The organism is Myxococcota bacterium (genome assembly GCA_039030075.1).
In the GTDB taxonomy this organism is placed as follows: domain Bacteria; phylum Myxococcota_A; class UBA9160; order UBA9160; family SMWR01; genus JAHEJV01.
In genome coordinates, this window is record JBCCEW010000014.1 from 1 (window position 1) to 114,828 (window position 114,828).

99 protein-coding genes and 4 tRNA genes (1 of these 103 only partly in view) are annotated in these 114,828 nt (G+C 69.9%); 36 read left to right on the plus strand and 67 right to left on the minus strand.

Annotation, left to right across the window (positions count from 1 at the left end; all coding sequences use genetic code 11):
• The 3 genes from AAF430_15325 to AAF430_15335 form a co-directional block, all read right to left on the minus strand.
• A partial coding sequence (locus tag AAF430_15325) for an alpha/beta hydrolase (GenBank protein MEM7411603.1) occupies positions 1 to 905 on the minus strand: 905 nt, incomplete at its 3' end.
• A gap of 71 nt (positions 906 to 976) precedes the next feature.
• A tRNA-Asp gene (locus tag AAF430_15330) sits at positions 977 to 1,053 on the minus strand.
• A gap of 167 nt (positions 1,054 to 1,220) precedes the next feature.
• Positions 1,221 to 1,874: an SCP2 sterol-binding domain-containing protein gene (locus tag AAF430_15335; protein ID MEM7411604.1), complete on the minus strand. Its 654-nt coding sequence runs from the start codon at positions 1,872 to 1,874 to the stop codon at positions 1,221 to 1,223.
• Positions 1,875 to 1,971: 97 nt separating this feature from the next.
• On the opposite strand from AAF430_15335, the gene AAF430_15340 reads away from it, so the two are divergent.
• Positions 1,972 to 2,385: a phosphoribosyl-AMP cyclohydrolase gene (locus AAF430_15340; protein ID MEM7411605.1), complete on the plus strand. Its 414-nt coding sequence runs from the start codon at positions 1,972 to 1,974 to the stop codon at positions 2,383 to 2,385.
• Here the strand turns inward: AAF430_15340 and lnt are convergent.
• The 4 genes from lnt to AAF430_15360 all read right to left on the minus strand — a co-directional run bounded on the left by lnt (position 2,382) and on the right by AAF430_15360 (position 7,014).
• Positions 2,382 to 3,908, minus strand: a complete 1,527-nt coding sequence (gene lnt / locus AAF430_15345; GenBank protein ID MEM7411606.1) for an apolipoprotein N-acyltransferase — start codon at positions 3,906 to 3,908, stop codon at positions 2,382 to 2,384. The genes AAF430_15340 and lnt overlap by 4 nt on opposite strands.
• A complete protein-coding gene (locus AAF430_15350) occupies positions 3,881 to 4,618 on the minus strand; it encodes an ankyrin repeat domain-containing protein (protein ID MEM7411607.1) in 738 nt (245 codons plus the stop codon). The genes lnt and AAF430_15350 overlap by 28 nt, the downstream gene beginning before the upstream one ends.
• A gap of 136 nt (positions 4,619 to 4,754) precedes the next feature.
• Positions 4,755 to 6,068 carry a hypothetical protein gene (locus tag AAF430_15355; GenBank protein MEM7411608.1) on the minus strand — a complete coding sequence of 438 codons (1,314 nt, stop codon included), beginning with the start codon at positions 6,066 to 6,068 and terminating at the stop codon, positions 4,755 to 4,757.
• 220 nt (positions 6,069 to 6,288) lie between these two features.
• Positions 6,289 to 7,014 carry a hypothetical protein gene (locus AAF430_15360; protein MEM7411609.1) on the minus strand — a complete coding sequence of 242 codons (726 nt, stop codon included), beginning with the start codon at positions 7,012 to 7,014 and terminating at the stop codon, positions 6,289 to 6,291.
• Between the two features lie 62 nt (positions 7,015 to 7,076).
• Between AAF430_15360 and AAF430_15365 the strand changes: the two genes are divergently transcribed.
• The gene (locus AAF430_15365; protein MEM7411610.1) at positions 7,077 to 7,697 is read left to right on the plus strand and encodes a TetR/AcrR family transcriptional regulator; all 621 of its coding nucleotides are present in this window, start codon (positions 7,077 to 7,079) and stop codon (positions 7,695 to 7,697) included.
• A 126-nt stretch (positions 7,698 to 7,823) separates the two neighbouring features.
• Positions 7,824 to 8,327: a hypothetical protein gene (locus AAF430_15370; GenBank protein MEM7411611.1), complete on the plus strand. Its 504-nt coding sequence runs from the start codon at positions 7,824 to 7,826 to the stop codon at positions 8,325 to 8,327.
• A gap of 57 nt (positions 8,328 to 8,384) precedes the next feature.
• On the opposite strand, the gene AAF430_15375 is transcribed toward AAF430_15370, so the two are convergent.
• From AAF430_15375 to AAF430_15400, 6 genes are all read right to left on the minus strand, one after another.
• A tRNA-Val gene (locus AAF430_15375) sits at positions 8,385 to 8,460 on the minus strand.
• A 213-nt stretch (positions 8,461 to 8,673) separates the two neighbouring features.
• On the minus strand, positions 8,674 to 11,136 hold the full coding sequence (gene lon, locus AAF430_15380; protein MEM7411612.1) for an endopeptidase La: 2,463 nt from the start codon (positions 11,134 to 11,136) through the stop codon (positions 8,674 to 8,676).
• Between the two features lie 35 nt (positions 11,137 to 11,171).
• A complete protein-coding gene (clpX, locus tag AAF430_15385; protein ID MEM7411613.1) occupies positions 11,172 to 12,419 on the minus strand; it encodes an ATP-dependent Clp protease ATP-binding subunit ClpX in 1,248 nt (415 codons plus the stop codon).
• Entirely contained in the window at positions 12,416 to 13,063 is a 648-nt protein-coding gene (gene clpP / locus AAF430_15390) for an ATP-dependent Clp endopeptidase proteolytic subunit ClpP (GenBank protein MEM7411614.1), read from the minus strand. Before clpP ends, clpX begins: the two co-directional genes overlap by 4 nt.
• Before the next feature lie 608 nt (positions 13,064 to 13,671).
• The gene (gene tig, locus AAF430_15395; protein MEM7411615.1) at positions 13,672 to 14,982 is read right to left on the minus strand and encodes a trigger factor; all 1,311 of its coding nucleotides are present in this window, start codon (positions 14,980 to 14,982) and stop codon (positions 13,672 to 13,674) included.
• Between the two features lie 150 nt (positions 14,983 to 15,132).
• A tRNA-Leu gene (locus AAF430_15400) sits at positions 15,133 to 15,216 on the minus strand.
• A gap of 117 nt (positions 15,217 to 15,333) precedes the next feature.
• On the opposite strand from AAF430_15400, the gene AAF430_15405 reads away from it, so the two are divergent.
• From AAF430_15405 to AAF430_15415, 3 genes are all read left to right on the plus strand, one after another.
• On the plus strand, positions 15,334 to 16,332 hold the full coding sequence (locus AAF430_15405; protein MEM7411616.1) for a VPGUxxT family thioredoxin-like (seleno)protein, type 2: 999 nt from the start codon (positions 15,334 to 15,336) through the stop codon (positions 16,330 to 16,332).
• A gap of 17 nt (positions 16,333 to 16,349) precedes the next feature.
• Positions 16,350 to 17,759: a DUF3179 domain-containing (seleno)protein gene (locus AAF430_15410; GenBank protein ID MEM7411617.1), complete on the plus strand. Its 1,410-nt coding sequence runs from the start codon at positions 16,350 to 16,352 to the stop codon at positions 17,757 to 17,759.
• 64 nt (positions 17,760 to 17,823) lie between these two features.
• The gene (locus tag AAF430_15415) at positions 17,824 to 18,843 is read left to right on the plus strand and encodes a DUF2889 domain-containing protein (GenBank protein ID MEM7411618.1); all 1,020 of its coding nucleotides are present in this window, start codon (positions 17,824 to 17,826) and stop codon (positions 18,841 to 18,843) included.
• Between the two features lie 5 nt (positions 18,844 to 18,848).
• Here AAF430_15415 and AAF430_15420 read toward each other — a convergent pair whose 3' ends face one another.
• A complete protein-coding gene (locus tag AAF430_15420) occupies positions 18,849 to 19,979 on the minus strand; it encodes a hypothetical protein (protein ID MEM7411619.1) in 1,131 nt (376 codons plus the stop codon).
• A 305-nt stretch (positions 19,980 to 20,284) separates the two neighbouring features.
• Between AAF430_15420 and AAF430_15425 the strand changes: the two genes are divergently transcribed.
• Together AAF430_15425 and AAF430_15430 are read left to right on the plus strand one after the other, a co-directional pair.
• The gene (locus AAF430_15425) at positions 20,285 to 20,674 is read left to right on the plus strand and encodes a hypothetical protein (protein ID MEM7411620.1); all 390 of its coding nucleotides are present in this window, start codon (positions 20,285 to 20,287) and stop codon (positions 20,672 to 20,674) included.
• A gap of 410 nt (positions 20,675 to 21,084) precedes the next feature.
• Positions 21,085 to 21,609, plus strand: a complete 525-nt coding sequence (locus AAF430_15430; protein ID MEM7411621.1) for a PEP-CTERM sorting domain-containing protein — start codon at positions 21,085 to 21,087, stop codon at positions 21,607 to 21,609.
• A 154-nt stretch (positions 21,610 to 21,763) separates the two neighbouring features.
• On the opposite strand, the gene AAF430_15435 is transcribed toward AAF430_15430, so the two are convergent.
• From AAF430_15435 to AAF430_15460, 6 genes are all read right to left on the minus strand, one after another.
• Positions 21,764 to 23,500: a choice-of-anchor tandem repeat NxxGxxAF-containing protein gene (locus AAF430_15435; protein MEM7411622.1), complete on the minus strand. Its 1,737-nt coding sequence runs from the start codon at positions 23,498 to 23,500 to the stop codon at positions 21,764 to 21,766.
• A gap of 189 nt (positions 23,501 to 23,689) precedes the next feature.
• Positions 23,690 to 23,765, minus strand: a tRNA-Lys gene (locus tag AAF430_15440).
• Positions 23,766 to 23,805: 40 nt separating this feature from the next.
• Entirely contained in the window at positions 23,806 to 27,366 is a 3,561-nt protein-coding gene (locus AAF430_15445; protein MEM7411623.1) for a hydantoinase B/oxoprolinase family protein, read from the minus strand.
• Positions 27,363 to 28,943 carry a murein biosynthesis integral membrane protein MurJ gene (murJ, locus tag AAF430_15450; protein ID MEM7411624.1) on the minus strand — a complete coding sequence of 527 codons (1,581 nt, stop codon included), beginning with the start codon at positions 28,941 to 28,943 and terminating at the stop codon, positions 27,363 to 27,365. The genes AAF430_15445 and murJ overlap by 4 nt, the downstream gene beginning before the upstream one ends.
• Before the next feature lie 48 nt (positions 28,944 to 28,991).
• The gene (locus tag AAF430_15455) at positions 28,992 to 30,080 is read right to left on the minus strand and encodes a KamA family radical SAM protein (GenBank protein MEM7411625.1); all 1,089 of its coding nucleotides are present in this window, start codon (positions 30,078 to 30,080) and stop codon (positions 28,992 to 28,994) included.
• A 7-nt stretch (positions 30,081 to 30,087) separates the two neighbouring features.
• Entirely contained in the window at positions 30,088 to 31,095 is a 1,008-nt protein-coding gene (locus tag AAF430_15460) for a D-alanine--D-alanine ligase (protein MEM7411626.1), read from the minus strand.
• A gap of 86 nt (positions 31,096 to 31,181) precedes the next feature.
• Here AAF430_15460 and AAF430_15465 point away from each other — a divergent pair, with 86 nt between their 5' ends.
• The 4 genes from AAF430_15465 (at position 31,182) to AAF430_15480 (ending at position 35,908) form a co-directional block, all read left to right on the plus strand.
• On the plus strand, positions 31,182 to 31,667 hold the full coding sequence (locus tag AAF430_15465) for a VanZ family protein (protein ID MEM7411627.1): 486 nt from the start codon (positions 31,182 to 31,184) through the stop codon (positions 31,665 to 31,667).
• Positions 31,660 to 33,312, plus strand: coding sequence for an AbgT family transporter (locus AAF430_15470; protein ID MEM7411628.1), 1,653 nt, complete (start codon positions 31,660 to 31,662; stop codon positions 33,310 to 33,312). Before AAF430_15465 ends, AAF430_15470 begins: the two co-directional genes overlap by 8 nt.
• A 73-nt stretch (positions 33,313 to 33,385) precedes the next feature.
• On the plus strand, positions 33,386 to 35,053 hold the full coding sequence (locus AAF430_15475; protein MEM7411629.1) for a carbon starvation protein A: 1,668 nt from the start codon (positions 33,386 to 33,388) through the stop codon (positions 35,051 to 35,053).
• 3 nt (positions 35,054 to 35,056) lie between these two features.
• Positions 35,057 to 35,908 carry an SDR family NAD(P)-dependent oxidoreductase gene (locus AAF430_15480; GenBank protein MEM7411630.1) on the plus strand — a complete coding sequence of 284 codons (852 nt, stop codon included), beginning with the start codon at positions 35,057 to 35,059 and terminating at the stop codon, positions 35,906 to 35,908.
• Between the two features lie 492 nt (positions 35,909 to 36,400).
• Here AAF430_15480 and AAF430_15485 read toward each other — a convergent pair whose 3' ends face one another.
• Entirely contained in the window at positions 36,401 to 36,949 is a 549-nt protein-coding gene (locus tag AAF430_15485; GenBank protein MEM7411631.1) for a histidine phosphatase family protein, read from the minus strand.
• A gap of 93 nt (positions 36,950 to 37,042) precedes the next feature.
• Here AAF430_15485 and AAF430_15490 point away from each other — a divergent pair, with 93 nt between their 5' ends.
• Both AAF430_15490 and AAF430_15495 read left to right on the plus strand, forming a co-directional pair.
• On the plus strand, positions 37,043 to 37,342 hold the full coding sequence (locus AAF430_15490) for a metal-sensitive transcriptional regulator (protein MEM7411632.1): 300 nt from the start codon (positions 37,043 to 37,045) through the stop codon (positions 37,340 to 37,342).
• Positions 37,339 to 39,507, plus strand: a complete 2,169-nt coding sequence (locus AAF430_15495) for a heavy metal translocating P-type ATPase (protein MEM7411633.1) — start codon at positions 37,339 to 37,341, stop codon at positions 39,505 to 39,507. Before AAF430_15490 ends, AAF430_15495 begins: the two co-directional genes overlap by 4 nt.
• Here AAF430_15495 and AAF430_15500 read toward each other — a convergent pair.
• The 5 genes from AAF430_15500 to AAF430_15520 form a co-directional block, all read right to left on the minus strand.
• Entirely contained in the window at positions 39,504 to 40,145 is a 642-nt protein-coding gene (locus AAF430_15500; protein MEM7411634.1) for a hypothetical protein, read from the minus strand. The two genes, AAF430_15495 and AAF430_15500, sit on opposite strands and share 4 nt — an antisense overlap.
• Positions 40,142 to 40,702, minus strand: a complete 561-nt coding sequence (locus tag AAF430_15505) for a sigma-70 family RNA polymerase sigma factor (GenBank protein MEM7411635.1) — start codon at positions 40,700 to 40,702, stop codon at positions 40,142 to 40,144. Before AAF430_15505 ends, AAF430_15500 begins: the two co-directional genes overlap by 4 nt.
• Positions 40,703 to 40,999: 297 nt before the next feature.
• Complete coding sequence (gene rdgB / locus AAF430_15510; protein ID MEM7411636.1) at positions 41,000 to 41,620, minus strand: RdgB/HAM1 family non-canonical purine NTP pyrophosphatase; 621 nt, start codon at positions 41,618 to 41,620, stop codon at positions 41,000 to 41,002.
• Positions 41,617 to 42,342, minus strand: a complete 726-nt coding sequence (gene rph / locus AAF430_15515) for a ribonuclease PH (protein ID MEM7411637.1) — start codon at positions 42,340 to 42,342, stop codon at positions 41,617 to 41,619. Before rph ends, rdgB begins: the two co-directional genes overlap by 4 nt.
• A 36-nt stretch (positions 42,343 to 42,378) precedes the next feature.
• Positions 42,379 to 43,194, minus strand: a complete 816-nt coding sequence (locus AAF430_15520; protein MEM7411638.1) for an N-acetylmuramoyl-L-alanine amidase — start codon at positions 43,192 to 43,194, stop codon at positions 42,379 to 42,381.
• Between the two features lie 117 nt (positions 43,195 to 43,311).
• On the opposite strand from AAF430_15520, the gene AAF430_15525 reads away from it, so the two are divergent.
• Entirely contained in the window at positions 43,312 to 43,923 is a 612-nt protein-coding gene (locus AAF430_15525) for a toxin-antitoxin system YwqK family antitoxin (GenBank protein ID MEM7411639.1), read from the plus strand.
• Between the two features lie 8 nt (positions 43,924 to 43,931).
• On the opposite strand, the gene AAF430_15530 is transcribed toward AAF430_15525, so the two are convergent.
• The gene (locus AAF430_15530; protein MEM7411640.1) at positions 43,932 to 44,774 is read right to left on the minus strand and encodes a 3'-5' exonuclease; all 843 of its coding nucleotides are present in this window, start codon (positions 44,772 to 44,774) and stop codon (positions 43,932 to 43,934) included.
• Between the two features lie 262 nt (positions 44,775 to 45,036).
• Here AAF430_15530 and AAF430_15535 point away from each other — a divergent pair, with 262 nt between their 5' ends.
• Entirely contained in the window at positions 45,037 to 47,124 is a 2,088-nt protein-coding gene (locus AAF430_15535) for a vWA domain-containing protein (protein ID MEM7411641.1), read from the plus strand.
• A gap of 12 nt (positions 47,125 to 47,136) precedes the next feature.
• Here AAF430_15535 and AAF430_15540 read toward each other — a convergent pair whose 3' ends face one another.
• The 3 genes from AAF430_15540 to AAF430_15550 all read right to left on the minus strand — a co-directional run bounded on the left by AAF430_15540 (position 47,137) and on the right by AAF430_15550 (position 49,011).
• Positions 47,137 to 47,922, minus strand: coding sequence for a queuosine precursor transporter (locus AAF430_15540; GenBank protein MEM7411642.1), 786 nt, complete (start codon positions 47,920 to 47,922; stop codon positions 47,137 to 47,139).
• Between the two features lie 95 nt (positions 47,923 to 48,017).
• Positions 48,018 to 48,713 carry a hypothetical protein gene (locus AAF430_15545; protein ID MEM7411643.1) on the minus strand — a complete coding sequence of 232 codons (696 nt, stop codon included), beginning with the start codon at positions 48,711 to 48,713 and terminating at the stop codon, positions 48,018 to 48,020.
• Between the two features lie 166 nt (positions 48,714 to 48,879).
• Positions 48,880 to 49,011, minus strand: coding sequence for a hypothetical protein (locus AAF430_15550; GenBank protein MEM7411644.1), 132 nt, complete (start codon positions 49,009 to 49,011; stop codon positions 48,880 to 48,882).
• A gap of 157 nt (positions 49,012 to 49,168) precedes the next feature.
• Here AAF430_15550 and AAF430_15555 point away from each other — a divergent pair, with 157 nt between their 5' ends.
• Positions 49,169 to 50,434: an MFS transporter gene (locus tag AAF430_15555; protein ID MEM7411645.1), complete on the plus strand. Its 1,266-nt coding sequence runs from the start codon at positions 49,169 to 49,171 to the stop codon at positions 50,432 to 50,434.
• Here the strand turns inward: AAF430_15555 and AAF430_15560 are convergent.
• The gene (locus AAF430_15560) at positions 50,407 to 50,949 is read right to left on the minus strand and encodes a hypothetical protein (protein ID MEM7411646.1); all 543 of its coding nucleotides are present in this window, start codon (positions 50,947 to 50,949) and stop codon (positions 50,407 to 50,409) included. The genes AAF430_15555 and AAF430_15560 overlap by 28 nt on opposite strands.
• A gap of 183 nt (positions 50,950 to 51,132) precedes the next feature.
• On the opposite strand from AAF430_15560, the gene AAF430_15565 reads away from it, so the two are divergent.
• On the plus strand, positions 51,133 to 52,278 hold the full coding sequence (locus tag AAF430_15565) for a PilT/PilU family type 4a pilus ATPase (protein MEM7411647.1): 1,146 nt from the start codon (positions 51,133 to 51,135) through the stop codon (positions 52,276 to 52,278).
• Positions 52,279 to 52,298: 20 nt separating this feature from the next.
• On the plus strand, positions 52,299 to 53,549 hold the full coding sequence (locus AAF430_15570) for a HAMP domain-containing sensor histidine kinase (protein ID MEM7411648.1): 1,251 nt from the start codon (positions 52,299 to 52,301) through the stop codon (positions 53,547 to 53,549).
• A gap of 121 nt (positions 53,550 to 53,670) precedes the next feature.
• Here the strand turns inward: AAF430_15570 and rpoZ are convergent, their stop codons facing one another.
• The gene (gene rpoZ, locus AAF430_15575) at positions 53,671 to 53,880 is read right to left on the minus strand and encodes a DNA-directed RNA polymerase subunit omega (GenBank protein MEM7411649.1); all 210 of its coding nucleotides are present in this window, start codon (positions 53,878 to 53,880) and stop codon (positions 53,671 to 53,673) included.
• Positions 53,881 to 54,011: 131 nt separating this feature from the next.
• Entirely contained in the window at positions 54,012 to 54,344 is a 333-nt protein-coding gene (locus AAF430_15580) for a hypothetical protein (GenBank protein MEM7411650.1), read from the minus strand.
• 405 nt (positions 54,345 to 54,749) lie between these two features.
• Here AAF430_15580 and AAF430_15585 point away from each other — a divergent pair, with 405 nt between their 5' ends.
• Positions 54,750 to 54,842 carry an AURKAIP1/COX24 domain-containing protein gene (locus tag AAF430_15585; GenBank protein MEM7411651.1) on the plus strand — a complete coding sequence of 31 codons (93 nt, stop codon included), beginning with the start codon at positions 54,750 to 54,752 and terminating at the stop codon, positions 54,840 to 54,842.
• A gap of 189 nt (positions 54,843 to 55,031) precedes the next feature.
• On the opposite strand, the gene AAF430_15590 is transcribed toward AAF430_15585, so the two are convergent.
• From AAF430_15590 to AAF430_15600, 3 genes are all read right to left on the minus strand, one after another.
• Positions 55,032 to 55,514 carry a hypothetical protein gene (locus AAF430_15590; GenBank protein MEM7411652.1) on the minus strand — a complete coding sequence of 161 codons (483 nt, stop codon included), beginning with the start codon at positions 55,512 to 55,514 and terminating at the stop codon, positions 55,032 to 55,034.
• A 295-nt stretch (positions 55,515 to 55,809) separates the two neighbouring features.
• Positions 55,810 to 57,627 (minus strand): AMP-binding protein, encoded by a 1,818-nt coding sequence (locus tag AAF430_15595; GenBank protein MEM7411653.1) that lies wholly within the window; start codon positions 57,625 to 57,627, stop codon positions 55,810 to 55,812.
• Positions 57,628 to 57,794: 167 nt separating this feature from the next.
• Positions 57,795 to 58,028 carry a KH domain-containing protein gene (locus tag AAF430_15600; GenBank protein MEM7411654.1) on the minus strand — a complete coding sequence of 78 codons (234 nt, stop codon included), beginning with the start codon at positions 58,026 to 58,028 and terminating at the stop codon, positions 57,795 to 57,797.
• A 225-nt stretch (positions 58,029 to 58,253) separates the two neighbouring features.
• Here AAF430_15600 and AAF430_15605 point away from each other — a divergent pair, with 225 nt between their 5' ends.
• On the plus strand, positions 58,254 to 58,886 hold the full coding sequence (locus tag AAF430_15605) for an ATP-binding cassette domain-containing protein (GenBank protein ID MEM7411655.1): 633 nt from the start codon (positions 58,254 to 58,256) through the stop codon (positions 58,884 to 58,886).
• Positions 58,883 to 59,689, plus strand: coding sequence for an ABC transporter permease (locus AAF430_15610; GenBank protein ID MEM7411656.1), 807 nt, complete (start codon positions 58,883 to 58,885; stop codon positions 59,687 to 59,689). The genes AAF430_15605 and AAF430_15610 overlap by 4 nt, the downstream gene beginning before the upstream one ends.
• Before the next feature lie 441 nt (positions 59,690 to 60,130).
• On the opposite strand, the gene AAF430_15615 is transcribed toward AAF430_15610, so the two are convergent.
• From AAF430_15615 to AAF430_15685, 15 genes are all read right to left on the minus strand, one after another.
• A complete protein-coding gene (locus tag AAF430_15615) occupies positions 60,131 to 61,015 on the minus strand; it encodes a hypothetical protein (protein MEM7411657.1) in 885 nt (294 codons plus the stop codon).
• Complete coding sequence (locus AAF430_15620; GenBank protein ID MEM7411658.1) at positions 61,012 to 61,197, minus strand: hypothetical protein; 186 nt, start codon at positions 61,195 to 61,197, stop codon at positions 61,012 to 61,014. Before AAF430_15620 ends, AAF430_15615 begins: the two co-directional genes overlap by 4 nt.
• Complete coding sequence (locus AAF430_15625; GenBank protein MEM7411659.1) at positions 61,194 to 62,399, minus strand: radical SAM protein; 1,206 nt, start codon at positions 62,397 to 62,399, stop codon at positions 61,194 to 61,196. Before AAF430_15625 ends, AAF430_15620 begins: the two co-directional genes overlap by 4 nt.
• The gene (locus AAF430_15630) at positions 62,396 to 62,698 is read right to left on the minus strand and encodes a PqqD family protein (GenBank protein ID MEM7411660.1); all 303 of its coding nucleotides are present in this window, start codon (positions 62,696 to 62,698) and stop codon (positions 62,396 to 62,398) included. Before AAF430_15630 ends, AAF430_15625 begins: the two co-directional genes overlap by 4 nt.
• Positions 62,695 to 63,831, minus strand: a complete 1,137-nt coding sequence (locus AAF430_15635) for a nucleotidyltransferase family protein (protein ID MEM7411661.1) — start codon at positions 63,829 to 63,831, stop codon at positions 62,695 to 62,697. Before AAF430_15635 ends, AAF430_15630 begins: the two co-directional genes overlap by 4 nt.
• 93 nt (positions 63,832 to 63,924) lie before the next feature.
• Positions 63,925 to 65,103: a glycosyltransferase family 4 protein gene (locus AAF430_15640; GenBank protein ID MEM7411662.1), complete on the minus strand. Its 1,179-nt coding sequence runs from the start codon at positions 65,101 to 65,103 to the stop codon at positions 63,925 to 63,927.
• An 84-nt stretch (positions 65,104 to 65,187) separates the two neighbouring features.
• Positions 65,188 to 67,086: an asparagine synthase (glutamine-hydrolyzing) gene (asnB, locus tag AAF430_15645; protein ID MEM7411663.1), complete on the minus strand. Its 1,899-nt coding sequence runs from the start codon at positions 67,084 to 67,086 to the stop codon at positions 65,188 to 65,190.
• On the minus strand, positions 67,087 to 67,989 hold the full coding sequence (locus AAF430_15650; protein ID MEM7411664.1) for a glycosyltransferase family 2 protein: 903 nt from the start codon (positions 67,987 to 67,989) through the stop codon (positions 67,087 to 67,089).
• Positions 67,974 to 69,260, minus strand: coding sequence for a glycosyltransferase (locus AAF430_15655; GenBank protein MEM7411665.1), 1,287 nt, complete (start codon positions 69,258 to 69,260; stop codon positions 67,974 to 67,976). The genes AAF430_15650 and AAF430_15655 overlap by 16 nt, the downstream gene beginning before the upstream one ends.
• The gene (locus AAF430_15660) at positions 69,257 to 70,546 is read right to left on the minus strand and encodes a glycosyltransferase family 39 protein (protein MEM7411666.1); all 1,290 of its coding nucleotides are present in this window, start codon (positions 70,544 to 70,546) and stop codon (positions 69,257 to 69,259) included. Before AAF430_15660 ends, AAF430_15655 begins: the two co-directional genes overlap by 4 nt.
• Positions 70,543 to 72,573, minus strand: a complete 2,031-nt coding sequence (locus AAF430_15665; protein ID MEM7411667.1) for an O-antigen ligase family protein — start codon at positions 72,571 to 72,573, stop codon at positions 70,543 to 70,545. The genes AAF430_15660 and AAF430_15665 overlap by 4 nt, the downstream gene beginning before the upstream one ends.
• Complete coding sequence (locus tag AAF430_15670) at positions 72,527 to 74,398, minus strand: polysaccharide biosynthesis tyrosine autokinase (GenBank protein MEM7411668.1); 1,872 nt, start codon at positions 74,396 to 74,398, stop codon at positions 72,527 to 72,529. Before AAF430_15670 ends, AAF430_15665 begins: the two co-directional genes overlap by 47 nt.
• Positions 74,399 to 74,406: 8 nt before the next feature.
• On the minus strand, positions 74,407 to 75,279 hold the full coding sequence (locus AAF430_15675) for a polysaccharide biosynthesis/export family protein (GenBank protein MEM7411669.1): 873 nt from the start codon (positions 75,277 to 75,279) through the stop codon (positions 74,407 to 74,409).
• Positions 75,280 to 75,281: 2 nt separating this feature from the next.
• On the minus strand, positions 75,282 to 76,487 hold the full coding sequence (locus AAF430_15680) for an outer membrane beta-barrel protein (protein ID MEM7411670.1): 1,206 nt from the start codon (positions 76,485 to 76,487) through the stop codon (positions 75,282 to 75,284).
• Positions 76,484 to 77,713, minus strand: coding sequence for a hypothetical protein (locus AAF430_15685; protein ID MEM7411671.1), 1,230 nt, complete (start codon positions 77,711 to 77,713; stop codon positions 76,484 to 76,486). Before AAF430_15685 ends, AAF430_15680 begins: the two co-directional genes overlap by 4 nt.
• Positions 77,714 to 78,309: 596 nt before the next feature.
• Here AAF430_15685 and mgtE point away from each other — a divergent pair.
• A complete protein-coding gene (gene mgtE, locus AAF430_15690; protein MEM7411672.1) occupies positions 78,310 to 79,665 on the plus strand; it encodes a magnesium transporter in 1,356 nt (451 codons plus the stop codon).
• A gap of 53 nt (positions 79,666 to 79,718) precedes the next feature.
• Positions 79,719 to 80,681: a nitronate monooxygenase gene (locus AAF430_15695; protein ID MEM7411673.1), complete on the plus strand. Its 963-nt coding sequence runs from the start codon at positions 79,719 to 79,721 to the stop codon at positions 80,679 to 80,681.
• A gap of 17 nt (positions 80,682 to 80,698) precedes the next feature.
• Here AAF430_15695 and AAF430_15700 read toward each other — a convergent pair whose 3' ends face one another.
• The gene (locus AAF430_15700; protein MEM7411674.1) at positions 80,699 to 81,520 is read right to left on the minus strand and encodes a protein phosphatase 2C domain-containing protein; all 822 of its coding nucleotides are present in this window, start codon (positions 81,518 to 81,520) and stop codon (positions 80,699 to 80,701) included.
• 67 nt (positions 81,521 to 81,587) lie between these two features.
• Here AAF430_15700 and AAF430_15705 point away from each other — a divergent pair, with 67 nt between their 5' ends.
• Positions 81,588 to 82,847: a patatin-like phospholipase family protein gene (locus tag AAF430_15705; protein ID MEM7411675.1), complete on the plus strand. Its 1,260-nt coding sequence runs from the start codon at positions 81,588 to 81,590 to the stop codon at positions 82,845 to 82,847.
• On the opposite strand, the gene AAF430_15710 is transcribed toward AAF430_15705, so the two are convergent.
• Complete coding sequence (locus AAF430_15710) at positions 82,844 to 83,287, minus strand: hypothetical protein (protein ID MEM7411676.1); 444 nt, start codon at positions 83,285 to 83,287, stop codon at positions 82,844 to 82,846. The genes AAF430_15705 and AAF430_15710 overlap by 4 nt on opposite strands.
• Positions 83,288 to 83,510: 223 nt before the next feature.
• Here AAF430_15710 and mscL point away from each other — a divergent pair, with 223 nt between their 5' ends.
• A complete protein-coding gene (gene mscL, locus AAF430_15715) occupies positions 83,511 to 83,909 on the plus strand; it encodes a large-conductance mechanosensitive channel protein MscL (GenBank protein ID MEM7411677.1) in 399 nt (132 codons plus the stop codon).
• Between the two features lie 115 nt (positions 83,910 to 84,024).
• On the plus strand, positions 84,025 to 85,197 hold the full coding sequence (locus tag AAF430_15720; GenBank protein ID MEM7411678.1) for an OmpA family protein: 1,173 nt from the start codon (positions 84,025 to 84,027) through the stop codon (positions 85,195 to 85,197).
• On the opposite strand, the gene AAF430_15725 is transcribed toward AAF430_15720, so the two are convergent.
• Complete coding sequence (locus tag AAF430_15725; protein ID MEM7411679.1) at positions 85,194 to 85,898, minus strand: glutathione S-transferase N-terminal domain-containing protein; 705 nt, start codon at positions 85,896 to 85,898, stop codon at positions 85,194 to 85,196. The genes AAF430_15720 and AAF430_15725 overlap by 4 nt on opposite strands.
• A gap of 53 nt (positions 85,899 to 85,951) precedes the next feature.
• Here AAF430_15725 and AAF430_15730 point away from each other — a divergent pair, with 53 nt between their 5' ends.
• Positions 85,952 to 86,737, plus strand: coding sequence for an SDR family NAD(P)-dependent oxidoreductase (locus AAF430_15730; protein ID MEM7411680.1), 786 nt, complete (start codon positions 85,952 to 85,954; stop codon positions 86,735 to 86,737).
• Here the strand turns inward: AAF430_15730 and AAF430_15735 are convergent.
• The 7 genes from AAF430_15735 to AAF430_15765 form a co-directional block, all read right to left on the minus strand.
• Positions 86,732 to 87,346, minus strand: coding sequence for a riboflavin synthase (locus AAF430_15735; protein MEM7411681.1), 615 nt, complete (start codon positions 87,344 to 87,346; stop codon positions 86,732 to 86,734). The genes AAF430_15730 and AAF430_15735 overlap by 6 nt on opposite strands.
• A 1-nt stretch (position 87,347) precedes the next feature.
• On the minus strand, positions 87,348 to 88,697 hold the full coding sequence (gene thrC, locus AAF430_15740) for a threonine synthase (GenBank protein MEM7411682.1): 1,350 nt from the start codon (positions 88,695 to 88,697) through the stop codon (positions 87,348 to 87,350).
• Positions 88,697 to 90,025 carry a homoserine dehydrogenase gene (locus AAF430_15745; protein MEM7411683.1) on the minus strand — a complete coding sequence of 443 codons (1,329 nt, stop codon included), beginning with the start codon at positions 90,023 to 90,025 and terminating at the stop codon, positions 88,697 to 88,699. The genes thrC and AAF430_15745 overlap by 1 nt, the downstream gene beginning before the upstream one ends.
• Before the next feature lie 20 nt (positions 90,026 to 90,045).
• Positions 90,046 to 91,251: an aminotransferase class I/II-fold pyridoxal phosphate-dependent enzyme gene (locus tag AAF430_15750; GenBank protein ID MEM7411684.1), complete on the minus strand. Its 1,206-nt coding sequence runs from the start codon at positions 91,249 to 91,251 to the stop codon at positions 90,046 to 90,048.
• 131 nt (positions 91,252 to 91,382) lie between these two features.
• Entirely contained in the window at positions 91,383 to 93,602 is a 2,220-nt protein-coding gene (locus tag AAF430_15755) for a Na+/H+ antiporter NhaC family protein (protein ID MEM7411685.1), read from the minus strand.
• Between the two features lie 43 nt (positions 93,603 to 93,645).
• Positions 93,646 to 95,688: a sodium-translocating pyrophosphatase gene (locus AAF430_15760; GenBank protein MEM7411686.1), complete on the minus strand. Its 2,043-nt coding sequence runs from the start codon at positions 95,686 to 95,688 to the stop codon at positions 93,646 to 93,648.
• A 258-nt stretch (positions 95,689 to 95,946) separates the two neighbouring features.
• Positions 95,947 to 98,013, minus strand: coding sequence for a hypothetical protein (locus AAF430_15765; protein ID MEM7411687.1), 2,067 nt, complete (start codon positions 98,011 to 98,013; stop codon positions 95,947 to 95,949).
• A gap of 246 nt (positions 98,014 to 98,259) precedes the next feature.
• Between AAF430_15765 and AAF430_15770 the strand changes: the two genes are divergently transcribed.
• The 6 genes from AAF430_15770 (at position 98,260) to AAF430_15795 (ending at position 103,707) form a co-directional block, all read left to right on the plus strand.
• Positions 98,260 to 99,084: a PDZ domain-containing protein gene (locus AAF430_15770; GenBank protein MEM7411688.1), complete on the plus strand. Its 825-nt coding sequence runs from the start codon at positions 98,260 to 98,262 to the stop codon at positions 99,082 to 99,084.
• 276 nt (positions 99,085 to 99,360) lie between these two features.
• Positions 99,361 to 100,077 (plus strand): polyprenol monophosphomannose synthase, encoded by a 717-nt coding sequence (locus AAF430_15775; protein ID MEM7411689.1) that lies wholly within the window; start codon positions 99,361 to 99,363, stop codon positions 100,075 to 100,077.
• Positions 100,078 to 100,094: 17 nt separating this feature from the next.
• The gene (locus tag AAF430_15780) at positions 100,095 to 101,198 is read left to right on the plus strand and encodes a glycosyltransferase family 4 protein (GenBank protein ID MEM7411690.1); all 1,104 of its coding nucleotides are present in this window, start codon (positions 100,095 to 100,097) and stop codon (positions 101,196 to 101,198) included.
• Positions 101,195 to 102,136, plus strand: coding sequence for a lysylphosphatidylglycerol synthase domain-containing protein (locus tag AAF430_15785; GenBank protein MEM7411691.1), 942 nt, complete (start codon positions 101,195 to 101,197; stop codon positions 102,134 to 102,136). Before AAF430_15780 ends, AAF430_15785 begins: the two co-directional genes overlap by 4 nt.
• Positions 102,133 to 102,921 (plus strand): class I SAM-dependent methyltransferase, encoded by a 789-nt coding sequence (locus AAF430_15790; protein MEM7411692.1) that lies wholly within the window; start codon positions 102,133 to 102,135, stop codon positions 102,919 to 102,921. The genes AAF430_15785 and AAF430_15790 overlap by 4 nt, the downstream gene beginning before the upstream one ends.
• A 48-nt stretch (positions 102,922 to 102,969) precedes the next feature.
• Positions 102,970 to 103,707 carry a polyprenol monophosphomannose synthase gene (locus AAF430_15795; GenBank protein ID MEM7411693.1) on the plus strand — a complete coding sequence of 246 codons (738 nt, stop codon included), beginning with the start codon at positions 102,970 to 102,972 and terminating at the stop codon, positions 103,705 to 103,707.
• On the opposite strand, the gene AAF430_15800 is transcribed toward AAF430_15795, so the two are convergent.
• Together AAF430_15800 and AAF430_15805 are read right to left on the minus strand one after the other, a co-directional pair.
• A complete protein-coding gene (locus AAF430_15800; GenBank protein ID MEM7411694.1) occupies positions 103,704 to 104,864 on the minus strand; it encodes a 2-isopropylmalate synthase in 1,161 nt (386 codons plus the stop codon). The genes AAF430_15795 and AAF430_15800 overlap by 4 nt on opposite strands.
• A gap of 259 nt (positions 104,865 to 105,123) precedes the next feature.
• Positions 105,124 to 106,560: an amidase gene (locus tag AAF430_15805; protein ID MEM7411695.1), complete on the minus strand. Its 1,437-nt coding sequence runs from the start codon at positions 106,558 to 106,560 to the stop codon at positions 105,124 to 105,126.
• A gap of 106 nt (positions 106,561 to 106,666) precedes the next feature.
• Between AAF430_15805 and AAF430_15810 the strand changes: the two genes are divergently transcribed.
• On the plus strand, positions 106,667 to 108,904 hold the full coding sequence (locus tag AAF430_15810) for a molybdopterin oxidoreductase family protein (GenBank protein ID MEM7411696.1): 2,238 nt from the start codon (positions 106,667 to 106,669) through the stop codon (positions 108,902 to 108,904).
• A 21-nt stretch (positions 108,905 to 108,925) separates the two neighbouring features.
• On the opposite strand, the gene AAF430_15815 is transcribed toward AAF430_15810, so the two are convergent.
• Entirely contained in the window at positions 108,926 to 109,348 is a 423-nt protein-coding gene (locus AAF430_15815) for an HIT family protein (GenBank protein ID MEM7411697.1), read from the minus strand.
• 122 nt (positions 109,349 to 109,470) lie between these two features.
• Here AAF430_15815 and AAF430_15820 point away from each other — a divergent pair, with 122 nt between their 5' ends.
• The gene (locus tag AAF430_15820) at positions 109,471 to 110,670 is read left to right on the plus strand and encodes a vWA domain-containing protein (protein ID MEM7411698.1); all 1,200 of its coding nucleotides are present in this window, start codon (positions 109,471 to 109,473) and stop codon (positions 110,668 to 110,670) included.
• 58 nt (positions 110,671 to 110,728) lie between these two features.
• On the opposite strand, the gene recG is transcribed toward AAF430_15820, so the two are convergent.
• The 3 genes in view from recG to carB are tightly spaced (at most 43 nt apart) and all read right to left on the minus strand, a layout consistent with a single transcriptional unit that may run on beyond the window.
• Positions 110,729 to 113,122: an ATP-dependent DNA helicase RecG gene (gene recG, locus AAF430_15825; GenBank protein MEM7411699.1), complete on the minus strand. Its 2,394-nt coding sequence runs from the start codon at positions 113,120 to 113,122 to the stop codon at positions 110,729 to 110,731.
• Positions 113,123 to 113,165: 43 nt separating this feature from the next.
• Positions 113,166 to 114,629 carry an acetyl-CoA acetyltransferase gene (locus AAF430_15830; protein ID MEM7411700.1) on the minus strand — a complete coding sequence of 488 codons (1,464 nt, stop codon included), beginning with the start codon at positions 114,627 to 114,629 and terminating at the stop codon, positions 113,166 to 113,168.
• Positions 114,626 to 114,828, minus strand: partial view of a carbamoyl-phosphate synthase large subunit gene (gene carB, locus AAF430_15835; protein ID MEM7411701.1) — the 3' portion only. It continues 3,013 nt past the right edge of the window; only the last 203 of its 3,216 coding nucleotides appear in the window; the start codon falls outside the window, past its right edge; its stop codon occupies positions 114,626 to 114,628. Before carB ends, AAF430_15830 begins: the two co-directional genes overlap by 4 nt.

Consider the following 114,828-nt stretch of genomic DNA (forward strand, 5'->3'; position numbering starts at 1 on the left):
GGCTGCTCCTGGGCGACCCAGTGGGTTCCCGAATCGAGCTCGAGCAGTTCGCCAGCGTCGAGGAAGCCCAAGCTCAGCCGCGTCACCTCCTCCATGAAGTAGACATCGTCGGGGGGAAGCACGATGAGAACTGGCAGGGTGATGCGGCCCGAGCCTTCGTAGGGCCATGCGCTGGCGCGCGGTGGGGCCGTCATCGAGTGCGCCGCGCCGTCCCACGCGGAACGCAGCAGATCGAACTCCGTCTCCGAGAAGGTGCCCGGCGCGGACGTCGCGCGCAGATTGCTCGTCAGCAGCCACCAGTTGGCGACGCGAGCCGAGTAGGCCGGGAGCCATGGGATCCGCATGAAGGTCCGGTGCCACGAGACCTCGTCGACCTCGCCCTCGAAGCGGCTGTAGGCGAGCGGGTGTGGCACCGAGACGACGGCATAGCTGCGTACGCGATCCGGATGCTCGAGCACTACGCGCCAGCCCACGCCGCCGCCCACGTCCTGCGCCGCCAGATGAACACTCTCCAGGCCGAGCGCATCGATCAAGCCGATCACGTCGCCGACGCGACGATCGAGCCGATAGGCCTCGGCATCCGCGGGCTTGTCCGAGCGGTTGTAGCCCCGTTGGTCCGGGACGATGACGCGAAAGCCCGCCTTCGCGAGGACGGCCATCGGCCCGCGCCAGGCGTACCAGAACTCCGGGAAGCCGTGCAGCAGGACGACGGGAGGTCCTTCAGCGGGTCCGGCGAACACGACGTGGAGGCTGACGTCTCCGACGTCGACCTGCTGTCTCTCGAGCTCGATCCCGAGCTCCGCGCGCGCCGCCTCGACCGCATCGCGCTCGGGCTGGTTCCCGGACACGTGGCCGAGAACGAGTACAGCCGCGAGAACGATGACCAGTACCGACGCGATTCGCATCGTCGCCATTCTGACAGAAGCCAGGCAGGGGTTGGGACGATGCCCACTTGGCCAATTGGCGAGATCACGAATGGCGGGGCGGACGGGACTCGAACCCGCAACTTCCGGCGTGACAGGCCGGTGCTCTAACCAATTGAACTACCGCCCCAGACCATCCTGTTCCCCGGGCCGGAATCCCAGCGCGGGCCCACGGAAGTAGCAAAAGACGGCCCCTCAAGACAGGGGCCCCGTGGAATTCCGGTTTCGGTACGGGCCTCTGGCGGCTTGAGCCCGCTGCCGGGCCGCCGCTCCGGCAGGTGCCGAGGGGCGACCCCGCTACCCGGGCAGGAAGCCCTGGACCCCCGAGACCTGCATCTGGGCCGCCTGGATCTGGAGCAGCAGGGTCATGTCGCCGATCACCCGGATCCGGCCATCCATCCAGGCCTCCATGGGGTGAAGCTGCCCCGCGACGATCTGATCGAGGTCGAGGTCGGTCATGCGCACCGTGGCGGTCGGCTCGTCCTCGATGTCGCCGGCCCCGAGCTGGACGTCGACGTGCCACTCACCGAGACCATCGGCGATCGCCACGCGCACGCGGCCCCGGATCTCGGAAAGCGCCTCGAGCATCTTCCCGGCCGACGCGGCACCCAGCACCGAGAGCTTCTCGGCATCGGCCGAGCCCGGCTCGAAGAGCACCGAGATCGCCTTGCCCACGTGGCTGCCGCGGCCTTCCCAGAGCGCGTCACGCCAGTCACCGACGGCCAGGATGAGCGTGTGAGCGGCCTCGAGCCGGGACCCGGCGTCGACCGACGCCTTGCCCGCGTCGAGCCGGAGCCGCCATTCGCCACCGCCCTCCCCTTCGAGTCGCAGGCCCAGGAGGGCGTTCAGCCCCTCGGTGCCGGCAGGCGGAGGCAACTCGGCGAAAGCCGGCGCCAGGTACTGCTCCAGGAACTCGGCGGGAGCGAGGGGTTTCGGCGGAAAGGTGGGCATGCGTCGGTTGGAATCCTGGCGGGCGCGAGTCTAACCGAGAGTGGCGCCCTCGCCGCCGAAGCGGATTATCCTCCCGCCGGAGCGAGAGGAGACCCGGATGGCCGACGACAACGCACTGGAAGAAGGCACCCAGCTCACCCTCGAATGGGAGAAGCTCGCGAAAGTCGGCCAGGGCAGCCACCCCGTCGTGCCCGTGGTACTGCAGCACGCCGAGACCGGGGAGGTGCTCTATGTCGCCTACGCCAACCGGGAGGCCCTCGCCGAGACGCTCAAGAAGCGCGAGGCCGTGCTGTGGAGCACCTCGCGCAACGAGATCTGGCACAAGGGTGCCACCTCGGGCGATGTCCTCGATCTCGAGGAGGTGCGGGTCAACTGTGAGCAGAACTCGCTCCTCTACCGAGTGATCCCACGGACCGGCGGCGCCTGCCACACGAAGAACGCCGCGGGCCAGGCGCGCACCACCTGCTACTACCGGCGCGTGATGAACGAGGACGCGATCGAGTTTCTCTAGGCGGCGCGCTGGCGGCGAGCCCACCCGAGGGCGATGCCGACCGCGACGAGCCCCAGCACGGGCGCATCGCCGAATCGCGCGTAGACGGTTTGCCCGTCGCGGGGCCACACGTCACTCACGACGAGCGCCTCGCGGAGCACGCCGGTCTCTTGGATGACACGGCCTGCCGGGTCGACGATCGCGCTGATCCCACTGTTGGTCGCGCGTACGAGCCAGCGCCGATGTTCGATCGCGCGCAGTCGCGCCAGCCCCAGGTGGAAGTGGGGCTCGGCGGTATCACCGAACCAGGCATCGTTTGCGAGGGTCACCAGCAGGTGCGGGTCGGTGGCGTTCACGAGCCGGCGCACGAAGTCCGGGCGGATCGCCTCGTAGCAGAGCGGGACCGCGAACCGCAGGTCACCGAGCCGAAGCGCCGTGAGCGCATCCCCGGCCCGGAAGCGCTGGGCGTGGGGAAACCAGCCTTCGGGCCACGGAACCACCCCGCCCGCGAGCGCGCGCTCCGCCACCGGGATCAGCAGATGCTTGTCGTAGACGTCGCGGATCGTGCCGTCCGCCGGGACGAGAAAGGCCGAGTTCGCCGTGACCCGTCGGCCGTCGACCTCGAAGAGCGACGTTCCACCGAAGAGCAGCGGCACCTCCAGACCGTCGCGCAGGATCTGAGCGTCGAGAGGAAGCGGGCGCCGCAGGGCGTGGGGGTAGGCGGTCTCGGGCCAAACCACGAGATCGACCGGTCCCACCGCAAGGACGGCGCGACTCAGCTCGACGTGGGCGCGATGCGCCCGAGCCCGCCGCGCGCGTTTCTCCCGCACGTCGAGATTCGCCTGAACGATGCCCACCCGTAGCGGCTCACCGGAGCCGCCGGACGCCTCGACCCCGCCCATCCTCCAAGCGCCGTAGGCGGACATCAGGAGCAGGAGTGCGCCAAGCGCCGCCACGCCGCGCGCCCGGCTCCACCCGCGTTCTGGAATCCAGAATGACGCGATGGCGGCGTTCGCCGCGAGCACCCACACGCTGAGCAGCAGCGGCCCGCCCAGGTCGGCGCTCTGGGCCCACAGCGGAAACCCGATCAGCGCACTGCCCGCCTGGGTCCCGAAGAACTGGGGCACGGACCATTCGATCGCGACCCAGGGCAGTGCCGCCGCCCACGAGGCGACGCCTCTCTGACGCAGCACCGCGAAGAGCCCGGCGGCCAGCGCATACGAAGCGGCGAACCACGCTCCGTTCGCGATCCACAGCGTCGCCCCCAGCGTGCGGTTGCCTTCGAGGAAGACTTCGAAGAGCTGCCCCAGCCAGGGCGTCCCGACGCCGTAGGCCGCGGCGCCGAAGGCGAAACCCAAGCCCACCGCGTCGCGCGTGCGCGCGCGCCGGAGCGCCCACCACAGGGGAACCCAGCAGACGAGAGCCAGGGGCCAGGCCCCGAGGCCCGGCTGAGAGGCCGCGAAGCCGGCACCCCCCGCGAGTGCGACCCCAATGCGGAGAGGGGTCCGCAGGGCGGTCAGGACTCGGGGTGCGCCGTCTGACACGCGGGCGTCCCGAGCCTCGCTCGGTCGCGCGCGGAGCGTCCCTTCCGGTCGACCAGAGTGGGGTCCGCGCCCAGTTCGAGCAGCACCCGGGCTGCAGCATCCGCGTTCTTGATGCAGGCGCCGATCAGCGGTGTCTCGTCGTGTCGCCCGCGCACATCGAGGTTCGCTCCGCGCCCGTGGAGAAAGCGGATCACCTCCGGGTGGTTCCACAACGCGGCGTAGTAGAGCGGCGTGCGCCCGAGGTCGTCGACACCGTCGACCTCCGCGCCGGCTTCGACGAGGTAGGTGACGAGATCCAGATCGCCGTGGCTCGCCGCGTAGGAGAGCGGCGTGCGCCCACTGACGTCGGCCTCGTCCACCCGGGCGCCGGCGCCCTGGAGCACCCGCGCGAGTTCGAGCGACTCGGCATCGCGCACGGCGAGCAGGAAGGCCGAGCGTTCGAGCTCGTCCTGGGTGTGGACGCTCACCCCGAGCTCCAAGGCGCGCTCCACAGTCGGACGATCGCCGGTACGTACCGCGTGCAAGAGCCGCTGCTCGCGCGTAAAGGGCTCGGGTTCCCGCACGTCGCCGATCCCCATCACGCGGTTCACGTTGCCGGGGCCCGGCACGGGAGCGTTCGGGTGCAGGTCTTCCTCGCTCCCCTGCCCCGCTCCGGGCAGGAGCAGGAGCGTGCCCCACACCACCCAACGCTTCGCGCTCGGCCTTCGCATTCCCGATCTTATGCCCACTTCGCCTCCGAAGACCAGCCGAGGGCACCCGCGAGCAAGGCGGAGCGCCCCGAGCGAAGCGGAGCGCCGGCACTCGAGCCGACGCTCCGCAGACGCTCTGACGGAAGCGTTGCCTCGACTATTCGCCGAGGATGGCGTCGTTGATCAACGGCGCCACGATCTGCATGCCCGGGTCTTCGTTGTTGTAGTTGTTCTGGGGCTCGACCCACCGGATCACGGACCCGTTGTCCACCCAGGCGTCGAAGAACTTGTCGAAGCCGTACTGGGCGACGCCGCCCGGGCACTTCCAGCTCTGGCTCCAGGGCCACTGCCAGAACTCCCACCACTTCTTCTTGCGAATCGTCGGGCACGAGTGGCTCCCGATGAACGTGATGATCGACGAGCAGTGGCTGTCGTTGATCGGCCGGTGCCACGGGATGTGGTAGCTGAAGTTCGGGTGATCGTTCATCTCGTCGATCAGGTTGTCCTGGTCTTCGCGCCACTTCGCCAGGATGGTCGCCTGGGTCTGGTTCGGGAAGAACCGCTCGTAGGAGAACCGCGAGAAGTTGAAGTCACTCGAGTAGCCCGTGTAGGCGAGCTGATCGTTCGGGAACTCGATGGCCACCATGTCCGTCGCGCTGCCGAAATCGTTCGTGTCGAAAGTCGCCGGCAGCTCGGCGAACACCGTGTCCAGGTCCCACGCCACGGCGATCGTGTCGTGGAGCTGGCGCGAGTTGAAGCTGGCGTTCGGCGCGGGGAAGAGCGGCCCCGAGTCGTTCAGCATCAGCCCCTCGCTCGGATCGAGCGTGGTCCGTGCCTCGTAGTAGGCCGCGGCCGTGGCCACGCCGCCCGCGCTGAACCCGGATACCAGCAGCTTGTCGATGTTCGGGAATACGCCAGCCAGGTGATTCACCGCCGCCCGGGTGTTGTTGAAACCGACGTGGCGGAAGGTGATCGGCGGGTTCTGCCCCGACGGATCCACGTAGGTCTGGACGTTGTTGCCCACGTGCACGTCACCCGTGCAGTACGGCATGAACACGACGTCCCATCCCTGGGTCGCGATCGGATCGATCGAGCGGAACGGCAGTCCGGGATCGGCGCCGTTCACGATCGGCGACACGAAGCGTGGCGCGAACTGGGTGATGTAGTCGTCCGGGATCCCGTTCGGGTTGGCCGCGCCCAGGATACCCAGCTCACCGCTGCAGGACGGGTAGTCCCAGCAGGCCCCGCCGCCCTCGAAGTACAGCAGGAGGTCGTCGGAGTTCGGGTTGTCGTACACGAAGAACTTGTACTGCGAGCCGTCACTGCAGAACGTTCCCGGCAACTCGACCCGCTGCCACGGATAGTCGTTGCCGCCATTGACGACGTCCTCGATTCCGATGCCCTGAGCGGCACCGCCCAGGCACAACAGCCACGCCGTCAAAACGATCGATCGGAAACCGATGCTTCGCATGCTCTCCCCCTCCGCGCGATGCAAGCACATCGCGCGATTCGTTCCGTTGCGGTCCTCGTTGGGTCCGCGCAGGCTGGGGTTCGAGCGTTCCACCTCGGGCCAACCCCGGCGCACGCGAACGGCCTCACCCTATCACCCAAAGCTGAACGTGATTCAGAAAACTGAGAGTCATCTTCCACGAAATCACGCCAGACGACCGATTTCGGTGACTCGTAGTCGCTCAATCTGAATCGAGTTCTGGTTTTGACAGGGTGCGTGACTCTGCGAAGGCGGCTTCGTCCGCCAGCCACTGGTCGCGTAACGCGGCGTGTCGTTCGCGCCGTTCCAACGCTTCGGACAGGCGACGCGGCAGCTCTTCCAGACGCGCCAGATGCAGCGTGCGCGCGAGCTCCAACAGGCCCTTGTCGCGCGGTGGCAACACGTCGCCGTATCGCTCGAGGGCGAGATCGGTGAACGCAACGTAGTCGCTCGAGATCCGGTTGCGTTCGCCATAGAACGCGCGGACTTCGGATTCGCTCGCGGTGTTCGACATCACCTTGCCGAGTTCTCGGTTCCAGCGCTCGCGCGTCGCTTCCCGCTCCGCCAGGACGCGCGCGTCATCGGTGGGAACCGCGAGCTCCCAGAACGCGTTGTCCGGGAGTTCCTGACGCAGATCCTCGAGGTCCACGCGAGCCCAGGCCCAGGCCGGATCGTCCGCCGGAAACCAGTCCGACCAGGCCGACGGCGCATCTTCGGGGGGAACCGGCAGCGGGTCCTCAGGAGTGCGCGCCTCGGCGGCGGCGACATCGGGGGCCGGCGCGGCGCTCTCGCGCGCAGCTGTGGGCTCCGGCCCAGGGCGGGGCGGATCGCTCCGGAAGAAGACGAACAGGCCAACGACCACGCCGAGGAGGCCCAAGCCCCAGATCCACGGGATGCCTCGACCTGCTGCGTCCTTCGGGTCCGACACGCGGCCACCATACACGACACACGCCCCGCCGCGGCCCCGATCGTCCCGGCTACACTTTCGACATGCCCTCTGCCCTCGCCCGCGAGCCCCGAGGCCGGCCCCGCCAAGCGCGTGCCCAGCAACGCATGGAGCGCATCCTCGATGCCGCGCGCGAGGAACTCGCGCTGCAGCCGCCCGAAGCGATCCGCGCCGACGCGATCGCCGAGCGAGCCGGCGTCCCGGTCGGATCGCTCTATCAGTACTTCGACGGCAAGAACGCCCTGCTGGCGGCGGTGGCCGAGATCATCATGGCCGAAGCCGATGCGGCGCTGGCACAGGTGCTGTCCTCGTGCCTCGAGGTTCCCTGGCGCGATGCGGTCGACCGCATGCTCGACGCCACCTTCGACCACTACCGCGACAGTCCACACTACCGCTCGCTCTTGCGTTCCCTGCGCAGTACGCCCGAGTTCAACGCGGTCGCCGAGGCGTCGAACCGACGCGTCGAAGAGCTTCTCGCCCTGCACCCCGGTTTCGCGCGCGCCGGCATCCCGCGCGACCAGGTGCGCGTGATCTGCCGCACCCTCGTCACTGCGAGTAACGCGCTGCAGGACCGTATGCTCTCCGAGCCCCGGGCCGAGTTCGAGATCTGGCGCGAAGAGGCCCGCCGGCTCGTGAAGGGCTACCTCTCGGTCTACCTCGGCTAGGCCCAGCACGCCTGGCGACCCTCCCGGAAGTCTCTACGGTTTTCGAGGCGAGAGACCGAAGCGAGTGGAACTCGAACCGCGCAACCGGTGACGCGCCGGACCCGCGGCCGGGCCGGAGAACCAGCGATGGGCGAAGCATCCGACGACGCGAACTGGCGACGCTGTAGTTCCTGCAAGCAGCCGATCGGCTTCGACGCCACCTACTGGACGTGCAGCGTCTCGACCTGCAACCGCAAGCGCACGGGGCTCGTCTTCTGCAAGGTGAGCTGCTGGGATGCCCACTTGCCGATCGCGCGACACCGCGAATCCTGGGCCGAGGAGCAAAAGGCCCCGAGCGCCGGGGAAGTCGCAGCGTCCCGGGACGACAGCGGCGCCAAGAAGACCGGCGGAAAACGCCGGCTCGTCCGACCTGCAACGACCGAAACCGCGAAGCCGGCCGCGAGCGACGAGGTGCTGGTCATCGCGAGCCGGCTGAAGGATTACGTGCGCGCCCAATCGGGCTACAACACGTCCGATCGCGTCCTCGGGCCACTCTCGGATCTCGTGCGCCGCACTGTCGACGAGGCGATCCGCAACGCCCAACGAGAGGGACGCCGGACCGTCCTCGATCGCGACCTCCCGAACTCCTAGCTTCGGCTTCGTCCCACCCGTAGAACCGTTTGGCCTGGGCGTCAACGCGAGAGAAGTTGGTAGGCGCGGACGGGATCGAACCGCCGACCCCCTCGGTGTAAACGAGGTGCTCTCCCAGCTGAGCTACGCGCCCCAAAGTTCGACTTCGCTCGCCTGCGGCTCACGGCGCGCCCACCGCGAGGTGGGCTTGCGCGGACCGTCTACGGAATCACGCAATCCCGGCCTGCCGTTCCGCCCGGCGCCTCCACCAGCGCCCGCTCGGGGCGGCGTCGCGCTGAACCGCTTCGACGATCGAGTCTCTCGATGTCAACTCGGCCGGTGAGGCCGAGGGCCCGGATCGGTTCTCCTAGTTCACCCCGGCCGGTGCGGGCACCTCGACGCTGCGGTCGCCGAGGACCACCTCGTGGATCTCGTCCACTTCGTGATCGCCGTCGTGGAGCAGCGCCTCGGGGTTGCTGATCGAGAGGGCCGCAGCGAGGACTTCGTCCATGTGCTCGACCGAGATGATCTCGAGACCGCGCTTGATGCTCGCCGGGATGTCGGCGAGGTCCTTCTCGTTCTCCTTCGGGATCAGCACTCGCTGAATGCCCCCGCGGAGCGCCGCGATCAGCTTCTCCTTGAGTCCGCCGATCGGGAAGACGCGGCCGCGGAGCGTGATCTCGCCAGTCATGGCGACGTTGGCTCGGACCGGCACCCGGGTCAGTGCCGAGGCGATCGCGGTGGCGATCGTGATCCCCGCGGACGGACCGTCCTTCGGCGTCGCGCCCTCGGGCACGTGGATGTGCACGTCGACCTTCGAGTAGAAGTCGCGGGTGAGGCCGAGCTGCTTCGCTCGGGTACGCACATAGGACATGGCGGCGTTCGCCGACTCCTGCATGACCTCGCCGAGTCGGCCGGTCACCTGCAGCTTGCCCTTCCCCGGCGTGACCGAGACCTCGGTCTGGAGCAGCTCACCGCCGACCTCGGTATACGCGAGGCCGGTGCAGAGGCCGACGCGGTCGGTGTCCTCGGCCTGGCCGAAGCGGTACTTCGCTACGCCCAGGAGCTTCTTCACCTTCGCCGGGGTGATCTTCGTCTGCTTTGCATCGTCGCCGGCGGTGACCACGTCACGCGCCACCTTGCGGCAGATCGAGGCGAGCTCGCGCTCGAGGCCGCGGACGCCGCTCTCTCGCGTGTAGTGCCGGATCACCTCGAGCACCGCCGCGTCGGTGAACACGATGTGCTCTTCCGAGAGGCCGTTCGCTTCGCGCTGCTTCGGCACCAGGTAGTCGTTGGCGATCGAGAGCTTCTCGCTCTCGATGTACCCGGGCAGCTGGATGATCTCCATGCGGTCCTGGAGGGGCCGCGGAATCTGGGAGAGCACGTTCGCCGTGCACACGAACATGATCCGCGAGAGATCGTAGTCGAGGTCCAGGTAGTGGTCGGCGAAGGTGTGGTTCTGCTCGGGGTCGAGCACCTCGAGGAGAGCCGCCGACGGGTCGCCCCGGAAGTCCATCGACATCTTGTCGACCTCGTCGAGCAGGAACACGGGGTTCCCTGACCCCGCCTTCTTCAGGCTCTGGAGGACCTTGCCGGGAAGCGCGCCGATGTAGGTGCGGCGATGGCCGCGAATCTCGGCCTCGTCGCGCACGCCGCCCAGGGAGACCCGAACGAAGTCGCGGCCCGTGGCACGCGCGATCGACTTGCCGAGCGAGGTCTTCCCGACGCCGGGCGGACCCACCAGACACAGGATCGGGCCCTTCATCTTCTCGACCAGGGCCTGCACCGCGAGGTACTCGAGGATGCGGTCCTTCGGCTTCTCGAGACCGAAGTGGTCCTCGTCGAGGACGCGCTTCGCGTCGGGCAGGTCGTGGCGCTCGTCCTTGTACTCCTGCCACGGCAGGGCCAGGATCCAGTCGACGTAGTTGCGCACGACGGTCGCCTCGGCGCTCATCGGCGACATCATCTTGAGCTTCTTGATTTCCTTCTCGGCGCGCGCGCGGGCCTCGTCGGGCATCTCCTTCGCGCGCAGCTGCTCCTCGAGCTCTTCCACCTCGTTCTTGAACTCGTCGCGCTCGCCCAGCTCCTTCTGGATCGCGCGCATCTGCTCGTTGAGGTAGTACTCCTTCTGCGAGCGCTCCATCTGCTTCTTCACGCGCCCGCGGATCTTGCGCTCGACCTCGAGCACCTCGATCTCCGCCTGCATGCGCGCGAAGACGTCTTCGAGGCGCTTCGCCGGGGCCAGCGTCTCGAGCAGCTCCTGCCGCTCTTCGAGCTTGAGGTTCAGGTGGGCGACGATCGTGTCGGCCAGCCGACCCGGATCGCTCACGGCCGTCACCGTATTCAGGGTCTCCGGCGGGACCTTCTTGTTGAGCTTGATGTAGTTCTCGAAGGTCGCGTGAACGGTCCGCACCAGCGCCTCGCCCTCGACGCTCGCGTTGTCGTCGTCGGGGAGCGCCTCGTACTCACAGCGGAAGAAGGGATCGTCGGTCACGAAGCGCTGGATGCGCGCCCGCGACTTCCCCTCGACCAGCACCTTCACGGTGCCGTCGGGCAGCCGGAGCAGCTGGATGATGGTGCTGAGCGTGCCGACCTCGTAGATGTCGCGCTCGTTGGGCTCGTCCTGAGCCGCCTCGCGCTGAGCGCAGAGCAGGAGCTCGCGGTCACCCTCCATGGCGTGTTCGAGCGCCTCGATCGACTTCTGCCGACCAACGAAGAGCGGCACCACCATGTGCGGGAACACCACGATGTCCCGCAGCGGGAGCATCGGGAGTCCGTCCCCCGTCGTCTCCACGGGCTGGTCCGCGTCGTCGTCTCGAAAGATTCCCATGGTCCTCTCTTCATCCGGGGGGCCGGATCGGGCGCTCAGGAGGCTTCGGCTTCCTGCTTCAGCACTAGCAAGGGTTTGGTGCCCTGCTCGATTACTTCCTCGTTGATGACGCACTCTTCGACGTCGTCGCGCGAGGGGATGTCGTACATCAGGTCCAGCATCACGCTCTCGAGAATGGAACGCAGACCGCGCGCGCCCGACTTCCGGGCAATGGCCTGGCGCGCCACCGAGCGCAGCGCGCCGTCGGTGAAGCGCAAGCGCACTTCCTCGAACTCGAAGAGCTTCTGGTACTGCTTCACCAGCGCGTTCTTCGGCTGGGTCAGGATGTCGACCAGCGCCGCTTCCTCGAGCTCTGTGAGGGTCGCCACGACGGGGAGCCGGCCCACGAACTCAGGAATCAGCCCGAACTTGAGCAGGTCTTCCGCCTGCACCTGGCGTAGCCATTCACCCTGGGTGCGCTTCACCTGGCCCGGGATGTCGGCCCCGAAGCCCATGCCCTTCACGCCGACGCGCCGCTCGATGATCGTCTCGAGATCGACGAAGGCGCCGCCACAGATGAACAGGATGTTCGAGGTGTCGATCTGCAGGAACTCCTGCTGCGGATGCTTGCGGCCGCCCTTCGGCGGCACGCTCGCCATCGTGCCCTCGATGATCTTCAGGAGCGCCTGCTGCACGCCTTCACCGGACACGTCGCGCGTAATCGACGGGTTCTCGCTCTTGCGCGCGATCTTGTCGATCTCGTCGATGTAGATGATGCCGCGCTGAGCCCGCTCGACGTCGTAGTTCGCCGCCTGGAGCAGGTTCAAGATGATGTTCTCGACGTCCTCTCCGACGTAGCCCGCTTCGGTGAGCGTGGTGGCGTCGGCGATGGTGAAAGGCACATCGAGGATGCGCGCCAGGGTCTGGGCCAACAGCGTCTTGCCCGAGCCCGTCGGGCCGAGCAGGAGGATGTTGGCCTTCTGCAGCTCTACGTCCCCGACGAAAGTCTGGCTCTCGATCCGCCGGTAGTGGTTGTGGACCGCGACAGCGAGGATCTTCTTCGCGCTGTCCTGGCCGATCACGTACTCGTCGAGTGAGTCCTTGATCTCGCGAGGCTTCGGAACGCGCGACGTCGTCGGCGCCGCCTCTTCCTGGCCGTATTCCTCGGCGATGATGTCGTTACAGAGCTCGATGCACTCGTCGCAGATGTACACCGTGGGCCCGGCGATCAGCTTCTTGACCTCGCGTTGGCTCTTTCCGCAGAAAGAACACGAGAGGTTGGCGTCGTCGTCCCGCTTCTTCATTCCTTGGCGCCTCCGCCCGATCCGTTGCCGTCTGCTGCTCCGCTGCCGTTCGTGGCCGTCACCTCGCGTTCCTTGACGACCTTGTCGATCAACCCGTAGGCGAGAGACTCCTCGCCCGACATATAGTAGTCGCGCTCCGTATCCGCGGCGATTTGCGCGACCGGCTTGCCGGTATGGGAAGCGAGGATCTCGTTCATCCGTTCGCGCAGCTTCAGGATCTCGCGCGCGTGGATGTCGATGTCCGTCGCCTGGCCCTGCACGCCGCCCATCGGCTGATGGATCATCACCCGCGAGTTCGGCAGCGCCATGCGCTTCCCCGGTGCACCCGAGGCGAGCAGCCACGCGGCCATCGACGCCGCCTGACCGAGGCAGATCGTCGAGACGGCGGGCCGCACGTAATTCATCGTGTCGTAGATCGCCAACCCGGCGGTCACCGAGCCGCCGGGGGAATTGATGTAGAGCGAGATGTCCTTCTCCGGGTCGTCGGCTTCCAGGAACAGCAGCTGGGCGATGACCAGGTTCGAGATGTCGTCGTCGATGGCCTGTCCGAGAAACACGATCCGGTCGCGCAGGAGGCGCGAGTAGATGTCGAACGAACGCTCACCTCGCGCGCTCTGCTCGATCACCATCGGAATCAACGCCATGCTCGTCTTCGCTCCCTTTCTACGCTGCGTTTGCTGGGTTGGATCTGCGCCTGCGCTCGAAGGCCACGGCGCTTGGTCAGGGGCTGCCCCCGGATTGCGGGTCGCGGCACGCTCACCAGGAGCGCCACTCCCCCCCGTGCATCGGTCCTCTAGCCTCTCGAAGGTACCCCGCGAGGAAGACCGGACCACCCGGCTTGCGCACCCCCCCGGGAGGGAAGCGCGCCCTGCTTCGCGAAGCGCTCGGCTCTCTACCTTAGTTGCCCGCCAGCCGGGTTTTCGTCCTCACTCGCTGCCGAAATCACGCGAACTCGGACCGAAACCGAGGTCTCGCTCCGGGTTTTCTGCGCTTCGCACGCAACGCGCCCGCAGCCGCGACCCAGGTCTGGGATCGTCTCCGCTCCGGGACGCCGCGCGCCCGTGGCCCCATGCTTCGCTCGATTCGCTCGTCGCTCTGCTTTCACCACCGCACCGAGACGCCAGGGGGCTGATGACGCGCTGACTCGATGACGGTGCTGGCTGGGCCGGAGGAGGCCCGCGCCAGCTGGGATCCGCTCGAAAACCGGGGGAAGGGCCGTTTCGCGACGCGGTCGCGAGTGGCAGCCGATCTCCTAAGTATCCGAGACTTCTTCGACTTTAGCCGTGGCGGCCAGGAAATCAAGCGCCAGGTCACGGCGCAGATCCTCGCGCACCGAGGCATCGAGGAAATCGGCGCCGAACTGCTCGGCCATCTGTTCAGGGGAGGCGCCCTGTGAGGCCGCAAGCTGCTCGATTTGCTCGGCCACGGCGGCGTCGTCCACACTGAGGTCCTGATCCTCGGCGACCGCGTCGAGGAGCCACCGCTCGCGCACCTCGGTCTCGGCCGAAGGGCGCCATTCTTCACGCCAGCGGTCGATCTGGGCGCGCAGGGCCTCGTCGGGAACGCCCCCCTGCAGCTGCTGCACGGCCATGCGGAGCCGGCGGTCGAGCTGACCGTCGACGACGCCCGGGGGCACGTCGAAGCTGGCGCGCTCCACGAGCGACTCGACCACCGAGCGACGCAGTGCCTGGTTCGCCTGCTGATCCCGGCTCTCGGTGAGGTCCTGATGGATCTGGTCCCGCAGCGCGCCGAGCGTGTCGAACTCGCCCAGGTCCTTGGCGAACTCGTCGTCGAGAGCGGGCAGCTCCTTGCGCTTCACCGCCGCCACGTGCACCTGGAACTGGGCGTCCTTCCCCGCCAGCTCGGGCGCGCCGTACTCGTCGGGGAACTTCACGTTCACCTCGCGGTCGGCGCCGCTCACGGCTCCCACCAGCTGCTCTTCGAAGCCCGGGATGAAGCGGCCCGAACCGAGTTCGAGCTCGACGTCGCGTCCCGTGCCGCCTTCGAAGGCCTCGCCATCGATGCGTCCGACGAAGTCGACCGTCAGGAAGTGGCCGTTCTCGGCCTCGGTTCCCTCGGCCTCCTCGACCATCGCGGCGTTGCGTTCGCGGAGCTGCTCCAGCTCCTTCTCGACCTCGTCGTCGCCGACGAGAACGACCGGCCGCTTCCCCGGCAGCCCCTCGAGCTCGGGGAGTTCGATCGGCGGTCGGACCTCGACGAGCGCCACGTAGGTGAACGGCGCCCCCGACGTCGGCGGCTTCGCGTCCACGCTGGGCGTGGACACGGGCTCCAGGCCGGCCTCGGTCAGGGCGTCCGAGAGGGTTTCGTTGACGAGCGTCCGCTCGATGTCCTCGCCGAGCGCGCCCTCGTACATCCGCTCGAGCACCTTGCGCGGCACCTTCCCGGGCCGGAAACCCTTCACGCGCGCGGTCTTCGAGAGATCCTTGTAGGCGCGATCGAAGGCCTTCCGCACACGCTGCTCGGGCACGGTCACCTCGAGTCGCTGGAGGGTCGGGCTCTCTTCGCTGGCGACGACGTCGATCTTCTTGGCTTGGGCGGTCATGCAATCGGCCTCGAACCGCGCGGGCGGTCGTTCGGGTGGATCTGGGAGAGTGCGCGGGGGGACTGGGACGGTGCGCGGGGGCAGTGGCGCCAGAGCGGGAGTGGGTCGGCGGCAGAACCGGCGGCTCGCCCGTGCCCGACCCCGCTGCGGTGCCGGGGACAGGATTCGAACCTGCACGCCCTTTCGGACGGTGGCTTCTAAGGCCACCGCGTCTACCGATTCCGCCACCCCGGCGCGAAGTGCGAAGATGGCGCCCTGGGCGGGCCACGGCAAGCGGCTGGACCGTGCCAGAGCCGGCCCGGGCGGAACCGACGCGCGGCTCGCGCATCCCAGGAGCCGAGGAGAATCCCGATGCACCCTGCCCGTCCGAGCCCCGGCTCGACCCTTTCCCGGCCCTGGCTCGCGCTCCTGGGCGCCGCGCTGGCCGGCCTGGCCGCCTCCAGCCTGCTCGGGGCGGCTCCCGCCGATGCCGGCGACGCCCCGCGTGAACTCGGGCGCGTCGACTGGAACCGCGACTTCGAAGCCGGGATCGCCCAGGCCCAGCAGACCGAACGCCCGGTCTTCCTGTTGTTCCAGGAAGTCCCAGGCTGCTCCACCTGCGTGAACTTCGGCGAGGGGGCCCTCTCCCACGCGCTGATGGTGGAGGCGATCGAAACGGCCTTCGTGCCGGTGGCCGTCTTCAACAACAAGGGAGGCGAGGACGCGGCCGTGCTGCGTCGCTACCGCGAGCCCTCCTGGAACAACCCGGTCGTGCGCTTCGTGGATGCGAGCGGAGCCGACCTGATCCCGCGGCGTGACGGCGTCTATCACACGAGCAAGCTCGCGCCCCGCATGCGCGCTGCACTGGCCGCGGCGAACCGTCCCGTGCCGGCCTACCTCGATTGGCTGATCGAGGAACACGAACTGGCTCCCACCGCACAGGCGACCTTCGTGACCCACTGTTTCTGGGAAGGCGAAGTCTGCTTCGGCAGCGATCCGGCCGTGCGCAAGACGCGTGCGAGCTGGCACCAGGGACGGGAGGTCGTCGAGGTCTGGTTCGATCCCGCGCAGACGACGTACGAAGCGCTCGTCGAGCGGGCGAAGGCACGCGGTTGCGCCGACGCGGTCGTCAGCCTCGACGCCAGCCAGGAGCGGATCGCGCGTGGCATCTTTGGCAACGACGTGCTGGCGGCGCGCGGGCGCCCGAGAAAGGCGCCCGAGAAGGACCAGAAGCGCCACCTCCGCGCGTCGAAGCTGCGCGGGCTGGAACTCACCGCGTTGCAGGCGACCCGCGTCAACGCGGCGCTGGCCGACCGCCAGGACCCGAGGCCCTGGTTGTCCCCCCGCCAGCGCGCCCAGGTGGGGCTCTAGCGCACCCGGTGCGCGGCATGCGCCGGGTTGCCGCGTTCGGTGCGATCTGCACCTTCGCGCTGGGTGTGGGCGCTGGGGTTCGCGCGAACGCGACGACCGCGCCGGAGCAAGCGGCCGAGACTCCGCTCTTCTTCACCCTGCTCAAACCCTCCCCCGGTCTCGCGTGGAAGACGCTCCGGGAGATCGATGCGGGTTGGCAGCCGCACTACCCGCCCATGCTGATCGAAGTCGCGCGCTTCAGCCCCCATCGCAAGCGGATCTTGAAGCTGCTGGAGCAGCGGGCCGACGCCGAGCGCGAGGACGGCGAAGACGCCGCGTTCGAGAACGCCGACGCCATCGCATTCGAGGACGCGGAAGACGCGTTTCGCTGGGTGTGGTCCCGGCCCGAGGCGCGGCACCCGGGCTATGCGGCGTTCAAGAGCGCCCTGTACACCGCGATCGATCCGCGCTTCGGCGGCTACTTCGACGACGCGCACGAGACCGCGCGAATCCGTCTCGACGAGGTCCGTTGGGGCGGCGTCAAGCGGGATGGCATCGTGCCCCTGGTGAATCCACCGCTGCTCCGGGTGGAGCAGGCGGGCTACCTCGATGACGGCGACGTCGTCTTCGCGGCGGTGGTGGCCGGGGAAGCCCGCGCCTACCCGAAACGCGTGCTCGGCTGGCACGAGCTCGTGCGCGATCGCATCGGGGACGTCGACGTCACCGGCGTCTACTGCACGCTGTGCGGGAGCATGGTCCTCTACCGATCGCCGAGCGGCGAACCGCACCCCGAGCTGGGAACCAGCGGGTTTCTGTACCGCTCGAACAAGCTCATGGTGGATGCGGCGACGGACTCGCTCTGGTCGACCCTGCGCGGCGAACCGGTCATCGGTCCGCTGGCTGGAAGCGGAGTTCGCCTCGAGCCCCTGCCCGTGGTGACGACGACCTGGGGCGCCTGGCACCGAGCGCACCCGGAGACCCGCGTCCTCTCCCATCGCACGCGGCAACGCCACGACTATTCGGAAGGCGCCGCCTACCGCGAGTACTTCGCGACCGACGAGCTGATGTTTGCGGTTCCCGCGTCAGACCCGCGCCTGGCGAACAAGGACGAAGTCCTGGCGCTTCGCTTCGGCACGGGGCCACCCACCGCGTTGGCCGTCGAGATGCTGCGGCAGCGGCCCGTCTACGCGGGCCAACACGGGGGCGTCGACTTCGTGGTGGTGACCGACGCAGCCGGTGCCCACCGCGTGTACGCCGCACCGCCTTCACCACTCACGAACCGCGACGGAGATGCGTGGCTCGGCGCCGACGGGCAGCGTTGGCAAGCGCACGAACATGCCCTCATCGGGAGTGAGGGCACGGAGCTCACGCGCCTGCCCGCGCACCGCGCCTTCTGGTTCGGCTGGCGCGCCGCCCACCCCGACACCCGACTGGTCAAAGCCCCCTGACTCCCCGATTCCCGCGCCCATCGCGGCTTGCGCGCGCGGCTCCGAGCCCACAAGCTCCGCCGCCATGGAAGCCGAGGTCCAGGGCGCCCCGCTGCACACGCGTTCGCTCGGCGTCGCGCTGCGCCGGGCCGAGGACGGTGACGTCGACGCCTTCGCCACGATCTCCGACGTGCGCAAGCGCGGGCTCGTCGCGATGCCGGGCGAACTCCAGACCAGCGGCGTGATCCACGACATGCGCATCCACGCGAGGCTGGCCGAAACGCCGGCGATCGTGCGCGAGATGCGATCGGAGCAGCTGCGGGTCGTGTTCGAACCCGGCCCTGCCACCGGGGGCGAGTGCTGCCGAGACCCAGCGGACCGGATCGGAGCCCTCGCTGACACCCCGCTCGACGCGGCCCATCGCGCGCTCGGCGATGCGATCGGCGGCCCGCGCGGCTGCTCGCACGTGCTCACTCTGGGGCAGCTCCTGGTTTCCGGCGCGCAGCAGGCATTTCGCTTCCCCCAGGAGACCGAAGGGCGACGTTTCCAACCCGGCGACCGCTTCTTCGTGCGCAATCTGATGATCGATGGCTTCGTTCGCGACGGGCAGCTGCAGCTGACCCTTCTGCTCGACGACATCCACGCCGCGCCCACCGAAGACCGCGTGCTCACCAACCCCATGCAACGTCTGGGTCGCCGACACGAAGTTCGGGCGCGTGTCGAGATCGACGGGGAGCGCCTTCAGCTCACCGGAGTCGCCGCGGCGGAACGTGTGCACGAAGGTGGGAAGCCCGCGGGCCCCTGGCAGTCACGCGATGACGACCTCGCGTCTCTCGCCGGCGCACCGGCGCTCGGCGGCATGGCGGGCCGCCTCTTCAAGCTGCTCGGCGAGGGCACCGAAGACGCACCGCTGCTCGACACGTTGCTGAACCTCGCGCCGGCGGTCATCCAGGTGATGCCCGCCTGGATGTACGACCGGCAGGACCAGGCCCCGGACGCATCCCAGCGCGACGCCGAAGAAGCCGGCGCCCGCATGACGACGAACGCCATGACCGGCGCCTGCTACATGTGGCGCGCCGACGGGTTCCTCGGGCGCAAGGGCTAGCCGCTTCAGTTGCCAGGCTGCAGCGGTTGCACCTCGGCCCAGTCACCGTCGAGCGAGCTCGGGTCGAAGCTCGGGTCGCTCGACTGGTAGAAGTTGCCGAGCCCGTCCGTGAACGTGCGGTCGTAGTGGGCGTCGAGCTGCACCTGGCCGCCCGTGTCGGGGTCGTGGAAGGTGTCGGTGTCCCGGATGTGATCGACGAACTGGTCGTGGGCGCTGTAGTCCTGCCGTAGGTTCTGATTCATCCAGGCCTGGTGCTGCGCGTCGTTGGCGTTCGACTGGGCGCGCACGCCTGCCATGTAGTTGTCGAACTGGGCCTGATTGTTCGCCATGCGCTGCTGATGCGCGTTGAACCGGGCCTGGTTGTTCGCCATGCGCTGCTGGTGCTGTGCCCAGGAGTTCGCCATCGCCTGTTGCTGGAGGCGCTGTGCAGCGGCCTCGAAGGCTGGATTCATCTGCTGACTCGCGCTGATGCGCAGCGAGGTCGCCACCGCCTGCTCGAGCAGCGGCGGCGGGCTCACGACCACGCTGGCGGCGAGGACCCCCGCCTGCGGATTCTCGGGCAGCATCGAGTGGATCACGAACACGCGGCCCGCGTAGCGCGTTGGGCCGCGCATCGCGGTGAGATCGGTCTCCAGCGCCTGGGCGTTCTGTTCGCGCATCGCCTTCTGCACGCTCGGCAGCTGGGCCAGGGCCGGGCTGGGACGCAGCGCACCGAGGGACACGGATTCCAGCGCCCCCTGCAACGAGGTCATCACGGTCTGGCGCCAGAGCGGCTCGAAGGCCGTGCCCGTGAAGTTCGTGTAGGACCCAGGTGCGGACGAGCGCCACAGCTCGCCCTGGGGTCCGATCACGTCGAGATGAAAGCGGGCGACGCCCCCGGTGTTCGGATCGGTCGCGATGTCCTGCTGGGCGCGCCAGCCCGGGGGCAGTTGCATCCGCGCGCGCGGCATCTGCAGGCCGTGGTCGTAGAGGATCAGCTCGGTCGCGCTGCCGGCTCCGCGCGCTTGCGTGTCCGGGGCCACCGGAGCCGACACGTCGGAGAAGTCGGTGACTTCGGGCGTGTCATCGCCGCAACCCAGCCACGCCACCACCGCGAGACACGCGACCCCGACGCTTCGCCAACGCGTTCCTGCCATCACCACGTCCGCACCTCCACTGATGGTTCCAGCCTACGCAAATTTTCGGGCGCTCGATACGAACGGGGCATGCCACCGCCGCTCTTTTGTGTCAGGTTGCGCCCGAGCGAGCCGGGATGGGGGACGCAATGAAACGGTGTTTGGGAACGGTGGCACTGCGCATCGGTGCGGTTGCCTGGATCGCGCTTTGGACGGCCTGCGGATCCGAACGGCCCGCGGAAGCACCTGCCGCTTCCGAATGGCCGCCGCCGCCCGGGGCTGGCGCCTCGCCCCCGCCGGCCGCCGCGAGTCCGTCCGGGGACCCGGTGGGTGGCGACTGGCCGCCCCCTCCGGGTGCTGCGCCCACTGGGGGCCCGCCGCCGGCGGCGTCCGCTCCGGGCACGGCGGCAGCGCCGGGTGCGCCCCCGCCCGCAGCCACCGCACCCGATCCCTTCAGTGGTCGCTTCGCCACGCAATACGACGGCGCCCTCTACACGCTGGAGCTGAAGCGCACGCCCAGCGGCTACAGCGGCGTGGTCGTGCTCGCTGGCGAGCGGTACCCGATCTCGGGAAACCAGCGCGGAGACCGATTGGTGGGCCGCTTCCGCGACCCGGACGGCAGCGAGTACGGATACGCAGGGCGCCGCGAAGGGCGTCGTTTCGTCTTCGAAACCGAGGACGGGGAAACCATCGTCTTCGAGCAGATCGGAGGCTGACGCAGCCCTCCCGTCCGGCGCCTCGACCGAACCCGCGCCCCGATCCGCCCCGCCATTGCGCAGACAGAGGGCGACCGGCCAGATCGCGATCGACACTTTCCAGTGTGCGCCGGGGGCCGTGCTCGGTCTCTGCGTGAACCCCTGAGTCGTCCAGCCCTTCCGGATCGTCTAGCCAGCTGGACCTTCAGGAACACCGAATCGTCGGGAAGCGCGTTACCAGGCGGCACACCCCCTACTTGAGTCCCGCAGGGTTCCGGGCGTAGGATGGTCGCGTCGAAGCACGCGGGAGGTCCCCGCGCGCCGCGACACCCTTTGGGAAGAGGGACTGCTCAATGTCTGTCTTGCATCTGCGCGACCGGACCCGTTCCGGATCGCACTTTGCGCTGCTGTCGATGCTGCTTTGGTTAGGCATGGCAACCAGCGCCCAGGCCGCCCCCGTGGCGGCCTTCGACGTGTCGCTCACGGGAACGATTGCGGGGCTCGCCTCCGGAACCGTGACCGGGACGGGTGGAACCGCCGTCCTCGACGACACCGGCACGCTCACGATGAACATCCAGATCGATTCGGTCACCGTGTTCAGTGACAACACGACGACCAGCTCGATCCTGCTCAGCGGCAGTCTCGCGGGAGACACGCTGACGGTCACGTCGGCCGACAACACGGTGTTGTCGTGCGTGAACAACTCGCCCATCGATGGGTGCTCGTTCATCAGCCCGACGTTCCCTGCGGCGCCGAACCCGTTCGAGACTTTCCCTGGAAGCATCGTGTTCGATCTCGTCCTGGGAAACGACACGACGTTCTCGACGACCGAAGTCGGGACGTCGGCGACCGTGGTCTACAACTGGACGCTCACCGCCGTGCCCGAGCCGGGCACCGCGCTGCTGCTGTCGCTCGGCCTGGGAGCGATGGCGGTGGCCCGGCGGAGAACCGCCTAGCCAGAGCGGATCCGTGGCGCCGGGGTGTGGTTCTCCCCGGCGTCCACGGAGCCGGGATGCCGCGCCGATTTTCGCGTCTCGACGAGCCGACCTCCGGTCGGATCGCAGCGGGCGATGCGTAGCGCGTCGGATTCGATCCCGCGCCTGCCCGAGATCACCGATCCGCGGAAACGCCGGCGCGCGCCCGCGACGCGAACGTCGCCCCCGTGAGCAGCAGCAATCCGAGCAGCACCGGTGCCACGCTCGGACCGGTCCGCAGCGGGGGAATGCAGGCAAGTCCGACGGGACTGCCGCTCACCGCCTCCTGCAGTGGGTTCGACACCAGCGGACAGTTGTCGCAGGCGTCGCCGATGCCGTCCCCGTCGCCGTCCACCTGGTCGAGGCACGCCGCGTACGTGCGCGTCACCGTGCGACGCGGACCCGGTGGCGTGTTGGCGAGCACCACCGTGATCAGCTCCCCGTCTGGGCCGACCTCGACGTCCTCGATCCCGAAGACGCTCGTCACGCCGAGGGGCGCCTCGAAATCGTGGAACTCCCCCGTGTAGAAGGCGTAGTCGAGCAGGCCCGCGGCGGTGCGAAACATCACGCCGGTAGCCGTACCGGGGTCGTCCACCTCCGCCACGAACGCCACCTCACCGGAGTCATTGATAGAGATGTTTCTCAGCCTACCGAGCAGATCTCCCGCCGGTCGTCCGGGGGCCTGCGTCACGTTGCGCTCCGCGACGAGCGCGTACGTGCCACTCGCATCGACGGTCCACAGCTGATCGGCCAGTCCCGAATCGCTGACGAGGACTACGACATCGCCAGAGGTCGGCGCAATCGCCACCTCCCGAATGTTCGAGTCCGCGAATGAGACGCCCGGCATCCCGGGAACCGGCGCTTCGGTCGCGGCGATGAGACGCGTAGCTCCCGCCGAATCGTAGACCCAGACGGCACGCGATCCGCTGGGGCTCAGCCCTCCTGAGATCCGAAACGTGCCGGCAGGGGAATCGAAGTCGGTCCAGGCGGCATTGAAGATCGAGCCCACTTCGGAGATCTGCGCGGTCTCTCCGGGCGTCCCGACGGGGGTCCGGCCGTCGAGGATCACGGTGTTGCCCCCGCTGGCAAGCACGGCCTCCCCAACTGTGGCGCCGCCCGAGTCGAGCAGCGTCGCGGTGAACACGGCACCGAGAGTCGGGTGCATGCGACCCAGCTTCAGGCTTCCGTAGAAGGTCCCCGGGAGCGCGGGAACCGGATCGCCCTCGCGCACGACGATCACGACACCCCCCGCGAGCGTGGTTTCGTAGAGAACCTCGTCGTTCGCGTCGGTGATACCGGATACCCCGTGCAAGAGCTCCACTTCGAAGGCGGCACGGCCATCGGGCCCAGGGGGACCACCGATCCTCAAGAAGTCCACGAACTCGCTGCTTCCCAGGCTCGGCGCGAGAAATCCCTCGCGCGCGGCGATGAAGTACGCACCGCTGCCATCGGGTGCGATCACGATCTGGTCGTCGTACATCGTGGCCCCGGGAACTCCGGAGACGACCACGAACTGATTCGCGTCGTTGAGCGGCATCCCGGCATAGGGAACGGGCTGCCCTGGCAACCCGGGGATCGGGTCGCCCCGTCGCCACAGGAGCGTGCTCGGGTGCTCGACCATCGCGTCGCCGTTCTCCAACGGGATCACACCCGTTCCGCTCAACGCCGCCCGGATTCGAATTTCCCCGGCCGGCCCTACCCGATCAATCGTGCTGGTTCCGAAGTTCACCAGGTCGATCCCCGGCAACGAAGGCGCCGGCTCCGGATCGAGCATCAACCGCTCGATCGTCACCGGCTGAAAGGCCAGGACGGGAGTTGCGAAGAGCAGCGAGAACGCCAACGACCACGAAAACAAGAGAGAGGATGACTTCATGAGGGTCCCTCCAACGTAGGGTCGAGCCATCTCGGCACGGGCGCGAACCGCGCCTGGCGCATCGTACCCCGCCGCGCGCGGAGGGGGTGCGACGAAACCTCGACGTCGCCGGGGGGCTTGGCCACCGAAGCTCCCGGCGGCGGCGTCACCCGGTCACGACGGCGCCTTCGCGTCGCCTCATGGTGCGGGTGGTGAGCGCGCGGGGGCTCGAACCCCGGACCTAGGGATTAAGAGTCCCTTGCTCTACCAACTGAGCTACGCGCCCGGGCCGACCTTAGGATCCGCAGCCAGGCGGTGCAAGGCCATCAACGCGACTCGGGGCGCCCGTAACCACCGCCACCCGGCGTCTCGATGCGCAACACGTCGCCCGCCTCGAGGCGAAACGATGCGCGGTGACCCACGCGCTCCGAACCACCACCGGCGCGCACCACCCCGTTCTCCCCGGCGGCACCCGGCGCCCCACCGGCCATCCCGTAGGGACGGGTCTCGCGACGCTGCGTCAGCAAAGAAACCTCCACCGGGGCGAGGAAGCAGAACGCGCGCACCAGCCCGTCGCCCCCGCGGTGCTCTCCCATGCCTCCCGACCCGGCGCGCAGGGAAAAGCGCTCCAGGCGAACCGGGTAGCGGACCTCGAGGATCTCGGGATCGGTGATGCGGGTGTTGGTCATGTGGGTGTGCACCCCGGACGCACCATCGAACGTCGCTCCCGCGCCCGAGCCGCCGCCGATCGTCTCGTAGTAGCTGAACTGGGCGTTGCCGAAGGTCACGTTGTTCATCGTGCCCTGGCTCGCCGCGACCCGACCCAACGCACCGAGCAGCACGTCGACCACCCGCTGGGAGGTCTCGACGTTGCCCCCGACCACCGCAGCGCCGGCGGGCGGATCGAGGAGCGAGCCCGGCGGCACCACCACCTCGACCGGCGCCAGGCAGCCTCCGTTCAGTGGAATCCGCTCGGCCACGAGCGTCCGCAGCACGTAGAGCACCGCCGCCTGCACCACCGCAGGCGGGGCGTTCAGGTTGCCGGGAACCGCCGCTCCCGTCCCGGTGAAGGAGATGCGCATGCGATCTCCCGCGATCTCGAGCTCGGCCACGACCGGCGTGCCGTCGTCCAGGGAGTCGCGGAAACGGTGCACCCCGTCCGGGAGTGCGGCGATCTCGCGCGCCACCTTGCCGGCCGCGGCGTCCTGAAGCTGACCCAGGGTGATGGCGATCGGCGTCGCGCCCTGCTCCGCGACCCAGGCCTCGAGCAGGCGCTCGCCCGTGCGATTCGCGGCCACCATCGCGGATAGCTCCGCGATGTTCTGGTCCGGGTGCCTCGCCGGGTAGCGGCCGCGTGCGAGCGCCTCGCGCGCCCGCGCTTCCTGAAACACGCCGTCTTCCACGATCCGGAACGGCGTCAAGACGACGCCCTCCTCCTCGAGGGTCGTGGAATCCGAGGGCATCGACCCGGGCTGGCTGCCCCCGATGTCCGCGTGGTGGCCTCGGCTCGCAACGAAGAAGCGCGGCGCCTCACCCCCGGCGAACACCGGAGAGACGACGGTCACGTCCGGCAGGTGGGAGCCACCGGACCAGGGATCGTTCGTCACGACGACATCGCCTGCCGCGAGCTCCGGGAAACGCGCGCGCACGACGCGCACCGTCTCCGACATCGCGCCGAGATGCACCGGAATGTGGGGCGCGTTCGCGACCAGGCCGCCCTCGGCATCGAAGACGGCACACGAGTAGTCGAGGCGCTCTTTGATGTTCGTCGACACCGCGGTGTTGCGGAGCACGGCACCCATCTGTTCCGCGACCGACATACAGCGGTTGCCGAACACTTCGAGCCGGACGGGGTCGACCTCGTCGAGCGCGGTCTCGACCCGCGCGATCGAGCCGGCTTCGTCGTGCAGGTGCAGCACGCCTTCGGCGTCGACACGGAGCCGGAACCCGGGATCGAGCACGACGCTTCCCGTCGCTTCGAGGACCAGCGCCGGCCCTTCGAGCGTGGCGCCCACCGCCAGGTCCTCGCGGGCGTATAGCGGCGCGCGCACGCGGCCCACCTCGGGAAACCAGACGTCCTCGTGACGCAGCGGAGCCGGTGCCGCCGGCGCGCCCTCGGGCGCCAGGGTCGGAGCGCTGGCGCCCGGAGCGAACACCCGCACCCGGAGCGTGACCACCTCGATCGCGAGCTCCGGCCGCACGTAGCCGAAGCGCGCCTGGTGCTCGCGGTGGAAGGCCGCGGTCCAATCGCCATCCTCGGGTGCCAGGACCGAGAGCGGCGTCTCGGTGCCGACATGGCGCAGGTCGAGCCGCCATTCGGCGCGCAGCGTTTCGGGCGCGCAGCCCTCCGCTTCGAGCGCCATCCGCCCCTCGTGCTCGAGGGTTTCGCGGGAGGCGAGCAGCTCGGCCGAGACCGACGCGCCGAGCGCGACGCCGCGCGCATCGCGCTGCCCGTCCCAGCTGACCTCGGCGAGACCGATCCCGTAGGCCGAGAGAATCCCGGCGAGCGGGTGCAGCAGGATGTCACGCATGCCCAGCGAACGCGCGATCGCGCAGACGTGCTGTCCGCCGGCCCCACCGAACCCGACGAGGGCGCACGCCCGAGGATCGACTCCCCGATCGACCGAGACCTGGGCAATCGCCTCGGCCATGGCCGCGTTCGCGACCGCGACGAAGCCCGCGGCGGCGGCGTCCGGGCTGCGCCTCAAGCCGGCCGCTGCGAGCGTGTCACAGAGCGCTGCGAGGGCCCGATCGACCCGCGCGCGGTCGAGGGGGACCGGGAAGCGATCGGGCTGCAGGCGTCCCAGGGCGAGATTGAGGTCGGTGATCGCGAGTTCGTGCGCCTCGGGGTCGCCATAACAGAGCGGACCCGGCGAGGCGCCGGCGCTCTCGGGCCCGACGGTGAAGCGAAAGCCGTCGAAGCGGCACAGGGATCCACCCCCCGCGGCCACCGTGTGGATCCGCAGCATCGGTGCCTTCACCCGCACACCGCCGACCACGCTCTCGAAGTGACGCGGTAGGGAGCCCGGCGTCAGTAGCGAGACGTCGGTGGACGTCCCGCCCATGTCGAATCCGATCGCGCGCTGGAAGCCAGCAGCGGCCGCGACGGCAGTGGCGCCGACCACTCCCCCCGCCGGCCCGGAAAGCAACGCGTTCGGCCCGCGGAACCGGGCGGCGTCGGTGAGCCCGCCGCTCGACTGCATGAACCGCAGCGGGGCCTCGGGCAGCGCGCGCGAGAGCTCAGCGGCATGCCCTTGCAAGAGCGGTGTCAGGTAGGCGTCGGCCGTGGTCGTCTCGGCGCGCGCGAGCAGGCCCACCTCGTGGGCGATCTGGTGGGACACCGAGACCTGCTGGAATCCGGCCTCGCGCGCGAGCTCGGCCACTTCGGCTTCGAGTGCCGGGTTCTGGGTGGCGTGGATCAGGGCGACCGCGGCCGCCTCGCTTCCCGCGCGACGTGCGGCGTTCAGCATCGCCGCGAGCGCGTCTCGATCCAGCGTCACCAGGGTGGCGCCGTCGGCCGCGTGGCGCGCCTCCACTTCGATCGCCGACTCGGGCAAAGGCACCGGCTTGCGGATGTCGAGATCGAAGAGCTCGGGCCGCTCCTGGGTACCGATCGCCAGCAGATCGCCGAAGCCCGCGTTGGTCACGAACACCGTGGGCACCCCGCTGCGCTCGAGCAGCGCGTTGGTGGCGACCGTGGTGCCGAGGGCGATGCGCAGGGAGGTGCCCCGAAGCGGCGCGCCCGCGCGCTCCAGGATGCGGCGGATGCCCTCCAGCGGCGCCTCGTCCGACGAGAGCAATTTCTCTGTATGAGCAGTGCCTTGTGGATCGATCGCGATGCAGTCGGTGAAGGTTCCGCCCCGGTCGATCCAGAACGACCAGCTCACCCGCGCCTCCGGCCCAGCCGGCGTCCGATCCCGGCGAGCGCTTCCCGCTGCGCGTCATCGCCGACCGCCCAGAGCGCCGGGAGCGCCACGGCGGCGAAGACCGCACCCCCGGCAGCGCCCTGCATCAGCGCGCCCAGGGTGCCCTCGCCGCCCAGCGGCGGAATCCAGGCCGTCACCGCACCGGCCAACGTGGCCACCCCGAGGGCTCGCGCCGCGCTGGCGAAGAAGGGACCGAGCGGCGGGCCGCCGTGCACGCGTCGCAAGAGACCCAGCATCGCGAGGGCGTTGGCGCTGATCCCGAGCACGCCGGCCCACGCGAGCCCCACCGCGCCGAAGCGCTGGCCCAGGCCGTAGTAGAGACCCGCCGCCGCCACCGCGATCGCCGTCCCGAGCCACATGGGGCGCCAGGTGTCGCCGCGGGCGTAGAAGCCGCGCACCCCGATCTGCTGGGCGATCCAGGCGGGCACGCCCAGGGCGAAGACCTGGAGGAGCAGGGTCACCCGCTTCGCCGCGGCCGCATCGAAGGCACCGCCCTCGTAGACGAAGGCGACGAGCGGCTCGGCGAGCGCGAAGGTGGCGGCACCGCCGAGGCACGCGAGGGTCACGCCGGCGCGCAGCGTGCCCAGCAAGAGCGCGTCGAGTTCGGTGTGCCGGCCTTCTGCGTGCAGTCGCGACAGCGCGGGCATCGCGGCGGTCGCGATCGCCTGCCCCACGACGGCCACGGGCAGGAGCATCAAGCGCCGCGCCAGCGACAGCGCCGCCACGCTGCCGGTCACCAGCAGACCGCCGAACCACTTGTCGTACCACTCGTCGACGGTCAGCAGGGTCACGCCCAACATCAGCGGCAAGGCCATCTTTAGATAGCGATGCAGTGCGGGGTCACGCAGAGCGAAACGCAGTCCGAGTGAGAGCACCGGGACGCGCCGCGCCTCCCAGATCGCGAGCCCGAACGGGCCGAGGACGGCGCCGACGAGCGCCCCCCAGGCGAACCCCTCCGCACCGAACTGGGCGCCGAAGAAGACGCCGCCCACGATGATCGCGGCGTTGTAGACGAGGGGCGCGAGCGACTGGGCGACGAAGCGATCGTGGGACATGAGCGCCCCTTTGATCACGCCGCCGGCGATGAAGAAGATCTGGGCGGGCAGCAGGATGCGCGTGAGCCGCACGGTGAGCGCGGTCTGCTCGGGCCCGAAGCGCGGAAACTGCAGGGCGACCAGCGCCTCCGCCGCGAGAAAGAGCACCACCGTGGCGAGCGTGGCGAGCCCCGCGGAGACCCCGAGCACGTTCGCGAAGAAGAGCTGAGCGACCGCCTGCCCCTCGCGTTCACGGAGCTGGGTGTAGAGTGGGATGAAGGCCAGCGAGAGGGCGCCGCCTGCCAGGAAGTAGTTCAGCAGGTCGGGGAGCATGAAGGCGGCGTAGTAGGCGTCGGCCTCGGCGCTGACGCCCAGCACCCGCGCGAGCACGGCCTCGCGCACGAACCCCAGCAATCGCGAGAGCGCGACGCTCGCCGAGAGCGCCAGCGCGATCCAACCGATCCGCCGCGCCGTGCCGCCGCTCCCGTCCCCCGTTCCCGCCATCGCGCCGAGTATGGCCCAGGCCACGCGCCGGAGCGCGACGCGGCGCGCTCAGCGCGGATTCGGCTCCCGCCACAGCCGTCCGTCGAAGCTCTCGACCACGACGTCGTCGCCCTCCCGGCCCTTCCAGTATGGGTGGGCCAGGGGGACCTTCCCATACGGGGTGTCGAGGACGTACTGCGGGATCGCGAAGCCGCTGGTGCGGCCGCGAAGCTGACGGAAGAGCTCGATGCCCTCCTCGACCGGCACCCGGAAATGGGCGGTGCCCTCGAGGAGCTGGGCCTGGTAGCAGTAGTAGGGCCGCACGCGAAGCCGCACGAGGGACTCGCAAAGCGTCTTCATCGTGGCCGCGTCGTCGTTGATCCCGCGAAGCAGCACGCTCTGATTGCCCACCGGGATGCCCGCATCGACCAGGCGCGTCACCGCCTCTTCGGCTTCGGGCGTCAGCTCCTTTGGATGGTTGAAGTGGGTGTTCAACCAGAGCGGGTGAAACCCTCGCAACATCTCGCAAAGCTCGGGCGTCACGCGAAACGGGAGAGTGACCGGGAGGCGGGTGCCCAGGCGCACCACCTCGACGTGGGGGATCGCGCGCAGCGCCTCGAGCAACCAGGCCAAGCGGTCGTCCGAGAACACCAGCGGATCCCCCCCGGTGAGCAGCACGTCGCGGATCTCGGGTGTGGCGCGAATCCAGTCGAGGCCCTCCTCGAGCTCCCGCTTCTTCATGCTCCAATCGGGCTCGCCCACCATGCGCTTGCGCAGGCAGAAGCGGCAGTAGAGCGCGCACTCGTTGTTCACGCAGAAGGCGATCCGATCGGGGTACACCCGGATCACGTTCTTCACCGGCGAGTGGGCGACTTCGTCCAGGGGGTCGGCGAGACCGGCCGAGTCGTCGAGCTCTGCGGTGTGCGGTACGACCTGACGCCGGATCGGGCAGTCCGGGTCGGCCGGATCCATGAGCCCGGCGTAGTACGGCGTGATCACGAAATGAAAGCGCGACGCCAGACGGACGATGCCCTCGCGCTCCTCGGGCGTCGGGTCCAGGAAGTCGGCGAGCGAGGTCGCGTCGCGGATGCGGTGCTGCATCTGCCAGGTCCAGTCGGACCAGCGCGGGTGGCTCGGGTGGGGCGTTTCGCCGGACATGGTGCGCTCAGCTTCCCAGCCGGAGGCGCACGAGGGCTTCACCGAAGACATCGGCGAGGAGGTCGGCGGCAGGGCGCCCTTCGAGCTCTGCCAGGATCCCGAAGGACCCATCCGGGGCGAAGGTCGGCAGGGGGTTGATCTCCAGGAAGACAGGATCTCCTTGCGCATCGAGGCGGAAGTCCGCGCGCGCAAAGTCGAGACACTCGAGTGCATCGAAGGCCTGAACCGCGAGCCTGGCCAGCAGCGCCTCGAGATCGGCGTCGAGGCTTCCCGGGGTCACACCCTGCCAACCGGATCCGGGCGCCGGGTGACGCTCGACTGCGTGGAGGCCGATCCGCGTGGCGTCTTCGAGTGCCCGCTGCAGGACCGGGAGCGCCCGCGCCGGTCGGTGCCCCACCACCGTCACCGTGTACTCGGGCCCGGAAACGAAGCCTTCGACGAGCGCCGGCTGGGCGTAGTCGCGGGCGATCCGCGTCACCTGGTCGCGGAGCGCCGCGGCATCTTCCACGCGGGAGGCCGGACCGATCCCCTTCGCCGTACCTTCCCACCGAGGCTTCACGAAGAGCGGGTAAACCGCTGAATTCGAAACGACTTCGACATCTGCTTCCGACACCACGCGCGGATCTGGCACCGGGACACCTGCCGCGGCGACGCGCGCATGGGTCCACGCCTTGTCGAGGCTCGTCGAGAGGGTCAGGCCATCGCTCCCGAGGAACGGAATGCCGGCCATCTCGAGCAGGGTGGGCGCCCAGGCCTCGCGGTTGCGACTGCCGTAGCCCTCGGCGATCGACAGGGCGACGTCGACCGGCGGGGCTTCGCCCTTGCCGAGCGCGCCGAGGAGCGCGTGGGGGTTTCCGAGCCGGACGGGCTGATGGCCGAGTCGGGTGATCGCCTCTTCGAGCAAGGCCACGGTTTCTTCCGGCTCGTACTCCACGTCGGCGTCGGGAGGGCCCCCCGCGTGAGCGGGAAGCGTCCCGAGCAGGTCGAAGACGAGGCCGAAGCGCAGCGGTTCCACGGACCGCAGCATAGTCGGCCCGGAGGCGCGCGAGCAGCCGCGCGCGCTTCTCGCCACGCGGGCGGGGGCGCTACCGTCCGCGCGTGATGTCGCGGGCCCGCACGGACGCCCTCCCCGCACGCACCTGGCTTGCCTGGGGCGGCTGGGCGCTGTGGACGGCGGTCGCCCTCGTACTCGGTGGCGACCGGTTCGACGCGGGCTCGACGTCCCGCCTCCTCGTTGGCTTTGTCGAGTGGTGGTTCCCCGAAGCCGGCGCGGCCGAGATCGCTCGCTACGCCGGCATCGTCCGCAAGCTCGCCCACCCGGGCGTCTACGGCGTCCACGCCGCACTCGGCTTCTGGGCCCTCTTCGCGAGCCGCGTCCCGTCGGCGGGGCGCGCCGCATTGTGGGCGACCGGCGCGGCGCTCGGCGTCGCGATCCTCGACGAGACGCGTCAGGCGACCCTCGCGACTCGCACGGGCGCCGCGGGCGACGTGGTGCTCGACACGCTGGGCGCGGCGGCGGTGAGCTTCGCGCTCTGGCGCTGGCAGCGCGGCCACGGATACGCGCAAGAAAGGACGAGCCATGGCTGACGGACGGGACCGACGCGGCGGCCTCGAGGCTATCGAGCGCATCGGGAATGCACTCCCCGATCCGGTCACCCTCTTTGCCGTAGGCGCACTGCTCGTCGCGCTGGGCGCCGAGTGGGCCGTCGCCAGCGACTGGGCGGTCACAAAGAACCTTACGCGCGACGTCACGGCACCACTCTTGACCGCCGACGGGTCTCCGGTCGTGGGTGCCGACGGCGAGGCCGTGCTGCAGGTCGTGCGAGACGCCGACGGTCGCCCCCAGCGAGAGGCGGTCGAGGTCGAGGTCCGCGCGCGCCGCCTGCTCGACGCCGAGGGCCTCTACTGGATCCTGGGCCACCTGGTCTCGAACTTCACCGCGTTTCCCCCACTCGGGATCGTGCTCGTCGGCATGCTCGGCATCGGCCTCGCCGAACGCACCGGCTTCATCGGCGCCGCGCTGAAGGCCACCCTGATCGCCGTTCCCCGCGGCCTGCTGACGCCCGCCGTGTTCCTGGTCGGCGTCTTGTCGTCGCTGGGCCTCGACGCGGGCTACGTCGTGCTGCCGCCGGTCGCCGCCGCGCTGTTCCAGGCGGCGGGTCGGTCTCCCCTGGTCGGTATCGCGGCGGTGTTCGCCGGAGTCGCGGCGGGCTTCAGCGCGAACCTCGTCGTCACCAGCCTCGACCCGCTGCTCGCCGAGTTCAGCACGGTCAGCGCCGGCCTCCTCGACCCGACCTACGAAGTCGGCGCCCGCGCGAACCTGTGGTTCATCCGGGCGTCGACCTTCCTGCTCACCGGCGTCGGCTGGGCGGTAACCGCCTTCTGGGTGGAGCCGCGCTTCGTCGACAAGCCCGCCGCCGAGGGCGGGCCCACTCCTCCGGAAGAGGCCGACCCGAACGCGGCCACCCTGATCCCCGACGAGACCCGCGGCCTGTGGATCGCGGGTGGCGTCACGCTGTTGGTGTTGATCGTGTTCGCCCTGGCGACCTGGATCCCGGGCGCCCCGCTCCATGGCATGGACGGCAAGTTCCCGCGCTGGGTGCGGGTGATCGTGCCCCTGCTCTTCCTGGGTTTCCTGATTCCCGGGCTCGTCTATGGGTTCGTCACCGGGCGCCTCTCGAACGATCGGGACGTCGCCACCGCCTTCGGCGAGATCATGGCGAGCATGGGGCCCTACATCGTGCTGGCCTTCTTTGCCGCCCAGTTCATCGCCTGGTTCGGCCACACGAACCTCGGCGAGATGCTCGCGATCACGGGCGGAAGAGCCCTCGCATCCGCCGGTCTGCCCGCGCCGCTGCTGATGGTCGGGTTCATCGGCGTCGTCGCGATCGGCAACCTGTTCATCGGCTCGATGTCAGCGAAGTACGCGTTCTTCGCCCCGGTCTTCGTTCCCATGTTCATGGCGGCGGGCATCAGCCCCGAGCTGACCCAGGCCGCGTATCGCGTGGGCGACTCGGTCAGCAACGTGGTGACACCGCTCAACCCCTACGTCGTGATCATCCTGACCTTCCTGCGGCGCTACGTCCCGAGCGCTGGGATCGGCACGCTGGTCGCCCTGATGATCCCCTATGCCCTCGCGTTCGGCCTCGTATGGAGCGTCCTGCTCGCGGTGTGGGTCGCGCTCGGAATCCCGCTCGGTCCCGAGGGCCCTCTCGACTACGTCGCGCCGTGACCGCCCCGCGCAACCCACGCGTGATAGCTTGGCGCGGCGTCACGCCCTCGCGCCGACGTAAGGAGCCCATTGCATGAACGCCGCCTGGTTGGCCCTGGCCACCGTCGCCGCCTTCGCCCTCGGCTATCGCTTCTACTCCCGGTTCCTCTCCGAACGCGTGTTCGGCTTGCGCGGCGACGAGCCGGTCCCGGCGATCGAGCACGAGGACGGCGTCGACTTCGTGCCGACCCGCAAGGACGTGCTCTGGGGCCACCACTTCACCTCGATCGCCGGCGCGGCCCCGATCGTGGGTCCGGCCATCGCCGTGATCTGGGGATGGCTGCCCGCGCTGGTCTGGGTGGTGGTGGGAACGATCTTCATGGGCGCCGTGCACGACTTCTCGGCCCTCGTGATCAGCCTCCGCCACCAGGGGAAATCGATCGGCGAGGTCGCGGGGAGCGTGATCGGCCCCCGCACCCGAACCCTCTTCCTGCTGATCATCTCGGTCCTGATCTGGATCGTGCTCGCGGTGTTCGCCTTCATCATCGGCACCCTGTTCCACGGCAACCCGGGCTCGATCTTCCCGATCTGGGTGCAGATCGTCGCCGCCCTGGCGCTCGGCTGGGGCGTCTATCGCGGCGGGTTCTCGCTCTTCGGGCCATCGCTGGTGGCCTACCTCGCCCTGCTCACGGCGATCTTCTACGGCAATGCCTTCGCCGAGGCCTTCCCGGTGCTGGGTGAGATCTCGGTGGGAACCTGGGTGTGGATCCTGCTGATCTACTCCTTCATCGCCTCCGTGCTGCCCGTTTGGCTGCTCCTCCAACCGCGCGACTACCTGAACGCGCACCAGTTGATCACCGGGCTGTCGCTGCTCGTGCTCGGCTTGATCGTGCTGCGGCCCGAAGTCCAGGCACCGGTCATCAATCCGAACCCGGAAGGCGCGCCGCCGATGATCCCCTTCCTGTTCATCACCATTGCGTGCGGCGCCATCTCGGGCTTTCACGGCCTGGTGTCTTCGGGCACGACCTCGAAGCAGGTCGGCTGCATGACCGACGCACGACCGATCGGCTACGGCGGCATGCTCGGCGAGGGGTTGCTCGGCATGCTCGCCGTGCTCGCCGCCACGGCCGGATTCGCGAGCGGGGCCGAGTGGCATGGTCACTACGCGAGCTGGGGCGCGGCGAACGGGCTCTCGGCGAAGCTGGACGCGTTCGTGAGCGGCGGCGCGACCTTCGTGGCGAGTCTCGGCATCGCCCACGAGACGGCGAAGACCTTCATCGCGGTGATGGTGATCGCCTTCGCCGCGACCTCCCTCGACACCGGCGCCCGGATCCAGCGCCTGATCATCGCCGAGCTCGCAGAAACCCACGGCGTGCCAGCCCTCACGAACCGCTACGTCGCGGGAGCCGTCGGGATTGCCGCGGCGCTCGCGCTGGCGGTCACCCAGGCCGGCGGCCAGGGCGGCCTGATCCTGTGGCCGCTCTTCGGCACGACCAACCAGCTCGTCGCCGGGGTGACGCTCCTGATCGTGTCCGTGTGGCTGCGCCAGCAGGGACGTCCGGTCGTGTACACCCTGGCGCCGATGATCTTCGTCGGCATCGCCACCGTGTTCTCGATGTTCGGAGAGGTGCGGGGCTACTTCGACGACTTCGGTGAGCGCGGCCTGCTCGCGGTCCTGGGCACCACGATCCTGCTGCTCGATCTCTGGGTGATCTTCGAAGGCATGCGCGTGCTCGCGAGCACGCGCGCGCGGGAAGCCTGAGCGATGGACGTCTCCCGACTCGAGGGACGCCACGTCGCCATCACCGGTGCCGGAAGTGGCATCGGTCGCGCCACCGCCCTCGCCTTCGCGCGCCGCGGCGGGTCGCTCGAGCTTTGCGATCTCTCACGCGATCGGCTCGAGGCCGTCGAACGAGACGCCCTGCGTCTCGGCGCCGGCGCGGTCCACACCGCCACAGTCGACGTGGCGAGCGCCGAGCAGATGGAGCGTTGGGCGGCGGACGTGCACGCCCGCGTCGGGGCGCTCGATGTGCTCGTCAACAACGCCGGCGTGGCGATTGGCGGTGGCTTTCTCGACACGTCCCTCGAAGACTGGGCGTGGATCCTGGGCATCAATACCCGGGGCGTCGTCCACGGCTGTCATTTCTTCCTGCCACCGATGGTGGCCGGCGGGCGCGGCGGACACGTCGTCAACGTCGCGTCGGCGGCGGGCCTCGCCGCGAGCGAAGTGCTCAGCGCCTACAGCACGACCAAATTCTCGGTGGTCGGCCTCTCCGAAGCGCTGCGCCTCGAACTCGAGCCCCATCGCATCGGCGTCACCTGTGTCTGCCCCGGCTTCGTCAACACGCCGATCACCCGCGCCACGCGTCTGGTCGGCCCCATCGACTCCAAAGACGCCCGAGCCGAGATCGTGCGCACCTACGAGAAGCGCAACTACGGCCCCGAGCGCGTGGCCGACGGCATCCTCCGCGCGATCGAAAAGGACAAGCCGCTCGCCGTGATCACCCCCGAGGCGTACGCGTTGTACTACTTGAAGCGCTTCGCCCCCGGGGTACTGCGCTGGGCCAGCCGTCGCCTTGGTGTCACGATGCGCGAGCGGCTGGGCCTGCCAGGCTGAGCGCCGAAACACCGGGGAGAGTTGCCCCGGATGCCCGATTCTTCTTGGGCCTGCCGATTTCGAGGCGTACACTTCGAGTGACGGTTGCGCTCTACGGCGCGAGGAGACCGAGGTTTCGTTCCGCCGCCGAAATCACCCGGCCATAGGAATGCAACCGTCTCTCGGCGACGGCGGAAACGAACGGGACAGCGGGTCCGTTCCGCCCAGGAGCGGACACGAGGGTCGCCCGGCCAACGGCCGCCCAGGCCGCGAACCGCAGGACGACGCTCGGCGCGTCCCAGGCGCGAGTGTGCTTTCCGGACCCGGGAGCATCCAACACTCGGACGGAGTTCGAGGCGCGTCTGCGAGCGCAACGGCGCGGTCGCAGAACGGCACATCACCCCGCCAAGACCCTCGGCGCTCTTGGCTCCAAGGCATACGCCGAGGACACTCCGTCCACCACCCAGGTTCGCCCCGTCGGAGGCCCGGAAAGCCCTCGCCGCCCCGGCCGGCTCAGGCTCGAGACGCCCAGTCCGCGTCCAGCGCCCAGGTCGCGACTCCCGTGTTCTCCAGTTCGGTTCCGGGCAGGAGCGCACGAACGACACCCAGGTGCGTCACGACGATCAGGTCGGTGTCGGGGAACCGGGCGGCGTAGCCCGCGAACGTGGCGCGCACCCGGCGGCGAATGTCCGCCCGCGACTCGGCCCCTCCCGCCGCGACCTCGGGTTCCTCCGCCTCGAAACGCGCGAGCCGATCCGCATCGCGCGCCTCGATCTCGGATCGGGTACGGCCCGACCAGTCTCCGACGTCGAGTTCGCGGAGGCCCGGATCCAGCTCGGGAGCCAGCCGCAGGCGGCGCCCGATCGCACCCGCCGTCTCGACGGCGCGGGCCAGGTCGCTCGCCAGCAGGCGCGCGGCGGGCATGCCGGCCAGGTCCTGGGCGACGGCCTTCGCCTGGCGCCGCCCGGTCTCGGAGAGCGGAGGGTTGGCCTGCCCCTGCCAGCGTCCCAGGGCGTTCCAGGTCGATTCGGCATGGCGTACCAGGAGCAGCCGGGTCGTCACGCGGGCAGCATAGCCTTCCGACCCCACCCCGGGTGGGGTACCCTCCCCTCGCGACTCGGCCCGTTGGATCGGCCACGCCACTCGGAGGTCCCGATGAAGCCCGAGCACAAGCGCAGCGCCTCGAACCGGCTCAAGACCGTGCAGGGCCACGTCGCGGCCGTGCTCCAGATGGTCGAGGAAGAGCGCTACTGCCCCGAGATCATGAAGCAGGTCTCGGCGCTGCAGGGGTCCCTCGAGCGCCTGAACCGCGTGCTGCTCCAGAACCATCTGGAGACCTGCGTTCCCCGAGCGATCGCCGAGAAGCGCGGCGAACAGATCGTCGCCGAGCTCCTGGAGACGCTCCGGTACACCGCTGCGGTGACCGGCCCCGCCCCCGGATCCTCTGACGCATGACCGCCCTCGCCGCCGAGCGCTACCGCGTCGAGGGGATGCGCTGCGCCGGCTGTGCGTCCCGCATCGAGGGGCTGCTGCGTGCCGTCCCCGGTGTCGACGCCGCCGAGGTGAGCTTCGCGGCCGGCTCCGCCCGCGTCGCCGGAGAGGCCGCGGACGAGGCGTTGGCCGCGGCGCTCGAGGACGCGGGCTACGCCCTGCACCCGGCGGACACGGCGCACCCCACCGACCTGCGAGCCGAAGCCGCGCGCGAAGGGCGACGCGCCGCGTGGTCGGCAGCGCTCACGCTCCCGCTCTTCGCGCTCGCGATGGCGGCTCCCGACACCCCGGCCAATCGCGCCGCCCAGCTGGCACTCGCGCTGCCCGTCGTCTTCGGCTGTGGCGCGGTGTTTCACCGCGGGGCCTGGCGGCGCGCCCGACACGCCACCGCCGACATGGACACGCTGATCTCTCTCGGGACCCTCGCAGCACTGCTCGCGTCGGCCCTCGCCTGGCAACGCGGCGCACCGCTCTTCTTCGAAACCGCCGCCATGATCGTGACCTTCGTCTGCTTCGGGCGCTGGCTGGAATTGCGTGCCCGGGCTCGCGCCTCGGATGCGGTGAGCGGCCTCGCGGCGCTCCTCCCCGACCGTGCGCGGGTCTGGCGCGATGGAGACGAAGTCGAGGTGGCGCTCGACGCTCTCCGCGTGGGCGACGTGCTGGTGCTCCGACCGGGCGACCGGGTTCCGGCCGACGCCTGCGTCCTCGAGGGTCGGGGCAGCTTCGACGAGAGTCAGTTCACGGGCGAGGCAATCCCCGTCACCCGCGACGAAGGCGACCCACTGCGCGCGGGCACGCGCAACGCGGATGGGTTCCTGCGCGCCCGGTTGGAGTCGCTGGGCGAAGACACCCGGCTCGCGGCGGTCGCAAGGCTCGTCGAGGACACCCAAGCCAGCCGCGCACCGATCCAAGCCTGGGTGGACCGGGTCGCCGCGATCTTCGTCCCGGGCGTACTCGCCGTCGCGGCGCTCACCTTCGCGGTCTGGGCGTGGCTCGGCGCGGAAGGTGCGGCTTTGTGGGGGCCCGCCATCGCGGTGCTGGTCGTCGCGTGCCCGTGCGCCTTGGGTCTCGCCACACCGACGGCGATCGCTGCAGGCAGTGGACGCGGCGCCGAGCTGGGCGTGCTGTTCCGAACGGCCGACGCCTTCGAGCGAGCCGGGCAGATCGACGCGATCGCCTTCGACAAGACCGGCACGCTCACCGAGGGTCGGCCCGAACTCCTCGGCATCTTCGGAACGCCGAAACCCGACGTACTCCTCGGCCAGGCCGCCGCCGTCGAAACCGGAAGCGAGCATCCATTGGGGCGCGCCCTCGTATCCGCCGCGCACGACCGCGGCCTCGCGCTCCCGACCGCGCGAAACTTCGAAGCGCGCGTCGGCGACGGTGCCGAGGCCGAGGTCGAGGACCGATCCATCCGCGTCGGGAGCCTCAGCTGGCTGGCCGCGAGCGGCGCTTCCCCGAACGCGGAGCAACAGGCCGCCGTAGACGCCGCGGATGCGGATGGCGACACCTGCATCGGTGTCGCCATCGACGGAGTGCTGGCCGGCGTGTTCGTGCTCCAGGACCCGTTGCGGTCTGGCGTTCGCGAGACGTTGGCGCGCCTGCGCGACGCGGGACACGCACTGGCGCTCTGGTCGGGCGATCGGGAGGCGCCGGTGCGTCGGGTGGCCGACGCGCTCGGAATCACTCGGATCGGCTGGCGATTGTCCCCAGACGACAAGGCGGAGGACGTCGCGCGCTGGCAGGCGGAAGGCCGTCGCGTCGCCTTCGTGGGAGATGGCATCAACGATGCCGCCGCCCTCGCACGCGCCGACCTCGGTCTGGCGATCGGTACCGGTACCGATCTCGCCCGCGACAGCGGCGATGCGGTGCTCGTCTCGGGGGACCCGAGCCGGGTGGCCGTCACCTTGGAGCTGGCAGCTCGCACCCGACGGACGATTCGCCAGAATCTCGTCTGGGCCTTCGGCTACAACCTCGCCGCGCTTCCGATCGCGGCAGCCGGTGGCTTGTCGCCGATGTTGGCCGCTGCCGCGATGGCGGCGTCGAGTGTCTGCGTCGTCAGCAACAGTCTGCGCCTGCGGCGCACCCGACTCGCCGGCGCGCTCCCGCTGGAATCAGTCGCCCGCTAGGCGCTGCGCTGACGCAGCCAGAGCGCTGCGGGCGCCGCCAACAACAACGCGGCGAGCAAGGGGCCCGCCGAGTGGGCCGCGAACAGGTGGAGCCCCTCCGCCCACGGGCACATGGCCAGGGCCGCGAGAGCACCGAGGCCCAGAGCCGCCGAGACGCCCAGCCAGCTCGAGAGGCCCAGATTCGGAGCGAAGCCGCGGGCCAGGAAGCCGAGCAGAACGCCAACCGGCAGGAGCGACAGCAGCACGGAACGCGCGAGACAGGCCCCGTCCGTCGCGGCCGACAGATGACGCGGGTGTCCCCAACCCACTGACGCCCCGATGCCGAGGGCGATCAGTGAGCCAAGCAAACACACGGCGGTCCCGAAGCGCGCCAGGCGCTCGCGCCCGGGAACCGCGCTCGCGAGCCCGAGCAAACCACCGATCCCGACGGCACCCAGGGCCACGAAGATCCCGCCGTAGGAGGGCATCTCCCACGCGTGATGACTCGGCCAGGCCGTCCCGCCTAGCCACATCGAGCCCACGATCCCGAGGGCCCACAACCCGAGCGCCGCGGCCCAGAGGGCGCGCAAGCGCGGCAGCAGCTTCACCGGCTCGAGGTCGCGCGCGAGATCGCGTACCAGCTGTTCGTTCGACTTCACGACTCGCCCTCGAGCCAGACCCGCAGCGCGCGGTACCCACGATGGGCGCGCACCTTCAGCGCAGATTGGGAGATGCCGACTCTCTGCGCGGCCTCAGCGACGGAGAGCCCCTGGACGTGCAGTAGCTCGACCGCCTGACGCTGGCCGGGCGCGAGCGACGCAAGCGCCCCCGACAGCTCGGGAGACAGATCGTCTTCGAAGAACGCGCGCTCCGGCGGTGCCGCCGGCTCGGCCACCCCGTCCTCCTCGAGGGAGGACTCGTGTCGCGAGCGCCGACCGCGGGCCCGCGAGGCGTCGATGATGGCGTTGCGCGCGATCGCGTGCAGCCAGGGGCCGAATGGCCGGTCGGAGTGGTAGGTGTGGCGGGCGCGGTGGACAGAGAACAGCACGTTCTGCACAACATCCTCGAGGGCGTCTCGGTCGGCGACGCGACGTCCGACGAACCCCCGCAAGTGGGCCAGTAATTCGGCGAGGAGCTTCTCGTAGCTCGCGGCATCCCCGCCCTGGGCAGCCGTCATCCAGACCCGCCAGCGCTTCTCCCGCGCCTCGAAATCCACGCTCGCCCGTTCTCCCCTTACGTTGCGGCGAGGAACCCGGTTACCCGTGTAACCGCGCTCCGGGCGCCAGCGTACAACACCACAGCCTCGGGAATTCCCTTGGCATCAAGCGTTGGATTCTGGAGCCACCGGTGCGATTCGCACGGGGTGCCGATACGAGGGCATCGACACCCGACCCGGACGCGGCCTGCGGCGCGAGTTCTCCCCTGCGACGCGGAATGCGGGCGGGTGTGCGACTCACGGGGCCCGGGTGGGCCCCACGCCGGTGGCTCCAGTTCTATCGCGCCCAGCCGGGGCCTAGCGCCCGAGCACGGCCCGTTCGATCGCGGGCTGGAGTGCGAGAAAGGCGCGACCCCGGTGGGAGATCGCGTTCTTGGCGGCCGCCGGGAGTTCGGCCATGACCTTCCCCTGCTCGGTCGAGAAGAAGACCGGGTCGTAGCCGAAGCCACCGTGGCCCTGGGGCTTCTCGAGGATCGTTCCGGGACACTCGCCCCAGGCGGTCTCGACCACGCCGTCGGGAGTCGCCAACGCTGCAACGCACACGAAGCGGGCCTCGCGCGCGGCGCCCTCGGCGTCTCCGAGTTCGGCGAGCAGATACGCGACCCGGCCAGCGTCATCGAGCCCGGCGCCGCCGTAGCGCGCCGAGAAAGGCCCCGGACCGCCGTCGAGGCCGGTGACTTCCAACCCGGAGTCGTCCGCCACGGCGGGCCGCCCCGCATCGCGGGCGACCGCCTTTGCCTTGGCGATCGCATTGGCCTCGTACTCGTCCCCTTCTTCTGGCAGGAGCACGTCGGGAAACGCCTCGAGGGAGCGGAGCGATACCGGAAGGCTGCCGAGAATGGCGCGGATCTCGATGAGCTTCCCCGCGTTGCCGGTGGCGACGACGACCTCCGGATAGCGCCCGCCGGCCTCGCTCACCGCTTGGCTCCGGCGACGGCCTCGGCTTGCAACTGGCCGAGGGCCCGGGTGCCGTCGAGAGCGAGCTTCGTCAGTCCCGCGAGCTCGTCGGGCGAGAACGTCCCATCCTCACCCGTCCCCTGCACTTCGACGAACTGCCCCGCGCCGGTGGCCACCACGTTCATGTCGACGGCCGCCCGCGAGTCTTCGACGTAGGGAAGATCCAGCAGGAGCTCGCCACCGAGGATCCCGACCGACACGGCCGCGACGGAATCGCGCACCGGATTGCGCTCGAGTTCACCGCGTGCGACCAGGCGCTCAGCGGCGATCGACAGCGCCACCGACGCGCCCGTGATCGAAGCGCAACGCGTACCGCCGTCCGCCTGCAGGACGTCGCAGTCGATCCAGAGGGTGCGCTCGCCCAGGGCTTCGAAGTCGAGAACGGCGCGCAGGCTGCGGCCGATCAGCCGTTGGATCTCCTGGGTGCGACCCGACTGCTTCCCTCGCGCCGCTTCGCGAGAGCCACGCGTGTCGGTCGAGCCCGGGAGCATCGAGTACTCGGCGGTACACCAACCGCGTCCCCGTCCTTGGAGGAAACGCGGCACGCCGTCCTCCTCGCAGACGGTGCAGAGCACCCAGGTTCGCCCCACCTGGCACAGCACCGACGCGAGGGGCTGCTCCGTGTAGTCCACTTCGAAGCGCACCGGACGCATCTCGTCCGGGCGACGACCGTCGCTCCTCACCCGCTCTCCTCTCCGCGCGAATGCCGCGCGAGATCCCTAGGGATGCTCGGGCGCCGCCGCGCCGAGCCCGCGGCGCGCATCGTAGCGCTGGCCGAAGGCCACCACCGCCTTCTCCAGCGCAGCGACGATCCTCTCGCGTCCCTTCGGGCCCGAGATCACGGCCTCGTCTCCCGGGTGGGTGACGAAACCGATCTCGACGAGGGCCGCCGGCATCTGCACCCCCGTGAGCACGACGAACAGCGCCTGTTTCACGCCGCGAGACTTGATCGGAAGCATCGCGAGTTCACCCTGCACGCTCTTCGCGAACACGCTCGACTCCTCGAGGTGCTCGGTGGAGATCATGTCGCCGAGCAGCGCAATGAACGGGTCCGAGAGCGCGGCGATGGCTTCGCTCTCCCCCTCTCCGAAGGACGCGTTCTCGCGTGCGGCGACGCCTGCCGCGTCCGAGTCACTGGCCTCCAGCGCGAGGAAGTAGGTCTCGCTGCCGTGGATCCGGCGGTCGCGTGCCGCGTTCGCGTGAATCGACACGAACAGGTCCCCGCGCGCGTCGTTCGCGATCGACGTGCGCGCCTCGAGAGGCACGAAGGTGTCGTCGTTGCGGGTGAGGACGACACGGAGGCCGCGCGCGCGCAGCCGCTTCGCCAATGCGAGCGTGACGTCGAGGGCGACGTTCTTTTCGAGGCGTCCGCTGGGCGCGACCGCGCCATCATCGGATCCGCCATGCCCCGCGTCGAGGATCACGGTGTCGAAGCGGTCGACCTCGCTCTCGGCGAGCGCCATCACGGCAACGCTCGCGCCCAGCAGGACGACGAGCGCGCCCCACGTTGCGCGTTCTCTCCACGATCCCCGCATCGATTCTCCCCGCCGCCGTGCGCGTCGGGACCCTAACCCAGCCACGCTGCGCCCGGCTCTAGCGCGCCGTCGGGTCCGGTTGCGACGCCACAGCGAGTCGCTCACTCTGCATCGGCCATGCGGCGCCTTCACGCGATGCTCTGCTGCCTGGCTCTTGCCGGGCCCGTCTCCGCCGAGCGCCTGGACTGCCCCGGGGGAACACAGCCCGAGGGCCAGGGCCCGCCCGACGGTCGACACCAGTGGTGTGTCGACGCGGAGAAACGCCAGCACGGCCCGAGCGTCGCCTGGGATGCACATGGGACGCGACGCATCGAGGCACTCTTCGAACGCGGCAGCATGGAGGGGCCCTTCCGCGCCTGGCACGCGAACGGCAAGCTCGCCGAGGCTGGCGGATACCAGTCCGATCAGAAGCACGGCCGCTGGGAGGCCTGGTACGAAGACGGAGCGCGCTTGAGTGTGCGCGACTACCGCGAGGGGGCCCTCCACGGCGACGTGAAGGAGTGGTACCCGAGCGGTCAACTCCGCTACTCCGAACACTACGCACGCGGCAAGCGCGACGGCGACGCGGTGGCGTATTGGGAGTCAGGGAAGAAGCAGTCCGAGGGGCGCTTCCGCGCCGGTGAATACGACGGCACCTGGACGGGCTGGTACGAGAACGGCGCGAAGCGCAAGGTCGCCGAGTTCGAGCGCGGCGAGAAGCTCTCGGAAGAGGTGTTCCCCGCGCCCTGATGGCTGCGTCAGCGCCGCTTGCGACGGCGCCGGGTGGGCGCGTCCTGCAAGTCGAGGAGATCCCCTACGCTGCGGTGACCGGCCTGCTCCGCCAACACGAGCAGCTCGACCCAGGCGCGCGCGGTTGCGTCGGCGTCGCCGAGCGCACGATGGCGCGCGCGATTCCGAATCCCGAACTGGGCGCAAAGGTGGTCGAGGTTGTAACGGCCCAGCTTGGGCATCAGCCGCCGGGACATCCGCTGGGTACACAGCACCGCGACGCGCGGCGCGGCACCCCACTGGGCCTCGAAGGCGCGCGACAAGAAGCCGTGGTCGAAGCGCGCGTTGTGGGCCACCCAGATCGCCCCCGGCGTCACGTCCAGCCAGCGGCGGAAGCGCTCGAGCGCACGGTGCAAGGGAGGCGCATCGAGCAGCATGTGATCTTCGATCCCCGTGAGCGACACGATCGCCGAGGACAGCGGCCCGGGTCCCGGCGGGCGGACGAGCGTCTCGAAGCGATCCTCGAGCCGTCCTGCGCGCACGCGCACCGCCCCGATCTCGATGATCGCGTCGTTCTGGCGGGACAGTCCCGTCGTCTCGAGATCGACGACCGCGAAGGCCGCGTCGGCGAGTGAGAGGCGCGCCGCGCGCGTCTCGGCGGGCAGTCGGAGTTCGGTGGGCTCGAGCGTTTCGGGAAGCGCGTTGGGCGCGCGTCCCAGCAGCCCGGCGACGAGCCGGCGCGCCAGCGGCAGCGGCGGTCGGGCGTCGAGCGCCAGCAGGCGCTGGGCCACCTCCCCCACGGGCAGCGTTCGGCCCTTGGCCCGCAGCGCCACCAGCGATCGTTGAATGCCCTCCGGGAGGGCGCTCCCCATGCTCAAGACATCGCGTCCAGACGCAACACATCGCGTCCCAGACCCCGCGGGCCCGCCAGCAAGGAATCCGGGCCATCGCGAAGCCGTTCGGAGCCGTGGCCGGCACAGTCTGCGCGCAGGGGAGGAGGCGCCGCCGGTCACCAGAGGGGACGGTTGCAGGCTATCACAGGCCTTCGGCCCGGCTGCGGCGAGGACTCCTCTTTCTCCACCGCTGACCGATGCACCCCTGGCCAAGCGCGGTGGGGTTCGTACGCTCCCGGCCGTGGTGCGAGAGGTGGGCGTGAGCGGATTCGGTTGGCGCGTGTGCGTAGTGGCGCTGGGGCTCGCCCTGGCGGCGGGCAGCGCAGCGGCTGCGGAGGATCCGGCGATCGCGCGGCCGGGCATGCCGAAGATCGGCATTTCCGCGGCGGACGCGCGGGGTGTCGTCTTCTTTCTCGCCTCCGAGATCGAACCCGGCGTGGTGGCGGTCGGCACCGGCCACACCCTGCGCCTGGGAGATCTCGCGCGGGCCGGTCGGGTCGAGTTCGCCCTGCCCCGCAGCCTCTCGCGCGCGGGCAGCGCCGAAGCCTTCGCCGTGCCGCCCGGTCAGCCCTTCTCGCTGCCGGGTGCGAGCATGCGCGACGATTTCGTCGTCTTCCGCCTCACCGAGGCGCCGAAAGGCGTGCGCGCCCTCGAAGCCGATGGCGAGGCCACCTTGGCGGCCGGGACCCGCGTCCGCATCCTCGGCCCGCCGAAGCAGGGCCGACGCGACGAGCAAGAGGTCTACGGAACCGTGCTCTCGGCCGCGCCCGACCGGGTCGAGATCGACCTCGACCTCAGCCAACGGTTGTCGGGTTGGGGCGGCGCGCCCGTGCTGCTCAGCGAAGCCGGAACCGTCGTGGGGCTGGTGGAGGCCGCCGTTCCCGGATCGGGCAACACCCGCGTCCTTGCGGCGCCCATCGGCGGAGTGCTCGAGGCGCTCGCGGAACCACTCGAGGGCGGCGCCGGAAGCGCCTTCGCGGCCTTCGCTCCCGGCGACGCCAAGCCCCCGGAGCCCACGCCGACGCCGACCCCGGCGCGCAAAGACGGCAAGCGTGCGCTGCTGCGGCCGATGGACGGCGACTCGACCCACATCGACCTTCTGATCGAGTACCCCCCCTCGGGCTCGGAAGTCGAATCCACCGTGTGCGGCACCTTCGTAGCCGGTCGCGCCCTCGCGACCCAGGGCGAGCCCCGCAGCTTCGACGTGATCCTCGTGATCGATACCTCGGCATCGACGAGTGAAACGACCGGGACCGACGTCAACGGCAACGGCGTGATCGGACGCCCTCGGCTCGGTCGGATCGGCGCCATCTTCGGCTCGTCGGTCACCGACGAGGGCGACACGATCCTCGCCGCGGAAGTCGCCGCTGCCCGCCAGGTGCTCCGCGGGCTCGACCCTCGCAACACCCGCGTCGGGTTGGTCGGATTCGCCGGCGACGCGGGCAGCGCGGGCAACTACGCGCCGCGGCGCCCGGCCTACACCATCGAAGCGCTCACCCGCGACTACGAGCGCATCGAGCGCGGCCTCGACGAAGTGCTCGCCACCGATCCCGAAGGCAGCACCCACATGAGCGCCGGCCTCGACCAGGCGACGATGGAGCTGAAGGGCCTGCGCGGCGCCTACTCCAAACCCGACCCCACCACCGAGAAGGTCGTCTTCTTCTTCACCGACGGGCAGCCCACCCTCCCCTACGGCCCCTCCGCCGAGTCGGACAACGTGCGCGCCGTGCTGCGCGCCGCGAACCGCGCGCGACGCGCACGGATCACCGTGCACAGCTTCGCCATCGGCCCCGAGGCCCTGGAAGGCCCGATTGCCACGGTCGAGATGGCGGCCCGCACCAATGGCTACTTCACGCCCGTGCGTGACCCGGGCGACCTCGTCGATGTCGTCGAGGAGGTCAGCTTCGCCGACATCCGCGACGTCCAGCTCAGCCACGCGAAGACCCGGGTCGAGGCGAATCCGTTCCGGGTGACCGCGGATGGATCCTGGGCCGGCTTCATCGCCCTCGAGCCCGGAAAGAACCCGCTCCGCGTCGAGGCCACCACCGTGGACGGGAAATCGGCCCGTGAGACGCTGGAGGTCGAGCTCGTGGAGGACGCCCGGAACGCGCCGGAGCTGCCGAAAGCGCTGCTCGTGCAGCGCAACCGGCTTCTCGAGGACTGCCTGCTTCTCGCGAAACAGGAACGGCTCCAGCGCGAGAAGGACCACCACGACGAGCTGCGCAAGCAGCTCCGCATCGAGATCGAGCGCGAGCGACGCGCCGCGCGCAAGCGGGCAGCGGAGCAGCGGAAGACCCTCGAGCTGGAAGGCGAGCTCGACGACGAGTGAGGCGCCTGGGCGTCACACCTCGCCGGGCGCGTGCTCGGCGAACGGGTCGATCTCGAGATAGCGCGACAGGAAGTGTACGCCCACATAGAAGGGCAGCGTGTCGAGCAGCGCGACCACGAGCTTGAAGACGTAGCCCGAGAAGATGAACACCCAGAGCTGGGGCCACAGCTCCGCCTCGGTGTCGACGGGCAGACCGTTCGCATAGAAGTGGGTGATCGTGATGACCGCGAAGCTGTCCACGAACTGACTCACGACCGTCGACCCGTTGTTCCGCAGCCAGAGATGGCGTCCCCGGGTGAGCCGCTTCCAGAAGTGGAACAGAAAGACATCGCAGAACTGGGCCGCCAGGTAGGCGATCATCGAGGCGAAGACGGCGCCCATCGTGAGCAGGCGAATCCGGTAGAAGGCGAAGTCGTAGGCGTCGGTGGGGGGCAGGCCCGTCGCGGGATCGATCTCGACCGCGGGGGGCAGCACGCCGCCCAGCCACAAGAACCCCACCACCCACAGGTTCAGCATCAGGCCGACCCACACCACGGCGCTGGCGCGGGCGCGCCCGTAGAGTTCACTGATGAAGTCGGTGCAGAGGAACGTGATTGGATACGGCAAGACCCCGATCGCGAGCGCCATCGGGATCTTCACACCGGCCACCTCGAACGAGAGGTCGAGGAAACGCGATACGCCCAGGATATTGAGCATGGTCATCGACCCGAGGAACAGGCCGGCCAGCACCAGGAAGACGCGCTCGCGTCGGGCGTGCAGCGCCGAGGCCTCGATCGGGTGGAGTTCGCGCTCGGCCATCGCGACCCATCAGTAGCGCACCCGCACGCGGGGTCGACAATGCGCGGCCGCCAGTCCGGAAGATGCGGACGGCCCGTGTGGTGTCGGGGCGGCGATCAGCGCTGGGCGGTGTGGAGGTCGGGGACGGTCTGCACCGTGTAGTCCCGGTCGACGCTGAACACCTTCAGCGGTACCCACCCCGGGACCTCCGACATGCGCGGCATGCCCGACGTCATGGCGCCGGTCGGATCGATCACCCAGGGATCGTCGGGATTCTCGAACCAGAGCGTGACCATGTGGTGCTGGCCGTCTTCGGGTCGCACCACGATCCCCCGGTAGACCTCGTCTTCGTCGAAGCCGAGCTCGCGCAGGAAGTGGAAGGTCAAGAGTTCGAGGCCGTCGCAGTCGTCGCCGTTCGAGCGGAAGGTCTCGGCCATCGTCGCCCAATGATCCACGGCCCCGTCCGGGACGTAGTGATCCTGGGCTTGGGACTGCACCCAGGCCGCCAGGTCTCGCGCGAGGGCGCGTCGGCGCTCGTTGCGGAAGGCCGTGTACTTGTCGCGGAGTTCACCGGCCTCGGCCGGGTCGACCCGCCGGTTGTCCCCGCGGCGGGGCGAGGAAGCGACGTCGCTCCGCTCGCGGTTCTGCCAGCCGCGGATCTTGCGACTCCAGGCATCGTCGCTGGCGGGGACGCCGAAGTAGGCGTAGTCGGCAGGCGGCAGCGGCGTGACGCAGCCCCCGGTAGAGAGCAGCGCGACGCTCAGACCGAGGGTCGCCCACCCCCGCAAGGCCTGGTGCCCACCCATTCCCATGGCCAAGCGTATCGGCCGAGGCAATCCTGGAAATTACATCCAAGTGCCCGGAATCAAAAAGAAAATCGCCTATTCGACGATTCGCGAGTGGGGTCGGGCCGGGACCGCCGAAGCTGCCGGCTCGGGAACCGGCAACCGGGACGCAGCGCACCAGAAAACGCGCAGATCAGGCCGGCGTGTTGCAGGTCCGGGCGAAGAAGAAGAGGATCCAGAGGAACAGAGGAATCACCGGGACTCCACCGACGATGTACAGGATCGACACGAGATCGACCTTGCCCGGCTGCTCTTCCTCTTCCATGCCCCTCACTCCCTATGGGCCCACCTGGGACCGGCTGGTCGCGCGAAACCGGCGCGAGCGGCGCGAAATCTAGCGGGAGTCGCGGTCGGCGTCGACACGCGGGATGGACCGCTCCCGGCGTGCGAGGGCGGCCGGCGCGGGCGATGCTCCGCACGGGGTGACCACGAACCGAACGCTCCCGACCGGTGGACCGTTCTCCGCGCCGAGCCTGCGACGCCAGCTCCAAGCGGTGGCGCTCGTCTATGTGATCGAGGGCTTCCCGATGGGCATCTACGCCCAGGTCTTCGGCTTCTACCTGCGCAGCCACGACGCCGCGCTCTCGACCCTCGGGATCCTGGGCGCGTTCTCGTTGGCCTGGTCGGTGAAGCCTCTCTGGTCACCGTGGGTCGAGCGGTACGGCACCCGCCACGATTGGATCCGGGGCGCCCTCCTGGCGATGGCGGTGGCCCTCGTCGGCGTCGCGCTGCTGCCGGCCACTCCGGTGGGAATGCTCTTGTGGGGCGCCCTCGCCCTGTATTGCGTCGCGTCGGCAACCTCGGACATCGCCATCGACGCGTACACGATCGGGCTGATCGACCGTGGGCAGGAAGGGCCGGCGAATGCCGTGCGGATGGCGGCCTATCGAGTGGGAATGATCCTCGCCGGTGGCGGCATCCTGTTCCTGCCGCGCTGGATCGGCTGGTCGGGGGCGTTCCTGGCCGCCGCGGGACTGAGCGTGGTGTTCGCGCTGTCCTTGCGCTGGACGCCCCCGGTGCCCCTCCTTCCGCCCGAAGAGCGCCGGCCCGTCGAGGCCCTGGCGCGCTGGGCATCCCGGCCGGGTCTGCCGGCGGTCGTGCTCTTCGTGCTGCTGTTTCGCATCGGCGACAAGGCCATGGCCCCGATGGTCGCGCCGCTCTGGGTCGATCGGGGCTTCAGTCCCGAGGCCTACGCCACCTTCTCGAGTGCGCTCGGCGCGCTCGCCACGATCGCCGGCGCCGTCGTGGGAGGCGCATGGGTGTCGGCGCGCGGCCTCGTGTCCGCGCTGTGGTGGACCGGCGCCTTCGCGTTGCTATCGAACCTGGTCTACGCGGCGGCAGCCCTCCCCGATTCCGGCCCGTTCGCGATCTACACCGCCGGCGCCGTCGAGTCGTTCACGGGCGGCGCGGTAGGCGCCGCCTTCGTCGCCTACCTGATGCGGATCTGCGAGAAGGAGCACGCCGCAGTGCAGTACGCGGCGTTGACCGGCATCTACGCGCTGGCCGGTTCGATCCTCGCGGCGGCGTCGGGCTGGATCACCGAAGCCCTCGACTACGCCGGCTACTTCGCGCTCACGGCGGCATTCGCAACGCCGGCGTTCTTGTTCCTGCCGGCCGCGATGCGCTGGCTCGTCTACGCCCCGCTGCCCGAGGCCGCGGCTCAGGATTCGGGCCCGGCGTCCTCGTGAATCGGGCGGCGCCACTCGGCGGGGACCCCGGCGAGGCTGGCCTCGACCTCGAGCTCGCGCAATTGCTTCTCCTGGGCCTGCACCTGCTCGCGGCGCTCCCGGATCTCCTGGCGCAGCTTGTAGCTGAGCGGTGAGGCCTCCCCGCCCGCCCCGGGCTGTGCACCTGGAGCTGCGACCTGCCAGTTCTCGCTGCGCGCGGCCAGCCGCTCGAGCTGGGCCTGGGACTCGGCGAGCCGCGCCTTCGCGCTTTCGAGCTCGAGCCGGGCGTCCCGGAAGCGGCCCTCCCAGGTCTCCCGGTCCGGCGCCGCGACCGGACCGCCTCGGCTGGGTGCCGGCGTGCCGGCGCTCGGGAGCTTCAACAGCTTGTCGAGGCCCACCGGCCCCGGCGCACCCCCTGCCCCCTCGGCCGAGATCCCGCCCGCCGCGACCACGAGCCCGAGGCACAGGCCGACTGCGCGACGAGCGTGTCGCCGGGGTGTCCTGTCCCCTCGCGGACCGAAGCCGGTGCCAAGCATCGCCGCATTCTAGCGAAGGGGCCGCACGGGAATGGAGCGCAAGCCGGCACACCCGGCGCCTCCCCCAGGGGAATGCAGGGGAACACGGTCAAGGCGCCTCGCGATTCGCCGATAACCATGCGGACCCCTGACATGCGGAGGCCGGAGGGCCCCGCGTCATCCGCCTGGGAGGATGGGGAAGCGATGGATCGGGAGAAGCTGTACCGCCTCCTGCGTCTGGGCCTCGAGAAGGGCGCCTCGGACATTCATTTCCAGGTCGGCTACCTGCCCCTCTATCGGTTCAACGGCGACCTCGTCGAGCTCCGCTACAAGGTGCTCACGGAAGCCGACACCGAAGCGATCGCGAAGCTCCTGATGGAGGACGACCCGCGTGTCGCCGAGATGGACTTCGACGAGATCGACCTCGCCTACGAACTGCCGAGCGAGGGTCGGTTCCGCGTGAACATCTCGCGCCAGCGACGCTGCTACAACGTCGTCCTGCGCGTGATCCCGCTCCAGATTCGCAGCTTCGAGGAGCTGAACCTTCCGAGCGTCATGCGCGATCTCGCCCAGAGTCGTCGCGGCTATGTCCTCGTCACCGGCGCCACCGGGATGGGCAAGTCCACGACCCTCGCGACGATGATCGAGGAAGTGAACAAGATCCGGAAGGCGAAGATCGTCACGATCGAAGACCCGATCGAGTTCGTCTTCACCCACGACAAGAGCATCATCACCCAACGCGAGGTCGGTACCGACACCCGCACGTTCCCGAGCGCCCTGCACTCGGCGCTCCGCCAGGACCCGGACGTGATCATGGTCGGCGAGATGCGCGACCTCGAAACCGTCGACACCTCGCTGAAGGCCGCCGAGACCGGCCACATGGTCTTCTCGTCGATCCACACCGCCGACGCGGCGTCCACGATCAGCCGTCTCGTGTCCTTCTTCCCGCCCGAGGAGCAGCCGACGGTCCGCAATCGGATCGCCGACAATCTCCGCGCGATCGTTTCGCTCCGCCTCCTGCCCAACAAGAAGGGCACGGCGCGGGTCCCGGCCGTCGAGCTGATGGTCAGCACGCGCAGCATCCAGGAGTGCATCAAGGACCCGAACAAGACCCACGAGATCACCGAGTACATCGGAAAGGCCCGCGCCGAAGGCATGCAGACCTTCGACCAGCACCTGCTGGACCTGCTGCGCGCCAACAAGATCTCCGTGGAAGTGGCGCTGTCGGCCGCTTCGAACCCGACTGATTTCAAGACCAAGCTCGCCATGGAAGGCGGGGATCCTGACTCCAGCGGCGCCGTCGAGCGGGTCATGGACCCGATGGAGCTCGACTCCGATGAGCGCTTCTAAGCGCCGGGGCACGGACGGACGTGGCTAAACCCGAAGATCCGATCCAACAGCTCGCCGCGGCACTGCGCCACGGAGCCAGCCAGGTGGCCGAGACCGCCCAGGGCGGGGTCGCACTGGTGTTCGCCGTCGGCGAGGCCGGTCCCACCGATGTACGCCTCCGGGCTGCCGCGGGCTTCGCCACGCCGGAAGCCGCACGCGAAGCGGGGACCCACGCCGCACCCGAGGTGCGCGAGGCGCTGACCGAGGATCCGAGCGCGCGCTGCGCTGCGACGACGGCCCTGCTCCCTGGCGGCACCGAGATCCTGCCCCTGCGATCGGGGGACGCGCTCCACGGCGCCCTCGTCGTGGGCTACGCCGAAGCGCCCTCCGACGCCGTCCAGGCAGCGGTCGCTGCGCGCGCCGACGAGATCGCGTTCCGCTTCGAGCACGCGGAGCTCCAGACGGAATACGCCGCCCTGCGCAAGCAGCTCGACGCCGGCGACGAAGCCGCCGAGAAGGGCGACGAGGTCCTGCGCCTCTCGGAAGCCCTCTTTGCCCAGGACATCGAGCTCCTGCGGAGCAACGAGAAGCTCGGCAAGATCGAGCGCCTAAAGAACGATTTCATCGAGAAGATGAGCCGCGAGCTTCGCACGCCGCTCAACCACATCATCGAGGCCATCATCTCGGTGCTGACCGGTGAGGACGCGACGCTGTCCGAGGCGGCGAAGGGTGCCCTGCGTACGGCCCTCGACGAGGGCAGCTCCTTCCTGCGCACCCTGCAGAACATCCTCGACCTCTGGCGCATCAAGCAGTCCGAGCTGCCCGTCGAGGTGCAGGACGTGAACTTCCGCGAGCTCGTCGACGAGGCGATCTTCAGCGTCCAGGACTCACTGGGCGACAAGCCGATCCGCATCGAGACCGAGATCGTCGAGCCGTTCCCGCGCCTGCGCACCGACCTGGCGAAGCTCAACCAGGTCTTGTTCCTGCTGCTCGACAACGCGGCGAAGTTCACGCCCGAGGGCACGATCCAGATCCGCGGCCGCGTCGAAGACGACCGGCTCGAGATGACCATCGAAGACGACGGCATCGGCATCTGCCACGACGACCAGCCGTACATCTTCGACGAGTTCTACCAGGTGGACGAGCCGTCCTCGCAGAAGTATCCCGGTGCGGGCCTCGGCCTCACACTGGTCCGCGACCTGGTGACGCTGCTCGACGGCGAGGTCTCGCTGCAGAGCGACATCGGCCACGGCACGACCTTCACGGTCGAGATCCCGATCCAGACGGCCTAGTCGCGGATCCGCCCTCGCAGGGCGCGGTCCGGACCCTTCGTCGCCAGCGAGCGACGTGCGCCGCAGGAGCCGCGGCGATGCGAGCGGGCGGAACGCGCGGCGCGAGCCGCGCGCGGCGAGGCTAGTCGGCCTCTTCCTCGCTCGGGTAGTCGGGCTTGATGTAGCCCGCGGCGATCTCGCGCAGCGAGGTCACCACTTCCTTGTTCTCGTCCGAGCTCACCAGGGAACGCGCCCCCTTCTTGAGCTGCTTGGTGCGAATGGAGGCCATCTGCACGAGGTGGAACCGGTTCGGGACCTTCTCGATGCAGTCTTCGACAGTGATGCGAGCCATGGGAACCTCCCCCCGCGGGGTTCAAGGAAGCGAAGTCGGAGCGTAGGCCAGCCCCAGAGACAAGGAAACCCCGGCCGGCTAACGCCGGCCGGGGTCCTCGGACCTTCCAGAGAAGGCCGAATCGACCAGCTCTACCGCTTCTTGCGGCGAGCCTTCTTGCGCGTGGCCTTCTTGCGCGTGGCCTTCTTCCGACGAGAAGCCTTCTTGCGCGTGGCCTTCTTGCGGCGAGCCTTCTTGCGCGTCGCCTTCTTGCGCGTGGCCTTCTTCTTTCGAGTGGCCTTCTTCTTGCGTCGCGCCTTCTTGCGAGTCGCCTTCTTGCGAGTCGCCTTCTTGCGGGTCGCCTTCTTGCGCGTGGCCTTCTTACGAGTGGCCTTCTTGCGCCGGGCCTTCTTGCGAGTCGCCTTCTTGCGAGTCGCCTTCTTGCGCGTGGCCTTCTTGCGAGAGGCCTTCTTTCGAGCTGCCATTTGTGGGTTACCCCCCTTGTCGAATGCTCGATCCCGCGGTCTGCGGCTTCCGCGTCCCCGTCGAGGAACAGAATTCCTCGCCGTCGCTTGGAGCTACAGCCAGTCGGTTCTGCCCCCTATCGGAGACCGGAAACCACCACTTGAAGGCAATCTGCCTCCGTTCTCTCGATAAACCGCGGTCATAGAGCAACTCTTGCGGATGACTCTAACAGCGTTTTTTCGGGCTCGTCAAGGCACAACCCTAAAAAAATCAAGGCGATGCGAAGCCTAACTGCGGGCGTCGAACCAGACTTCGCACCAACTGAAGGGCACGCATCGTCCCGCCGATGCGAGCGCAGTTGGCGCGCGCGCCCATGGCGAGCTATCCCTCCGCTCCCCGTAGCCCGTGACCGCGAGGAATGGCCCTTGGGCAGTGTGATCAAGAAGCGTCGGAAGAAGATGCGCAAGCACAAGAAGCGCAAGCTGCTCCGACGCGCCCGCCACAAGCGGAAGCGCTAGCCCACGCCGCCGGGCACCCCGGCGCGCAGCCCCAATCCCGGTCACCCCACGCTCTGCCCATGGCGCACGTGAGGGTCATCGGCGCCCGGATCGGTGCGTCCCGGTTTCCGGAGCCGAGATTCGGAGCCGAGACACACGTCTTCGATCGCACCCAGGGTGCGCGCGTCGCTCCGCGGATCGCGCCCCGCTCTAGGGAGCGAGGGAGGCCACCGGCTCCGCAGGTGTCAACCCGACCCGGCCGATGAAGCGACCGAGCCAGCGGTTGATCGCGTTCTCGCGCCGCAGGAAACCGAGCGGCGGACGGCGTCGAACGCCGAGATCGGCCAGCGAGGCGGCGATCGGCTCGTTGCCGGGGTCGATCATGAGCCCGCGTCGCAGCAGGCGGATCGCCTCGGCCTTGAACCCGAAGGCCAGGTGGAGCCGCGCCAGATTGTGGTAGTGGACCGGGTCGAAGAACTCATCGCGCGCTGCCGACCGGCAGAGCTCGAGGGCCTGCTCCCAGCGTCGCTCGCAAAGCCCCAGGGAAAGGCCGAAGTAGGAGCGATAGCGGGCCGAACCCGGGTCGAGGCGATTGGCCTCTCGGAAGTGGCCCAGAGCCCGGTCGAAGGACTCGTCGCGCAGATCGTCGCAGCCCAGGCGAAAGTGATCCTGGGCGCTCGCTAGGGTGCTCATGGGAAAGCGAACTCCTCGCTTCCGCCGCGCAGGATGCGGACGGGGGGTGTGCCCTGTCACAGACGCAAGCGCCGTGCCGCCGGCAATCCCCGTGCAACCGCCGCCCCCAGAGTCCCCCAGTCCTCGCGAATTCGCGCTTCGCACGCTCCGCCCCCCGACGATCCGCGAAGTTCGAAGTGGTACTTCGCGCGTTCCACTTCGTACTTCGCGCGTTGCCGGTCGGTGAACCCTCGCGCCCTGCCGGTGACACCCGACCGGCGACACCTGGAGACGGGAAGTCGGCGCGCGTGGGCGCTCAGCTTTCGAGGAGCGTCAGCTTCTCGCGTGCTTCGAACTCACCCCGCAGCCCTGCGTAGTCGTCCGCCGTGAACGCGCGGAAGGCCGCATCCCCGCGCTGTCGCCAGAAGAGCGGCGCATCGGGCAGCGCCGTGCGGTTGAAGTGCACACGTTTCAGGTTCCGCACCAACACCTTCTGGGTCTGGGTGTACTCGAACTCGTCGACCAGGCGGATGTAGTCGGGGATCCACTTCGGGTCCATCCCGCCATGGGAGACCTGTTCCCGACAGAACGCGTAGAAGCCCTCCGGATCGAACTGTGCCCCCTCACGCAGCTTCAGCGCCGCCATCACGAGCTCGTCCGAGACCGAGCAGGGTGCGCCAAAGGCCGCCGCGAGGACGACGTCCGGGTGCTCCTGGAGGATGCGCGCCACCTGGGCCGCCGAGAAGTTCTCGCCGTCCTTGCGGATCCAGTCGTCCGTTCGGCCGTCGAAGAACAGGTAGCGGGTGCCGTCGCGCTCGAGGATGTGGCCGAGGTCGCCCGAGTGATAGATGCCTTCGCGGTACTTCGACGCGTTGGCTTCGGGGTTGCCGAAGTAGCCCTGGAAGAGGGCCGTATCGTCGGCCACCCGGCAGATTTCGCCCACCGCCTCGCCGTAGTTCGTGATCTTGCCGTCCTCGTCCAAGAGCGCGTTGGCACAGGGTTTTCCGCTCTCGTCGAGGATCTGGACGGCCGGGTCGGTGACCTCGCCCACGCTCCCGCGCGGGTCGTTCTTCGTGCGGAAGGTGCTGATCGCGGCCTCGGTCGAGCCGTAGAGCTCGAACATGTCCTCCAGCCCCAGCCAGTCGATGAAGCGATCGATGTCGGGCGGGGCCGCACCGTTGCCCACCGCGTATTGAAAGCGATTGTCCGGGTGGTTCGTCACCTCGGCCCGCAAACGGGCGAGGTCGTCTCCGTACTCGCGCTGCAAAGCGCCGAGGATGTAGTGGACGGGCTCGCCGACGTAGTTCCAATACGTGACGCCGTAGCGCAGTACGTCGGGCACGAAGGCGCTGGCGCTGAAGCGCGGCCGCATCGAGAGCGCGCCTCCCGAGAAGAAGGCCGGCATGTAGCCGAGAAACAGTGCGTTCGAGTGGAAGAGCGGCATGCACGCGTAGCCGACCGCGCTCGGGTCCAGCCCGAGCTGACCGGTCAACCGCGCACCGATCGCGAGCAGCTTGAAGTGATTGTTGTTGATGCCCTTCGGAAGCCCGGTCGTTCCCGAGGTGTAGATCACCACCAGGTTCGTCTCGGGCTGCACGTCCACCGCGGGGGTGTCCAAGCTCTTCTCCGCGGTCCCGACCTCGGCGTCGATGCACGCCATGACGTCGCGCGGCCCGAGGGACGCGTCGCTCTCGGTGCGCAGGACCAGGATGTTCTCGTCCGGGATGTGGTGCAGCCGGGAGCGGACCTTCTCCACTTCGGGGTAGAGCCGCTCGTCCACGACCAGCAGCTCGGCCTCCGAGTGATCGAGAACCCCCGCCAGCGTTTCCCCGCGCAGTCCCGAGTTGACGCCGAACAGCGTATAGCCCTGATAGCCACAGCCCCCGAAGAGCGTCAGCAGCTCCGCGTGGTTCTCGAGCAGCATCGCCACGTGGCCCGTGCGTCCTCGGGCAGCGCCGAGACGCTGCCCGAGGAAGCGCGCCCAGCGCACCGACTCGTCACGCACCTGTTTCCAGGTGAAGCGACGGTCTCCGTCGAGCAGCGCAGTCGCGTTTTCGAGATCCGGGTGACTGGCGCGCGCGTCGAGCTGAGCGCCGATAACGAAGGGCTGATCCTGGGGAGGCGAGAAAGCCAAGGCGAATCTCCCGGGTGCGGTGCGACGTGCGTCGCGATCCTACCAGGGAACGAGGCTGTCTCGAACCGACGAAGCCGCGTACTGCGACGCGCCGGTGGCGACGCGCAAGCCGGGCGGCCGCCCTGTCGGGCAAGCCGACGGGCGCATCCGGGGGTTTGGGAGCGCTCTCAGTACTCGATGATCTCGAGGATGTAGCGCTTCTTCTCTTTGCCACTCGCCGCCGCCATCAGCGTCCGAATGGCGGAAGCGTGCGCCCCACCCTTCCCGATCACCTTGCCCAGATCCTCTTTCGCGACCCGGAGCTCCAGGACGTGGGCGTGCTCCCCAATCACTTCCTTGATCTGGACTTCTTCCGGTCGATCGACCAGCGCTTGCACGATCGCAGTGATCAGCGACTTCACCGGTGCCTCCACTTCTGCATCGGCGGCGCCAGAATCCCCCCGGCTCGCCCCCCCGCGAAGACCGGCCTGGTGCCGCTCGGCCCGATGCCCCTCGGCATCACCATAGCGCAGTCGGACCGCCATGAATACGCGACTTTGGGTCCCACCTGCCCGCGACTGCTCAAGTTTCGGCGAACGCTACCCGATCTCTGGGAGGTGCCGATCCTGACTTTCGACGATGTGTGTATGGGGTTTGGGCCCCAAGCCGATCTCCTGCGCGAACTGGCGTTTCAGGTGGGTGCCGGCGAGACCGTGGGGATCCAGGGGGCGAACGGGGTCGGCAAGTCGACCCTCCTGCGGCTGGCCGCCGGACTGCTGCGCCCCCGACGGGGCCAGATCCGGGTCCTCGACGCGGAGGCGCCCGTCGCGCGCCGCCGTGGCTGGATCGGCTGGTGCCATCCGGACACGGGCTTCCTGCGGCGGGTCTCGCTGCGGACGAACCTGGCGACCCTCACCCGCTTCGACCGGTCGCCAAGTGCATCCCTCGCGGACCGCCTCGAGACCCTCGCCGAAGGGCTCGGCCTCACGCCCTATCTGGAGGTTCCGTGCGAACGCTGCTCGAGCGGCACCCTACAACGCGCGCGCCTGGTGCAAGTACTCCTGCGCTCACCGCGCGTCGCGCTGCTCGACGAGCCCCTGCGCGGGATCGATGCGGCCAGCCGACCGGGCGTTGCGCGCTTCGTGCGTCGCCAGCTCGGAGCCGCCGCCTGTCTCTGGGTCAGCCATTCCCAGGACGAACTCGACGGCGTCGCCGACAAGGCGCTGACACTCCACGACGGTCGACTCCACGCCGGAGCCCGCCACGCGGCGGCGGCATGACCCGCTTCGTCCGCCAGTGCCTGGCCGTCGCACACCGCGACGCCGCCGTGCATCGAAGCTACGGCTGGACCGCCTGGCTCGGATTGGGCACCGCGGCGCTGGGCCTGCTGTCGTACTTCTTCATCGGCAAGTTGGTCTCCCCGCAGACGACGCTCCTGCCGGGAGGCGACTACTTCGCCTTCGTCTGGCTCGGCGTGACCCTGCAGCTGTGGGTCACCGCGACGCTCAGCGGATTGGGACACGGGCTCGCCCGGCAGGCGGCCGAGGGCACCCTCGAGAGTTCTCTCGCCGCAGGCGCGTCCCCGCTGGCGCTGGTGTTCGGTCCCGCGCTCGTGCCGAGCGCCTTTGCGTTGGTTCAGGCGGTGATCACGCTGGGCCTGGGTCTCGGCGTGTTCGGGTTGCACCTCGAGGCGAGCGGCTGGGCGCTGGCGGGCTTCGCCATCGTCGCAACGCTGGTCGCCTGTGCGCCGATCGGCATCGTCGGTGCCTGCGCGTGGCTGGTCACGCGTCGCTCGGGATGGGTAATCAGCGCAACCCTGCTGGGATTCAGCGTGTTCGGGGGCGTGTACTTCCCGGTGGCGCTGCTGCCCGAGCCCTGGTCGGAGGTCGCACGCTGGGTACCGATCCAGGCGGGCCTCGAAGCGGCGCGCGGGGCGCTGCTCGAGGGCGCATCGTGGACGTCGTCCCAGACGGCCCTCCTCCGCCTCGCGTTGCTCAGCCTTGCCGGACTCCCGCTTTCGCTGGCCTGCTTCCGCTGGGCGCTGCGCCGCGCGGAACGGCGTGGTGATCTCGCGCTCGCCTGAGGCGTTCCCAGCGTCTTGCGGGACGCAGACACGCGGCCCGCAACCAGCCCCAACCCCGCGCGGAAGCGGACGCCAAACGCACGGGACGCGCCTCGCCCAGACGCGGCCCGCGCTCCACGGCAACGCCCAGGACATCACCGGGGGCGACCCAACCGTCGGCCTGGATCCGCGCGTCGCCAATCAGCTTCCAGCCCGCCGGTCGACGGCGGACCACGCGGTGCAACACCGGCCGCCCGCCCACGTCGGCGAGCACGATGTCTCCGAGCACGACGTCGCGCGCTTCACGCGCTTCGATCCGCAGCTCGTCTCCGGGACGCAGGGTCGGACGCATCGAGTGCCCGCCCGCGCGCAGACGCAGGGGCCCGCGGGCCAACGCAGCCCGCAGCAGCGGCAGCTCGGGGGTCTCGCTGCGCTCCGTCTTGGTGGGGCCGGAGGCCAGCGTCACGCCGACGCGGCCGCCGGCTGACGCCAGGCGTACGGCACGACGGATGGCGCCTTCGGGAAGTGGAGATCTCCGATCGGCACCTCGCGCACCAGCTCGTCGACCAGGTCGAGGGTGCGTGCGGCCGCGATCGGGTCGTGCGCGGGCAGGAAGGCGTTGCCGAGCACGGCCGCAGCCGCCGCCGCTCCCGCGAGCGGGGCCGCCTCCAGGCTACCGGCCTGGTGGATCGCGTGGATCGACGCCAACCGCACCCGTCGTCGTGAGGCCAGCGGTGCGTCGCCATGCCAGGGCGTCCCGCAGACCTCGAACCCGGAGTCGGGTCGCTTCCACAGCACGATCCGATCGTCCGAGAGCACCTCGCAGTCGCCACGACCGAGTTCGAGACGCGCGACCGTCGTCTTCCCGGCGCCCGAGCGCCCGGTGTAGAGGCGTGCGCGCTCGCCCCGCGCGACCCCACAGGCATGCAGCAGGAGCCCTCCACAGCGCGCAAGGCGGTGCAGATAGATCAGCTCGTCGAGCGGATACGCGAGCGGGTAGAGCACCTCGCGCACGTAGAACGAGTCGGCAGCCACCTCGACGACACCGTTCTGGAACTCCGCGTCGAAGCGCGCCACGCGGAGCAGCTCGCCCCGCACCGCGAGGCTGAACACCCAGCCGTCGTCGACGCGAGCGACGTCGAAGATGCCGCCCTCCGAGTCATAGGCCAGCGCGGCCCGCGGAGGCGCTTCGAGACGATCCCGCACGGCGACCCGGACGCGCACGTCCGCGTCCTCCGGCGTCGAGGCGAAGCGCAGCAGCGGCCCGTCGGGCCACTCCCAGGGCAACGCGTCCGGCACCTCGATGGCCATTCGCAGCCCGGCCACCTCGAGCCCGCGGAAGCTCACGACCCGATGTTCAGACACATCACGGTCGGCTGGCTCGACTGCGCACACGTTCCCGCGGCGCCGCCGAACCCCCCGGCCAGATTGTCCATCTTGCAGTTGTCCGGGAAGCTCGCCATGACGTCGAGCTCGACGACGCGAATCTCCGGCGCCTCGTAGGGGCGCTTCTTTGCCTCGTCGCTCACCCGATGCCTCCGATCTGCAGGAGCGTCCCGCTTCCGCAGCCTCCGCCGCTCGACCCACAGCCACCACCACTCGCGCAGCTCCCGCATCCGGTCGGCGCCGGGGCGGCGTCGTCGAGCGCCCCCCCGTAGGTCTGTTCGCGCACCGCGGTCAGGGAGCACTGGAACTCGACGTGGGACTGCTGGTTCTGGGTCTCCCAGAGCGCCACGCCCGGGCAGTTGTGACAGGTCGACCGGCTCGCACAGGAGCTGCACTTCGCGTCGGGCTCGCGTTCGATCGCGCGGATCTTCGGGAACTCCTGTTCGTAGATCTCACGCAGAGGCCGTTCGCGCAGGCTGTGGCGGAAGTTCTTCACCATCAGGCAGACCTGGACGTTGCCCGTCGGATCCACGTGCAGGGAGTTCTTCCCCGCGCCGCAGGTGAAGAGCTTCTGACCCTCGGGCGGATTCTCGCGTTGCTCGCCGAGGTACTGGGACCAGGCCCGGTCCTTCTCAGCGTCTCCCTGCTCGAGTGCGACGATCTGCTCCGGGCTGAGACGCAGCGCGTGGGGATGCTTCTCGCCGCGCATGGTCGCGAGGATGGCCGGGTCGTAGCGGAACTCGATCCCCAGGTCCTTCGCAAAGGCCTGGAGCCCGGGAATCTCGTGGGCGTTCTCGGTGGTGGCGGGGCACTTGAGCGCGAGCGGGTGTCCCGCCGCCAGCACGCGCGCGATGCCGTCCATACAGCGGTCGTACGAACCCTTCACCGCGACGACCTGCTCGTACACTTCGCGCGTGAGCCCGTAGAGCGAGATCTCGACCATCGCGGGCGGCAGTTCGTCCCAGAGCGCGATGATCCGGTCGTTGATCAGCGTCCCGTTCGTGAAGACCGTGACGAGCATTCCGCGCTGCTTCGCGTGGCGGTAGATCTCGGGGAAGTCCTTGCGGAGGAGCGGATCGCCACCCGTGAGCAACAGGAATAGACATCCCATCGACACCATCTCATCGATGACGTCGATGATCTCGCTCGTGGAGAGCTCCTCGGAGCGCTCGCTGGGCGGGCAATAGCAGTGCGTGCAATGCAGGTTGCAGCGATAGGTCAGCTCGATCGATCCGGAGATCAGCGTGCGATTCCGGGCGATCCGCGCCTTGTAGTCGCGACCGATGGCCGCGCTCTCGACTCCCGCCAGCGTGCTGTTGCGCGTGAGGGCGCGCGCGAAATTCATGCAGGACCTCCTGGTTCGGGGACTTCGCTTCCGGCCAGACAACCCGCCGCAAGCAGTTCGCCGAGGAAGCGCTCGACATCGCTCCGGGCCCGATCGACATCGACGTCGAAGGACGCCGCCACCGCGTCGGCCAGCGCCGCGGTGTCGCGCGCCCCATCGATGTGTTCCCACACGAAAGTGCCGACCTCATTCAAGGTGAACAGGGCCATCTCGCGTGCACGCCGGGTCGCCGGAACGAGAATCGTCTCGTCGGCGATGCGTCGCGCAATGATGCCTTCTTCTCGCACCGGAGCGGTCACGCGTCGCCCCCCGGTCGGGAGCGCCAGGCATGCAGCGGATGCGCATCGGGGCGGCGCCCGGGCTCGGAGAACCAGGCTTCGCCGGGCGATGCGGCCCAGGCCGCCGTCCGTGCGACGTCCCACCAGCTCTCGCCGAGCAGGAGCTTCACGGTCCAGGCCCGGCGCTGATGACGCGGCTCCTGCGCGGTCCGCGCGAGACTCCGATGCAGGAGCCGCTTGCGCACCGGGCCGGGCGCCAGCTCCGACAGCACTTCTTTCGGGATCGGCGTTCGGAGCAGCTCGCGGGTCGCGGCAAACGCCGCGTAGAGCGGACGGCGCACGCGCCAACGCGCAGCCTCGCGCAGGAGCCCTTCCCAATCGGGCTCGCGCCGGGTCAGCAGCCGGTGCAGATCGACGAGCCAGATCCACCGCTCGAGGGTGTGACGCGTCGCGTGCAAGGACGTGAACAGGATCGCGCCGAGCTCGGTCTGGCGGCGGGTCCCGTCGTCGGATTCCTCGCAGAGGCTTCCGAGAAAGTCGGCTCCGGAGACGGCGAACTCGCGCATCAGGCTTTCCTTGCCTGCCCACGCCCAGTGCAACTCGACGAAGAGATCGGCACCGGACACGCGGCGGTGGAAGGCCACCTCATGTCCTCCGGCCACACGCGCAGCGCTGTCGTTCACCGGCCGGAAGCCGCGGCTCTCGAGCAGCGCGAAAGCGGGCTCTCGGTGGGCCGGATCGACGATCAGGTCGAGGTCGTCCATCGGGCGGGTGCCGCAGTCGGGATACAGCGGATCGGATCCGGTGACGAAGGCCCAGCCCTTGAGCGGGGCCGCGGGAATCCCGGCCGCCGCGAGTTCTTCGAAGAGCGACGCGGAGGTCTCGAGCGCGATCAGGTTCTTGCGCAGCGATGCGTAGTAGATGCGCTCACAGGCGCTGCGGAACGAGCTGGGCAGCGGGTCGGCGATGCGCCCGGCCTCGAGCGCGCGATGCAGCAGCGGAGCCACGCGCGCGCGCTCGGCGGCCCGCAGCACGGCGCGGGGCTCGAACGGATCGAGGTCATCGAAGGGATCTCCGGGCCGGATCGAGCCCTCGCACGCGCGCAGCAGATGCGCGAGCCAGCGCTGGGCAGGTTTTCCCGTTCTCGGGAGCACGATCACCGGTGGCGTCCTCCGAGGGCTTCGCCGCCCTCCAAGAGAACGTTTCGGCGTCGGAGCCGGATCCCTTGAGATCCATTTTCTCTATTTTTATTGGGGAGTTAGCAGGACGTCTGCGCGCACGGGAAGGCGCATCGGCAGCCGCGACGGGCGCGCCAGCTCCCGGTAGGCCAGCTCGATCCGGTCGAAGACCGCCTGCTCGTCGTAGAGGCGCTCGGCGCGATCTCGTCCCGCAAGGCCCAACCGCAGACGGAGCGCCGGGTCCTTCGCGAGGGCCTCGAGCGCAGCACCGAGCGCGCGCGGCCGGCGCGTCGGGACCAACCAGCCGCTCTGTCCATCCACCACGGCCTCGCGACAGCCGCGGGTGCGCGTCGCGACCACGGGTGTTGCCATCGCCTGGGCCTCGAGCAACGTCCGCGGCAAGCCCTCGCGGTGGGATGGCAGGGTCGCGACGTCCATCGCCGCGTAGAGCGGAGGAAGATCGGATTGGAGCCCGATCCAACGCGCGCCGGCGTGGCCCGCGAACACCGCCGGATCGAGCGCATCGCGCTTCACGCCGCGTTCGTCCGGCCCGACCAGCAGGAGTCGCCACCCACGACGCGCCGCCGTGGCGAGGAGCAGCTCGGGGATGCCCTTCTCCCGAACGAGCCGCCCGACGAAGCCCACCACGAAGTCGTCCGGGCCGAAGCCGAGGCTCCTGCGGATCGCGTCGCGATCGTCACGACCGAAACGCGTCGGCGAGAAGCGCGCGATGTCGATGCCATTGCCCAACGAGCGCAAGCGGTCGTTGGAGACGATGCGCTGTTGGCGCGCGGTCCGGACGTCTTCCGCGCTCTGACACAGCACCAGGTCCGCGAGTCGGGCCGAGTTGCGCTCGAGGGTCCGCCAGGTGCGGCGCACCCAGGGGCGTTGTCCCTCGTGGGAATAGAGCCCGTGGACCGTCGACACCACGCTGCGAACGCCCACCATCCGCGCGGCCAGCGCCGCCAGGGCGTTGATCTTCGGGTTGTGGGTGTGGATCAGCTCGAATCGCTCGCGGCGAAACAAACGCACGTAACGCCCGAGCGTCCGCAGATCTTCGAGTGGCTCGATCCGGCGGGAGTTCTCGACCAGATGCACGCGAAAGCCGTCGCGCCGGAGGGTCTCGACCATCGGTCCAGGACCGCACACGACGTGGACGTCGTGTCCCGCCGCGCGCGCCTCGCGCAGCTGGGGTCGCAGCAGGAACGCGCAGAAGTAGTCGGTGTTCGCAACGTGAGCGATTCGCATCTGCTTCTCTCTTCCAGCGGGCGGGTTTCTCAGTCCACGCCCCTTTCAGTCCACTCCAAGCCCGTCAGTCCACGCCCAGGCCCGTCAGTCCACGCCCATGCGCCGCGTCCAGTCGCTCCACACGACCAGGCTCCACAGACGCCACCCGTGATCGGTGACGCCGCGGTCGTGGTCGTCGAGCATCCGCGAGACCGATCCCACGTCGAAGACGCCCTGATCCTGCAGGCGCCGTTCGGCCAGGGTGTCGTGGGTCAGCTCGCGGAGGGGTCCGCGCAGCCACATCGAGAGCGGTGCCTCGAAGCCGTGTTTGGGGGCGCGGCGCACCTCGCGAGACAGCCAGCCACCGAAGACGTCGAGCAGCGCCGCCTTCGAGCGGGTCCCCCGGAGCTTCAGCCCGGAAGGCAGCCGCGCCACGTGCTCGACCAGGCGGTGGTCCAGGAACGGAACCCGGACCTCGAGGCCGAAGGCCATGCTGGCCCGGTCGACCTTGGTCAGCATGTCGTCGGGGAGCCCGAAGCCGAGGTCGACGCGAAGCTGGGTATCCAGAGCATCGCGGCCGCCCGCGAGCGCGTGATGTTCGTCGAAACGCTGGCGCGCGGAATCGCCGCGCCCCTCGAGGGCCGGCACCAACGACGTCTTCTGGCCGTCGCCGATCAGACGGGTCATGGCGAAGAGCCGGTCCGCCTCACCGATCCCGTCCACCTCGAGCACGCGTCGGGCGCGGCGCACCCACTCGCCGAGCCGGGTGCTGCGATCAGGCGAGAGAGAGCGCAGCCAGGGCGCGAGCCCTCGCTCACGCGCCGCGAGCGGGAGCCGATGCCAGCGCCGCAGCCAAACGTCCGCGCGATAGCGCCGGTAGCCCGCAAACAGCTCGTCGGCGCCGTCGCCGGCAAGCGCGACGGTGACGTGATCTCGGGCGCCGCGCGCGAGGGCGTGCACGGGCACGAGGGACGAATCGGCGAAGGGCTCGTCGAGCTCCTGCAGAAGGCTCGGCACCTCGGCCCCCGCCTGGCTCGAGCTGAGCGGGATCTCGACGTGGCGCGTTCCCAACCGCGCCGCCGTGCGACGCGCGCGCAGCGACTCGTCGAAACCGGGCGCGTCCGGAAACGCGAGCGAGAAGGTGGTGAGGTCGCCGCGCTCCCGCTTGGCGAGAGCGGCGATCAGACTCGAATCGATGCCACCGGAGAGGAAGCAACCTAGCGGTACGTCGCTGCGCAGCTGGATCCGTACCGCGTCCAGCATGCGCAGCGTCAGCTCCTCACGCCAGCCCGCGTCGGGCGCACCGTCGCGACCCGCGGGCAGGCGCCACCAACGCACGCGGCGGCTGCGTCCGGGTCGCCACTCCAAGAGACACCCGGGCGAGAGCTTCTCCACCCCCTCGAGCGCGGTCCGCGGCGCCGGCACGAAACCGAAGTCGAGGTAGGACGACAGCGCGTCCAGATCGAGACGCCGCGCAAACCTCGGGCCGGCCAATAGCCCCCGCAGCTCGGAAGCGAAGGCCACGCCGTCCTTGTCCTCGCGCAGGTAGAGAGGCTTGATCCCGAGTCGATCGCGCGCGAGCCACAGGCGCTTCTCTTCGTCGTCCCAGGCCGCAAACGCAAACATCCCGTTCAGCTCGGCGAGGACCGCGAGTCCCTCTCGCTCCAGCAGCTCGACCAGCACCTCCGTGTCCGTGCCGGTTCGCCAGGGGAAACCGGGGAGCCGACGCCGGAGCTCGTGGTGGTTGTAGATCTCGCCGTTGAACACGATCGTGAAGCGTCCCGAGCGGCTGCGCATCGGCTGAGCACCGGCCTGGCTCGGGTCGAAGACCGCGAGGCGACGGTGCGCGAAGCCACCCGCGAAGACGTCTCCTTCGAAGGGGAACGGCGCGAAGCACGCGCTCGCACCGCCATCGGGCCCGCGATGCGAGAGCGCCCGACCCATCGCGTCGAGCACGCCCGCGTCGACGGGTCCTCGGCCCACCCAACCGGCAATCCCACACATCTAGACGGCTCCCTTCGCGAGCCGATGACGCGCCTGCAATGCGGCGGGAATCCCGCGACACTGGTCGAAGAGCGCGCGGCGCAGGTGAGGGCGTCCCAGCGCCTGCACGGCCTTGACGAGCTCGAAACCCAGGAGACCCGGCAGCTCCCGCAAGAGCTCCCCGCGCGACGCGTTCCGCAGGCTGACCCAGAGCCGGTTGCGCACCAGGTAGTACTCGGAGAACGGGACCGAAGCCCCCGAGCCGCCCCGTGCATGCAAGGCCGTCGCGTCGGCACAGAAGCGGCTCTGCCAACCCGCCCGGCGCAGCCTCCAGGCGAGATCGACGTCCTCGTAGTACATGAACAAGCGCTCGGCGAAAGGCGACTCTTCGGGGCCCGACACGCTCGCGAGCGCTTCGCTCCGGTACAGGGTCGCGGCTCCACACGTGCCCCAGACATCCTCGTCGCGTCGGTATTGCGAGGCGGGCAGACCGCGGCCACGATCGACGAACCGGGTGTACCAGCGGTCGTAGCCGATTCCCGCCGAGTCGATGCGTTCGGGAGCATGCGCGTGGAGCAGCCGTCCCCCCGCGGCGCCGCGGCGCGGATCCTCGTCCAGGGCACCGCAGAGCGTCGCCACGTGGCCAGCCCCGAGCACCACATCGGGGTTCAACACCAGGAACGCGTCGCCGCGCGCACACAGGAAGTTCCGGTTGTGACCGCCGGCGTAGCCGACGTTCGACCCCACTGCGTCGAGCGAGACGTAGGGGTGGCGCTCCCGCAGACGCTCGATCGTCCCGTCCGTGGAGCCGCTGTCCACGACGAACACCTCGTCGACGATCGAGCCCTGCTTGCGCACGCCCGCCAGGCAGGCATCGATCTGGTTCGCGCTCTGGTGCGTCACGATGCTCACGCTGACGCGCATGCGTTTCCCCCTCCCGCCGCCACCAGCGCAACGACGCGTTCGCGAATGCGTTCCATGGACTCCGGCGCGGCGAACGCAGCCCGCTCGCCCGACGTCAGCGTGGGCAGCCCCCCGTTTCGCACCGCATCCAGCCAGCGGTCGAGCTGGCGACCGAGCGCCCGGGGCTCCGCCGGGTCGATGACGACACCGGTGCCGGCGGTCGCGACCCAATCGGCGAGACCCCCCGCTGGCGTCCAGGCCAGGAGCGGGCGTCCCGCCGCGATCGCATCAAAGCACTTCCCCGGAATCGGATCGGTTCCGAACGGAGCGTCCGCGCTCAGCACCAGCGCGGCATGTGCTGCAGCGAGTTCGCGTCCCAGCGCCGCGCGCGGAACCGCGGGCGCGATCATCACCCAGTCCTGCAGGCCCCGCGCCCCGATTTCTCCGCTCAGTCCCGCTTCGGCGCCGAGCAGTCGCAGCGCGAAGTGCGCGTTGGGCCGACGCGCACGCCACGCGACCAGGGCATCCAGGAAGCGCCCGAAGCTCGACGCCATCTGGTTCAGTCCAATGGAACCCGCGTGGACCAGCCGCAGGGTGGGTCCGCTGGGAGCGGGCATCGGAGCGGGATCCTCCGGTGCGAAGCCGGTCAACACCGTCGTGCTGCGCGCGGCGAGGTCGGGACAGCGCCGCACGGCGCGCTCATGCGCCGCGGCGCCGGCGAACACCACGCTGCCCGCCCGCGCGAACACCGCCGCTTCCAGACGGGACTCCAAGCGACGCCGCGCCGGACCGAAGTCGACCCGGGTGGGACAATCGAGCCAACCGTCCCGGAAGTCGGCGAGCCAGGGCAGGCCCTGTCGCGACAACGCCCAGCCGACGCCGTGGGCCGAATAGGGAGGTGCGGTCGTATAGACCGCGTCGAAGCGGGCCGTGCGCGTGAGCGCCAGCGCGGCCGGAATCGCCAGCGCGCTCCAGCCTACGGCCAGGTCCGGAACCAACCAACGACGCAAGCGACCCGGGCCCGGTGTCGTGCGCGATCCGCGGGGCACCGACCGGCGTCGATCTCGCCAGTCGGCCACGCGACCCCAATCGGGATTGGGCACGCGAACCACGCGCGCGACCTCCGGAATCCGACGGAGGCCTTCGGGATCGTGGGCCCAGGCCGCGTCATCAACGGTGAGCACCCAGGGTTCGTCCCCCCGCTCCGCGAGATGCCGGACCCACTGCAGGGTCCGGTGCACGCCCCCGCCGCCGAGGGGCGGGAAGTAGTACGCCACCACCAGCACCCTCATGCGGGCACCTCGGCCGGTGCCACCGCCGAGCGGGATACGCTGCGCTCCCGCGCGACGCCGATGGCTGCGATCGTCAGGTAGAGCACGAGGACCTGCGCGCGGTGGCGGTAGGCCGTTCCGAGGTTGGCCTCGACCAGTGCGTACGCGACGGTGATGAGCACCGCGATCGCCAGCAGCGGCAGGCAGGCGGCTTCGCGACGCTGCCAGAGGCCACGCAACCCGAACCCGATTTGGGGTAGGAGTGCATACCAAGCCAGCATCTCGGGGAGCGTCATCCATTGCCGCGCGTTCCAGAGCTGCCACGGCGCGGGGGCGAAGAGGAAGTAGCCGAGTCCGACAGGCAGGAAACGAAGCGCGGCCAAGGGCGAAGACACGTCCGCGTCTCCGTGGTAGGCCGAGCCACCAACGGCGAGGTTGCGCCGGTGCTGCTCGAGCAGGTCGAATCGCAACGAAGGCATCTGCTCGCTCTGCAGCCCGGCTGCGCCCGTGAGGGCTACGCCCGCGAGGGTGGCCGCCACCAGCAACAGCGCCGGGACGCTGCGCAAGCGCGGCAACACCAGACCGACCGCCGCCCCGGCCAGGACGATCCAGACCAGGTAGTCCCGCAGCTGCGAGAGCAACGCGACACCGACGCAGAGTTGGACCAGCGCGCCGGCGGAGGGTCGCTGCTGGAGCCGCTGGGTGCCGCGTACCACCAGCAAGAGCGTCACGATCGCGGCGGCGTCCTTCAGATTGAGGCTCGACCAGAGCACCAGGGACGGGAAGAACGCCGCGAGCCCCGCGGCGATGCGGGCGGCCCGAACGTCGGCGAGGTCACGCGCGATCCGGTAGACGAGCACCACCGAGCCACCGGCGATCGCAGCGTTCGAGAACGTCACCGCGAGCGGAACGAACCCCACCGCCGAGTAGACGAGAGCGTTCCACACGTAGTAGCCGGGCTTCGCGTGGATGTTCTCCGGAAGGCTGCCCTCCCCGGCCCAGGCCCGGGCCATGGCCTCGCCGAGCCACTCGTAGCGGCGCTGGTCGAGAGAGAAGAAGTTCTCCGGCGCCAACGTCGCGATCACCGTCGCGACGATCAACCGCACCCCGACCGCGGCCGCGACCAGGGCGAACAGGGCCTGGGCTTCGTCACGGGGCACGCGCAAGGCGATCCAGGCGAAGAGCGGAAGCGCCAACACGAAGCACACGGCCAACGCCGAACGCAGGCTGTTCGGCAGTGCAAGCGTCATCAGGCACAGGAGTCCGCCAAAGACGACGGCGCGCTGCAGCTCCCCGTTCCGGTTCACCCCTCGCCTCCCTGGGCCAGGCGCTCGCGTTCCACGGCAAGACCGGCGTGCTCCGGCCAACGCCGCTCGGCCTGACGCAAGACGGCTTCGGCCCGAGAGGTTTCCCCCGCCACCCGCCAACCGCGGGCCGCCGCGAAGGCGAGCTGGGGGCGTTCGGGCGCGAGGCGCGCACCAGACTCGTAGATCGACGCGGCCGCCGCGTAGTGCCCCGCGCGCTCGAGCGCGAGACCGGCTGCCGCGTGGACCTTGGGGCGTCGGGGCAGCATCGACTGCCACGTTTCGCCCGGAACCCCGAGCCGATCGAAGCGGGTCACGACATCCGCCACGGACTCCGGGCGAACGTCGATCCCGCGCGCCAGGTCCGCCAGGGCGGTTTCACGATCCCCGCGCTGCCATGCCAGGGCTGCGCGTTCGAAACGCAGCGCCGGCGACACCGGGTCGCGTAGGATCGCCCGGTCGAGATCCGCCCTTGCGCCCGCTTCGTCCCCGAGCCGCCAATGGAGACGCGCCCGCTCCGCGAACGTGACGGCGCGCGCCGGAGCCCAGGCACAGGCCCGGTCGCGTGCTTCGCGTGCCGCACGACGAATCGAACCGTCTCCGCCCCCCAGCACGAGCTTCGCTTCGGCGATCTCCGCCCGCTGTCGCCAGGCGTCCACGGAACGCGGTCGCAGCTTACGCGCGTCCCGTGACGCCGCCGCGGCTTCAGCGAAGGCGCCGCGTTGCAGGGCGTGATCCGCTCGGGCCATCGCCTGGGCAAACGCGAACTGGCTGCCGGCCTCGACGACGACCCACGCGGCCAACAAGACCCCCGCCGCACGGACCCAGACCCCCGAGACCTCGGGGCCCAGCGAGCGCAACCCGACTCCCAGTACACACGCGGCGGGAAACGCCAATGCGAACACCCGAAGCGGCGAATCGAAGCACGCGAAGATCCAGAGGGTCGCAGCGGCCGTCGCCGTGCTCGCGGCCCACACCGTACCCACCCGCAGGGCCCGCACGATCGCTACCCCCAGCGCGAGCAGCAAGAGCGCACCCGCCGCGCCGAACTCCCACAGGAGCTGCAGCGGCTCGTGGTGCGCGTGACGCGGGGCGTACGCCAACGTGTCGGGACGCATCGCCAGGAACGCATCCCGGTAGCCGCCGAGCCCCACGCCGACGGGCCACGCGTCGACGAGCCCGCGGACGCCGACGGCGTTGAGCTGCCAACGGATCCCGACCGACGACTCGCCAGCGGGGCCCGCCCAGGGAAACCACCCGGGCGCCAGGACCGGGAGCGCGAGTGTCGCAGCCGCCGCCAGCGCGAAGGCACCGGCGGTCCAGGCTGGAAGGGATCGCGGCCAATGGATCCTGCGCGAACCCACGCGATCGGGCCAACACGCGATGGCGATCCCCACGAGCAGCGCCAAGCCCCCCGCCCGCGACCCCGTCGCGAGCACGGCGAGTGCCTGAGTCCCGACGAGCACGCCGAGATTCCGCGCCAGCCGCGGAGCGCCGGCCCGCACCGCCCGACGCCACGCGGAGAGCGCCAGGGCGCTCGGCAACAGCAGGAACGCCGCCAAGCGCGCCGGGTTACCGAAGGGAGCCGCGGCGGCCCCGAAGTCTCCGCCCCGGATTGCCCAGAGCGCTACCCCCGTTCCCAGTGCGAGCAACCCCGCCCGCATCGCGTGTTGGACGGGACGCGGCGCCATCGCCGCAGCGAGGCACCAGGCCAGGCACACGCCCACGGCGACACCGGCCTGACGTGCTTCGCCAGGAACCGACGCCATGGACGCATGGGCCATCAGCGCCGCCAGACACAGCGGGACACCCAACCCGAGGGATGCGGGTGCGGGACGGAGGCGGCCCACGCCGAACACGACCGCGAGCGGAATCGCCACGGCGAACCACACACCCGCCTCGACGACGCCCGTGCGGCCATCGAAGAGGACGGCGAGCCCCACGAGTCCGGTCCACGCGAGGCCCAGCCCCCAGTGCCGCGCGCTAACCCGCACCCGCGGCCGCCCCATCGCTCGCCGGGTCTTCGACACCGTACTGGTAGTAGCCGTAGAGCATCGAGCGTTCGTCGACGGGCGCCTTGTTGAGGACCACCCCGTAGAGACGCCCCCCAGAGCGTTCCAACTGGCGGAGCGCGGTCTTCACGATCTTGAGATCGAAGCGCCCGCGTTCCACGACGAAGAGGACGCCATCCACGAGCCCACAGAGGAGCGACGAATCGATCAGCCCTCCGGCGGGCGGCGAATCGAGGAGTACGTACTCGTAGTCCTCACGGAGCCCGACGATCAGCTCCTGCAACCGACGCGACTCGATCAGCTCGGCCGGGTTCGGCGGTCGGGTGCCGGCGGGGAGCACATCGAGATGCTCGATCCGACTCGCACACACCGCGCTCTCCAGCGACGCATCCCCGGCCAACACGTCCGCCAGCCCGGTGCCCTCCCCCATCCCGAAGAACCGGTACAGGCTGGGTCGACGCAGATCCGTGTCGATGAGCAGAGTGCGTCGCCCGGATTGGGCGAGCGACACTCCGAGGTTCGCCAGCACCGTCGACTTCCCTTCTTCGGGCCCGGTGCTGGTCACGAGCACCACGCGCCGCGGCCGATCGACGTGGCTGAAGCGAAGATTGGTGCGCAGTGAGCGGAAGCTCTCCCCGATCAGCCCCGAGGATGCCTCGGCCACCAGACGTCGGCTCTCTCCCTCGAACTCGCGCAGCACGCCGAGGGTCGGCAGACCGAGCACGCGCTGGATGTCGTCGGGCGTCGCGGCCGTGCGATCGAAGACTTCGACGGCGTAGGCCAGGGCCAGCCCGAAACACAGCCCCAGTACCGCCGCGATCACCAGCGCCCGGAGCGCCGCTGGCCCCACCGCGACGCGCGGGAGCTTCGCGGTCTCCAGGATCCGGATGTTGCCGCCCGCACCGTCCTCTTCGAGGTCGGCTTCCTTGAGCTTCTTGAGCAGCACCTGGTAGAGCTCCTGCTCGAGCTCGACGTCGCGCTTGAGGATTCGATACTGGATCCACTTGTGATGGTCGGCGGTGCGCTGGGCCTGCTCGGCATCGAGCCCTGCGCGCAGACTGACCAGCTGCGCCTCGAGCTCTTGCACCTTCGGGTGCAGGCTCCGGTAGCGGCGTCGGAGCTGGCGCAACTCGACTTCGGCGTGGGCGATCCGCTCGCGAAGAGCCGCCTGGGCCGGGTCCGTCGCGGCGGGGCCATCGCCCACCGTCCCGGCGAAGTCGAGCTTCTCCACCTGGATGTACTCGATCAGCCGCTCCTCGGAGCGGCGCAGGCTGTCGCGCACCGCTTCGGTCTCGGACGTCAGCCACGCCACCGAGCGCCGCTGAGCCGCGGAGCGCTGCTCCTGCGAGTAGTCGATGTAGGACTCGGCCATCGCGTTCGCCATGTCGCGGGCGATCGCCGGGTCCGGGTGGGTCACGCGCAGCAGCACGATGCGGGTGTCACGCACCCGCTCCACCTGGGTTCGCGCGCGGAGCGAGGCCAGCAGGGCGTCGCGGCGCTCGACCGGGCTCTCGTCGTCGATGCGACCGAGCAAGATTCCCGCGCCTTCGATGACCGGTTGGCTGCGCATGATCTCGAGCTGAGTCTCGAAGGAGCGCTGCTCGAGCAGGTACCCCTCGATCGCGCTGGCCCGATCCGAGAGCACGCCGCGCTGGGGCGTCGCGCCGACCAGGATCCGCGTCATCGCCTGGTAGACGGGGTCCACCCGATAAGCCAGGGCCGCGGCGACCACGACGAACCCCACGAAGACGCCCAGCACGATGCGCCAACGGCGCTGCAGGAAGCCGAGGGAATCGAGCAGGTGGGGATCGTCGTGCATGACCGAGTTGCGCGGCTCGCTCACAGGGCCTCCTAGAAGAAGCTCTCGGGCACGACGACGAGATCGCCGGCCTCGAGATCGATGTCCTTGGCGCCCGGCTTGCCGTCGACCAGATCGCCGACTCGCACCCGCACTACCGCGCGCTCCTCGCCCTCACCGCGCACCAGACGCACGCGGTTCAGCGACGCGTACTCGGTGAAGCCCCCCGCGACGAGCACCGCGTCCAGCACCGTCGCAGCGTCGGCCAGGGCGTAGGCGCCGGGCTTCTCGACCTCGCCCATCACGCGAACGCGTCGCGGAATCCCCGCGGCCGGGTCCGAACGCGAGATCACGACCAGCACGTCACCGGCTTCCACCGGCCGGTTCTCGGACAGGTCCCCGGAGAGCAGCGCCGCCACGTCCACCGGGGCCGTCCACTTCGGGTCACCGTCGCCCGGCGCGCGCAGGGGTTCACCGGGTTCGGGCGCCCCCATCCGGTAGAACTTCGCGGCCGATCCCGCATCGAGGCCGAGCCCGCCGGCCGCGAACAAGAGGTCCAACAGGCGCGTGTCCTCACCCACGGCGTACTGGCCAGGCCGCGCGACGGAACCGATCACCCAGGCCTTGCGCCGGGCGGAGGACACCAGCGCAACGCTCACCCGCGGCTCTCGGAGGAAGTCGCGTGCGAGTCGCTCCCGCAGGCGTTCGGCCAGCGCGCGCGTCGAGAGCCCCGCGGCCTCGACTTCGCCCGCCAGCGCGTGACGCAAACGGCCCGACGCGTCGATCTCGTGCTCGCCCGAGAGATCGTGCTCTCGCCACACCTGCACGTCGACGACATCGCCGGGCCCCAGGCCGTAGTCCGTCACCTCTTCCGCGACGACGGGCGACGCCCAAAGCAGAAGAATCCATACGAAGCAATGCCACATCTTCAGTACCGGTAGGAAAGCGTCGCGGTGACGCGGTTCTGGTCGAAGTCATCGAGGGTGTAGGCGCCGCGGTTGGCCCAATGGCGGTAGCCGAGAATGAGCTGCAGGCGCGTCCCGAGCTGTCGGCGCACCCGCACTTCCACGCCCCCGAAGAAGTTGGTGCTCGGGCTTCCCGCGAAGTCGCGCGAACCCTCGGCGTCGAGGTAGGTCAGGAAGCCCTCGATCTCGCCCGTCGTGCGCGGGCCGAACTCCTTCTCGATGCCGACGCGCCCGGTGGTGTCGTGGAACTCGCCGCCCTGGAGGTCGCTGGTGAAGCGGCTGTGGGCCCCGGCCTCGAAGTTCCAGCCGCGGCGATGGCGATAGCGCAGCTGTGCCGACCCGAGCAGGCGCGGCACGTCCGAGCGGCGCACGAAGTCGATCACTCCGTAGCCGCCGGCCAGCTCGAGTTCGAGGCGCGACAGCAAACGCGTCTCGAAGCCGAGGCGTCCCATGTAGAGCGTGTGGTCGGCGCTCGGGTCTTCGTCGAACTGACGGGCTCGCACCCGACCGCGCGCATAGAGCGCGCTGCGTCGCCCGAAGGCGCGTCGCAGCTCGACGCTCCCGCCTCCTTGCCAGTAGTCGGCGCGAAAGCGGCCGCCGGCTCGTCGCTGGGCGCCCTGTCCGGTGTTCAGCAGCGTGAAGCGCTCGGTGTCGAAGCGGGCCCCCTCGAGCGCGAAGATGACCTCGCGAATCGAGTCGAAGGCGTGGGCGAAGCGCAGCTCGGCCGAGGCCAGGTTCGTCTGCTGCAGGTTCGAACCCTGGTCTTCGGGGAGCCCGAGGAACTGGGGCTGGGGGGTGTAGACGTCGCTGAGGCGCAGCGTGAGGCCGCGCCACAGGCCCAGCTCCACATCGGCCTTGGCGCGATAGAACACCTGGTCGTCGAGTTCCCGCGTATCGAGGTACTGGCGGAAATCCGCCCCGACCTCTGCGCCGAGGTCGTAGGCGCGCCCGCGGTAGCCGAGCTCGAGTGCGGGTTGCACCCAGAGTGCGACGTCGCCCTCGGGATCCCTACGGCGCTGAAAGACGTTGTCGTCGGCCAGGCCATGCAGCGTCAACGAGGGGTGCCAGCGGAAGCGACGCACGTCGCCCTCCTCCGCGAACCCGGCTTCGGCATGCGCGACGACGAGCCACGCGAGCCACCCCGCGACGAGACGCGTGCGACCACTCATAGGTCCGCCGGCAGGACGGGGGACAGGGGTCGCGAGTAGAGCCGCTCGAGTTCGTCGTCGGTCAGCGCGGCCGGCGGCGCGAAAGCCGTCCCACCGAGTCCGCGCGAGAGGAACCCGGACGCGAGGCGTGCCACCATCGGCTGGGCCAGGTTCGCGCTGGCCGCGTGGCGGGTGACCGCCGCGCCGGGCGGGCCCTCGCGGAATCCGAAGCCCTCGAGCAGGTCCACGTAGTCGCGACCGCGATCGCTCCGTCGGGTCACGACGATCCGATCGATTCCATGTCCGGTCGGCACGCGCGCGCGCACGACGTGATGTCCCGACGCCATCCGCAGCGTCGCGACATGGGCCCAATGGAACGGTCCGCGACCCACCTCGGGCTCGACCCACGCCTCGGCGACGCCGTCGACCGACCAGTACTGCCGGCCTTCGCCGAGCAGCCGCGCGGTGATCGTGTAGAGCCCGGGCTCGGTGAGATCGATCCGGTAGCGGAACTCGGCGCGCCCGTGCTCGGCTTCGGCCCAGGCCCCGGCGGACGCATTGCCTCCACCCTCGCGGGTGTCGCCCGACGCGTTCGTCGCCGAGGCGTAGCGTTCGCCCTCGATCCCGAACGAATCGAGCGCCGGCAGGTGACGCTCGAGACCCATCGCGTGAACGAGCGAGCGCGCTTTCGCACCGAAGGTCAGACCGCGACCGGGTTGCCAGCCATTGCTCGGCGCGACACACAGCGTGCGCTCGACGGCGAGCTCGACACGCGTCGCCGCCGCCCCCTGACCCAGCCGACCGCTCACTTCGTGCGGACCAACGGTGAGCGGAAAGAGCGTCTCGGCCGACCCCAGGCCGAGTTCCGTCACCTTCACCGGCTGCAGGGCGGCCCGGTCCACGGTCCAACGCTGCCCACCGCGCCCTTCGACGGACAAGCGGTACAGGCCGGTGACCGGGACGTCGACGATCACGCGAATCGGCGTCCCCGCCGGTGCGGATGGAACCTCCGCCAACACGTGCAGGGGCCGCGGCGGCCCTTCGCTGGGTTCGTTGCGCTCGGGGCACAAGAGCGCGAAGCGATCCGCGTCGCGGGCGCCCGGCGGCAGTGCGTGATGCAGCCCGAAGGCCTCGGTGAGGTCGCGCGCCCATTCCTCGTGGGAGACGATCGCCTCGCCGCGCGACCACTGGGGATGGTCGATCTGGGGCAGCCCGAGCGGCGATTGGGCCAGAGCGGACCAACCCACCCAGAGCGCAGCGCCTGCGACTCCGAGCGAGCGTCGCCAGCGCGCCCGGGGGTCACGCCGACCGCGTCTCCTCGCCCCATAGTTCTTTGCGCGCACGGCGCCCAACGTCCACCTCAGCGAAAACCGGGAAGGGAGCTACGTGTTTCTCTTCGGGTGGATTCCGGGTTTCCTTGACCTTCCCGGGGCTTGGAGCCCTCGCGTGCCGCCGCGCGAGGGCGCGCGCGACCGGCAATCCGCCCGCAAGCCGGGCCGCCCTCGCGGATTCCACGGACGCGCGGGTGATCCCCAGGGGGCCGGCTCAAGGGCGCGTGCTTTTTTGCCGATGCTTTCGGTACCCTTGGAGGGCGAACTGCGTATCCGAGCAGGACACGCTGGACGCACCGCGAGATGGAGGATTTTCCCTTCACCGACCCGTGGGTCGGGAGGGGACCGGGCCAGCCACCCGGAGAGGAACGCCGCCGAAGCGGCCGACCCCTCGAATCGGCTCCCGCGAATGGAACGCAACGAACCGCACCAACCGGGTCGACCCGACCGACGTCCCATCGCCACCGGCCACGCCTAGCGCTGTGTCCCGGCGGTGGGCCGGGGAACACGCGATGGCGACGCCTGACTTCACAGCGCGCACGCTCCGCCGTCTACTGGCGAGCGGCGTCACGAACCGCGCCGAACGGCTGTTGGCGAAGATGCCTCCTGCCGACGTCGCGCCGCTGCTCTCCGACCTCACCCAGGACGAGGTTCGGATGGTCGTCGACGGTTTGTACCGCCAGCGGCGGGCCGCGCTCGTCCTCCGCGAACTCCCGCCGGAGATGCTGCCCCAGCTCTTCGATGCCCTGACCGATCAGCGCATCGCCGACGTCATTGCGCGCCTCGAGATCGACGACCTCCTCGAGTTCGTCGAGTGGATCCCCGAAGAGCGCCGCGACGACGTACTCCAGCGGCTGCCCGACTATCGCCGCGACGAGCTGATGAAGGCCGAGCTCTACCCCGAGTCGAGCGCCGGCCGCGTGATGATCACGAGCTTCGTCGCGCTCGACGAGAAGATGACCGCCCAGGAGGCGATCGACTCGATCCGTTCGGTGGGCGACGACGACGAGTCGATCCTCTACCTCTACGTGGTCGACGATCAGCGCTGCCTGCGCGGCGTCGTGCCGATCCGCCGCCTGGTGGCGGCGCCCCCGGACCGACCGGTGGGCGAGTTCATGATCCCCGAGCCCGTGTGCGTTCGCGCCGAAGCCGACCAGGAGGAAGTCGCGGCCGCCGTGCGGCGCTACGACCTGCTCGCCGTTCCCGTCGTCGACGTAGACAACCGCATGCTCGGAGTGATCACCGTCGACGACGTCATCGACGTGATCACCGAAGAGGCGACCGAGGACATGTACCACCTCGCCGGTCTCTCCGACGAGGACCGCGTCTTCAGCCCGGCCCACACTTCGATCCGCAAGCGCCTGCCGTGGATGCTCGTGAACCTCGCCACCTGCTTCCTGGCCGCGTGGGTCGTCGGCCTCTTCGAGCGCACGATCGAGCAGGTGGTCGCGCTCGCGGTCTTCATGCCGGTGGTCGCGGGCATGGCCGGCAACGGGGGCACCCAGTCGCTGACCATCATCACGCGGGCCATCGCCCTCGGCGAGCTCGAGTTCTCGACGGGCCTGCGCGCGGCGGCGAAGGAGCTGTCGGTGGGCCTCGTGATCGGCGCGATCACGGGCATCGCCAGCGGGGGAATCGTCTATTTCTCCCAGGGGAGCCCGGTGCTGGGTCTCGCCCTCTTCCTCGCCATGGTGGTATCGATGGCCGTCTCCGGGCTGATGGGCGCCGCCGTCCCGCTGAGCCTGAAGGCGCTGCGCCAGGACCCGGCGCTGGGCTCGGGGGTGATCGTCACGACCTTCACCGATGTCTTCGCCTTCTTCGCGTTCCTGGGGATCGCCACCTTGCTGCTGGATCGCCTCCCCGCCTGAACAGCAACACGCAAGCGATCCCACCCGAGGCCGAGCGGGCTACCCTGCCCCGCATGTCACTCCACACCCCTCTCTGTGATCTCGTCGGTGTCGACGTCCCGATCTTCCTCGCCGGCATGGGCGGCGTCGCCTACGCCGACGTCTGCGCCGCGGTTTCCGAAGCCGGCGGCTTCGGCACCCTCGGCATGGCCGGCGCTAGCCCCGAGGAGATCCGCGCCGAAATGGCGCTCGTCCGCGAGAAGACCGACAAGCCCTTCGGCGTCGACCTCCTCGCCGCGCTCCCCGAAGCGATGATGGCGTCGATCGATGTGATCATCGAAGGCGGCGCCAAGGCGTTCATCGCCGGTCTTGGTGTACCCGGTCCGGTGATCCAACGCTGCCACGACGCCGGCCTGCTCGTGATGAGCATGTGCGGCAAGGTCGAACACGCCCGCGCCGCCGAGGACGCCGGTTGCGACGTGGTGGTGGCCCAGGGCACCGAAGCCGGGGGGCACACGGGCCAGGTCGCCGGCATGGCGCTGATTCCGCAGGTCGTCGACGCCGTCGACATTCCGGTGCTCGCCGCCGGCGGGATCGTCGACGGCCGAGGGCTGGCCGCGAGCCTTGCCTTCGGCGCCCAGGGCGTCTGGATGGGAACCCGCTTCATCGCCTCGCAAGAAGCGCGCGCGAACGAGGGCTACAAGAAGCGACTCACCGAAGTGGGCTCGGCCGACACGGCGATCACGCGTTCCTACTCGGGAAAACCGATGCGGGTCGTGCGCAATGCGTGGGTCGACGACTGGGAGCGTCGCCCCGAAGACATCCTGCGCTTCCCGGAGCAGATGACCCACTCGGCGAACGAGGGCGTCCTCCTGTTCATGACCGTCGACGCCGACGATTTCGATCAGAGCCGCGCGTGCATGCCGTGCGGTCAAGGCGCGGGCGCCATCCAGGACATTCCCACCTGTCAGGAGATCATCGACCGCGTGATGCGCGACGCGTCGGACACCATCGAGCGCGTCCACGGCCTGCGCTAGCGCGCGTCGAGCTCCTCTCAGCCCCTGCGCCGGCGGGGCCGGAATGCGATGAAGCTCAAGTCGTCGGGCTTGCTCGGATCCTGGTCGGCGGGTACCTGCATGCGCGTGCGGGCGAGTTCGGCGAGGCGAGCTGCCGACCCCTCGAGGTCGCCCGCGCACACCAGCGAGACGATCTCTTCGGTATGCAGGTTGTCGGCGAGACCATCGCTCGCGATGAGCAGCGTGTCGCGCGCCGCCAGCTTGCGGGTGGACCCCATCTCGATCCGCATGTCATCGGCGCCCAGGACGTTCGACACGATGTGGCGCTCTTCGTGATGCATCGCCTCCCCCTCGTCGATCACACCGGCCTCGAGCGCGAAGCCCACGGGAGAATGCGCGACGCTCTGCAACTTCAGCCGGCCGCGCTGACCGAACTGCAGGATCATCGAATCGCCGACGTGATAGGGCCGGAGTCGGTCGCCATCCACTTCGACGACGGCCAACGTGGTCCCCGCGCCGACGCCGATCTCGAGCACGGCCTGGTTCGCCCGCTCGAATCCGTTCAGGATCGCCGTGCGGAGCATCCCGCCCTCGGCCTCCCCTTCCTGCAGGGCCAGCCCGAGCGCCTCGATGGCGCGATGAGCCGCTTCGGCGCCCGCGCGCTCGCCGCCCATCCCATCCGCCACGGCGAGGACGAAGGCGTCCTCGAAACCGAAGACCGCCAGTCCATCCTCGTTCGGTCCGGCGCGGCCGGGGCTGCGACAGCTGAAGAACGCGACCTCGCCCGCGCCCAGCGGATGCACCCGGACTTCGTCCATCTCGCCGTCTTCGACGCGGTAGAGCGGGCACGCGTCCGACATGCGCGAGAGATTAGCCCCGTCGGCGCGACCGCAAGGACGGGGATTTCCCTATGTTCCGCGGCGACTCATGGCGCCCGCGTCCTCGGATCATCAAGCCGCGACCCCCGATGTCGCCCCCCGGCCGCGCCGCGCGCTCGTGCTCTCGGGCGGCGGCGCGCGCGGTGCCTACGAGGCGGGCGTCCTCGCCCACGTCTTCGAGCACGTGCTTCCCGAGCTGGGCCCCCAGGCCGCCTTCGACGTGGTCTCGGGCACCTCGGTCGGAGCCATCCACGCCGCCTTCGCGGCGGCCACGGCCGACCTGCCCCCGGCCGAGCGGGCCCGCCGCCTCATCGACACCTGGCATTCGATGCGCATCGACGAGGTCATCCAACTCGACGCAGCCGACCTGTTGAAGATTCCGCTGCGCGCGCTCGGCTTCGCAAAACGCAAGCCGCGCGGGAAGGGGCTGGTGGGGGGCCTCGTCGACTTCTCCCCTCTCGAGTCGCTGGTCGGGCGCGCGGTCCCCTGGGAATCGCTTCACGCCAACCTGCACGAACGACGCCCGGCCGTCCTGTGCATCTCCTGCACCGAGGTGCGCAGCGGACGCGTGACCATCTTCATGGACGGCGCACTCGCCGACGCGTCGCCCTGGCAACACGACCCGAACGCGCAAGCGATCTCGGGGCCGATCGGTGCACGCCACGTGCGGGCCTCGGCCGCGATCCCTTTCTTGTTCCCCTCGGTGCGGATCGGCGAGCGTTTCTACGTCGATGGCGGCCTGCGCATGAACACGCCGCTCTCACCGGCGGTGCGCCTGCGTTCCGAACGGATCCTGGTCATCGCGCTCAAACCGAAGCCGGTCATCGATGCCGAGGCGCCGCCCTATCCCGAAGAGGTCATCACCCAGCCTGCGTTCCTGCTCGGCAAGGTCCTGGACGCCCTCACCCTCGATCAGATCGAGTACGAACTGCAGCGCATCGAACTCATCAACGCGATGCTCGCCCAGGGCGAAGAGGTCTACGGGCCCGAGTTTCGCGAGCGCATCAACCCGGCGGTGCGCCGACGCCGCGGGGTCGGCTTTCGTCCCGTCGAAACGGTGACGATTCGGCCGAGCGAGGACATCGGCCGCATCGCGGCGCGCTGCTATCACGCGTCGGGAGGCACCCGCTCCCTGGGCGTGCTCCCCGAGCTGCTCGCGCGTGCCGCTTCGAGCGGCGTTCCCGCCGACGAAGCCGACCTGCTCTCGTATCTCTATTTCGACGGGCGCTTCACCCGCGAGCTGATCGAAATGGGCATCGCCGACGCACGCGAGCAGGAGAACGAGCTCGCCGCGCTGCTCGCGGTCTAGGGCGCCGCTTTCGCGTCCGGGGTCGTCCAGTAGCGCGCTCCCGACACTGCGCAGGCGAGGATCGCGCCGAGTTGCGCCGGGACCCAGGCGCGCTCCCAGCCTGCTCGCTCCGTGACTTCGGTGTTCCCCGCGAGCGCGTCGCACAGCGTGGGGGCGGTGGCGGCGGCGGTCTCCCAGAGCCCGAAGGCGACGCCGAGACCCAGCAGCCACAGCGGTACGACAGGGACCAGGCACCAGCGGAGGGCGCTGCGCCAATGCAGCGAACCCTGCAGCAAGCCGGCGGCGACGAGGGCGAAGACCGCGAAGAGCAAGGTCGTCGAGAAGAGTTCGCGGCTGCAGTCGGCCTGCGGAACCACCGCGAGCAGCAGCGCATGGGCGTAGATCAGCAACCATCCGACGAGCCCGCAGCCGATGCGCAAGAACAGTTCGGCGAAGGACATGGCGGCGGCGGTCTCCCCAAGAACGCGACCCCGGGCGTGCGCGGACCGGCGCAGGATAGCGGCCGCCCATGTCGAGGGAACGACGAGTGCGTTGCTTCCACCCCACTCACCGTGCCTGTTCCCTTGCGAAGCGCCTCCCGGGCCCGGATCATGCGGCCTCACAGGCGCACGGGCGCCACCGGGTGGTGGCGCTCGAGCAAGCCGTTCTGGGAGGCTGGTTCGCATGGGAATGCTCTCTGAGTTCAAAGACTTCGCGATGCGCGGCAACGTGGTCGACATGGCCGTGGGTGTCGTGATCGGCGGAGCGTTCGGGAAGATCGTCACGTCGTTCACGAACGACATCCTGCTACCCCCGATTGGCCTCGCCACGGGCGGTGTCGACTTCTCGAATCTGTCACTGACGCTCAAGGAAGCCGCCGGCGAAGCGGCCGCGGTGACGGTGAACTACGGCGTCTTCATCAACACCGTGATCGACTTCCTGATCATCGCGTTCGCGATCTTCCTGGTCGTGAAGGCCATGAACGCCGCGACGAAGGAAGAGGAAGAAGCCCCGGCGGCGCCGCCCGAGCCGTCGAAGGAAGAAGTGCTGCTGACCGAGATCCGCGACGCCCTGCGCCGCTGATCCGGCCCTGGAGAATCGAACGCACCTCGGTGGACGGCGGGTAGGCTCCCGTCGTCCACCGTGGCCGCATGGGTGACGCGCCCTCGCCCGGACGGCTTCGGTGCTCGGAACCGCCATGCCGAAGCTTGCTCTGCTCGGGTGTCTGCTGCTCTTCTGGGTCGGCTGCGCCTCGATCCCCGAACTCCCTCCGCTCGAGGTGGCCCCCCTCGAGCCGGGGAAGCGCGAGCGCGTCGCGCCGGACCAGGTGTGGTTGATCGTCGACGTCTCGGGGTCGATCGATCCACAGACCCAGTTCCCCGAGGAGAAGGCGGCGCTCCGCTCCTTCGTGGCCGCGATGCCCGAAGGCGACTACGCCGCGGGGCTCGTGGCATTCGGCGGCTTTCGTCGGCAGGTCCTGCCCCTCGAACCCTTCGATCGCCCCGCGTTGAGGCGCGCTGCCGCAGAATTGCCTTTCCTCGACGAGGGCACGCCGCTCCACACCGTCCTGTCCGAGGTCGGCGAGTCTCTCGAAGGTCAGCGCAAACGTGCGGCGCTCGTCATCTGGAGCGACGGCCTGCCGAGTGGCCCTGCCGGCCGCCAGGTCGACCCGCAGCTCGCGCTCGATCGGGCGCGCGCGCTGTCCGAGGCCTACGACGGCCGCGTCTGCATCCACACCGTCCAGGTCGGGAACGATCCGCCCGGAGGCGACTTCCTCCGCGAACTGTCGGAGACGTCGAAGTGCGGCTCTCACCGCGGGCTTTCGTCGTTGGACACGGCCGAGGCCCTGCTCGACTTCGAGCGCAAGGTGTTCCTGCGCAAGGTCCGCAAGCCGAAACCAAAGCCCAAGCCCGCGAAGCCCGCACCGAAGACGAGCGGTGCGCCCAACGACCGAGACGGGGACGGCGTCTCCGACGGCAGCGACCAGTGCCCGGAAACCCCGTCCGGCGCGAAGGTCGACCGGCGCGGCTGCTGGTCGATCCCGTGGCTGCTCTTCGAGACCGACCGCGCCGAGCTCACGGCCACGTCCGAGCAGAAGCTGCGCGACGAAGTGCTCCCCGTGATCCAGAACGATCCCGAGCTTCGGCTACGGATCGACGGGCACACGGACAACCGCGGCAGTGCTGAGCACAACCGCGACCTGTCCCAGCGACGCGCCGAAGCGGTACGCCGCTTCCTGGTGCGACAGGGCGTCACCGCCGACCGCATCGAGGCGCGCGGCTTCGGCGAGAGCAAGCCGCTGGTCCCGAACGATTCGCCGGAGGACATGGCGAGGAACCGGCGCACCGAGCTCACCGTGCTCTCGCGCTAGGACCCGCCTGTTGCGTAGGTGCGCGTGAGGTAGTCGCGGATCGGCTCGGCGCCCGCGATTCCGGTGCCGGTGTTGGGATCGTCGAGCCAGGGAACCGTGTCGGCGCCGCTGCGATCGCGGAGCGCGTCCTGGTGCGCGCTTCCCGCAGCGACATTCGTCAGGCGGTAGCGCAGCTCGAGGCTCGACAGGGACTCCCGCACGCGCCGCGCCCCGGGAGACGATTCGTACGAGAAGAGCTGCAGGGGCGCTTCCGGCACACGGCCCGGCCGGGCGAAACCGCCGGCTCCCAGCCGCGGCAAACCGGCGAGCACCGTCGTGACGCGCATCGGCCAGCCCGGTCGGAGGGCCCGCGGAACAACCCCATCCCCGTAGCGCTCGAAGAGATAGGCGACGATGTCGTCGGACTCGTACAGGGCGAGGTCGCCGTTCGGGTCCACGAGGTAGGGGAACGAGCTGCGTCCGCCCCGCTCGACGACTCCCGGTCGAAAACGGGTGCCTCCCTTCGGGCACGGGTGGACCATCGCCTCGAGATCCAGCATCGAGAGGGCCTCGCGCACCTTTCTACAGAAAGGGCACGCCTCGAACTCATAGAGTTCGAGGAGGCGCTCCGGACGCGCGCCCCGGGCGAGCACCCGACTCCCCGCACCACCGCGCAGGACAGAACTGGTGGCCGAGGCTGCGTGGGCGAAGCGTGACAGCACGGCGTCTCCGGTTGCGAATGCTCTAGTATGCCGGCGACTTCTGCGGAGGCCCAGTGACGACATCTGCTCTCGATCGGTTCCGGCTGGACGGAAAGTGCATCGCCATCACGGGGGCCTCCTCCGGCTTCGGCCACCACTTCGCGGGCGTGCTCGCGGCGGCCGGCGCCCACGTGGTGCTGGGCGCACGACGCGTCGACCGGATCGAGGCGCGGGTGCGTGAACTGGAGGCCAGTGGCGTGCAGGCCCTGGGCGTACCGCTCGATGTCCGCGATGCGATGAGTCTGGGCGCATTCCTCGACGCCGCCTGGGACGCCCACGGGCGACTCGACGTGCTCATCAACAACGCGGGCATCGAAGCGGGCGCGAAGACCTACACGATGATCGACGAGGACGACTGGGACTCGGTGCTGGACACCAATCTGAAGAGCGCCTGGCTCGCCTCGAAGCTCTACACCGAACGCGTCATCGCCCAGGGCCAGGGCGGTGGCAACATCATCAACATCGCTTCGATTACCGCCTACCGCACCATCAAGGGCCAGTTCCCCTACGCCGTGTCGAAGGCGGGGATGGTGAAGGCGACCGAGGTGATGGCGCTCGAGGGCGCCAAGTTCGGCATTCGCGCGAACGCCCTCGCGCCGGGGTACATCCTCACCGACGTGAGTCGCGTGCTGCTCGAGGGGCCCCAGTCCGAGGGCTTTCAGAAGCGAATTCCCCAGCGTCGCTACGGCCGGTTCGAGGACCTGGACGGACCCCTCCTGCTCCTGGCGTCGGACGCCTCGAGCTACATGACCGGCTCCACCCTCGTGGTGGACGGCGGTCACATCTGCGCGGAGCTATGAGGTGGAAGCCGCCATCGGCCCCAGGCGCTCGAGGTAGCGCAGGACGTACTTCCCGAGGATGTCGGCCTCGAGATTCACGCGATCCCCCGGCTCCCGCTCGCCGAGGGTCGTCTCTGCCAGTGTGGTCGGGATGAGTGCGACGTCGAAGCCGGTGTCGTCGACGGAAACGACCGTGAGGGAGACCCCGTCGATCGCGACGCTCCCCTTGTCCACCAGGACGCGCCGCACCTCGTCGTCGCAGTCGACGGCGAAGCGCACATCGTCGCCCACGCGCTTCAGCGCACGGACGCGCCCCGTGCCGTCGACATGGCCCTGGACGATATGCCCATCGAGCCGCCCGCCGGCGCGCATCGCGCGCTCGAGGTTCACGCGATCGCCGACCGCGCGATCTCCGAGGGAGGTGCAGTCCAGGGTCTCCTGAACGGCTTCGAACCAGAAGTGGCCCCGCTCGAGCCGCGTGACCGTCAGACAGCAGCCGTTCACGGCGACGCTGTCGCCGAGCCCGACCCCCTCTTCGATCGCCGGGGCTTCGATGACCACCTCGGTGATCTCCCCTTTCCGGGAGAGCTCACGCACCACGCCGACGCTCTCGATGATGCCGGTGAACACGCTAGCTCCGGAAGCGGCGATCGATCTCGGAGAGCATGCGATCGCGCACGGCGTCGTAGGAAGCCGGCAGCTCGATCGGCGGGTTGGGCACCGAGGCCTCGATCCCTTCGAGCTGCATCTCGTGGTACTTCACCTTGAAGTCGACGAACTTCAGGCCGTGGGCCGTCGAGATCGCCACGACGCGATCGTTCTTGTGGATGATGCCCCGATCCACGAGCTTCTCGACGGCCGCCAGCGCGACGCCGGTATGCGGACAGTTGAACAGGCCGGTCCGGTCGGCGCGCGCGCACGACTCGGCGATCTCGGCCTCGGTCGCCTGCTCGACGATGCCGTCATAGCGCTTCAGGGCATCGATGGCCTTCTCGGCCGACACGGGGTTTCCGATCTGGATCGCGTTCGCGAGCGTGGGACGCGCCGCGATCGGTTCGAACACCTCGAAGTCGCGCTGGTAGGACAGGTAGAGCGGATTCGCGGCTTCCGCCTGGGCGCACACGATACGCGGTACGCGCTCGATCAGTCCGAGCTCGCGGAGCATGTCGAGCCCCTTCGCGAGCGCCGAGACGTTCCCGAGGTTGCCACCCGGAATCACCATCCAGTCCGGCACTTCCCAGTCGAACTGCTCGATGATCTCGATCCCGACGGTCTTCTGCCCTTCGATGCGCAGACTGTTCATCGAGTTCGCGAGATAGATGCCCTCGCGATCGGCCACCTCTTTCACGATCTCCATGCAACCATCGAAATCCGTGTCGAGGGCGAAGACGATGGCGCCGTTGGCCACCGGCTGGATCAGCTGGGCCACCGACACCTTCCCGCGCGGCAGGAACACGATCGCGGGAATCTCCGCCGCCGCCGCGTAGGCGGCGAGCGCGGCCGAGGTATCACCCGTCGATGCGCAGGCCACCGCCGGGATCGCCTTTCCCTGCTGCACCATGTCGTTGACCATCGAGACCAGCACGGTCATGCCGAGATCCTTGAAGGACCCGGTATGGGTGTTGCCGCACTGTTTGATCCAGAGGTCCTCGAGCCCGAGCTGGCGCCCATAGCGCTCGGCCCAGAAGAGGTTCGTGTTGCCCTCGTACATCGAGACGACGTGCTCGTTGTCGATGTTGGGCAGCACCCACTCCTTCTTGCCCCAGACGCCCGAGCCGTAGGGCCACTCGCTCGAGTGGGCACGCTCGCGGAAGAGCCGCTTCCACTCCTCGGCCGGCGTCTTCTTGAGCTCGTCCATATCGTGGGTGACTTCGAGCAGGGTCCCGTCCTGCGCGGTGTACACGACCTCGTCGAGCGCATAGGTCTCGGCATGGTCTCGGATCGAGCGGAACCAGGCGCGGTGCGCGGGTTTGGCGGCCATCAGAGGTCTTCCTCGATGCGGATCACCCGGGTCGGGGCCGTCGTGTCGGGCAACGCATCGACCCGCTCGAGTGCGCCGCGAATGGCGCCTTCCTGGGCCGGATGCGTCAGGACGAGCACCGGAACGGCGCTGTCCGTGTCCCGGCCCTTCTGGATCACCGACTCGATCCCGATGCCGTGCTCGCCGAGCGCGCCGGCGATGTGCGCGAGGACGCCCGGGCGATCGCGCACGGTGAAGCGCAAGTAGGCGCGCCCCGACAACTCGCCGAGAGGCACGAGCGGGACCGGCCGCAACGCTTCGGGCAGGTAGGACAACGGCGCGACCCGCCCTGCTCCGCCCCGCCGGATCTCGCGCGCGATCTCGATCAGATCGGCAACGACCGCGCTGGCGGTGGGGAGTTCACCGGCGCCCGCGCCGTAGAAGAGCGTCGGACCGACCGCGTCGCCCGTCACGGCCACCGCGTTCATGGCGCCGTCGACGCTCGCGAGCAGGCTCGTCTTCGGAATCAGGGTCGGATGCACGCGCGCTTCGATCCGCGTATTCCCGGACGCATCCTCCGCGCCCTTGGCGATGCCGAGCAGCTTGATCCGGTAGCCGAACTCGTCGGCCGCCTCGAAGTCGACGGGCTCGAGGCCGCGGATCCCCTCGGTCGGGATCTCCTTGCAGGTCATCTCGGCGCCGAAGGCCATCGCGGCCAGGAGGGTCAGCTTGTGGGCCGCGTCGATGCCCTCGAGGTCGAAGGTGGGGTCGGCCTCGGCGTAGCCGAGCTCCTGCGCCCGCTTCACCACCACCTCCTGGGCCTCGCCGCCCTTCTCCATCTCGGTGAGGACGTAGTTGGTGGTCCCGTTCATGATGCCGTAGAGGCTCTCGATGCGGTTGGCAGCCAGCCCCTCCCGAATCGAGCGCAGGATCGGGATGCCGCCCGCCACGCTGGCCTCGAAGCCGACGTCGACGCCCTTGCGCGTGGCCGCGCCGAAGATCTCGCTGCCGTGCTCGGCGAGCAGAGCCTTGTTGGCGGTGGCGACGTGCTTCCCCGCCTCGATCGCGCGGAGGGTGAAGCGGCGCGCGATGTCGTAGCCGCCGATCAGCTCGATCACGATGTCGACCGCCGGATCGTCGATCAGCCCCTCGGCGTCGCTGTCGAAGCGGATCCCGGAGAGGTCCACCCCGCGATCGGTCTCGGTATCCAGGTCGGCGACGCGGACCAGGCGCAGCGGAAAGCCGAGCCGCTCCTGGATCACGGCCGCGTTCTGGGCCAGCACCTTGGCGACTCCGGTCCCGATCGTCCCGAGACCGATCAGCCCGACACCCACTTCCTGCTTCGACACGCTTCCTCCGAGGGCCGGCGTTAGACGGTTGCTTCGCGCAGGAAGCGGCGGATGCCGCGAACCGCCTGGCGAATGCGATGCTTGTTCTCGACCAGGGCGAACCGCACGAAACCCTCGCCGTGCTGACCGAAGCCGAGCCCGGGAGACACCGCGACCTTCGCCTCGCGAATCAACCGCTTCGAGAACTCCATCGAGCCCAGGCTACGGAACGCTTCCGGGATCTGGGCCCAGACGAACATGGTTCCGAGCGGCTTCTCGATCTTCCAGCAGCCCTCGCCCGGCGCGCTCAGACCTTCCACCAGCACGTCGCGGCGCTCGCGGTAGATCTCCTGGTTCTCGGCAACGATGTCCTGGGGTCCACGCAACGCGACGATCGCGCCGATCTGGATCGCCTGAGGCATGCCGTAGTCGAGGTAGCTCTTGATGCGGCCCAGGGCGTGGATCATCTCGCGGTTGCCGGCAGCGAAACCCACGCGCCAGCCGGCCATCGAGTGGCTCTTCGAGAGCGACAGGAACTCGATCGCGACGTCGCGCGCGCCCGGCACCTCGAGGATGCTGGGCGGCTTGTAGCCGTCGAAACACACCTCGGCGTAAGCGAAGTCGTGGAGCACCATCAGATCGTGCTCCTTCGCGAAGGCCACGATCCGCTCGAAGAATGCGCGATCCACCACGCACGTCGTCGGATTGTGCGGGAACGACAGGATCAGCATCTTCGGCTTCGGCCAGGTGCGGGAGATGGCCTGCTCGAGATTCGCGATGAAGTCCGTGTCCGGCGACAGGGGCACGTGGCGCAGGTCGCCCCCGGCGATGATCACCGAGTACTGGTGGATCGGATACGCGGGGTCCCCACAGAGCACGACGTCTCCAGGGCCGATCGTCATGAGCACGAAGTGGGAGAGCCCCTCCTTCGCGCCGATCACGGCGATCGCTTCGCTGTCGGGATCGATCTCGACGCCGTGGTTGCGCTGGTACCACTCGCTGCACGCCGCGCGCAGGTTCGGGATCCCCTTCGAGGCGGAGTAGCGGTGATTGCGCGGATTGCGCGCCGCCTCGACGATCTTCTCGACCACGTGGGAGGGCGTCGCCAGATCGGGATTCCCCATCCCGAGGTCGATGATGTCCTCGCCGGCGCGCCGCGCGGACTTCATCAAATCGATCACCTCGGCCAGGATGTACGGCGGAAGGCGATTCAGCTTGTCGAAGTGGTGATGGATCGGATCGCTCATCGCGGCCTCGCGGAGACCCGGCCCACGGGCGGGATGCCGAGCCGGATGCGGCGCCCGGAGGTCGTCGCCCGCTCGAGCGAGGACGCCGGAAATCCCGCAATTGGGCAAGATTATTGGAAATTTCGGCCGGATCAAGACGGCGCGGGCGACGCTCTCCCGAAGCCCCGCACGAGCAGCGCCAGGCCCACGAGCCCGCCGACGAGCACCCAGCCCGGCGCCAGGGAGACGCCCGCCCAGAGGGGCGCGTATCCCAGCGCGAGGACCGTCCCGGCCACACAGAGGGCGTAGGGCGCCTGGGTGCGCACGTGGTCCAGATGGTCGCAACCGGTGGCCAGCGCCGAGAGGACGGTCGTGTCCGAGATCGGCGAGCAGTGGTCCCCGAAGATCGCCCCGTCGAGGACGGCCGCGACCGCCCAGACCACCAGGAAGAGCCCGCTCCCGTCGGCCGCGCCCAGGCTCGCGGCCAGGGGGATCGCATTGGGCAGCAGGATCGACATCGTCGACCAGGACGAACCAGTGGCGAACGCCACCAGGGCCGATGCCACGAAGAGCATCGCGGGCAGCCAAGCCGCCGGCAGCGCGTCGGAGAGCAAGGCGGCGAGATAGGGTCCGGTCCCGAGGTCGCCGCAGACCGCACCGATCATCCACGCCAGGAAGAGCAGACCGACCGCGAAGCCGACGGTGGGTCCCGCTCCGGCGGCCGCTCGCGCCATCTCCGGAACCGTGAGGTGCGGACGCGGGTCGGGCTCTCCGAGCGCGGTCATCCGGGCCGTCACCGCGACGCTGCCCAACACGCCGCCCGCCACCGCTCCCCAGCCGCCGATCCCGAACAGGGCGTAGAGCACCCCCGCGAGCCCGGCGCCGGACACCAGCCCCCAGCGGAGCGGCCGCGAACCCGCGAGGAACATGGCGACGGCCAGCCCGACGAGTGCACCATGGAACGTGGCCGCCGCGCCGCTGCCCGCGAAGAGCACGGCCCGCCAACGCGTCAGATCGCGCCAGGCGCCCTCGCCGAGTAGCGCAACCGCGCCGCCCGCGATCGCGATCGCCGCGACCGTCGCGAAGAGGGTCGCCAGCAGGGGCCACACGGCGCGGTGGGCGGCAGGCCCCAGACCCGGTTTCGGCTCGAGCGCACTCAGCGATGCGACCATCCCCGGCTGGGCTCCCGGTGCCCACAGCGCTCCCGTGGTCCGCGCGCGCACCTCGGCGCGACGCATCGGGCCGAAGTCGCGTCCGCTCCAGGCGATCAGAAAGACGAAGGCCAGGGTGAGCCAGCAGTAGTAGCGGTACGGCAGTGACGCCACGAACACCGCATAGCCGTCAGCGTCGATGCCGACGGCGGGCAATTGGGGTGCGTACACCGACACCTGGAACGCGATCCAGGTCGACAGCAGGGCCACACCCGCGACGGGCGCGGCGGTGCTGTCGACCAGGTAGGCGAGCTTCTCGCGAGAGATCCGCAGCCGGTCCGTGAGCGGCCGCAGGCTGTTTCCGACGAGCATGCAGTTGGCGTAGTCGTCGAAGAAGAGCACCAGCCCCGAGCCGAAGGTGGTGAGCTGTCCCGAGCGGGCGTCGCGCGCGAAGCGCAAGGCCCGCTCGACCAGCCCGGCGACCCCACCCGCGCGCGTCATGATGCCGACCATCGCCAGCAGGACGACCACGAAGGCGAGGATCTCGAAGCGGAAGCTGCTCGTGAGCTCGCGCCACAGATCGCGTCGCACGACGTCGAGGGTGCCGCTCCAGAGGCTCCACGCCCCCTGCCCTTCCCCGGCAGCCCGCACGAGCGACCCGCACCAGACGCCCCCGAGCAGCGCCGGCAGGGTGCGGCGCCACCAGAGCGCGAGCGCCACCGCGACGAGGGGCGGTAGCAGCGCCCACCGGCTGGGGAGTCGTCGCACCTCGGACGGCCCCAGGCGCTCGCGTGCATCCGGTGTCTCGAGGAAGGCCTCGACCGCGAGCTCGGCGCCGGCCGGCACGACCGTCACGACGAAGCGCGGCAGGTCCTGGCCCGTCGGGAGGGGCGGCGACAGTCCGGTCGGCGGGCGCTCGCGAAAGGCGTTCAGCCCACTGCGCAGGGCCCGGAGCAGACGCTCGTCTTCCCGCGCCGCGCCGTCGACACGGACCTCGACCGAGACGGTGCCGTTCGGGACGCGCTCGGCGAGTGCGCCGAGGACCGACGGGGCCCCTTCCCGCGCCCGCGCCGCGTCCAGGCGCAGCCAGTCCGCCAGGCTCTGCGACCAGCGCGACGCGTCGGGCACGTCGGGCCTGAGCAGCCCGAGCGCGCAAAGCACAAGCAGGGCCAGCCCCCGGAAGGGACGGCCCTGCTCGACTTGGATCGGATGCTGGGACACGCCAGACGCCTCCGCAGACCGGAGGTCGGCGACGCCGCTGGGATCAGCCCAGGAAGGGGATGATCAACAGCGCGACGACGTTCACGAGCTTGAGCATCGGGTTGATGGCCGGGCCCGCGGTGTCCTTGTAGGGGTCACCCACGGTGTCGCCGGTCACGGCGGCCTTGTGGGCTTCGGACCCCTTGCCGCCGTACTGGCCCATCTCGATGTACTTCTTGGCGTTGTCCCAGGCCGCGCCACCGGTGGTCATGGAGAGCGCCACGCAGACGCCCGACACGATCGAACCGATCAGCAGACCGCCGAGCGCCTGGGGGCCCATCGCGAGGCCGACGATGATCGGGATCGCCGCCGGAATCAGCGCGGGCGCGATCATCAGCTTCAGCGCCGACTGGGTCACGATGTCGACGCAGGTCCGGTAGTCGGGCTTGCCCGTGCCTTCCATGATGCCGGGGATGTCGCGGAACTGGCGACGCACCTCTTCGACGACGGCTCGACCCGCTTCGCTGACCGCGTCCATCGCGAAGGAGGCGAACACGAACGGGATCATCGCTCCGATGAAGAGCCCGGCCAGCACGCTGGTGTCGGCCAGGTTGAAGTCGACCTGGATCCCGCCAAGACGCTGGAGGTCTTCGATGTAGGTGGCGAAGAGCACGACCGCAGCCAGACCCGCCGAGGCGATCGCGTAGCCCTTGGTCACCGCCTTCGTCGTGTTGCCGAAGGCGTCGAGCGGGTCGGTGACGTTGCGCACCTCGTCGCCCAGCTCCGCCATCTCGGCGATACCACCTGCGTTGTCGGTGATCGGGCCGTAGGCGTCGATCGAGACCACGATGCCGGCGAGCGAGAGCATCGACATCGCCGCGATCGACACGCCGAAGAGACCGGCGAGCGCGTAGGTGGACATGATGGCGAGCACGATCACGACCACCGGCACCACCGTCGACTGCATGCCCACGGCGAGACCGCTGATCACGTTCGTGCCGTGTCCGCCCTCACTGGCGCGGGCGATGCGGTCGACGTAGCGCGATCCGTCGCCCGTGTAGACGTCGGTGATCCACATCATGACCGCGGTCACACCGCCGCCGACCGCCGTGCAGAGCACCAGGCTGAACCAGCCGAGCTCGTTGCCACCGATGTCGGCGTCGGCGATGTCACCGATGAAGAGGCTCAGGACGGCCGTCAGCAGGATCATGATGCCCGTCGACACCGCGAGGCCGCGATACATCGCGCCCATCACGGCCGGCTGCTGACCGGGCGCGGGCTCGTCGATCGACACGAACTTCAGGGCCACGAGGCTGCCGACGATGCCCGCGACACCCACGAGCAGCGGGTAGAGGAACATGTCGCTCTGCTCGGGGAAGATGATGTGGGCCAGCAGCATCGCCGCCGCGGCCGTCACGCCGTAGGTCTCGAAGAGGTCGGCCGCCATGCCCGCGCAGTCGCCGACGTTGTCGCCCACGTTGTCGGCGATCACCGCCGGGTTGCGCGGATCGTCCTCGGGGATGTTCGCCTCGACCTTGCCGACGAGGTCCGCACCGACGTCGGCGCCCTTCGTGAAGATGCCGCCGCCCAGGCGTGCGAAGACCGAGATCAGCGAGCCGCCGAAGGCGAGCCCCACGAGCGCGTCGGGCGCGTGGTAGTCGGCCATGTGCATGCAGAGCACCAGGAAGGCGAGGGAGAGCAGGCCCGCACCGACCACCATCAGGCCGGTCACCGCACCCCCTTGGAAGGCGAGATCGAAGGCGCGACCGAAGCCCGACTTCGCCGCCTCGGCGACCCGCAGGTTCGCGCGCACCGACACGTTCATGCCGATGAAGCCCGCCGCCGCACTCGCCAGTGCGCCGACGACGTATCCGAAGGCGTACCACTTGCCCAGGAAGAGCAGCAGCAGGAAGAGGATGGGAGCCCCCACGATGGCCACGGTGCGGTACTGGCGCGAGAGGAAGGCTTCGGCGCCGGCCCGGATCGCGTCGGCAATCTCGTTCGCGCGCTCGGTGCTGGTCGGGGCGCCGATCACCCGGCGGTAGAGCCCCACACCCACCGCGATGGCGGCGACGGCGGCGATCAGGGAAAGGACGATCTGGACCATGAGTTGGGATCTCCAAGCTGGTGGGGTGCCGCGCGTCGCGCACACCGGTGGCTGGAACGGAAAGCGGGAGCCAGGCTGACGCCCTCCCCTCGCTCGCTGTGGCGCGGCCCAGCCGCTCTGCAGCGCGGGCCCTTCGGGGAAAGCCGTTCGCTCCCGGCGGCAACGCCTCCCCGGACAGGAGCCCGGGCGCGTGCCGGCGGCGGAAGGCGCCCGCGGCCGCGCAGTCGGATGACGCGCAGTCCGTGGGCGGCCGGGAAACTAGGCGTCCCCACCGGGAATTTCCAGAGGCAGCCGCGCGATTTCCGGCTCCCCCGTGCGCGCCACGCCCCGGACGCCGCGGGTCCGGGCCGGCTCGTCGCGCACGCAGTGTCGGCGCGCCTCCCGGTAGAACGAGCGGCGCGCCAGCCCCAGACCCGGCGGCGTCCCCGCGCCGGCGGGCTCGAGGATCAACAGGGCCCGACGTCCCACGCTCCAGTGAAGGTTCTCCCCGGTGCCGACGCCGTGCGGATACCCCCGGGGTCCACCACAGAGCGGAGTCGAGCTGGGAACGGCAACGCCGATCTCGCCCTCCTCGGGTCGCTCCGACCGCGCCGCCTGCAAGACCGCCCGATTGTGTCTCGCTGCCCGGAGCTCGGGGGACGCCTCCAGGGCCCGCGCCAAAGCACGCTCGGCCGCCGCCCATTCTCCTTCCGAAGCCGCCAGGGCCCCGTGGTTCGAGAAGTCCCCGGGCGTCGACGGAGGGCCCCATGTCGCGCGCGCACGTTCCGGCTCTCCGGCCAGGGCCCAGGCCACGCCGAGCGCCCGGTCGCGGTCCGGATCGCTCCGCCCACGCCGCGCGTCCAGCTCCCCCGCCCGCCGGTAGAGCGCCGCCGCGCGTGCCGGAGCGCCGTCGGCCAGCTCGGTGGCCGCCCAGTGGTTCAGCCAGACCGCTGCGTCCTCCGACCCGCCGCTGCTCTCGACGAGGGTCCGGTAGGCGCGACGTGCGGCTCCGTAGTCTCCCAGCGCGTAGTGCATCGCCCCGAGAGCGGGACTGTCGGGGCGCCCGGTCCCGAAGGCCTCGAGCGTGCGCGCGGCCGTCGCGGCGAAACACAGCACCAGCGCCACGACCGCCAGCGTCGAGAAGCCGGCACCGCGGCGATGGAGCGCGACGAGCCCCCGCGCCATTCCCAGACCGAACGGCAGCGAGAGCTGTAATAGATAGGAGGCCTTGAGCGCCGACCAGATCGGAACCGTCCAGGCGAACACCGCGAACGCGCCCAACACCGCCGCCGCGTAGGCGGTCGCGAGGGCGATCGCGGCTCGCTGCCGCGTTCGGCGCATGTCTCGCCAGACGAGCACGACACCGACCCCCGCGAGCAGCGTGGGCAGCAGTCCCAGGACGCTCGGCCAACCCGGCGGCGCTTCGACGGCGGCAGGGGCGGCGGCCATCACGTCTCCCCAGACCCCGGCATAGGCCGTGCCCCAGACCGATCCCAACAGCGCCTCGGAGCGGGGATCCGGTGCGGTGAAGACGGCGGCCGGAACCGCGAGGTAGTCCATGACGCGGCGCTGGCCGGGCGCCTGGCCCGATTCGACCCACGCCACCGCTTCGACGCTCCGGGACGTGGGAATCGGCGTCCCGAACTCGGAGACGTTGCGCAGGTAGAGCGGGCTCGCGACGACCACCGCGACCCCCGCCGCGATGAGGACGCGTCGGGCTCCGCCGCGTCCCAGGAAGACGGCGGCGGCCAGCCAGGCCATCACGATCAGCAGCCCGTTGTACTTCGTCCACAAGGCGAGCCCCGCCAGGACGCCCGCGCCGACCGTGCGCCAGACCTGGGGCGCGTCCCGCACCTCGTTCGACAGGAACGCGACGAAGGCCGCAGCCGAGAACGCCGTGACGAGGGCTTCGTTCCCGACCATGCCGCTGGCGATCACGTGCACCGGCAGACAGGCCACACATCCCGACACCAGCGCTGCGAGGCCGCGGGTGCCGGGAAACACGAGTCGCACCGCCCCGCCGGCCAGCGCGGCGGTGCCGAGGCTCGCCAGCGCCGACACGCCCAGCATGCCACGCGCCAACGTCAGGGCATCACCGCTCCCTACGAACGGAAGCGAGAAGACGTAGTGCAATGGAGGGTGGAAGTAGGACCACCCTTGGTCTGCCCAGGGAAGCGCACGAAAGGTGTCGAGGAAGAGCACGTAGGACACGTGGCCCCACGCGTCGTATCCCCAGAGGAGCGGAGCCTGCCAGGCTTCCCAGACGCGCACGGCGACGGCAATGGCCCACAGCGCACAGCCTGCGACTCGCCAGCCAAGGGCCTCCGCGTCATCGGTGCCGAGCATCGGCCTGGATTCCTCCCCGCTCTCGCGCCGGAGGCATCCTACCCCTCTCCGCTGGCTTTCCGGCACGCCTCCCGGGGGCCGACGCATCGCTGCAACCGCAGCGCCCGAGCGGCCGGACGCCCTATTCTCAGGAACTCGACCCGCCCGCCAGGCGTCTCAACTTCGACCCCCCGGACCGAGGCACCGATCCGCCCCTATGTCGCGACGCGTCCCCGCTCTCCATCGCTGCCGCACCGGGTTCGCCGGATGACGACCCGCGCGCGCTCGACGTGGGCCGCTCTCGGCGGTGGGGTCGTCGGTGCGGGGCTCGCCGCGGCCTGGCTCGGCGGCTCGAGCGCCGATGCGGCGGCCCCGAACCGCGCCCCGTCCGAGGATCGCATCGCGGCCCTCGAGGCCCAGCTCGAAGCCGAACGCGACGCACGCCTGGCGCTCGCCGGAGAGCTCCAGACCCTGCGCGCCGTCTTCCTCTCGGGTGTCGATGCCACGGCGGAAGCCGCCGAGCCGACTGGAGACGAAGCCAGCGCTCCGGTCGAACCCGAACGCGATGCCGTCTCCGCGAACGACCGCGCCCGGCGCTGGTTCGATGACCAGGCCCTCCGCGATCTCGAGCTCGCCGAGGCCGAGATCGCGTCGCTGCGCACCCGCTTCGAGTCTCTGGAGTTGGAGGAGCTCTATCTGCGCGATCGTGCCTCGCGCGAGGGCTGGCTCGCCGACGGCGAGTACTGGCGCGAATTGATCGGCCTGCGCAAACAACTCCGGGAAGACGTCGGAGAGCGAGACTACGACCTGCTGTTGTATGCCGGCCGACGCGAGAACCGGGTCGTCATCGCCGACGTACTCGGGCGCTCGCCGGCGGGCGCAGCCGGTCTCCAGATCGGTGACGAGATCGTCTCCTACGCGGGTCGCCGCGTCTTCGAACCGCGGGAACTCACCGAGTCCACCTCGGAAGGGGCCGCGGGCGCGAACACCGAGCTCCGGGTTCGGCGCGGCGGCGAGACCCTGCGCTTCTTCGTGCCCCGGGGTCCGCTGGGCCTGCGCCTGAAGACCGCGCGCCGCCCCCCGTCGCGCTGACACCGGCGTCTGCGCGTGCCTTGCTGGAGACACGCAAGTGCGTGACCCGACGTCCTTGCGTGCCGGCGCGCGTCTCTTCCTCGACAGGTGGCGGCTGCGGTTCCGCGGGCATGGGGCGCTCCATGTCAGCGGAATCCGACCGCGAATCGACTAGTCTCTCGGCCATGCGCACGACGCGAGCCGTCACCCACGGTCTCCCCAGCCGGCATCACCGCTGCCGACGCGCGCGCGCGACGCGCTTCGCAGCGGAAGCACACTAGGACCACGGGGAGATCCTTGGCGCGCTGTATCGTGATCATCCCGACCTACAACGAGGTCGAGAACCTCCCGCTCCTGGTGCCTCAGGTGCTCGACGCGGACGCCCAGATCGAGGTGCTGGTGGTCGACGATGCGTCTCCGGACGGCACCGGTGCGGCGGCGGACCGGTTGGCGGCGGAGTCCGAGCGGGTCCACGTCCTGCACCGAGACACGAAGGAAGGGTTGGGGCCGGCCTACCGCGCGGGCTTCGCGCGGGCCCTCGAGCTCGGCGCCGATCGCCTGGTCCAGATGGACGCCGACTTCTCCCATCCGCCCGATGCCCTGCCGCTCCTGCTCGGTGCGCTCGACCACGCGGACGTGGCGAGCGGCTCGCGCTACCTGAACGGCATCACGGTGGTGAACTGGCCGATCGAGCGCATCCTCCTCTCCTATCTGGGCAACGCCTACGTGCGCCGCGTCACCGGGCTCCCGGTCACCGACACCACGAGCGGCTTCCGCTGTCTGCGACGGGAGATCGTGGAACGACTCGACGTGGGCGCGATCCAAAGCAACGGGTACGCCTTCCAGATCGAGATCAACTACCGACTCCACCGTCTCGGAGCACGCGTCGAGGAGATCCCGTTCTTCTTTCTCGACCGCACGCGCGGAGCCTCGAAACTCACCTGGCAGATCGGACTCGAAGCACTCTGGCTCGCACCCCGCCTGCGACTCGCCAGCGTCCTGGGCCAGCTCTAGCCCCCGTGCGCATCTGCGTGCTGAACGAACGCGACCCGGAACACCCGCGCGCGGGGGGAGCGGAGACCCACGTGCACGAGCTGACGCGACGCCTGGTCACGCGGGGCCACGAGGTCCACTGGCGATCCGAACGCGCACCGGGGATGGCAGCGAACGCCGAACTCGACGGGGTTGCCATCGAGCGCGTCGGACGAGGTCCCACCTACTACCTGGCCGCGTTCCGGCATTGCCGCCGCCGGGCCGAAGCCCGTTGGGACGTGGTCGTGGAATGTCTGAACAAGCTCCCGTTCTTCGCCACCGCCGCAACCCGTGTGCCCGTCGTCGGTCTCTGTCACCACCTGTTCGGGTCCGCCGCGTTCGCCCAGGTGCCCTGGCCCGTCGCGGCCGGCGTGTGGCTCCTCGAGCGTCCCATCCCGCTCGCCTTCCGCGGCCGCCCGCTGGTCGCGATCAGCCAAAGCACCCGCGACGATCTGGTCGCCCGCGGTCTCTCCGAGGACCAGATCGAGGTGCAGGTCCCGGGGGTCGATCGCCCCTCCGTCCCCGCCCCCCCGATCGCAAAGCGCGCGCCGCTGCTCGTCTACGTCGGTCGGCTGGAGCCCTACAAGCGCGTCGACCTGCTCCTCGAAGCCGCGGCCCAGCTCTCCCCCGAGATTCCCGAACTTCGCGTGGCGATCGTCGGGCGCGGTTCGGCAGAGAGCGCATTGCGGCAGCGGGCCGGGGCCCTCGGGTTGGCGGATCACGTGAGCTTCCCCGGCTTCGTGTCGTGCGAAGAGCGGGACGACTGGCTCGCGCGCGCCCGCGTGTGCGTCTGCCCGTCGGTCAAGGAAGGCTTCGGTCTCACCGTGATCGAAGCGAACACCCTCGGCACGCCGAACGTGGTCGCCGACGCCCCGGGCCTGCGCGACTCGGTACGGCCCGGTGAGACCGGGTTCGTGGTCGCGACCCAGGATGCGCGCGCGTACGCCGCCAGGCTGCGCGAACTGCTCGTCGACGATGCCCTGGCCACGCGCTTCTCGGAGGCCGCTCTGGCCTGGTCCGCGCGTTTCGATTGGGATCGTGCCGCCAGTGCTTTCGAACGAACCCTCGTCCGTGCGACGACACCCACCCCGGAGAGCGCGTGAGCCAAGGCCCTTCGTTGCGGACGACCCTCGGCCGGATCCTCCCGCTCCTCGTGAGCGGCGCCGTGCTCGTCTGGCTGTTCCGCCGCACCGACCCGGCGGCACTCGCCGACGCCATCGATGCCCGGGTCGTCGCCGTGCTGCTGCCCAGCCTGTTGGTCTACGGGTTCGGCAGTCTCGCGATCGACGCGATCTCCATCCGACGCCTGGTGCCGCCCGGACCGGCGCCCCTCAGCCTCTGGACCGCCGCCCGCCTGAAATGCGCGAGCTACCTGCTCGGCATCTTCCACTACGCGCTCGGCGCCGCGAGCCTCACGGTCCTCCTGCGGCGTCGCACCTCCCTTTCGCTCACCGGAGCCGGAAGCGTCGTTCTGCTGATCGCATTGACCGACCTGCTGGTGGTGTTGGCGTCGGCGAGCGTGGCGATCGTGGCCGGCACCCAGCTCCAGCTCGGGCCGCAGGTCGGCGTGATCTTCGCAGCGCTGGGCGCCTGCGCCACCGGCATCTTCGTGCTGCGCTGGCCGGGCTCCCTGGGTCCACTCGACCGGCTCCGCGAGCTCGCGATCTTCGACGGGCTGCGCAACATCCCCCTGGCGCGGCTCGGGGAGCTGTTGGTGCTTCGCTGTCTGTTCTGCACGGGCTTCGTCGCAATCTGCGTGGCGGCCTTCGTGGCATTCGGGATCAGCGCACCGCCCGTGCAGATGGTGGCAGGCTTCCTGATCGCGGCGTTGGTGGCGGCGCTTCCGATCGCGGTCGCCGGGCTGGGCACCAGCCAGGCCGCCTTCCTCTTCCTGTTCGAGGGCATCGCCAGCCCCGAACGCCTGCTGGCGATGTCGCTCGCCCTCTCGTTCGGACTGATCAGCATGCGCGTGGCCATGGGCATCGCCTTCGCGCGCGAACTCACGCGGGAAGCCTGGCGCGAGAGAGACGCCGCGGCGTGAGTGCGCCGTTCACGGGCGAGCGTCTCCACGCAGAGGCGACGGGCTTCGGCCTCGACCTGGCCCGACACCAGGCTGCGTACGACTGGGCCGCTGCGCGGGGCCTCACCGCACCCATCCTCGAGATGGGTTCGGGCAGTGGACACGGCAGCCCTCGCCTGCGCGACGAGGGAGCCGACGTCTACGCGATCGACCGGGTGGCCCCGGATGCCGCCGCCCGCGCCTCAGCGACCCGCTTCGTCCGCGGCGACCTGCTCGCCCTCCCCTGCCCGGACGCTCACTTCGCCACGGTCGTGAGCTTCCAGGTGATCGAGCACTTCCAGGATCCCCACCCCTACCTCGACGAAATGCGCCGGGTCCTCCACCCGGGAGGCGTCGCGCTGATCTCGACCCCGAACGTGGCGCGCTCCGACGGGGTGAACCCCTACCACTTCCATGAGTACACCGAGGCCGAGCTCCGAGCCCTGCTCGAGCACCACTTCGCGGCCGTCGAGATCCTCGGGGTGGGAGTGAGTGCCGCCGCGAACAAGGTCCTGCAGGCCCGGTCGGCGCGGATCCGAACGGTGATGCGCCTCGATCCCTTGGCGCTGCGAGACCGACTCCCGCGCGCGTGGGTCGAGTCCCTCTTCGCCTGGGGCGCGCGGCTGGTGCGGGCCTGGGGCAGCGAACACCGCAGCACGGAATCCTTCGGCGTAGAGGACTTTCCGATCGGGCCGCCGGACGCCGAGACCAGCCTCGATTGGATCGCCGTGTGCCGTGAGCCGCGGCCCGTCCGCCAGACCGTCTGACGGAACTCGCCTCCCCCACGCGTGCGGCCTTCGAGTATCCTGGCGCGCTTGCGTTCCCTGGTCATCCTTCCGACGTACAACGAAGCGCCGAACGTCCTTCCGATGTGTCGCGACGTCCTCGCTCAGGACGACACATTGGAAGTCCTGGTCGTCGACGACAACAGCCCCGACGGCACCGGCGACCTGGTGGCCGAAGCCGCCACGAGCGAATCGCGGATTCATCTGCTCCGGCGGCCTGCCAAGGAGGGGCTCGGGCGCGCCTACCAAGCGGGATTTCGCCACGGCCTCGACGCCGGCTTCGACCTCATCTTGACGATGGACTGTGACTACAGCCATCACCCGCGCTATCTGCCCCAGATGCTCGACCGCGCGAAGGAAGCCGACCTGGTCATCGGCTCCCGCTACGTGCGCGGCGGTGGCGTCGCCGACTGGCCGAAGCGCCGCCAGCTGCTGTCGCGATTCGCCAACCTCTACACGCGCCTCCTGCTGCGGGTCCCGGTGAACGACTGCACCGCCGGCTTCCGCTGCTATCGCCGCGAGGTGCTCCTCCACGTCGCCCCCTTCGACATCGAAGCCTCCGGCTACGCCTTTCTCGAGGAGATGGTGTGGCGCGTGCAGCGGGCCGGCTTCCGGATCCGCGAGGTGCCGATCGTCTTCGAAGACCGCACCCACGGCGTCTCGAAGATCGACCAGCGCGAGATCTACCGGGCGGCCTGGCACGTCCTCGCGACGGCGTTCCGACCGAGCCCGGTCGAGCGCTACGCCCCGCGCGGCGACGCCGGCTAGGCCGCACGCGCGCTCCGACAGATCTCGCGCAGCTGGGGATCCTCGACGCAGGGCTGGCCGTCGGCCACCTGCTGGAACCGCTCGAAGGCCGCGTCCAGCTCGCCGTCGTCGAGCTCGATCCCGAGCGCGCGCACCCGCGCGACGAAACCGGCGCGTCCACTGAGCTTCCCCAGCACGATCTCGCTGCCACGCGCGTGGCCGATCGTCGCCGGATCCAGCACCTCGTAGTTCTCGCGCCACTTCAGCACGCCGTCCTGGTGGATCCCCGAGGCGTGGCGAAACGCGTTGGCGCCGACGATTGCCTTGTTCGGCGGCACCGCGACCCCGCTGGCCTGCTCCACCTCGGCCGACAGCGGGCAGATACCCGCCGGGTCGACCCCGGTGTGGACGTTCAGGCGTTCCCCGTGCACGTGCAGCGCCATCACCACTTCCTCCAGGGAAGTGTTCCCGGCACGCTCGCCGATCCCGTTGACGGCGACCTCGACCTGGCGCGCACCGGCCCCGACCGCCGCGAGGGCATTCGCCGTGGCCAGGCCCAGGTCGTCCTGGCCGTGGAAGGAGAGCACGGCCTCTGCGAGTTCGGGCATCCGCTCCCGCAGAATGTGGAACAGCTCGGCGACCTGTCCGGGCAAGGCGATGCCGACCGTATCCGGGATGTTGATCGTCGTCGCGCCAGCCGCCAGCGCGACCCGGATCACCTCGACGAGGAACTCGGGGTCTGCGCGGGTGGCGTCCATCGGAGAGAACTCCACGTCGGACACCGCTTCGCGCGCGCGCCGCACCGCGTAGTCCACCATGCCGAGGACGTCCTCCCGCCCCTTTCGCAGCTGATGGGCCAGATGCACGTCGCTGGAGTTGACGAAGGTGTGAATGCGCGGCTGCTCCGCATCGCGGAGCGTGTCGATGGCCGCATCGATGTCGAAGGGGACCGCCCGCGCGAGGGCACACACCTGCGCCCCCTCGACGGCGCGCGCCACGGCCGCGACGGCGGCGCGCTCGGCTGCGGACGCGGCCGGGAAACCGGCCTCGATCACGTCGACCCGCATCGCGGCGAGCTGGCTCGCGATGCGGACCTTCTCGGCCGGCGAGAAGCAGACCCCTGCGGTCTGCTCCCCGTCGCGCAGGGTGGTATCGAAGATGCGAACTCGATCGGACATGGCGTGCTCCTGATATCGCCGAGGAGCGGCCGGATGCTCGGGTGACGCGACGACCCCATGCCGCACGCGACGCCCAGAAGGACGAAACCCCCTCCGGCCGGCTCGGCGGGAGAGGGTTGGCTTGCGGTGACCGGTGTCTCAGTCGCGACGCAAGGGATCCTCTCCCGCCTGCGTAAGCAGGAGGCCGAGGAGCCCGAGAAGACGGCGCGAGGAGCGCGGGTTCACCATGAATCCTGTGTACGTCATGCCCGATCGACCGTCAAGCACCGGGACGCGGCGGTGTGCGATCGAACCAGGGCCGCGCGGCCTCGAGCTGGCCTGCCAGGCGGAACAGCGTCGCCTCGTCGCCGAAGCGTCCCGCGAACTGGATCCCGATCGGGAGGCCGCCCTCGTTCCACGCCAGCGGCACCGACATGGCAGGATTTCCGGAGGCGTTGAACAGCTGGGTGAAGCCCACCGTCTGTCCGAGGTCCTCGAGCAGGCCGGGCGTGTCGGTGCGCGTGAGCGCCACCCGGCCCAGCGGCAGGGGCGGGGTCGCCATCGTCGGCGTGAGCAGCACGTCGACGCCCTCGAAGAACCGCTCCACGGCGCGACCCACCGCATGGATCGTGCGGACGGCGCCGGCGTAGGTCGCGGCGTCGGCGGTGGTGACGAGGTTCGCCATGGCGAAGGTCATCGGCTCGACGTCGTCTTCGGTGAAGTCCCGACCGAGTCGCTCGGCGCGCTCGAGCAAGGACGCGCGCAGATTCGCCGCGATCAAGACCTGAGTCGCGCGACCGAGGGCCTCGCGGTCGACCTCGAGCTTCGCGTCCACGACCTCGTGTCCCAGCGAAGCACACAGCTCCGCCGCGTCCCTTGCGGCCCGCTGGCAGTCGGGATGGACCGTCGCTCCGTTGAATGCCTCGACCTGGAGGGCGATGCGGAGCTTCCCCGGGTCGGCCCCGACCTCGGCAAGGAAGGGCCGCTCGGGCGGCGGCGCCCAGTAGGGGTCGCCGAGCGCGGGGCCCGCGCAGGCATCGAGCAACGCCGCGTTGTCGCGCACGCTGCGGCTGACCGCATGCGCCGTGCTCATGCCGCTCCAACCCTCGCCCACCGCCGGACCGGCCGGGACGCGCGCACGGGTGGGCTTCATGCCGAACAGACCACAGCACGAAGCCGGGATGCGGATCGAGCCACCGCCATCGCTCGCGTGGGCGGCCGGCAGGATTCCCGCCGCCACGGCGGCCGCGGCGCCGCCCGAGGAACCGCCCGCGGTGTGCTCGAGGTTCCAGGGGTTGCGGGTCTGTCCGAAGAGCAGTGACTCCGTGGTGGTAGTGATCCCGAACTCGGGAGACGCCGAGCGGCCGAAGAAGACGAGACCGGCCCGCCGGTAGCGCGCCACCAGCTCGGTATCGAAATCGGAGACGTCGTCGGCGAAGAAACGCGAGCCGTTCGTGAGGCGCATGCCCTTCCAGGCCGCGTACAGATCCTTGAGCAGGAACGGCACGCCGCGAAACGGCCCGTCGGGCAGGCCCGCCTCGATCGCCTTGCGCGCCTCGGCAAAGGCGCGGATCACCACCGCGTTGATCTCGCCATCCCGCTCTTCGACCCGGCGGACCGCCTCTTCGAGAAGCTCCGTCGGCGTCACGTCCCCGCGACGCACCCAACTCGCGAGGGCCAGCGCGTCCTGGGCCTCGTACTCGGCGATCTTCGACATCGGGCCTCCTCGGGACGCTCATCCGGCCGGCCTCGCAGCATACCCGAAGCCCGCCCGGTCGGTCCGTCTATACTGACCACCTCTTCTCCGCGGGAGCCATCCAGTCATGTCGACGTCCGAAACCCACTATCACCAGTGCACGATCTGCGAGGCCGCCTGCGGCCTCATGTTCGACACCCAGGGCCGGGACGTCGTCTCGGTGCGGGGCAACCCGGACGACGTGTTCAGCCACGGCTTCATCTGCCCGAAGGGCGCCGCACTCGCCCAGCTCGACGCCGATCCCGACCGACTGCGTCAGCCCCTCGTGAAGCGGGGCGACACCCACGTCCCCGTAACCTGGGACGAGGCCTTCGAAGCCATCGAACAGGGCATCGCACCCATCCTCGAGACCCACGGCAACGATGCGGTGGGCATCTACGCCGGCAACCCGGTCGCTCACAACACCGCACTCGCCCTCTACAGCGGGGCCCTCTACGCGGGCTTTCGGACGCGCCACCGTTACAGCGCGAGCACCGTCGACCAGATCCCGAAACAGGTCGCCGATGGGCTGATGTTCGGAACCCCGCTGAGCGTTCCGGTCCCCGACATCGATCACTGCGACTACCTGCTGATGCTCGGCGCCAACCCGATGGCCTCGAACGGCAGCCTCTGGACCGTGCCCGACTTCCGTGGACGGGCACGCAAGATGCGCGAACGCGGCGGCCGCTTGATCGTGATCGATCCCCGTCGCAGCGAGACGGCGCGGGTGGCCGACGAGCATTGGGCGATTCGCCCGGGCACGGATGCGCTGCTGCTCGCCGGCATCGCGAACGCGCTCTTCGACGAGGATCGCGTGGCTCCGGGCGCCCTCGCCGACTGGCTCGAAGGACTGGACGCCGCGCGCGACGCGATCGCGGCCTTCCGGCCCGAACTCGTCGCCGAACGCTGCGGGATTCCGGCCGAGGTGATTCGTCGCTTCGCGCGCGAACTCGCCGAGACGGACGCGGGCTGCGTCTACGGACGGATCGGCACCACCACCACTCACTTCGGCACGACGGCGAGTTGGCTCGTCGACCTCGTGAACGTGCTGACGGGCAACCTCGACCGCCGGGGCGGCGCGATGTTCCCCAAGCCGGCCGGCTTCTCGCCGAACACCCGCGGAAAGCCCGGCGCGGGCAGCGGCGTCGCCCTGCACCGACACCGAAGCCGGGTGCGCGGCGCCCTGGAAGTGCTCGGCGAGTTCCCCTGCGCGTGCCTCGCCGAGGAGATCGAGACCCCGGGCGACGGCCAGATCCGCGCGCTCCTCACGATCGCCGGCAACCCGGTACTGAGCACGCCGAATTCCCAGCGACTGGCGCAGGCCCTCGAAGGGCTGGACTTCCAGGTGAGCATCGACATCTACCTGAACGAGACGACGCGCCACGCGGACGTGATCCTGCCGGGTCTGTCTCCGCTCGAGCAGTCCCACTACGACCACGTCTTCCCGGCGTTCTCCGTGCGGAACTGGTCGCGCTACTCGCCGCCAGTCTTCCCGGTCCCCACCGGCGCCCTGCAGGAGTGGGAGATCCTGCTGCGACTCACCGGCGTCCTGCTAGGCCAGGGCCCGAAGGCCGATCTCGCCGCCCTCGACGACTTCGCGGTACAGCGCCAGGTGGAGAGCGCGACCCGCGCAAAGCACGGCCCCCTCGCCGGCCGCGACACGGGCGAGATCCTGGCGGCCCTGGCACCGCGGCGCGGCCCCGAGCGCCTGATCGACTTCGCGGTGCGCTCGGGCCCCTACGGCGATCACTTCGGTGCGCAGCCCGATGGGCTGACGTTGGCGAAGCTCGAAGCCAGCCCGAACGGCGTCGACCTCGGTCGGCTCGAGCCCCGCGTTCCCGAGATCCTGCGCACCCCGAGCGGCAAGATCGAGTTGGCACCCGAGGTGATCATCGACGACCTCGCGCGCCTGGCCGAGGTCCTGGCCGAAGCCGCGCCCGACCTCGTGCTCGTCGGTCGACGCCATGTGCGCTCCAACAACTCGTGGATGCACAACCTGCCGATGCTGGCGAAGGGCCCCGACCGCTGCACGCTCCAGATCCACCCGACCGATGCCTCCGAACGCGGCCTGGCACCCGAAGGTCGGGCCCGCGTGACCTCGCGGGTCGGCAGCGTCACGGCCCCGGTGGAAGTGACCGACGACATCGCGCCGGGCGTCGTCAGTCTTCCCCATGGCTGGGGGCACGACGAGAAGGGCACGCAGCTGACGGTGGCCTCGGAGCGACCCGGCACCAACAGCAACGTCCTCACCGACGAGAGCCAGCTGGACCCGCTGTCGGGAACCGCCGTCCTGAACGGCATTCCCGTCGAGGTCGAGGCGGTCTGATCGCCCGCCGGGCGCGGCCGCTCAGAGCGTCCCGGCCAGCGCCTCCCGGATCCGGACCGCCACCGCCTCCAGGGCGTCGGCCTCGCCCTGCACCCGAGAGTGCAGCGCGAGCCCGGCCCCTTCGCGTCGGGGGATCAGGTGCATGTGGTAGTGGAAGACCGTCTGACCGGCGGCAGCGCCGTTCAGCTGGTAGACGCCGAGGCCATCCGGTGTGAACGCGGCACGGATCGCGTGGGCCAGCGGTTTCGAAGCCGCCATCACGCCCGCCAGGTCTTCGGACCTGGCCTCGAAGACGTTCTCGGCGTGGGCCTTCGGAATGATCAGGGTGTGCCCCTCCGCCACGGGGAACAGGTCGAGGACGGCCAGGATGCGCGCGTCCTCGTAGACGACGTGGGCGGGTGCCGCGCCCGCCACGATCTGGCAGAAGATGCAGCCGTCTTGCACGCGCGCAGTCTACGAGACGTAAACCCCGTGTAAACGGCGGTTTCGCCTCTTTACCCGACCTTGACGGCTGCCGGCGAGCCGTCCCCATAGGCTGACCGGGAACCTTCGAAAGGAGCCCGATCATGTCCACGAACCCGACTCGACGACCCGTCTGGCAGGCCGGCCTGCTGGTCGCCCTGATCGCCGCGACCGCCTGGGCGGCCGGCGAGAACCCGCGCATTCCCACCCCACCGACCCCGAACCCGCCCCCGGTGACGCCCCCGGTGACGACGCCCTCCGAGACTCCTCGGGTCGAGGTGGCCTTCGTCCTCGACACCACCGGCTCGATGTCGGGCCTGATCGAAGGCGCGAAGCAGAAGATCTGGTCGATCGCGAACCAGCTCGCGAGCGGCCAGCCCCGCCCCGAGGTCCGCATGGCCCTGGTCGGCTATCGCGATCGCGGCGACGCCTACGTGACCCGGGTATTCCCCCTGACCGACGACATCGACGCGATCGATGCCGAGCTGCGTGCCTTCCAGGCGGCGGGCGGCGGCGACACGCCCGAGTCGGTCAACCAGGCGCTGCACGAGGCGGTGTATCACCTCGACTGGTCGAGCGACAAGGACGTCTACCGCGTGATCTTCCTGGTGGGCGACGCCCCGCCCCACATGGACTACCCGAACGACGTTCCCTACACGAAGACCATGGCCGCCGCTCGCAAGTTCGGCATCGTCGTGAACACCATCCAGTGCGGCGGCTACGCGTCGACCACGCCGATCTGGCAGGAGATCGCGAGCGTCGGTGGTGGTCAGTTCGCCGCCATTCGTCAGGACGGCGGTATGCTGGCCCTGGCCACGCCGATGGACGAGGAGCTTTCCCGTCTCAACGCCGAACTAGCCGGCACCATGGTGCCCTACGGCAAGGTCGAGGAGCGCGCCGAACTCGAGGCGAAGCGCGACGCGGCCGTGGCCGCCGCACCGAGCAAAGCGGCGGCGCGCCTGGGCTTCCTCTCGAAGCTCGGGGGCAGGCTCAACGCGGGGCGGAAGGACCTCGTGGACGCGATTGCGTCGGGCAGCACCAGCCTCGACGCTCTCGAAGACGAGGCCCTGCCCGAGCCGCTCCAGGAGCTCGCGCCCGCCGAGCGCGAGGCCTACGTGAAGGAGAAACAGGAAACCCGCCAGCGGCTCCAGACGAAGATCGACGCGCTGAGCGTCGAGCGCGACGCCTACGTCAAGAAGGAGCAGGCACGCCGGGCGGCCGAAGGCGAAGGCGACGGCTTCGACGCCGAGGTGCTCGAGACCGTGCGCGAGCAGGCGGCGAAGGCCGGCATCGCCTACGAGTAGCGGGAGCGCCGGCGCGGAGAGCCCCTCTCCGCGTCGGCGGGACTCCCCCAGGCCCCCTTCAGCCCACTTCGGAGAGGGCAAGGGGCTCGCCCCAACGCAGGGTCACGGCCTCGCGCAGCGCGGGATCGCGCTCGAGGCCCGGATCCCGGCGCACCGTGTCGTGGGCGGTCTCGCGCGCGACGGCCAGCCAGCGTCGATCCCGCAAGAGATCCGCGATCCGCAGATCCGGGAGACGCCCGTGCTGGCGGGTCCCCAGAAATTCCCCCGGCCCGCGAATCCGGAGGTCGGCCTCGGCGATCGTGAAGCCGTCCGTCGTCTCGAGCATCGCGGCCAGGCGCGCTTCACTGCCTTCGCTCGCGCCCCGCGCCACCAGCAGACAGGTGCCCGGCTTCTTGCCCCGCCCCACCCGGCCACGCAGCTGGTGCAGCTGGGCCAGTCCGAAACGCTCGGCGTGCTCGATCACCATCAAGGTCGCATTCGGGACGTCGACACCGACTTCGACCACCGTGGTCGAGACGAGCAGCTGGGTCTCTCCACGCTCGAAGCGTCCCATCGCCGCGGACCGCGCCTCAGCGTCGAGCCGACCGTGGACCAGGTCGACGCGCAGATCCGGGAACGCACTCGCGATGCGCTCTGCCGACTCACTCGCAGAGCGCAGATCGAGGCGCTCGGACTCCTCGACCAGTGGATACACCACGTACACCTGCTCGCCGCGCGCGGTGGCTTCGCGAATTGCGCGCACCACCTCGCGCCCCTCGCCCGCCCGGAGCAGCAGCGTCTGGACCGGCTGACGTCCGGGCGGCAACTCGTCCAGGACCGAGAGGTCGAGGTCGCCGTGGAGCGTCATGGCGAGGGTGCGCGGGATCGGGGTCGCCGTCATCACCAGGGTGTGGGGCCGGTAGGTCTCCCGACCGCGCAGGGCGGCACGCTGCTTCACGCCGAAGCGGTGCTGTTCATCGACCACGACCAGCCCCCGGCTGCGAAACCCGACCGGCTCCTGCAGGAGTGCCTGGGTCCCGACGACCAGGTCGACTTCGCCGGCCGCCAGGTCGGCCTTGATCGCTTCGGCGTGGCCCGTCGTCACCGAGGAAGTCAGGAGCGCGATGCGCAGCGCACTCCCCTTCGCGAGCGAGCACAGCGTTCGGTAGTGCTGCTCGGCGAGAAGCTCGGTCGGCGCCATCAGCGCGGTCTGGTGTCCCGACTCGGCCACCGCAACCGCCGCGAGATAGGCGAGGACGGTCTTGCCGCTGCCCACGTCTCCTTCCAGCAGCCGACTCATCGGATGGGGGCGCGCGAGATCCCCCGCGATCTCCTTCCAGACGCGCTGCTGCGCGCCGGTCAAGCGAAACGGCAAGCCGCGCAGCGCCGCCGTCAGCCGCGGGCCCTGGGTCTGTAGGGCCAGGCCGGGCGCGCGCGCCTGACGGTCGCGTCGGAGCGCGAGCCCGAGCTCGAGGAGATAGAGCTCTTCGAGAATCAAGCGCTCGTGGCCAGGGGAGCGCGCATCGCTCAGGGCGACGGCGTCGGCGTCGAGGTCGGGCAGGTGAAGCGCGCGCAGGGCTTCCGCGGGCGTCGGTAGCGATCGCTCCTGGACCAGCGCATCGGGCAGCCTTCCCGGTACCAGATCCGAAAAATCCGCGACCGCCTTCGCGACGGCCCGCCGCAGTGCGCGCGGATGCAGGCCGTCGGGCGTCGCATAGCGGGGCACGATGCGCCGCGGCACCTCGGGATCGGCCCCCTCGTCGGGTTCGGCCTGGAGCAGCTCGACCTCGGGGTGTTGGAGTTCGAGCGAGAAGCGGTAGCGCTTCACGTCCCCCGTCACGAGCAGGAGCGCTCCCTTCGCGACGGTCCGCTCGAGGGCTTCGGTGCCGCGGAACCATTTGAGCTGCACCGTGCCCGTTTCGTCGCCCACGACCGCTTCGAAGAGCCGGCCACCCCGCCCTCCCCGACCGCGCCATCCCGCGAAGCCGCTCCCGAGCACCCGCGCCACGAAGGTGGCGTGGCGGCCGACCTGGAGCGACCCGATCGTGTCGAGATGACGGCGGTCGTCGTAGCTCGCCGGTAGCCGGTAGAGGAGATCTTCGACGCTCCGAATGCCACGCTTCGCCAGTAGTTCCGCCCGGCGGGGTCCGAGCCCCGGAAGCACACTCGGCGGCTGGTTCAGGGCTTCTCGAGCGAACTCCGGCCGCGCGAAGGGAGCGAGCACCGTCAGTGCACGCTCGACCGCCGCGCGTTCTGCGCCCGGCTTGCTGGCCTTGCGGAACGCGTCCCGGACCGCCCGATACGCCTTCCGCAACTCGACCGGCACCGCGCCGTGCGAGGCGCGATCTGCCGCCTGCTCGAGCGACGCCGCGAGGTCCACCACGCGATCCAGCTGCGCGTAGTCGTCGCGTGCCGCGAACTCCAGCGGGCGAAGCACGGCCTCGAGGGCCAGCTGGCTCGGACTCCCCTCCACGGCTCCTCCGCGAACGGCCTGGCGCGCCGACGCCCCTCGAAGGCTAGCCCGCCGCCACTCCTTCGGGGCCGAAGGACACGGGCACACCGGCGAGTTCCTCACGTTGCGCGCGCTCTGCCAGCGCGCCGCCGGCCTGGAACCCGACCGCGCGCTCGCCGCTCGGCGTATCGGCGATGACGAGGGTGTGGGACGGTTGGTCGCCCTCGAAGACCACCGTGTGCCCAGCGACCGTGGCGGGACCCTGATAGTCGGCCACGACCGTGCGCCGTTCGGTCTGGCGCTCGACCTCGGTGCTCACGTCGTCGGCCGAGAACCCAGGGCCCGGCGTCGTCGACCAGACGCTGACGCCCTGTTTCGTGAGCATGCCGCTGACGGCGGTCAGGAGGCCGTGTCCCCCGGACGTTCGGAGCGTCTGGGCCATGCGCACCGCGGCCTGGAGCACGAAACTGTTGAGCGGTCCCCCCGCGAAGGCCATGCCGCCGCCGAGGGTCACGGGCGCTGTGAGGTCCAGACCGAGCTCGCGCTGCTGCACGCGGACCGCCGCCGGGAAACAGCTGTAGAGCTCGCGGTGGGCGATCTCGTCGATCCCGAGACCGGCCGCGGCGAGCGCCGTCTCGCCCGCGACGGCGAACCCGACGCAGCGGTGCAGCGCCGCCCGCTCGGCCAGGGGCAACATGAAGTTCGACTCGGCGATCGCGCGCGGGTAGACCCACTGCGACTCGGACACACCGGCGGCCCGAGCCCGCGCCACCGAAGTGAACACGAGGCCGGCGGCCTGATCGACGTTCCACTGGCTGTTGTGCCGCTTCGTGTAGGGGAAGGCGAGCATCCGGTTGCCGGCGGCCGCGTCGCGAATCGCCTCGGGCGGAAAGAACTCGCGGGTCCAGGCGTCCGGATTCTCCACCGACGCGCGGCTCATGCCCGACCATACCTCGGCCACCTCGTCGCGGTGGGCGGAGAGGCTCAACCCTTCGTGGGCGCGCAGCGCGTTCTCGATCACCGCATACTGGCGTACGGGCATGCCCAGGTGGGCGGCGAGCTCGGCCGGATGGATGATCTCCGCGGCCGGCGTCCAGACCTCGTCGGGCGACACGTCGCCCTGATCGGTGACCGGGGCCTCCACCCCGGCCCGCGCCGCTTGCGCCGCGCGCCACTTCGCCTCGCCCCCGGCGACGAGCACCACCTCGCGTTCCCCCGCGGCGATCGCCGTACAGGCCTTCGCGAACAAAGTCGTCTGTAGTACGCCAACCTGGGCGAACTGGGTGCGCGCCTGCTTCGCACCGATCGTCTCGGCCACCCAGCGACCGGGGTCTGGGTAGTCCCAGAAGCCACGCGGGATGGCCAGCGCGTCGGCCGTCTCGAGCCATTCGCGGCTGCCGGCATCGGCTGCCGCTGCCTCGAGCGCCTGGGCCATCAACGCCACGGGTTCCACCGCTGCGCTCGGGTCCGCTTCGCGCTGAACCACCGAGCCGACCCCGATCACGACGGGCGTGCGGTCGTCACTCATGTCGCGGCGTGGATTTCTTGCAACGCGCGCACCCCGATGCTCTCGGCCTGCAACGCCCGGACGGCGCTGGCACCGGCACGGGCCGCCGCCACCGTGGTGAAGTACGGCACCGATCGCAGCAGCGCCGTGCGCCGCAGGGACGCCGAGTCCCGGACTGCCGTGGGATCACTCGCGACCGTGTTGATCACCAGGGACACAT

What these genes read in the sequence shown, in the direction of transcription:
- AAF430_15335 (MEM7411604.1), bottom strand. Translation starts at nt 1,874, where the DNA reads ATGCCCACCTTTCCGCCGAAACCCCTCGCTCCCGCCGAGTTCCTGGAG.
- AAF430_15340 (MEM7411605.1), top strand. Translation starts at nt 1,972, where the DNA reads ATGGCCGACGACAACGCACTGGAAGAAGGCACCCAGCTCACCCTCGAA.
- AAF430_15350 (MEM7411607.1), bottom strand. Translation starts at nt 4,618, where the DNA reads ATGCGAAGGCCGAGCGCGAAGCGTTGGGTGGTGTGGGGCACGCTCCTG.
- AAF430_15355 (MEM7411608.1), bottom strand. Translation starts at nt 6,068, where the DNA reads ATGCGAAGCATCGGTTTCCGATCGATCGTTTTGACGGCGTGGCTGTTG.
- AAF430_15365 (MEM7411610.1), top strand. Translation starts at nt 7,077, where the DNA reads ATGCCCTCTGCCCTCGCCCGCGAGCCCCGAGGCCGGCCCCGCCAAGCG.
- AAF430_15370 (MEM7411611.1), top strand. Translation starts at nt 7,824, where the DNA reads ATGGGCGAAGCATCCGACGACGCGAACTGGCGACGCTGTAGTTCCTGC.
- lon (MEM7411612.1), bottom strand. Translation starts at nt 11,136, where the DNA reads ATGGGAATCTTTCGAGACGACGACGCGGACCAGCCCGTGGAGACGACG.
- clpX (MEM7411613.1), bottom strand. Translation starts at nt 12,419, where the DNA reads ATGAAGAAGCGGGACGACGACGCCAACCTCTCGTGTTCTTTCTGCGGA.
- clpP (MEM7411614.1), bottom strand. Translation starts at nt 13,063, where the DNA reads ATGGCGTTGATTCCGATGGTGATCGAGCAGAGCGCGCGAGGTGAGCGT.
- tig (MEM7411615.1), bottom strand. Translation starts at nt 14,982, where the DNA reads ATGACCGCCCAAGCCAAGAAGATCGACGTCGTCGCCAGCGAAGAGAGC.
- AAF430_15405 (MEM7411616.1), top strand. Translation starts at nt 15,334, where the DNA reads ATGCACCCTGCCCGTCCGAGCCCCGGCTCGACCCTTTCCCGGCCCTGG.
- AAF430_15410 (MEM7411617.1), top strand. Translation starts at nt 16,350, where the DNA reads ATGCGCCGGGTTGCCGCGTTCGGTGCGATCTGCACCTTCGCGCTGGGT.
- AAF430_15415 (MEM7411618.1), top strand. Translation starts at nt 17,824, where the DNA reads ATGGAAGCCGAGGTCCAGGGCGCCCCGCTGCACACGCGTTCGCTCGGC.
- AAF430_15420 (MEM7411619.1), bottom strand. Translation starts at nt 19,979, where the DNA reads ATGGCAGGAACGCGTTGGCGAAGCGTCGGGGTCGCGTGTCTCGCGGTG.
- AAF430_15430 (MEM7411621.1), top strand. Translation starts at nt 21,085, where the DNA reads ATGGCAACCAGCGCCCAGGCCGCCCCCGTGGCGGCCTTCGACGTGTCG.
- AAF430_15435 (MEM7411622.1), bottom strand. Translation starts at nt 23,500, where the DNA reads ATGAAGTCATCCTCTCTCTTGTTTTCGTGGTCGTTGGCGTTCTCGCTG.
- murJ (MEM7411624.1), bottom strand. Translation starts at nt 28,943, where the DNA reads ATGGCGGGAACGGGGGACGGGAGCGGCGGCACGGCGCGGCGGATCGGT.
- AAF430_15455 (MEM7411625.1), bottom strand. Translation starts at nt 30,080, where the DNA reads ATGTCCGGCGAAACGCCCCACCCGAGCCACCCGCGCTGGTCCGACTGG.
- AAF430_15465 (MEM7411627.1), top strand. Translation starts at nt 31,182, where the DNA reads ATGTCGCGGGCCCGCACGGACGCCCTCCCCGCACGCACCTGGCTTGCC.
- AAF430_15470 (MEM7411628.1), top strand. Translation starts at nt 31,660, where the DNA reads ATGGCTGACGGACGGGACCGACGCGGCGGCCTCGAGGCTATCGAGCGC.
- AAF430_15475 (MEM7411629.1), top strand. Translation starts at nt 33,386, where the DNA reads ATGAACGCCGCCTGGTTGGCCCTGGCCACCGTCGCCGCCTTCGCCCTC.
- AAF430_15480 (MEM7411630.1), top strand. Translation starts at nt 35,057, where the DNA reads ATGGACGTCTCCCGACTCGAGGGACGCCACGTCGCCATCACCGGTGCC.
- AAF430_15490 (MEM7411632.1), top strand. Translation starts at nt 37,043, where the DNA reads ATGAAGCCCGAGCACAAGCGCAGCGCCTCGAACCGGCTCAAGACCGTG.
- AAF430_15495 (MEM7411633.1), top strand. Translation starts at nt 37,339, where the DNA reads ATGACCGCCCTCGCCGCCGAGCGCTACCGCGTCGAGGGGATGCGCTGC.
- AAF430_15520 (MEM7411638.1), bottom strand. Translation starts at nt 43,194, where the DNA reads ATGCGGGGATCGTGGAGAGAACGCGCAACGTGGGGCGCGCTCGTCGTC.
- AAF430_15525 (MEM7411639.1), top strand. Translation starts at nt 43,312, where the DNA reads ATGCGGCGCCTTCACGCGATGCTCTGCTGCCTGGCTCTTGCCGGGCCC.
- AAF430_15530 (MEM7411640.1), bottom strand. Translation starts at nt 44,774, where the DNA reads ATGGGGAGCGCCCTCCCGGAGGGCATTCAACGATCGCTGGTGGCGCTG.
- AAF430_15540 (MEM7411642.1), bottom strand. Translation starts at nt 47,922, where the DNA reads ATGGCCGAGCGCGAACTCCACCCGATCGAGGCCTCGGCGCTGCACGCC.
- AAF430_15545 (MEM7411643.1), bottom strand. Translation starts at nt 48,713, where the DNA reads ATGGGAATGGGTGGGCACCAGGCCTTGCGGGGGTGGGCGACCCTCGGT.
- AAF430_15550 (MEM7411644.1), bottom strand. Translation starts at nt 49,011, where the DNA reads ATGGAAGAGGAAGAGCAGCCGGGCAAGGTCGATCTCGTGTCGATCCTG.
- AAF430_15560 (MEM7411646.1), bottom strand. Translation starts at nt 50,949, where the DNA reads ATGCTTGGCACCGGCTTCGGTCCGCGAGGGGACAGGACACCCCGGCGA.
- AAF430_15565 (MEM7411647.1), top strand. Translation starts at nt 51,133, where the DNA reads ATGGATCGGGAGAAGCTGTACCGCCTCCTGCGTCTGGGCCTCGAGAAG.
- rpoZ (MEM7411649.1), bottom strand. Translation starts at nt 53,880, where the DNA reads ATGGCTCGCATCACTGTCGAAGACTGCATCGAGAAGGTCCCGAACCGG.
- AAF430_15580 (MEM7411650.1), bottom strand. Translation starts at nt 54,344, where the DNA reads ATGGCAGCTCGAAAGAAGGCCTCTCGCAAGAAGGCCACGCGCAAGAAG.
- AAF430_15590 (MEM7411652.1), bottom strand. Translation starts at nt 55,514, where the DNA reads ATGAGCACCCTAGCGAGCGCCCAGGATCACTTTCGCCTGGGCTGCGAC.
- AAF430_15605 (MEM7411655.1), top strand. Translation starts at nt 58,254, where the DNA reads ATGGGGTTTGGGCCCCAAGCCGATCTCCTGCGCGAACTGGCGTTTCAG.
- AAF430_15610 (MEM7411656.1), top strand. Translation starts at nt 58,883, where the DNA reads ATGACCCGCTTCGTCCGCCAGTGCCTGGCCGTCGCACACCGCGACGCC.
- AAF430_15625 (MEM7411659.1), bottom strand. Translation starts at nt 62,399, where the DNA reads ATGAATTTCGCGCGCGCCCTCACGCGCAACAGCACGCTGGCGGGAGTC.
- AAF430_15640 (MEM7411662.1), bottom strand. Translation starts at nt 65,103, where the DNA reads ATGCGAATCGCTCACGTTGCGAACACCGACTACTTCTGCGCGTTCCTG.
- asnB (MEM7411663.1), bottom strand. Translation starts at nt 67,086, where the DNA reads ATGTGTGGGATTGCCGGTTGGGTGGGCCGAGGACCCGTCGACGCGGGC.
- AAF430_15650 (MEM7411664.1), bottom strand. Translation starts at nt 67,989, where the DNA reads ATGCGCGTCAGCGTGAGCATCGTGACGCACCAGAGCGCGAACCAGATC.
- AAF430_15655 (MEM7411665.1), bottom strand. Translation starts at nt 69,260, where the DNA reads ATGAGGGTGCTGGTGGTGGCGTACTACTTCCCGCCCCTCGGCGGCGGG.
- AAF430_15675 (MEM7411669.1), bottom strand. Translation starts at nt 75,279, where the DNA reads ATGTGGCATTGCTTCGTATGGATTCTTCTGCTTTGGGCGTCGCCCGTC.
- AAF430_15680 (MEM7411670.1), bottom strand. Translation starts at nt 76,487, where the DNA reads ATGAGTGGTCGCACGCGTCTCGTCGCGGGGTGGCTCGCGTGGCTCGTC.
- mgtE (MEM7411672.1), top strand. Translation starts at nt 78,310, where the DNA reads ATGGCGACGCCTGACTTCACAGCGCGCACGCTCCGCCGTCTACTGGCG.
- AAF430_15695 (MEM7411673.1), top strand. Translation starts at nt 79,719, where the DNA reads ATGTCACTCCACACCCCTCTCTGTGATCTCGTCGGTGTCGACGTCCCG.
- AAF430_15700 (MEM7411674.1), bottom strand. Translation starts at nt 81,520, where the DNA reads ATGTCGGACGCGTGCCCGCTCTACCGCGTCGAAGACGGCGAGATGGAC.
- AAF430_15705 (MEM7411675.1), top strand. Translation starts at nt 81,588, where the DNA reads ATGGCGCCCGCGTCCTCGGATCATCAAGCCGCGACCCCCGATGTCGCC.
- AAF430_15710 (MEM7411676.1), bottom strand. Translation starts at nt 83,287, where the DNA reads ATGTCCTTCGCCGAACTGTTCTTGCGCATCGGCTGCGGGCTCGTCGGA.
- mscL (MEM7411677.1), top strand. Translation starts at nt 83,511, where the DNA reads ATGGGAATGCTCTCTGAGTTCAAAGACTTCGCGATGCGCGGCAACGTG.
- AAF430_15720 (MEM7411678.1), top strand. Translation starts at nt 84,025, where the DNA reads ATGCCGAAGCTTGCTCTGCTCGGGTGTCTGCTGCTCTTCTGGGTCGGC.
- thrC (MEM7411682.1), bottom strand. Translation starts at nt 88,697, where the DNA reads ATGGCCGCCAAACCCGCGCACCGCGCCTGGTTCCGCTCGATCCGAGAC.
- AAF430_15750 (MEM7411684.1), bottom strand. Translation starts at nt 91,251, where the DNA reads ATGAGCGATCCGATCCATCACCACTTCGACAAGCTGAATCGCCTTCCG.
- AAF430_15760 (MEM7411686.1), bottom strand. Translation starts at nt 95,688, where the DNA reads ATGGTCCAGATCGTCCTTTCCCTGATCGCCGCCGTCGCCGCCATCGCG.
- AAF430_15765 (MEM7411687.1), bottom strand. Translation starts at nt 98,013, where the DNA reads ATGCTCGGCACCGATGACGCGGAGGCCCTTGGCTGGCGAGTCGCAGGC.
- AAF430_15770 (MEM7411688.1), top strand. Translation starts at nt 98,260, where the DNA reads ATGACGACCCGCGCGCGCTCGACGTGGGCCGCTCTCGGCGGTGGGGTC.
- AAF430_15800 (MEM7411694.1), bottom strand. Translation starts at nt 104,864, where the DNA reads ATGTCCGATCGAGTTCGCATCTTCGATACCACCCTGCGCGACGGGGAG.
- AAF430_15805 (MEM7411695.1), bottom strand. Translation starts at nt 106,560, where the DNA reads ATGTCGAAGATCGCCGAGTACGAGGCCCAGGACGCGCTGGCCCTCGCG.
- AAF430_15810 (MEM7411696.1), top strand. Translation starts at nt 106,667, where the DNA reads ATGTCGACGTCCGAAACCCACTATCACCAGTGCACGATCTGCGAGGCC.
- AAF430_15820 (MEM7411698.1), top strand. Translation starts at nt 109,471, where the DNA reads ATGTCCACGAACCCGACTCGACGACCCGTCTGGCAGGCCGGCCTGCTG.
- AAF430_15830 (MEM7411700.1), bottom strand. Translation starts at nt 114,629, where the DNA reads ATGAGTGACGACCGCACGCCCGTCGTGATCGGGGTCGGCTCGGTGGTT.